The 115,343-nt window shown below is 51.8% G+C and carries 90 protein-coding genes, 4 pseudogenes and 1 CRISPR repeat array (2 of these 95 running past the window's edge); of the genes and pseudogenes, 26 read left to right on the top strand and 68 right to left on the bottom strand.

Annotation, left to right across the window (positions count from 1 at the left end):
- Positions 1-1,119, bottom strand: the 5' portion of a protein-coding gene (locus NYE24_RS30440) for a response regulator (protein WP_076155035.1). It extends 528 nt beyond the left edge of the window; 1,119 of the gene's 1,647 nt are visible here — the first part of the coding sequence; it begins with the start codon at positions 1,117-1,119; its stop codon lies off the left edge, out of view.
- The gene (locus tag NYE24_RS30435) at positions 1,112-2,974 is read right to left on the bottom strand and encodes a histidine kinase (RefSeq protein WP_342477379.1); all 1,863 of its coding nucleotides are present in this window, start codon (positions 2,972-2,974) and stop codon (positions 1,112-1,114) included. Before NYE24_RS30435 ends, NYE24_RS30440 begins: the two co-directional genes overlap by 8 nt.
- A 207-nt stretch (positions 2,975-3,181) precedes the next feature.
- Between NYE24_RS30435 and NYE24_RS30430 the strand changes: the two genes are divergently transcribed.
- Positions 3,182-4,072, top strand: a complete 891-nt coding sequence (locus NYE24_RS30430; protein ID WP_036692876.1) for a sugar ABC transporter permease — start codon at positions 3,182-3,184, stop codon at positions 4,070-4,072.
- Positions 4,072-4,908, top strand: a complete 837-nt coding sequence (locus tag NYE24_RS30425) for a carbohydrate ABC transporter permease (protein ID WP_036692874.1) — start codon at positions 4,072-4,074, stop codon at positions 4,906-4,908. Before NYE24_RS30430 ends, NYE24_RS30425 begins: the two co-directional genes overlap by 1 nt.
- Positions 4,909-4,987: 79 nt before the next feature.
- Here NYE24_RS30425 and NYE24_RS30420 read toward each other — a convergent pair whose 3' ends face one another.
- The 16 genes from NYE24_RS30420 to NYE24_RS30345 all read right to left on the bottom strand — a co-directional run bounded on the left by NYE24_RS30420 (position 4,988) and on the right by NYE24_RS30345 (position 25,664).
- Positions 4,988-6,097, bottom strand: coding sequence for a response regulator (locus NYE24_RS30420; RefSeq protein ID WP_342477378.1), 1,110 nt, complete (start codon positions 6,095-6,097; stop codon positions 4,988-4,990).
- A 36-nt stretch (positions 6,098-6,133) separates the two neighbouring features.
- Complete coding sequence (locus NYE24_RS30415; protein WP_342477377.1) at positions 6,134-9,241, bottom strand: ATP-binding protein; 3,108 nt, start codon at positions 9,239-9,241, stop codon at positions 6,134-6,136.
- 129 nt (positions 9,242-9,370) lie between these two features.
- A complete protein-coding gene (locus tag NYE24_RS30410) occupies positions 9,371-11,722 on the bottom strand; it encodes a beta-galactosidase (protein ID WP_342477376.1) in 2,352 nt (783 codons plus the stop codon).
- A gap of 109 nt (positions 11,723-11,831) precedes the next feature.
- Positions 11,832-13,409: an extracellular solute-binding protein gene (locus tag NYE24_RS30405; protein ID WP_179090399.1), complete on the bottom strand. Its 1,578-nt coding sequence runs from the start codon at positions 13,407-13,409 to the stop codon at positions 11,832-11,834.
- A gap of 67 nt (positions 13,410-13,476) precedes the next feature.
- A complete protein-coding gene (locus tag NYE24_RS30400) occupies positions 13,477-14,406 on the bottom strand; it encodes a carbohydrate ABC transporter permease (RefSeq protein WP_342477375.1) in 930 nt (309 codons plus the stop codon).
- A gap of 19 nt (positions 14,407-14,425) precedes the next feature.
- Positions 14,426-15,352, bottom strand: a complete 927-nt coding sequence (locus NYE24_RS30395; protein ID WP_036692867.1) for an ABC transporter permease subunit — start codon at positions 15,350-15,352, stop codon at positions 14,426-14,428.
- A gap of 193 nt (positions 15,353-15,545) precedes the next feature.
- A complete protein-coding gene (locus NYE24_RS30390) occupies positions 15,546-17,105 on the bottom strand; it encodes a response regulator (protein WP_076155048.1) in 1,560 nt (519 codons plus the stop codon).
- A gap of 71 nt (positions 17,106-17,176) precedes the next feature.
- A complete protein-coding gene (locus tag NYE24_RS30385) occupies positions 17,177-18,898 on the bottom strand; it encodes a sensor histidine kinase (RefSeq protein WP_036692865.1) in 1,722 nt (573 codons plus the stop codon).
- Between the two features lie 162 nt (positions 18,899-19,060).
- Complete coding sequence (locus tag NYE24_RS30380; protein ID WP_036692863.1) at positions 19,061-20,089, bottom strand: CapA family protein; 1,029 nt, start codon at positions 20,087-20,089, stop codon at positions 19,061-19,063.
- Between the two features lie 45 nt (positions 20,090-20,134).
- The gene (locus NYE24_RS30375; RefSeq protein ID WP_036692861.1) at positions 20,135-20,599 is read right to left on the bottom strand and encodes a DUF1877 family protein; all 465 of its coding nucleotides are present in this window, start codon (positions 20,597-20,599) and stop codon (positions 20,135-20,137) included.
- Positions 20,600-20,680: 81 nt separating this feature from the next.
- Positions 20,681-21,340: a class I SAM-dependent methyltransferase gene (locus NYE24_RS30370; RefSeq protein WP_342477374.1), complete on the bottom strand. Its 660-nt coding sequence runs from the start codon at positions 21,338-21,340 to the stop codon at positions 20,681-20,683.
- Positions 21,341-21,436: 96 nt separating this feature from the next.
- The gene (locus NYE24_RS30365; protein ID WP_036692857.1) at positions 21,437-22,045 is read right to left on the bottom strand and encodes a type II CAAX endopeptidase family protein; all 609 of its coding nucleotides are present in this window, start codon (positions 22,043-22,045) and stop codon (positions 21,437-21,439) included.
- 3 nt (positions 22,046-22,048) lie between these two features.
- Positions 22,049-22,789, bottom strand: a complete 741-nt coding sequence (locus NYE24_RS30360) for a MerR family transcriptional regulator (RefSeq protein ID WP_036692855.1) — start codon at positions 22,787-22,789, stop codon at positions 22,049-22,051.
- 188 nt (positions 22,790-22,977) lie between these two features.
- Complete coding sequence (locus tag NYE24_RS30355; RefSeq protein WP_342477373.1) at positions 22,978-24,000, bottom strand: SDR family oxidoreductase; 1,023 nt, start codon at positions 23,998-24,000, stop codon at positions 22,978-22,980.
- 18 nt (positions 24,001-24,018) lie between these two features.
- On the bottom strand, positions 24,019-24,957 hold the full coding sequence (locus NYE24_RS30350; protein WP_342477372.1) for an aldo/keto reductase family protein: 939 nt from the start codon (positions 24,955-24,957) through the stop codon (positions 24,019-24,021).
- 107 nt (positions 24,958-25,064) lie between these two features.
- Positions 25,065-25,664: a TetR family transcriptional regulator C-terminal domain-containing protein gene (locus NYE24_RS30345; protein WP_036692942.1), complete on the bottom strand. Its 600-nt coding sequence runs from the start codon at positions 25,662-25,664 to the stop codon at positions 25,065-25,067.
- Between the two features lie 123 nt (positions 25,665-25,787).
- Between NYE24_RS30345 and NYE24_RS30340 the strand changes: the two genes are divergently transcribed.
- Positions 25,788-26,333: a hypothetical protein gene (locus NYE24_RS30340; RefSeq protein ID WP_036692848.1), complete on the top strand. Its 546-nt coding sequence runs from the start codon at positions 25,788-25,790 to the stop codon at positions 26,331-26,333.
- A 5-nt stretch (positions 26,334-26,338) separates the two neighbouring features.
- Here NYE24_RS30340 and NYE24_RS30335 read toward each other — a convergent pair whose 3' ends face one another.
- Entirely contained in the window at positions 26,339-26,944 is a 606-nt protein-coding gene (locus NYE24_RS30335) for a DUF1349 domain-containing protein (protein ID WP_036692846.1), read from the bottom strand.
- Positions 26,945-27,154: 210 nt separating this feature from the next.
- On the opposite strand from NYE24_RS30335, the pseudogene NYE24_RS30330 reads away from it, so the two are divergent.
- A pseudogene (locus NYE24_RS30330) lies at positions 27,155-27,379 on the top strand (short-chain dehydrogenase); the annotation flags it as partial.
- 80 nt (positions 27,380-27,459) lie between these two features.
- Here the strand turns inward: NYE24_RS30330 and NYE24_RS30325 are convergent.
- The 9 genes and pseudogenes from NYE24_RS30325 to NYE24_RS30285 form a co-directional block, all read right to left on the bottom strand.
- The gene (locus tag NYE24_RS30325) at positions 27,460-28,365 is read right to left on the bottom strand and encodes an Rpn family recombination-promoting nuclease/putative transposase (RefSeq protein WP_342479326.1); all 906 of its coding nucleotides are present in this window, start codon (positions 28,363-28,365) and stop codon (positions 27,460-27,462) included.
- A gap of 170 nt (positions 28,366-28,535) precedes the next feature.
- Positions 28,536-32,864 (bottom strand): S-layer homology domain-containing protein, encoded by a 4,329-nt coding sequence (locus NYE24_RS30320; RefSeq protein ID WP_342477371.1) that lies wholly within the window; start codon positions 32,862-32,864, stop codon positions 28,536-28,538.
- A 98-nt stretch (positions 32,865-32,962) separates the two neighbouring features.
- On the bottom strand, positions 32,963-33,625 hold the full coding sequence (locus tag NYE24_RS30315) for a 3-oxoacid CoA-transferase subunit B (protein WP_036692836.1): 663 nt from the start codon (positions 33,623-33,625) through the stop codon (positions 32,963-32,965).
- Positions 33,618-34,286, bottom strand: a complete 669-nt coding sequence (locus NYE24_RS30310; RefSeq protein WP_342477370.1) for a CoA transferase subunit A — start codon at positions 34,284-34,286, stop codon at positions 33,618-33,620. The genes NYE24_RS30315 and NYE24_RS30310 overlap by 8 nt, the downstream gene beginning before the upstream one ends.
- 40 nt (positions 34,287-34,326) lie before the next feature.
- Complete coding sequence (locus NYE24_RS30305; RefSeq protein ID WP_036692830.1) at positions 34,327-35,067, bottom strand: acetoacetate decarboxylase; 741 nt, start codon at positions 35,065-35,067, stop codon at positions 34,327-34,329.
- A gap of 34 nt (positions 35,068-35,101) precedes the next feature.
- Positions 35,102-36,286: pseudogene (locus NYE24_RS30300) on the bottom strand (acetyl-CoA C-acetyltransferase).
- Positions 36,287-37,059: 773 nt separating this feature from the next.
- On the bottom strand, positions 37,060-37,641 hold the full coding sequence (locus tag NYE24_RS30295; protein WP_036692825.1) for a hypothetical protein: 582 nt from the start codon (positions 37,639-37,641) through the stop codon (positions 37,060-37,062).
- A gap of 258 nt (positions 37,642-37,899) precedes the next feature.
- A pseudogene (locus tag NYE24_RS30290) lies at positions 37,900-38,283 on the bottom strand (manganese catalase family protein); the annotation flags it as partial.
- A 26-nt stretch (positions 38,284-38,309) separates the two neighbouring features.
- A complete protein-coding gene (locus tag NYE24_RS30285) occupies positions 38,310-39,197 on the bottom strand; it encodes an AraC family transcriptional regulator (RefSeq protein ID WP_342477369.1) in 888 nt (295 codons plus the stop codon).
- A gap of 155 nt (positions 39,198-39,352) precedes the next feature.
- Between NYE24_RS30285 and NYE24_RS30280 the strand changes: the two genes are divergently transcribed.
- Positions 39,353-40,111, top strand: a complete 759-nt coding sequence (locus NYE24_RS30280; RefSeq protein WP_342477368.1) for an SDR family oxidoreductase — start codon at positions 39,353-39,355, stop codon at positions 40,109-40,111.
- A 105-nt stretch (positions 40,112-40,216) separates the two neighbouring features.
- Here the strand turns inward: NYE24_RS30280 and NYE24_RS30275 are convergent, their stop codons facing one another.
- From NYE24_RS30275 to NYE24_RS30255, 5 genes are read right to left on the bottom strand one after another with little or no spacing between them, the layout of a single operon-like run.
- Positions 40,217-41,083 carry an IS3 family transposase gene (locus NYE24_RS30275; RefSeq protein ID WP_235218580.1) on the bottom strand — a complete coding sequence of 289 codons (867 nt, stop codon included), beginning with the start codon at positions 41,081-41,083 and terminating at the stop codon, positions 40,217-40,219.
- A 35-nt stretch (positions 41,084-41,118) separates the two neighbouring features.
- Complete coding sequence (locus NYE24_RS30270) at positions 41,119-41,643, bottom strand: HTH domain-containing protein (RefSeq protein ID WP_342476360.1); 525 nt, start codon at positions 41,641-41,643, stop codon at positions 41,119-41,121.
- A 60-nt stretch (positions 41,644-41,703) separates the two neighbouring features.
- The gene (locus NYE24_RS30265) at positions 41,704-42,273 is read right to left on the bottom strand and encodes a manganese catalase family protein (protein WP_036692823.1); all 570 of its coding nucleotides are present in this window, start codon (positions 42,271-42,273) and stop codon (positions 41,704-41,706) included.
- Positions 42,274-42,321: 48 nt separating this feature from the next.
- Positions 42,322-42,588 (bottom strand): spore coat protein CotJB, encoded by a 267-nt coding sequence (locus NYE24_RS30260; protein ID WP_036692822.1) that lies wholly within the window; start codon positions 42,586-42,588, stop codon positions 42,322-42,324.
- Positions 42,589-42,591: 3 nt separating this feature from the next.
- A complete protein-coding gene (locus NYE24_RS30255) occupies positions 42,592-42,807 on the bottom strand; it encodes a spore coat associated protein CotJA (RefSeq protein WP_036692819.1) in 216 nt (71 codons plus the stop codon).
- Positions 42,808-43,248: 441 nt separating this feature from the next.
- Here NYE24_RS30255 and NYE24_RS30250 point away from each other — a divergent pair, with 441 nt between their 5' ends.
- Positions 43,249-43,668 carry a GNAT family N-acetyltransferase gene (locus tag NYE24_RS30250; protein ID WP_342477367.1) on the top strand — a complete coding sequence of 140 codons (420 nt, stop codon included), beginning with the start codon at positions 43,249-43,251 and terminating at the stop codon, positions 43,666-43,668.
- 25 nt (positions 43,669-43,693) lie between these two features.
- Here the strand turns inward: NYE24_RS30250 and NYE24_RS30245 are convergent, their stop codons facing one another.
- From NYE24_RS30245 to NYE24_RS30225, 5 genes are all read right to left on the bottom strand, one after another.
- A complete protein-coding gene (locus tag NYE24_RS30245; protein WP_143804242.1) occupies positions 43,694-45,058 on the bottom strand; it encodes a hemolysin family protein in 1,365 nt (454 codons plus the stop codon).
- Positions 45,059-45,070: 12 nt separating this feature from the next.
- On the bottom strand, positions 45,071-46,210 hold the full coding sequence (yfkAB, locus tag NYE24_RS30240; protein WP_342477366.1) for a radical SAM/CxCxxxxC motif protein YfkAB: 1,140 nt from the start codon (positions 46,208-46,210) through the stop codon (positions 45,071-45,073).
- Positions 46,211-46,379: 169 nt separating this feature from the next.
- A complete protein-coding gene (locus tag NYE24_RS30235; protein WP_342477365.1) occupies positions 46,380-47,486 on the bottom strand; it encodes an HD-GYP domain-containing protein in 1,107 nt (368 codons plus the stop codon).
- A 58-nt stretch (positions 47,487-47,544) separates the two neighbouring features.
- Positions 47,545-48,366: an undecaprenyl-diphosphate phosphatase gene (locus NYE24_RS30230; protein ID WP_036692810.1), complete on the bottom strand. Its 822-nt coding sequence runs from the start codon at positions 48,364-48,366 to the stop codon at positions 47,545-47,547.
- Between the two features lie 75 nt (positions 48,367-48,441).
- The gene (locus NYE24_RS30225) at positions 48,442-49,881 is read right to left on the bottom strand and encodes a bifunctional UDP-sugar hydrolase/5'-nucleotidase (RefSeq protein WP_342477364.1); all 1,440 of its coding nucleotides are present in this window, start codon (positions 49,879-49,881) and stop codon (positions 48,442-48,444) included.
- A 153-nt stretch (positions 49,882-50,034) separates the two neighbouring features.
- Between NYE24_RS30225 and NYE24_RS30220 the strand changes: the two genes are divergently transcribed.
- Together NYE24_RS30220 and NYE24_RS30215 are read left to right on the top strand one after the other, a co-directional pair.
- A complete protein-coding gene (locus NYE24_RS30220) occupies positions 50,035-50,283 on the top strand; it encodes a MoaD/ThiS family protein (protein ID WP_036692939.1) in 249 nt (82 codons plus the stop codon).
- Between the two features lie 159 nt (positions 50,284-50,442).
- Positions 50,443-51,483 carry an HD-GYP domain-containing protein gene (locus NYE24_RS30215; protein WP_076155064.1) on the top strand — a complete coding sequence of 347 codons (1,041 nt, stop codon included), beginning with the start codon at positions 50,443-50,445 and terminating at the stop codon, positions 51,481-51,483.
- 131 nt (positions 51,484-51,614) lie between these two features.
- Here the strand turns inward: NYE24_RS30215 and NYE24_RS30210 are convergent, their stop codons facing one another.
- Both NYE24_RS30210 and NYE24_RS30205 read right to left on the bottom strand, forming a co-directional pair.
- Positions 51,615-53,477 (bottom strand): beta-glucoside-specific PTS transporter subunit IIABC, encoded by a 1,863-nt coding sequence (locus tag NYE24_RS30210; protein ID WP_076155066.1) that lies wholly within the window; start codon positions 53,475-53,477, stop codon positions 51,615-51,617.
- A 236-nt stretch (positions 53,478-53,713) separates the two neighbouring features.
- Complete coding sequence (locus NYE24_RS30205) at positions 53,714-54,559, bottom strand: PRD domain-containing protein (protein ID WP_036692805.1); 846 nt, start codon at positions 54,557-54,559, stop codon at positions 53,714-53,716.
- A gap of 262 nt (positions 54,560-54,821) precedes the next feature.
- On the opposite strand from NYE24_RS30205, the gene NYE24_RS30200 reads away from it, so the two are divergent.
- Complete coding sequence (locus NYE24_RS30200) at positions 54,822-55,070, top strand: hypothetical protein (RefSeq protein ID WP_235218366.1); 249 nt, start codon at positions 54,822-54,824, stop codon at positions 55,068-55,070.
- Positions 55,071-55,174: 104 nt separating this feature from the next.
- Here NYE24_RS30200 and NYE24_RS30195 read toward each other — a convergent pair whose 3' ends face one another.
- The 8 genes from NYE24_RS30195 to NYE24_RS30160 form a co-directional block, all read right to left on the bottom strand.
- Positions 55,175-57,043: an ABC transporter ATP-binding protein gene (locus NYE24_RS30195; protein ID WP_342477363.1), complete on the bottom strand. Its 1,869-nt coding sequence runs from the start codon at positions 57,041-57,043 to the stop codon at positions 55,175-55,177.
- Complete coding sequence (locus tag NYE24_RS30190; protein ID WP_341023957.1) at positions 57,040-58,809, bottom strand: ABC transporter ATP-binding protein; 1,770 nt, start codon at positions 58,807-58,809, stop codon at positions 57,040-57,042. The genes NYE24_RS30195 and NYE24_RS30190 overlap by 4 nt, the downstream gene beginning before the upstream one ends.
- 737 nt (positions 58,810-59,546) lie before the next feature.
- Positions 59,547-60,944: a Fe-S cluster assembly protein SufB gene (gene sufB, locus NYE24_RS30185; RefSeq protein ID WP_036692799.1), complete on the bottom strand. Its 1,398-nt coding sequence runs from the start codon at positions 60,942-60,944 to the stop codon at positions 59,547-59,549.
- 38 nt (positions 60,945-60,982) lie between these two features.
- Positions 60,983-61,399 carry a Fe-S cluster assembly sulfur transfer protein SufU gene (sufU, locus tag NYE24_RS30180; RefSeq protein WP_036692798.1) on the bottom strand — a complete coding sequence of 139 codons (417 nt, stop codon included), beginning with the start codon at positions 61,397-61,399 and terminating at the stop codon, positions 60,983-60,985.
- Positions 61,386-62,612 (bottom strand): cysteine desulfurase, encoded by a 1,227-nt coding sequence (locus tag NYE24_RS30175; protein WP_076155073.1) that lies wholly within the window; start codon positions 62,610-62,612, stop codon positions 61,386-61,388. The genes sufU and NYE24_RS30175 overlap by 14 nt, the downstream gene beginning before the upstream one ends.
- Positions 62,609-63,910, bottom strand: a complete 1,302-nt coding sequence (gene sufD, locus NYE24_RS30170; RefSeq protein WP_036692793.1) for a Fe-S cluster assembly protein SufD — start codon at positions 63,908-63,910, stop codon at positions 62,609-62,611. Before sufD ends, NYE24_RS30175 begins: the two co-directional genes overlap by 4 nt.
- Before the next feature lie 25 nt (positions 63,911-63,935).
- Positions 63,936-64,718: a Fe-S cluster assembly ATPase SufC gene (sufC, locus tag NYE24_RS30165; protein ID WP_036692790.1), complete on the bottom strand. Its 783-nt coding sequence runs from the start codon at positions 64,716-64,718 to the stop codon at positions 63,936-63,938.
- A gap of 149 nt (positions 64,719-64,867) precedes the next feature.
- A complete protein-coding gene (locus tag NYE24_RS30160) occupies positions 64,868-65,914 on the bottom strand; it encodes a nitroreductase family protein (RefSeq protein ID WP_342477362.1) in 1,047 nt (348 codons plus the stop codon).
- Positions 65,915-66,102: 188 nt separating this feature from the next.
- Here NYE24_RS30160 and NYE24_RS30155 point away from each other — a divergent pair, with 188 nt between their 5' ends.
- A complete protein-coding gene (locus NYE24_RS30155) occupies positions 66,103-66,582 on the top strand; it encodes a MarR family transcriptional regulator (RefSeq protein WP_036692786.1) in 480 nt (159 codons plus the stop codon).
- Between the two features lie 75 nt (positions 66,583-66,657).
- Here the strand turns inward: NYE24_RS30155 and NYE24_RS30150 are convergent, their stop codons facing one another.
- Both NYE24_RS30150 and NYE24_RS30145 read right to left on the bottom strand, forming a co-directional pair.
- Positions 66,658-67,119 (bottom strand): Dps family protein, encoded by a 462-nt coding sequence (locus tag NYE24_RS30150; protein WP_036692784.1) that lies wholly within the window; start codon positions 67,117-67,119, stop codon positions 66,658-66,660.
- Between the two features lie 277 nt (positions 67,120-67,396).
- Positions 67,397-67,699, bottom strand: coding sequence for a DUF1805 domain-containing protein (locus NYE24_RS30145; protein WP_036692781.1), 303 nt, complete (start codon positions 67,697-67,699; stop codon positions 67,397-67,399).
- Positions 67,700-67,912: 213 nt separating this feature from the next.
- Here NYE24_RS30145 and NYE24_RS30140 point away from each other — a divergent pair, with 213 nt between their 5' ends.
- Positions 67,913-68,440 (top strand): hypothetical protein, encoded by a 528-nt coding sequence (locus NYE24_RS30140; RefSeq protein ID WP_036692779.1) that lies wholly within the window; start codon positions 67,913-67,915, stop codon positions 68,438-68,440.
- A 91-nt stretch (positions 68,441-68,531) separates the two neighbouring features.
- On the opposite strand, the gene NYE24_RS30135 is transcribed toward NYE24_RS30140, so the two are convergent.
- Positions 68,532-68,909 (bottom strand): DUF423 domain-containing protein, encoded by a 378-nt coding sequence (locus NYE24_RS30135; RefSeq protein ID WP_036692776.1) that lies wholly within the window; start codon positions 68,907-68,909, stop codon positions 68,532-68,534.
- Positions 68,910-69,076: 167 nt separating this feature from the next.
- On the opposite strand from NYE24_RS30135, the gene NYE24_RS30130 reads away from it, so the two are divergent.
- A complete protein-coding gene (locus NYE24_RS30130; RefSeq protein ID WP_036692773.1) occupies positions 69,077-69,487 on the top strand; it encodes a hypothetical protein in 411 nt (136 codons plus the stop codon).
- Between the two features lie 86 nt (positions 69,488-69,573).
- On the opposite strand, the gene NYE24_RS30125 is transcribed toward NYE24_RS30130, so the two are convergent.
- Both NYE24_RS30125 and NYE24_RS30120 read right to left on the bottom strand, forming a co-directional pair.
- Complete coding sequence (locus tag NYE24_RS30125; protein ID WP_162174444.1) at positions 69,574-71,850, bottom strand: copper amine oxidase N-terminal domain-containing protein; 2,277 nt, start codon at positions 71,848-71,850, stop codon at positions 69,574-69,576.
- Between the two features lie 199 nt (positions 71,851-72,049).
- The gene (locus tag NYE24_RS30120; protein ID WP_051493281.1) at positions 72,050-72,478 is read right to left on the bottom strand and encodes a hypothetical protein; all 429 of its coding nucleotides are present in this window, start codon (positions 72,476-72,478) and stop codon (positions 72,050-72,052) included.
- A 172-nt stretch (positions 72,479-72,650) separates the two neighbouring features.
- Here NYE24_RS30120 and NYE24_RS30115 point away from each other — a divergent pair, with 172 nt between their 5' ends.
- The 6 genes from NYE24_RS30115 to NYE24_RS30090 all read left to right on the top strand — a co-directional run bounded on the left by NYE24_RS30115 (position 72,651) and on the right by NYE24_RS30090 (position 84,416).
- Positions 72,651-73,295: a methyltransferase domain-containing protein gene (locus tag NYE24_RS30115; RefSeq protein WP_076155084.1), complete on the top strand. Its 645-nt coding sequence runs from the start codon at positions 72,651-72,653 to the stop codon at positions 73,293-73,295.
- Positions 73,296-73,528: 233 nt separating this feature from the next.
- The gene (locus tag NYE24_RS30110; protein WP_342477361.1) at positions 73,529-80,248 is read left to right on the top strand and encodes a hypothetical protein; all 6,720 of its coding nucleotides are present in this window, start codon (positions 73,529-73,531) and stop codon (positions 80,246-80,248) included.
- Complete coding sequence (locus NYE24_RS30105) at positions 80,245-81,930, top strand: DUF11 domain-containing protein (RefSeq protein WP_342477360.1); 1,686 nt, start codon at positions 80,245-80,247, stop codon at positions 81,928-81,930. Before NYE24_RS30110 ends, NYE24_RS30105 begins: the two co-directional genes overlap by 4 nt.
- Before the next feature lie 115 nt (positions 81,931-82,045).
- Entirely contained in the window at positions 82,046-83,206 is a 1,161-nt protein-coding gene (gene yhbH / locus NYE24_RS30100; protein WP_342477359.1) for a sporulation protein YhbH, read from the top strand.
- Between the two features lie 302 nt (positions 83,207-83,508).
- Positions 83,509-83,841, top strand: a complete 333-nt coding sequence (locus tag NYE24_RS30095; RefSeq protein ID WP_036692768.1) for a PadR family transcriptional regulator — start codon at positions 83,509-83,511, stop codon at positions 83,839-83,841.
- Positions 83,841-84,416 carry a DUF2812 domain-containing protein gene (locus NYE24_RS30090; protein ID WP_036692764.1) on the top strand — a complete coding sequence of 192 codons (576 nt, stop codon included), beginning with the start codon at positions 83,841-83,843 and terminating at the stop codon, positions 84,414-84,416. Before NYE24_RS30095 ends, NYE24_RS30090 begins: the two co-directional genes overlap by 1 nt.
- Before the next feature lie 340 nt (positions 84,417-84,756).
- Here the strand turns inward: NYE24_RS30090 and NYE24_RS30085 are convergent, their stop codons facing one another.
- The 8 genes from NYE24_RS30085 to NYE24_RS30050 form a co-directional block, all read right to left on the bottom strand.
- Complete coding sequence (locus tag NYE24_RS30085; RefSeq protein WP_339807631.1) at positions 84,757-85,989, bottom strand: IS110 family transposase; 1,233 nt, start codon at positions 85,987-85,989, stop codon at positions 84,757-84,759.
- A 472-nt stretch (positions 85,990-86,461) separates the two neighbouring features.
- Positions 86,462-87,967: an alpha-glucosidase/alpha-galactosidase gene (locus NYE24_RS30080; RefSeq protein WP_342477358.1), complete on the bottom strand. Its 1,506-nt coding sequence runs from the start codon at positions 87,965-87,967 to the stop codon at positions 86,462-86,464.
- Between the two features lie 152 nt (positions 87,968-88,119).
- Positions 88,120-89,016, bottom strand: a complete 897-nt coding sequence (locus NYE24_RS30075) for an AraC family transcriptional regulator (protein ID WP_036692930.1) — start codon at positions 89,014-89,016, stop codon at positions 88,120-88,122.
- Positions 89,017-89,184: 168 nt separating this feature from the next.
- The gene (locus NYE24_RS30070) at positions 89,185-89,865 is read right to left on the bottom strand and encodes a Type 1 glutamine amidotransferase-like domain-containing protein (protein ID WP_342477357.1); all 681 of its coding nucleotides are present in this window, start codon (positions 89,863-89,865) and stop codon (positions 89,185-89,187) included.
- Positions 89,866-89,957: 92 nt separating this feature from the next.
- Positions 89,958-92,072 (bottom strand): methyl-accepting chemotaxis protein, encoded by a 2,115-nt coding sequence (locus NYE24_RS30065; RefSeq protein ID WP_342477356.1) that lies wholly within the window; start codon positions 92,070-92,072, stop codon positions 89,958-89,960.
- 118 nt (positions 92,073-92,190) lie between these two features.
- The gene (locus tag NYE24_RS30060) at positions 92,191-93,039 is read right to left on the bottom strand and encodes a sugar ABC transporter permease (RefSeq protein ID WP_076155095.1); all 849 of its coding nucleotides are present in this window, start codon (positions 93,037-93,039) and stop codon (positions 92,191-92,193) included.
- On the bottom strand, positions 93,036-94,349 hold the full coding sequence (locus NYE24_RS30055) for a sugar ABC transporter permease (RefSeq protein WP_076155098.1): 1,314 nt from the start codon (positions 94,347-94,349) through the stop codon (positions 93,036-93,038). The genes NYE24_RS30060 and NYE24_RS30055 overlap by 4 nt, the downstream gene beginning before the upstream one ends.
- 109 nt (positions 94,350-94,458) lie before the next feature.
- Complete coding sequence (locus tag NYE24_RS30050) at positions 94,459-95,793, bottom strand: maltose ABC transporter substrate-binding protein (RefSeq protein WP_342477355.1); 1,335 nt, start codon at positions 95,791-95,793, stop codon at positions 94,459-94,461.
- Between the two features lie 646 nt (positions 95,794-96,439).
- Here NYE24_RS30050 and NYE24_RS30045 point away from each other — a divergent pair.
- The 4 genes from NYE24_RS30045 to NYE24_RS30030 all read left to right on the top strand — a co-directional run bounded on the left by NYE24_RS30045 (position 96,440) and on the right by NYE24_RS30030 (position 103,421).
- Entirely contained in the window at positions 96,440-98,188 is a 1,749-nt protein-coding gene (locus tag NYE24_RS30045) for an alpha-glycosidase (protein ID WP_342477354.1), read from the top strand.
- A 447-nt stretch (positions 98,189-98,635) separates the two neighbouring features.
- Complete coding sequence (locus NYE24_RS30040; RefSeq protein ID WP_036692751.1) at positions 98,636-99,670, top strand: LacI family DNA-binding transcriptional regulator; 1,035 nt, start codon at positions 98,636-98,638, stop codon at positions 99,668-99,670.
- 119 nt (positions 99,671-99,789) lie between these two features.
- The gene (pgmB, locus tag NYE24_RS30035) at positions 99,790-100,452 is read left to right on the top strand and encodes a beta-phosphoglucomutase (protein ID WP_342477353.1); all 663 of its coding nucleotides are present in this window, start codon (positions 99,790-99,792) and stop codon (positions 100,450-100,452) included.
- 650 nt (positions 100,453-101,102) lie between these two features.
- A complete protein-coding gene (locus NYE24_RS30030) occupies positions 101,103-103,421 on the top strand; it encodes a glycoside hydrolase family 65 protein (RefSeq protein ID WP_342477352.1) in 2,319 nt (772 codons plus the stop codon).
- Here the strand turns inward: NYE24_RS30030 and NYE24_RS30025 are convergent.
- Positions 103,411-104,118 carry an HAD family hydrolase gene (locus NYE24_RS30025; RefSeq protein WP_342479325.1) on the bottom strand — a complete coding sequence of 236 codons (708 nt, stop codon included), beginning with the start codon at positions 104,116-104,118 and terminating at the stop codon, positions 103,411-103,413. The genes NYE24_RS30030 and NYE24_RS30025 overlap by 11 nt on opposite strands.
- A gap of 63 nt (positions 104,119-104,181) precedes the next feature.
- On the opposite strand from NYE24_RS30025, the gene NYE24_RS30020 reads away from it, so the two are divergent.
- The 3 genes from NYE24_RS30020 to NYE24_RS30010 all read left to right on the top strand — a co-directional run bounded on the left by NYE24_RS30020 (position 104,182) and on the right by NYE24_RS30010 (position 107,873).
- A complete protein-coding gene (locus NYE24_RS30020) occupies positions 104,182-105,867 on the top strand; it encodes an alpha-glucosidase (RefSeq protein ID WP_342477351.1) in 1,686 nt (561 codons plus the stop codon).
- A 144-nt stretch (positions 105,868-106,011) separates the two neighbouring features.
- Positions 106,012-106,872, top strand: a complete 861-nt coding sequence (locus NYE24_RS30015; protein ID WP_342477350.1) for an AraC family transcriptional regulator — start codon at positions 106,012-106,014, stop codon at positions 106,870-106,872.
- Positions 106,873-107,027: 155 nt separating this feature from the next.
- Complete coding sequence (locus NYE24_RS30010; protein WP_036692743.1) at positions 107,028-107,873, top strand: DegV family protein; 846 nt, start codon at positions 107,028-107,030, stop codon at positions 107,871-107,873.
- A gap of 222 nt (positions 107,874-108,095) precedes the next feature.
- Here the strand turns inward: NYE24_RS30010 and NYE24_RS30005 are convergent.
- Positions 108,096-109,273 (bottom strand): annotated as a pseudogene (locus NYE24_RS30005) (IS3 family transposase).
- Between the two features lie 93 nt (positions 109,274-109,366).
- Positions 109,367-109,805: direct repeats of the CRISPR family, unit length 28 nt; unit sequence CAATGTGATCGGTTTTTCGATTACATTT.
- Positions 109,806-109,872: 67 nt separating this feature from the next.
- Positions 109,873-110,673 (bottom strand): class I SAM-dependent methyltransferase, encoded by an 801-nt coding sequence (locus tag NYE24_RS30000; protein ID WP_342477349.1) that lies wholly within the window; start codon positions 110,671-110,673, stop codon positions 109,873-109,875.
- 151 nt (positions 110,674-110,824) lie between these two features.
- Between NYE24_RS30000 and NYE24_RS29995 the strand changes: the two genes are divergently transcribed.
- Positions 110,825-110,983, top strand: coding sequence for a hypothetical protein (locus tag NYE24_RS29995; protein WP_342477348.1), 159 nt, complete (start codon positions 110,825-110,827; stop codon positions 110,981-110,983).
- A 182-nt stretch (positions 110,984-111,165) separates the two neighbouring features.
- On the opposite strand, the gene NYE24_RS29990 is transcribed toward NYE24_RS29995, so the two are convergent.
- The 4 genes from NYE24_RS29990 to NYE24_RS29975 form a co-directional block, all read right to left on the bottom strand.
- Entirely contained in the window at positions 111,166-112,929 is a 1,764-nt protein-coding gene (locus NYE24_RS29990; RefSeq protein ID WP_342477347.1) for an ATP-binding protein, read from the bottom strand.
- A gap of 241 nt (positions 112,930-113,170) precedes the next feature.
- The gene (locus NYE24_RS29985) at positions 113,171-113,863 is read right to left on the bottom strand and encodes an ABC transporter permease (protein ID WP_076155110.1); all 693 of its coding nucleotides are present in this window, start codon (positions 113,861-113,863) and stop codon (positions 113,171-113,173) included.
- Positions 113,856-114,773, bottom strand: a complete 918-nt coding sequence (locus tag NYE24_RS29980; RefSeq protein ID WP_342477346.1) for an ABC transporter ATP-binding protein — start codon at positions 114,771-114,773, stop codon at positions 113,856-113,858. The genes NYE24_RS29985 and NYE24_RS29980 overlap by 8 nt, the downstream gene beginning before the upstream one ends.
- 104 nt (positions 114,774-114,877) lie before the next feature.
- Positions 114,878-115,343: the end of a sensor histidine kinase gene (locus tag NYE24_RS29975; protein WP_036692728.1), read on the bottom strand. 470 nt of this gene lie beyond the right edge of the window; only the last 466 of its 936 coding nucleotides appear in the window; its start codon lies off the right edge, out of view — the gene reads right to left on this strand; it ends in the stop codon at positions 114,878-114,880.

Raw genomic sequence — 115,343 nt, 5'->3', positions numbered from 1 at the left:
ATGTAGCGTCCTGTCCGCCTCCCCGAGCGTGAAGCCTTCCGTCTCCTGGCATTTACGGATGAATTCGCTGAGGATGCTGCGGGCATGGTTCACATTCCCGCCCTCCAGCGCGCTGCGGATCTGCGGCATCCGCCCGGTCAGGGAGGGATTATCCCGTGATACCGGATTCACTGCTCTGCCCTGTGCGATCAGGCTGCCCTTTAGACTGAGCAGGTCAATCGTATCTAGTGAGGCTTTGGCCTGCTCATAGGAGGCGGCAATGCTGAGCGAATCACTGCAAGGCTCCCCGATTCCGCCTGCACAGATGATTCCGAACAGCTCCTTCAAGGTAGAAGCTGCTTTCTTCATATGGTGCAGCGACAGGAAGGCCGCATCTGCTTCATAACCGCCCTTCATGGTGAAGATGGCAATGAATTCGCGCTCCCCCTTAGGGCTGGCGAAGCTGAACGACTCGAACTGCCCGTCCGTGTTCTCGTTCATCACATTCGTTACGGCAAAATGCAGCAGATCCCGGTCTCCATGGAATCTTTCCTTACGTACCTGCTCCAGATTAAGCATCCGCAGCAGTCCGACAGCGAAGTGGCTGGCCGCCCCATCCGCCCCGATCAGCGGGAGAAAGGCCTCATTGGACTGGGTCTTGAAGCTCCGGTCAATGATGGACAGGTACATCTTCTCCTTCAGCTTCGGCAGCGACATATTGAGTGTAATATTGCGGTTGATGAACTCGCTCTCCCGCTTCCGCTTGGCCTCCAGCACCCCCACTGCCTTGCGCAGCGCATGGTTAAGATCTGTGCGGTTCACCGGCTTCAGCAGGTAATCCACCACCTTCGAGCGGATGGCTTGGCGTGTATACTCGAAATCATTATAGCCGCTGATCACAATCAGCAGCAGGTCAGGGAATTCCTGCTCGGCTATCTGCAGCAGCTCGGCTCCGCTCAGCTCCGGCATTTTCATATCAACCAGCACCAGATCGAACCGTTCGCGGCGCAGCAGCTCGAGTCCCGCTTTCCCGTCTGTCGCCTCCCGCACCTCACTGACACCAAGGCCTTCCCAATCCCCCAGGATATGGATCGCTTCGCGCAGCGGCTCCTCATCATCAATAATAAGCACTCTATACATGTTGTCCCACTCCTCCCCGCGGCAGCCGCATATCCATTCGTGTTCCTTGCTCCGTGCTATGAATGACCAGACCCGACTCTTCTCCATACAAAAGCTTCAGCCGGGTATTCAGATTCTTCAGCCCGATACTTTCCATGCCGTCCTCTTCGTCCGTGTCCGCTGTGCGGTCCTCCCACTGCATCTGAAGTGAATTCAGCACCTGCTCCAGCCGTTCTCCGCTGATGCCCGGACCATCGTCCAGCACGGAGATCACGCTGTGTGTGCCGGTGATATGAGCCTCAATGGTGAGGGTAACCGTACTCGATACCTTTTCCAGCGCATGCTTGATGCAGTTCTCCACCAGGGTCTGGAGCGACAGCTTGGGGATTCTCAGCTCCATCAGGCTCTCATCCCAGGCGTACACCACCTGCATCCGGTTCCCGAACCGCGCCTTTTGCAGCGCCAGATAACGTTCGATATGCCCCAGCTCCTCCCTTGCCTGCACCACATCCTTGCCGCTAATGCAGTATCGCAGGGTCAGGGCCAGGTTGTCCACCATCTCGACAATGTCATCGTTGTTGTTCTTGAGGGCCTTGGTTGAAATCGCCTGGAGCGCATTGTACAGGAAATGGGGATTAATCTCGGCCTCCAGCGCTTTTAGGACGGCGTTCTTTTCAACGATTTTCATTTTATAGCGTTCATTAATCAGCTCATTCGTCCTCTCGACCATCTTGTTGAAATGGCGCGACAGGTAGGCGATCTCATCCTTGCCTGCAACCGCAGCCTGCGCATCGAAGCTCCCGGTGCTGAACCGCTGCATCTGGAGCGACAGATTCTTCAGCGGGTGGGTAATCCGGTTCGAGGTGAAGCTGACCAGCACCACAGAGACGATCAGGAACAACAGGCCAATCGCTACACTTAACGTACGCGTCGTTGTCGCCGCCTCATAGATTTGGGTGTAGGGAATCGGCTTGACGAGCTTCCAGCCTTCCTTTTGACTGATGTCATAGATTACGAGGTATTTCTGGTCCTTGCCGGACCAGGTTACGCGCCCCTTCTGCTCCGGTGTCAGCAGCTTCGCCAGCCCCGCCTGCTTGCTCTCCCGGTAGAATTCCTTATCGTCCACCTTGAAGGGCTCCCCGTCCGGGCTAATATACATCAGATGCTCTCCGGTGCTGAACGGGATATCCCGCATAATCTCATCGGTCACGGAGGAGTTCAAATATAGCGATAATACCGCCTGCGGCTCGCGTGACACGATGGAGCGGATCAGCCGGTGGTAGCCCATGAACACCTTGGCCCGGTTAACGGGGTAATCGGCGCTGTTCACGCTGGCCGGCTGCTCCTCCACGAACGACTGATAGGAACGGTTATACGGACTCTTAAGCGCCCGCTTATACCACGGCAGGTCATCAATAGGCGGATGCTCGGCTACCCGGACGGTGATATTATAGTTCTCCTTGGTGACATAATAATACTTCTGCTCCTTGATTACATAGAGATAGACAGCCTCCAGATCATTGCGTGAAAAATACAAATTCCGCAGATAATCCTCCACGTACATCCGGGAGCTGTAGTCTTCCGATTCATGCAAGAGCGCATAATTGAACTCATCATAGGAGATCTGAGGCAGAGACAACTGCTCAATCCCGCTCAGATAGCTCTCCAGATTACGTCCGACCAGGAGCAGGTTATTGCCTGTACTGGCAATGCTGTTATCAACCGATTCCCGCTGCAGCATGCTATAGGATATGTAGGTGAGTGAACTGACCACCAGGATGATGATAATCGTAAACAACAGAATCAGCTTGTTAGCCAGGCGGCGGGACACCCGCGCCAGTAAAGGCTCGATCAGCTTAAACCACACTTTTCTCATGATGCTCTCCGCTCTCCCCGCTGCCGGTTTTGGGGACTTGTCCGGCCTCCGCAGTCCGTTCACCTTTTTACCCTTAACTGTACTCTAAAATCCATTTTTGACGATAAGGGTCTGCTCTATAATACACAATATAGACTAACCGGAATGGTTAAGTGTGGCAAGCCAGGCCTAATACTCCCACCCTATAACTCAAGAAGAGGTGCATCCATGTTAAAAACACCCGGCAAAAGATGGCGCGAGAAATTCGAATTCGGAATCTTTACTCTCCCGGTTCTGATCTGTATCGCTGTAGCCTTCTATATCCCCTTCGCCATGACCATCCGCTATTCAATGACCAAGTGGAACGGGATCTCCAAGCACCCCAAGTTCGTCGGGCTGGATAATTTCAAGCAGATCTTCTCCGGCGATACCAACTTCTCGGATGCCGCCTGGTTCACGATTAAATACGCGGTGCTCTACATTATCATAGTCAACGTGCTGGCGATTCTGCTGGCGGTGCTGCTGGACATGAAGCTGAGAAGCACCTCCTGGCTGAGAGCAGCCTTCTTCATCCCTTATATCCTCAGTCTGGTCATTGTCGGCTTCATCTGGAAGTTCATCTTCATGCAGGGCTTCAACTCACTGGGCGAGAGCACCGGCTGGGCAATCTTCGATCTCAGCTGGCTCGGGACACCGGGACTGGCCTTCATCTCCATCCTGGGCGTATCCATCTGGCAGTCGATCGGGTTCTATCTGGTCATCTACATTGCCGGTCTGCAGTCTGTGCCTGAGGATCTCAAGGAAGCCGCTACAGTAGACGGTGCCGGGCCGCTGAGACGATTCTTCAGCATTACGCTGCCGCTGCTTGCCCCATCGATCACGATCTCTGTGTTCATGGCACTCACCAATTCGATCAAGGTATTCGATGTCATCCTGTCGTTGACCGGCGGCGGTCCCGGCGGAACTACGTATAGTATCGCTTATGATATCTACCGGGATACGTTCCAGAACAATCTGTACGGCTACGGTACAGCCAAAGCGCTCATTCTGTTCCTCGCCGTGCTAGTCGTAACGATCATCCAGCTGACCGTCTTTAAACGGAGAGAGGTAGAGGCCTAATGACAACCAACCACAACAAGGCAGGCAAGATCATCCTGGAGGTTATTCTGGTCCTCTTGTCTCTGCTGTTCCTGTACCCGCTGTTTCTGACCATTATCAACTCGCTCAAAAGCTTCGGCGAGGTCATGACCGATGTCATCGCCCTGCCGCAGAAGCTGACCTTCAGCAACTACTCCTATGTCTGGGAGTTCATCAACTATCCGCGGCTGTTCCTGAACAACTTTATCATTACAGGTGTCGGCCTGCTCGGTATCGTATTCATCTCCTCCATCGCCGCCTATAAGCTGGCCCGGACCAAGACCAGATGGAGCGGTGTCCTGTATTTCCTGTGCATTATGCCAATGCTGATCCCGTTCCAATCGATTATGCTGACGGTCCTCCAGACCGCTAAGAACCTCAACCTGTCGGAGAGCACTTGGGGACTGGGTCTCCTGTACTGGGGCTTCGGCGCTCCGCTGGCGGTATTCATCTATCACGGCTTCGTGAAGGGTATCCCGACAGAGATTGACGAGAGCGCGACGATTGACGGGGCTTCCGGCTTCCGCCTGTTCTTCAGCGTGATCTTCCCGCTGCTGAAATCGGTCACCACCACCATTGTGATCATCGATGTCATGTGGATCTGGAATGACTTCCTGCTCCCGCTGCTAATGGTCAATGGTTCACCGGAGACGAAGACGTTAACGCTGGCGGCTTACACCTTCGTGGGCCAGTATACCTCGGACTGGCAGTATGCCATGACCGCTATGGTAATGGCAGTGCTTCCTTCGATCGTGGTCTTCATCTTCCTGCAGAAATACATTGTGAAGGGCGTTGTGGCGGGGGCGGTTAAGGGCTGATCCTGTGATCACCGCAAAAAGGCGTCCTATAAGCCGTAACGGCTACATGGGACGCCTTTTCTTTTTGCCGCGGGATACCCTAATGAGCCTGCAGCCATTCATTCTTGATTTCTGGCGATAGCTCAAGCCCCAGCTCATTTTTACAAGCCGCTTCAAACTGCTTATAGAGTCTGTTGATATTGTCCATTGCGCCGCGTCCCCGGTACATACCGATTAACAGGCAGCTTATTTCCTCCTCCAGCGGATACAGCGACAAGTATTGCTCAAGACGTAATTCTGCTGCTGCTCCATTTCCAGCTGTAAGCTCCGCAGCCGCCAATTCCCGGACCATTGCTGTATATTGCTTGAAGTAAGCTTCCTCTAACGGGATCTTCCATAAGTAATTCTTGCCTTCCAGCAGCGGCCCCTGATACAGCGAACAGAGCTCTTCGGCTTGTTCTGTGGTCAGTCTGCCCTCATTGTGGACCTGCTGCAGTTGATGATACAGAAGGAGATCATATTGTTTATTTGCCGTGTCCAGCCTGTAACCGTCATTAAGCTTCTGTATGCTCATCGGAATTTCGTTCTCTTTCAGGACCTTTTTTAACAGGTACAGGGTATTATGCAGATTGGATAATCCCCGCTCTCCCTTCGCATCCTGCCACAACAAATCAATGAGCTTCCACTTGCTGATATACCGTCCAGGGTGGCACAGAAGATAAGCGAACAATTCCTCGGTCCGGCGGGTTCGGAAATGAACCGGGAGTCCCTCCGGATTAAGGACTTCAAATTCACCGAAGCAGCGGACAGAGAAGTTAGACTTGATGGTATCTGCGGGAATGAGGGTTGACCGGTGCTTGAACAGCCGCCCGGTGACCCGCTGAATCGCTTGTGGCGTGACGGGCTTAAGAATATAATCAAGTGCACTTACTTCAAATGCTTCTAGCGCATAATCCTTATAAGCTGTTGTGAACACAATCTCCGCCTGACCCAGCTGCTCATGAATATGCACTGCAAGCTGCAGCCCGTTCATCCTCGGCATCTCCACATCAATGAACACGATATCCGGCTGCAGCTCCTGCAGATTCGCCAAGGCCTCTACCGGATTCGTAAAAGCTCCTACAATGCTGTAATTGCTATTTTGGCCAACCAGCACCTTCATTAAATCCAGGATTGGCCGTTCATCCTCAACAATCATCGTCCGAAACATGGAAGCCCCCTCCTTCACGCAGAATTTTTTTTACTCCTACTCCTCAGAAGCCCCTTGCCCGGGGCCGCCACCGCTGAGCGGCAGATAGATCGTAACCTTCGTACCGCTGCCTGCTTCCGAATGAATGCTTAAGCTGGCTCCCGGAATCGTATCCAGACGCTTGCGGATATTCTGAATACCAATGCTTCCTTGCAGCTCTCCTCGACTGTTCAATGTATATAACAGATCAGCGGGAATGCCGACACCGTTATCTTCAACTGAGATCTTCATATATCCGTCACCAGCCTGAATCCTTAAGACAACCTTACCTTGTCCCTCCTTCTCGAACAGTCCATGACGGATGGCATTCTCAATGAACGGCTGGATGCAGAGGGAAGGGATATTCACGGCCTTCAGGGAATCATCCACCTGGCTGCTATAGTCGAACCTCTCCCCGAAGCGGGCTTGTTCAATTTCCACATAGGCTTGAATCAGCTCCAGCTCCCGGTACAAAGGAATGACGAGTGTGGAGCGGTCCATATCCAGAATAAAGCGCATATATTGGCTGAGCATGGTTAACAGATAAGCAGCCTTGACGCCATCGGTATAACAGAATGAGATGATACTGCTCATCGCATTATACAGGAAATGCGGTTTGATCTGGGCTTGATGGAACGCCTGCTCATGCCGGATCGCTTCCTGGATCGACGATTTCATGGCCAGCAGATTATGAATCCGGGCCATCAGCGTCTCGCTCTCAAAGGGCTTGGTCACAAAATCATTCGCCCCGGCCCGGAAGCCCAGCGCAATATCAGAAGGCGCATCCTTAACCGTGGCGAACAGGATCGGCAGATCCAGTATAGAATGGCGGCTACGCAGTGTTTCGCATAATTCTATGCCCGATGTACCCGGCATCATGATATCCAGAATGACAAGATCCACTTGCTGATATTCCTGCAGTTTGGTCAACGCCTCCTTGGCGGAGAAGGCTATCAACACATTATAATCATGACGGCGGAGAATATTCAGCAGTGTATGGATGTTGGAGGCCTCATCGTCTACAATCAGAATGGTCTGCCCTTCCCGGTCCAGTACATCAAGCACCGTATAATCAACATCAGCATGCAGCGCATAAGGTCCGGATACGGCAGTCTGCTGATATTCGGGAATAGGGTCGACTACGGGCAGTGTAAATACCATGCAGGTTCCCTTGCCCTTCTCGGACCAATCCACCCGAATCACACCGCCCATACGCTCCACCAGCTTCCTGCTGATATACAGCCCTACCCCCATTCCGGTATATCCGTCCTCCGGCAGCAGCCTGTCCACCTGCTCGAAATATTCAAAGATCGCCGCATGGTTCTCTTCCGATATCCCCGTTCCGGTATCCTCCACTTCAATGGAGACCTCACTCCCGGCTGCTCTTGCTGTAATCTGAATCGATCCGTGACTGGTATGCTTGATCGCGTTATGAACCAGGTTATACATCACCTGCCGCAGCCTGCTCTCATCCGCGAGTACCCAGGTACCAGCTTCCACTTGGTTGAGCAGCTGCACCTCTTTGCCCGCCAGCTCGAACCGGAGAATATCATAGACGATTTGGACAGCCACTCTCAGATCAACAGCAGTCTGGTGCAGTCGCAGTTCTCCGTGCCTCAGCCGGCTGACATCGATCAGATCCTGGATCAGCATCGACAGCTTCGTGGATGTATCCTTGATCAGCCACAGGTTCTGCTTCTGGCCTGCATGCAGATTCTCTTCCTGATTCTCCAGTAGAAACGAGGTCATATTCATAATTCCATGGAGCGGAGTCTTGATCTCATGAGAGGTGTTCATCAGGAATTCGTCCTTAAGCTGGTTCGCTGTCCATAGCTTACGGGATAGAATCTCTGCTTTGGCATACGCATTCGAGAACCTTACGGCCAGCAGGATATTAATGAGCACAATAAATGCAATAACTCCGCATCTTCCTGTAAAATTACTCTGCACAATATTCTCGGAATAGAGGCCGTCATTCATCAGATAGATTATCAGCGAGATGGCACCGCCAATGAACAGCATCAGCTCCGCACGGTCTGCCACTTGACTCTGCCTGCGGATATATAAATAGACCATTCTCGCTACAATGCCGAGCATAACGATCCAGAGATAGAATATAAAGAAATATTTCACACGAATATGCACCCCGTACGGCAAAAGCACAACCATAACAAGATACACCATAAACGGGGTAAGAATCAGCTTCAGCCTGCGCAGCGACATCAGGTGCGACTCTACGGTACAAAAGAACACAATAATCAGTATCGCGCTAAGGAAGTGGCTGACATCCAGCAGCTTATACGAAAAATCAAAGGGAACAGACGGCAGGAGACGCTGAAACACCTTCTCCCCGTACAAGGAGTTCTGCAAGGCCAGAAACAATAAGAAAAATCCGCTAAGCAAATACTCCTTCTCTTGGCGCCCAATAAAATAGAAGCTGAGGTGATAGGCACCGAACATGGCCAAGATCAAAATGACTCCAATATCCGCACCGATCTGTATCATGTTGCGCCGGGTGATGTCCTCTTGTGCTCCAAGCGTGAGGGAGTTCACAATTCCACCGGTGACAAAATTATAATTAGAGACTTGGATCACAATCTCTAGCTTGCGGGCATCCGGGTGAAAAAATACCGAATAAGGTGTATTTCCGGGTTGAAACGCACCTTTGTCGGTAGAAGGAAGCCCGCTGGCCCCCTCCTCCTGTCCACCAATGAACAGACGGTGGGACATTCGGATGCTTCTTATTTTTAAGCCGAGTATTTCATTGGTATCCCTAAGCAATACCTGCAGACGGTAGGTGCCAGAACCCCTGCTGCTCATCCCGCCATCGGGATTCTTGCCGCGCCAGGTACCGGGAACCTTAAAATAGTCAGGCGGAGAATCATACTGTACTAGCCGGAAATCCTCAGGGCTCAGCAGCTCATCCGGATAGAACTCCCATTCACCATCCAACTTCACGGCTCCCTGCTGCTCAAGATTCCAATTGGACAGATCCAGTACTCCCTTGTTCACTCTTACCTCACTTTGAGGAGGGCGGGTCAGTGAGAAGATTATGAAGATTAAAGAAAAGATAATAAAGAAGAATATGCCGATTCCCGCAAGTCTGCGGATATTTACCTTTCTCACAAACAGCCTCCAGTTCAAATCATCGATGTTCTCATTCTAACTTAATGCACTTATAAAAATCTCACAAAATACTTAAACAGAAAAAAGCACCATCCAGCGGAACTTCCTGGACAGTGCTTCCTTCTTGCATTATCTTGTTAATCCGATCCGGTACACCGGGGTAGCGGTCACACTATGGAACGCGGCAACGGCTTCGCCCTCGAACACCTTCTCCACCGCCATGGCGGCATCGTCGGCCAGCTTGACGGCACCGGTGCGGCGCGGCGTGGTCTCCAGTACGATCTCGCCCCGGCGCAGCACCTCCCGGAACCGCGACAGGCCGATTTCCCAAGGCAAGCCGTTATAGAAATGGTCGTGGAACAGCTGTCCGGCAGCGAAGGCATAGCCTACATTTCCGGTATAGTCGATGCTCAGCAGTACTTCTTCCGTACTCTCGAGGACATCCTCAGGCAACTGGAGGACAACCTTGTGGTCCTGAATCCGGCGCATGGTAACCGCAACTTCCTTCTGCGGAACCAGCACATCATATGCCTGGAACCAGTCCTCCTGGCGGCCGCTGACCATGGCATCCGCCTGTGCCATATTCCACTGCGTTGCCGCTTCGGTTTCGCCCGTGTATTCACGGAAGGTGAATGCATGCTGCCCTTGGCTGATGAATTCCATCCCGCCTGGGGTCTGAACCGGAGGAGCCGGTGAGAAGATTAGGCGGCGGCCGTTCTCTTCAAGCTCCCACATCGTCGCTGCTTCACGAGCACTCATGGCGTAGATACGGACTTCTCTGGCTCCGTCCCGCCGGATCACAATCATAGAAGACTGGTCATGCGGAATCAGCACATTGTAGCCGTCAATCTCTGCTACGTCCCCGGTCTCCGCGCTCACCTCCAGAATACCGGCACTCGCGTCAATCTGGAACTCGCCGTCAACACCCTCTGGCACAGAGAAGAAGTAGGTCGCTGCTTCCTCCGTTTCAATAACTGTTACAGGCTGGGCTGTAGCAAATTTAAGATTCAGGCCATCCAGCGCGAAGTTGAACGGCAGCAGGAAGGAAGCCTTGGGCTGAACCGTCAGCTTGCTCCGCTGCGGGAAGCTCAGCGTCTCCTCTCCCAGTTCTACCGCAAATACAACCTCCTCATGTGTATCCATCTCCACATGGTCCTGATAATTATTGACGAACACAAAACCCGACTTGCCGTCCGTGCGGACGGCATAACGCAGCGTATGCGCATCCTCCGGCGTAACTGCTTCCGCCCCCTCGGGCAGCACAGTCGCCATCGGTGCCAGCCGGTCTGCGAACCGGCGCAGGAAATAATGAAGCGGACGAAGCAGATGATTCGACTCGCGGATCTGGCCGAATTCGCCAATCGGCGCCTGGAAGTCATAGGTCAGCTTCGGGGTGGTGCTCTCATTCAGGTATCCGGTTCTTCCCACCGGATTCGTTCCGCCATGGAACATATAATACCCGATGAAGTTGCAGCCTCCGGCAAGCTTCATTAAGGTCATGGCGATGACACTTTCCGGCTCCACCTGGAACCGTGACAGGTACCAGGTCTGCATGCCGCCGCCCATCTCACAGCAGGCGAACGGGTATTTCGTCCGCGGATACGGCGGATTGAATTCGCCGCCCGGCGCCTGCTCATCATGGAAGTTCACGAATACATATTCCGGCGTTGGCTTCTGGACCTGGTTCGGATCACTGATGCTCCATGGAGTATAGGCATACCCTCCATACAGCGGAAGTACCTCATCCTCCAGGAACGGCGCCTCGCCCCAGCCGGTGCTGGTATAGATCGGGGCGATCAGACCCGAATCCACCGCATACTGTTTAAGCAGACGCATATGCTCCGATCCCGCTTCACCGCTAACGCCGCCACTCAGGTATTCATCACCCTGCTTGGCGGTTTCTTCCCAGAGTGCGGCAGCAGCATTTAGCTCATTCTCCAATTGAATGCCGATCACCGGACCGCCATCCTTGAACATCTGCCCGGCAGCCTGTTTGCCGATCTCCTTGAACAGCCGGTTCACATACTTCAGGTAGCCCTCATCATTGGAGCGGACCGCGAATTCGCGCCCAAACAGCCAGTCCGGCAATCCGCCGTTACGGACCTCGCCATGACAGAACGGACCCACACGCAGGATAACGTATAGGCCATTATCCCGGCACAGCTCCACGAACCGCCGGAGATTGCGGTTGCCCGCCCATTCGAACACCCCTTCAAGCTCTTCGTGATGATTCCAGAAAATATAGGTCGCAACCACATTGATTCCCGACAGCTTCAGCTTGCGGATCTCACTCCCCCATTCCGCCGCAGGATAACGGGAATAATGGAACTCGCCGCAGATGGCGAAGTAGGGCTTGCCATTCAGTTCCATATAATAATTGGTGAAGCTGAGCTCATCCCCTTGAGGACTGGTTCCGCCCAGCCGCAGCGTAGACGGGTAGATATTCTTGGGAGACACATGAGCCTGAATCGTATACTTCATGAGAATTGCTCCTTTGCCGAAATGTATGATTCATGTACAATCTATACCTATAATTTCACAAAAACTGCCCCAAAGCTAATGCTTTGGAGCAGCCCGTAAGCTTATGCTGTTATTTCTGCGCTGCGAGGAACGCATCGATCTGTGTCTGCATTTCAGTCTGAACCTTATCGAGACCTGCTGATTTCAACTGCTTGATCAGATCTGCCTGGCCTTTAGCCAGATCTTCGATCAATCCGTACTCCAGTGGAATCGCATAACGCAGCATCACGTTGCCGATGTTAGCTACTTCGTTCTTCACTGGCGTAGTGTCGAAGACGAAGGTTTCGAGCGGGAAGTGATAGATGCTGGACTGCCAAGTGTTGAACATATCGTCCGCTTCCTTAGGATACGCTGCATCCTGACGGTTCAGCGGGGAATTCCAGCCCCAGTTCGAGAAGCCCGTGTAGTTAGCGGCAGCAGGACCGGCGGTGAACTTCTTGTCGCCTTCCGGATTGTAGTTGCTTCCAGCGATACCGTACATCGTCAAATCGTGAATCTCTTTGTCATTCTGCAGTAAATCGAGCAGCATCAGTGCGCGCTCAGGATTCTTGGAGGTAGCATGCACAGACATCCCGTTCTGCGTTGAGATCGCAGCAATTTTCTTTTTGTCCGGGGTAAGGTCAGCAATAGCCAGCTCAACATCCGGTTTGTCACGGCGCATTTCAGCCAGGTTAGCAGCTACAGTACCCAGGTTGTGTGCATAAGAGGACACCTTGCCTGCTTTAATATCCTGCCATACATCGTTTTTGTTGCTGACTACGTTCTTGGACCATGCGCCATTATCGGCCAGGTCTTTGTAATATTGAAGCAGGGAAGTGAATTCCGGTGTGTCATAGATATTGAAGACTTTACCGGAAGCATCATCCAGCTTATACGCCAGCGGCAGCAAGCTTCTGTCTACGACCTTGAAGTTGTTGTTCTGCTCCAGCAGCGTTTGATCCAGCTCATGGAATTTCCAGCCGTCTGCCGGCTTAGCTCCATAGGCAGTAATCCCTTTTTCATCCTTGGCAATCGCCTTCAGGTACGTTGCGTACGATTCAGGACTGTTGATTTCAGGCAGGTTATGCTTTTTGCGCAGATCCTCACGGTACAGCACTACTTTGTCGGTTACTTCAACATTGTTGTTCGGAACCATGAACAGCTTACCGTCCACTTTTGCCTGATCCCAGTTCACTTTCGGCATAGCTTCCCAGGTCTGCGGCATATACTTGGTCAGCATATCATCCGTCAGTTCCAGGAATCCGCCCTTCAACGCCTGATCGTTATAGAAGGCCCAGTTCGCTGTATACACGAGGTCGAAATCTTCGTTCGCCGCGAACTTCAGCGGGTATTTCTGGGTCCAGTCGGACCAGTCGAGGAACTCAGTTTCTACGGTAGCATTGATTTTCTCCTTGAGCTTGGTGTTCAGTTCTCCGAAGACCTTATCATAATCCCCAGGCTGTGGTCCGAGCAGAATCATTTTGAGCTTCACTTCTTTGGAGGTGTCCGGAGCGCCCGAATTTGTTGCTCCTTCCGATGTCGCCGGAGCCTTAGTGGCCTCCGCTCCTGTATTAGCGTTATTATTGCCGCCACCGCATGCACTGAGGACCGTCCCTAGTGCCATCATCGTTGCAAGCGTTACTGTAAGTTTCTTTTTCTTGTTCATCATGACCGATATTTCCCCCTTAAGTAATAGTTGCCTCAAGTCTTGTATTGATAACCAGGTTACCCTGTGATCATCCTTTAACTGCACCAATCGTAAGTCCTGTTACAAAATACTTCTGGATGAACGGATATGCCAGCAGGATCGGACCTGTAGCTACAATCGTCATGGCCATCTTCAGACTTTCGGTTGGCAGGTCCGTGTTGACTACCGCACCGGAAGCCATCATCGCCTTACGCATTCCATCCATGTTACCTAACATTTTGTAGAGATAATACTGGAGCGGCATCAGCTCCGACTTGGAGATGAAGAGCAATGCGTTATACCAGTCATTCCAGTAGGCCAAGGCAATGAACAGACCAATGGTCGCCAGAGCAGGCTTGGACAACGGTACAATTAACTGCATGAAGATCCGGAAATCGCCGGCTCCGTCAATTTTGGCGGATTCTGTAATCGCATCCGGGATGCTGCTCATGAAGGACTTCATGACAATAATATAGAAGACGTTCATCATCATCGGCAGAATCAGTACCAGAAGCGTATCCTTCAGATGCAGATAGTTGATGATCATCAGATACCATGGAACCAGACCGCCGCTGAACAATGTAGTGAAGAAGAAGAAGAAGGAGAAGCGGCTGCGCCATTTGAAATCTCTCCGGGACAGCACGTAGGCTGTCATTGATGTCAGGAACAATCCGACGATCGTACCGATGGCTGTAACGGAGATCGTCACGCCATACGCTCTGAGCATCTCAGCCGGATACTTGAACAGCAGGCTGTACGCTTCTGTCGAGAAGGCGGTCGGGAAGATCTGGAACCCTTTCTCGATAATCGCGCTCTCTTCACTCAGAGAGGAAGAGATCACCAGAATGAACGGGAAGATACAGAAGATGGCCAGTACCGTAAGGGTTACGTATCCGATGACGGATAGCACCATTTTGTCCCGGTTTGCAGGCTTTCTGCGTACTTCCGGTGATTTAATATTAGCAGTGGTTGAACTCATCGGGCATTACCTCCTTGTCCTAGAATAGAGCGCGATCCTTGTCGTATCGGCGTACTGCATAGTTGGCCAGCATGATAGTTGCGAAGCCGAGCAGAGATTGATAGAAGCCGGCTGCCGCAGACATCCCGATTTCATTGGATGTGGTCAGCGAGCGGAAGACGAAGGTGTCGATTACGTCTGTGGATGAGAACAACAGGCCGTTGTTGCCGACCATATTGTAGAACATCCCGAAGTCTCCGCGGAAGATATTACCGATCGCCAGCAGCACCAGAATAATGACGGTCGGCATCAGGTTCGGAATCGTAATTTTCATAATACGCTGGAAAATATTCGCGCCGTCAATTTCGGCGGCTTCATACATCTCGGTGTCAATGCTGGTAATCGCGGCCAGATACATGATCGTTCCGTAGCCGAGTGTCTTCCACGCGGATACGATAACCAGAATGAACGGCCAGTAGGCTGCCGTATTATAAATATCGATTGGCTGCATACCCAGTCCCTTCAGCAGCACATTGACCGTACCTACATCGAAGTTGAACAGGTTGTACGCAATCGCGCCCACAACAACCCAGGAGATGAAATAAGGCAGGAACAATACCGTTTGGGTCAGCTTGCGGAACCATTTGCCCGCTACCTCGAACAGCAGGATAGCTGCGAAGATCTGAAGCCCGTTGTTCACAACGATGAATGCAATGTTATATAGCGCTGTATTTCGGGTTACGCGCCAGGCGTCACCGGAATCAAAGAAGAATTTGAAGTTATCCAGCCCGTTCCACGGACTGCCGAATACCCCGCCCGTATAATCAAATTGCTTGAATGCCAGCACAATGCCCGACATAGGCAGATAAGCAAAGAGCAGAAAGAACAATACTGCCGGTGTCAGCATAAGAAGCAAGGATCTGTATTTCTTGACGTCATCCCAGAATCCGTGTTGTTTCTGTTTCATCTTGAATCCCCTTTCCCATTCCCATTTCTCTATAGACTTATTATAAATAAGCGTCCATCCGGTGTGGATTAGGGCTATCAACTAAAAGTAATACTTTTTCAACGATCCGTTTAAATATATATACTTTCCAAAAAACAAAAAACGTTGCCCTCTGATTTGAAAACCAGAGCTGGCAACGTTTGGTAAGCAAAGCCTATATCTTCTGCTTCTTGCGGTATTCCCCGGGCGTCATGCCGGTGATCTGCTTGAACTGACGGTTGAAATAGATGATATTCTTATAGCCCATCCGTTCAGCTATCTCATAGATCTTAAGCGTCGGATCACTGAGCAGCTCGAACACTCTGCCTGTCTTGCGTTCGTTGACGTATTCACTGAAAGGAACCCCGTATTCCTCCTTGAACAGGAAGCCCAGATAATTCGGGGTGAAATCGAAGTGGGCGGCTACCTCCTTCAGTGTGATCTTCTTCTCCAGATTCTCCTCGACATAATTCATAATCTCGTCGATCAGCTTGCGCTTCTGCCGTTGCCGCTTCACATACAGCAGCTCTGACAGCTCGAAGAATCTCCGTCTCATCCACGACAGGATATCGTGAATCGTCTCGAACTGGAACAAGATATCCGGCTGATGGGACTCCCACTGGAGCAGCTCATACAGATTCTCATTCTGCTGCTGAAGATCCGCATGCAGCTTGGAGGTGATACGGATAATCAGCTCATAGACATCCTTCTTGCCCGCATTCGTGAACAGCTCCAGGAGATGATCATCAATCGCCACCAGATCGTACTGGATGATCGCCTCCAGCAGCTGCACAACAGTCTGTTCAATCCTTGCCCCCGGCGTCCCGCGCGGGGAGGACTCCAGATTGTCGCGGATCAGCCGGTTCTTGCCCAGCAGCCACTTCGCACTGAGTGCAGCCGTTGCCTGCTGGTAGGATTCATGCAGCCCTGCCTCATTCTGGGCGTAACGCCCGACCCCGATGGTTAAGGTGCAGGGTGAACTCCCGGCCATCTGCTTAATCAGCTCATCCAACAGACTGAGGAAGCTGTCCGGCGGAAGGCTGCACAGAATGACGAACCGGTGATGATGGACAGGAATCAGCGTTCCCAGCTGGGCGCTCTCTACGAACGCTCTAATCTGTCCAGCCATCTGCCGCGTCTTGACACGCGCATCCTCCTCGGACAGGTCGCGCATTTTCCATTCCAGATCATCAATCTCAATAATCGCTGCAGCCGCCCCCTTCATGAGCAGCGGATTCAGGGCACTGCGCAGATGCTGCTCCGCCGGCTCAGGCGATGCATCCTCGAACCAGCGCAGAATCAGCTCCTTGTTCACCAGGGACAGCGCCTCGGTGAAGGAGCGGTTCTGCTCCCGTTCCTGCTCCAGAGCGGCAGACAGAGATTCCAGCATGTCATAGAGATCCTTGTCTTCTACAGGCTTCAACAAATAACCGGAGGCATTGATCTCAATTGCTTCCTTAGCATAGCTGAAATCCTCATGGCCGCTGATGAAGACAATTTTGACCTTCGGATGGATGACCTTGGCCCGCCGCGCGAATTCCGTCCCCGTCATAATGGGCATCCGTATATCGGACAGGATGATATCCACCCGCTCCTGTTCCATGATCTTAAGCGCATTGAAGCCGCTGTTCGCCGTTCCTACCACTGCAAGATCCAGCGGGCTGGCCAGCACTCTGCGCCGCAGCCACTCCAGATCGATCGCTTCATCGTCAACCAGCAATACATTGATACTCATCGCAATCTTGTCCTCCTGTATGTGTAACTGACCCTATGTCCCTCAGCTATTCGAATTATAGCGCCCTTGGTTTACAGCTCCTCATCACCCTGAAGCCCAGCGGGGAGCAGCAGCCGCACGGTTGTGCCGCCACCGTAGAAGCTGGCAATTGTCACTCCGTACGCATCGCCGTATCTGAGCTTAATCCGCTCGTCCACATTTTTCACACCATACCCGCCTGACTGGCTCGGCCCCTGCATCATACGCTTGACCACCTCAGGGCGCATGCCGATCCCGTTATCGATTACCTTAAGTTCAATATTGTCCCCTACCCGCTTGCCGGTCAGCCGGATGGCAATGGTCTCACCGAACCAGGCATGCTTGAATATATTCTCCACAAAAGGCTGAAGCAGCAGCTTAATCACCTGCATATGCAGAATCTCCTCGTCCACATCCACGTGCAGCGTGAAGGCATCCGCATATTTGACCCGCTGGATCTCCAGATACGTAGCCACCTGGTCCAGCTCCTTTTCCAGTTCAATATAGACATTGCCCTGATTGAGCGTCAGCCGGTAGAACCGGGACAGCCCCTGGACCATCTCTGTGACTTTACCAATCTCCCCGAGATTAGCCAGGCTGCTGATTGTAGAGAGCGTATTATAGAGAAAATGCGGATTGATCTGTGCCTGCAGGGCTTCCAGCTCCGCCTGCTTCTTCTGGATTCCCTGCACATACACGCTGTTGATCAGCCCCTGGATGTTGGAGGCCATATCATTGAAGGAATCCGCGATCTGCACGAATTCATCATTGCCGGAGAAGCGGATGCGCTTCTGGAAGTTCCCGTCCTGGAAGGAGCGCACCAGACCTACGATCCGGCTCATTTTGCGGCCCGATATCCGTGCCACCACATACCCGATCAGGGTCATGACCAGGAAGCTAAGACTGCAGACCGCGATAATCACACGGCGCAGGCGTCCGGCATCCTGGGTGAGATATTTATGCGGAACCATCGCTTCAATAATGAAGTTACTGCCCGGAATCGGTTCCTGCAGCCTGAGGAAGCTCCCCTCTGCACTGCTATTATTGGCCGGACCCCGCTGGAACAGAACGTCACCGGTGGTCTCCTCCACCAGCCGCAGCGTAATTCCTTCCTCCAGCGGAAAGGTATCGAAGCCGCCGAACAGGTCCTCCAGCGATACCGTAATCCGCACATACCCGATCAGCGACTTGTAGTCACTGAAGTTGACGAGTCTGCGCACATGCGAGAGATTGCCCAGCTTCTGGTCCGTATCAATCTGCAGCCACAAATTATCACGCTTGGAATCCTTCAGTGAGCGGTACCATGAACTGCCTGTAATATCGTCCAGCGGCAGAATGTAGTAATCGCTGGTAATAATCGGCTCATCCAGATTATCGCCCGACACAATGTTCAGATCAGCGTTCGGGGTGTAGAGCATAAAGCGGATCTTGTTCCCGAACAGCTGCAGCGGCGCGGTAATCTGGGGGACAATCTCGTCAAGCATCGTCAGATAGATCTCAAACGGCGTCCCTTTCTGCTCAAGCGCACGCTGGAATGGCTGGCTGCCGAACAGGTTGTCCGACATCCGCTGAATCTCGTCCATCTGATAGCGGATATTGTTCCTCGACTGCTCCATGCCTGTACGGATATTGGACTCGGCCATCTCTGTCCGGGAATCGGTCAGCATGGAATAGGAGATATAGCCGATGAACACATCCGTAAGCAGAACCAGCAGCAGATAAGGAATCATCATTTTATAGGTGAAAGGCATGTACTTCTTAAGCTTGGGCATCATTCACTGGACATCCTCTGCATGGAATTCGTTATAGCTATTCTACTCCGAAACGGTCTTTATGATAATACCAGGAACACGCCAAATAGCCCAGGGAGGATTAGGAAACAGCTCCCCGGGCTTATAGGTTATGGGCTCATACAAAACGATTCATTAAGGCTTACTTCACAGTTTCTCGCTGACTGCCCCGCCCGCTGTAATCTTCGCATTGAAGGAGAGCTGGTTCAGCTTCTTGATGGTCTCTTTATTGTAGGCATCCCCCATGAAATTCGGCTGGCCGCCAATGATTTTGACCGGCGTAATGCTGCTGGTTACCCCTGACGGGATAATGGTGAAATTAACCAACATGGAATGCAGGGTCTTGTCTCCGCCCCGTGTAGAACGGTTGAACACAAAATTGCCCAGTGAATAATAGATCGGCTTATGCTTGTAATATTCAATGCCCATCAGGCAATGACTATGCGCACCCAGGATGATATCTGCTCCGCTGTCGATCATCTGCTTGGCCAGCTTCCGGGCATACGCTTCCGGGTAATCCTTGAATTCCTGATTCCAGTGAATATATACAACCGTATAATCATTATCCTTGGCAGACTTCTTAATTGCACTCATCAGCGGCTCTGCCGTATAAGCGGAAGCTGCACCCGGACTGTTCTTGCCTGCATACCACGAAGGATCTGACAGCACACGGCTTGTACCCAGAACGGCGATCCGCTTGCCCTTGACGGTCTTGACATACGGTTTGAACGCTTCAGTGATATTGGCACCCGCACCGGTGTGCCCAATGTTGTTCTTATCCAGATGAATCAGCGTATCCAGCATCGCGGTCCGGCCGTAATCCAGAATATGATTATTGGCTACGGTCACGCCGTCGATCCCCGCTTTGCTTAATCCCTCAAGGGCCGCCGGCTTGGAGCGGAAGGCGAACGTCTTACTGGCCGCAGCCCCGCGCACAGAGACCGGAGTCTCCAGATTGGCAAAAGCCATATCTGCCTTCTGCAGCACCGGCGCTACCTTGGCGAACGGGAAATCAACGCCATACTTGGCAATCTGGTCGCCGACAAAGCCGTCCAGCAGAATATCCCCGGCAAACGTAAGGCGGATCTCCTCCTGCGGGGCAGCCCCCTTGGCGCTTATCCCCGCGGCAGGGACCAGTAGAAGAAGAATTATGAATATAACAGCATATCTGCGCAAAGTTCTCTAGCCCCTTTTTCTAATGTAATATAATAATGACTGTGGCTAGGAAATATAGAACACAACGCAGGATGCGCTCGCACTTGCCTGCTGATAGAACTCCCGGATGGCCTCGAAATAAGTATAGATATAATCAAAAAATTCATCCGCCTCATCATCATCCATCAACGGATAGATTCCTTCCTCCATCATCTGCCGGAACGGGTAGTGTTCCCGGAGCCAGGCTTCTTCTATTTCCTCCAGAGCCTCTGCGGTTAGCTTCACCTCATCCGGTTCCAGGGCGAACACCTCGGCATCGGACAAGTGCCCGATATAATGACTGGTCAGAGGAACAACAGCACCCAGAGGCGAAGAATTGCCTTCCTGTCCGCCATTCAGTATATAGTGCAGGGCTTGCCAGGACTTATCAATATCCAGCTTAGGCCCAATTTCGTGCAGGCTCACTTCTTCCGCACGGATCGACTGAAGTAATTCAGCAGGTACCGCCAGATAATTGCCGATCATCCCCATGAGATTGTCTCCTTCTTTCTTATGCCCTTGAAGCTATTCTACTACAATGGAAGGAAACAACCAAATGATGGATGAACTTTGCTAGATTTGAGCTTTTTTAAGCACTGCCCGGAAGCAGCTCAGGCCGCCCCACTGATCTGTCCGCACCGCATCTGCCGGAAGATTGAAGTCCGTCTCGCCCCAATACTGGAATCCGGCCTGCAGCAGAATCTCGTTCATCCGTGGCAGGTTGACAGTCGGATGGTCAAAGGTCAGCACCAGCAGACCTTCTCCGTTAAGCGTTCTATGGAATTCGCGGACTGCCAGCACCGCCTCCTGTACAGACAGATGCTCCAGCACCGAGATACAAAAAACTGTATCAAAGCTCTCATCCTCATAAGGCAGTGAGGTCAGATCAGCCTGGGCGAGATGCAGCCTGTTCACAGGTCCGGCCTCCACCTGGCGGGCTGCAACTGCTCCGGCATCCTCGGTGATATTCTCCATTATCGCTTTAAACGACAGAATCCGGGCATCCTTATCACAGGCATACACCTCAGCGCTATGCTCGGCAAGATAGAATTTGAGCGGGTGAGAGATTCCGCAGGCTGCGTCCAGTACCACATCATGCGGTGAGATGAAATGCGTACACCATTCGTATTCATACGGGCGGCTCCACCAGGCTTCCGGCAAATCATAAACCAGCTTGTCACGGCGTGCATCGGTATTCACAAAAAAACGGGAGACGTAAGGATGTGTCGGCATGGCCAGGACTCCTTTACTCGTGGGGATTTCGGTAGTGAGAGTATATTCACGAATCCCGGTTTCATGCTATAACCTCGCAGCAGCCTGACATGGGGATTATTTCGTAAGCTTCATAAAGTAGATTCCTATACCCAGATTATAAATGGCATGGGCAATAATCGATGAAATCAACGAATCCGTAAAATAGAACAATAAAGCAAATATCAGGCCATTAATGAATACTAATGCGTAAGCCAAATGTACCCCTTTATACTGTGGGATATGAATAACCCAAAATAAAAAAGTACTTATGACAATCACAACTCCATCAAGGAAAGAGCCATAACCTGTAAACAGTCCAATTAATACGCCCCTGAAGAAAAATTCTTCTACAATTCCTCCGCCCAGTGAGCTGACGGCAATGCCGCTTGGAGTTCTCATGATATTACGTATAATCTCCGTACCTTCCGACTGAGGAAGCACCGTTTTAGTTGTTATGATAAGACCGACTGAGATAAGCACTACAATCGTACCCACGAACAGACCCAGCAACGTAACTTCAAGAAAAGACATCCCACTGGGAACAAACAAGGACTGGATATAGGGAATGATTTCACCCCACCGGAAAATTGCAATGAGTGCTGCGCCTAAAACCAGAAATGGCACTAAACCTAACCCAATCTGGATCAGCCATTTATTATGTTGCCGAGTACTTAATTCACTCAATTTCTATTCCCCCCTTCCTTCAAACTGGTTGTTATAAAAGACATGAACCGCTTCAGCAAAAAATTCAGCCATATCATCAGGCAACAAAGCTCTTAAAATGTCCGATGGTTTGTTGGAGCCCCGATCTGAATGAAAAAGCTCGTTCATAGATACCGGAACAAGGGCTAATACTTCCTGTAACTCCCGCTGTACTTCTTGACTATCAGGACGCAGTCCGCTATCAATGGATGTCTGAAAAAGAGACAATAACCTCCGGTTTAACCGATCGAATGCTATCTGTTGCTGTTTATTTTTGGGCATGATTTTATCTACCGTGGTTGCAGGGAAGTATTGTTGTAAAATCGTTCTTTGATCTTCTTCTAACCGGATCGCATTCATGAGCAACATCAGATCTTCATTGCTCAAATCGCCCGTTTCATTCATTACCTTCTTAATTCGGGCTATCATGTCCAAGGATTCGTTTATTATTTTTCGCTTATCAAGAAGCACAGCCTCCTGCATTTCCACCATTTCTCCAAAAGAATACACGGTCTCTTCAAGCATTTGTTTGATTTCGGTTAGCGGCCAGCCCATACTCTTAAGCAACTGTATGTTATAGAATTTCTTGAGATCATCTCTAGCATAAATTTTCTGATTGGCATCGTTTTTCTTTCCGGGAACAAGAAGCCCGATTTTCTCATAATGTCTTAGTGTCCTTATCGTCGTATTAACAGCGCTGGCGAATTTGCCCACCGTGAGCTCCATATAATCCCCCCATGTATTACCGTTTTAGATTTATAAGTACCGTGTTTTTTTATTATAAACTGTGACGTAACGTCCTACTCAATCCCTAATATTCAGGGTGGAAGGCTTCGCAAGCAAAACAGGCGCTATCCGTTAACGGACAGCACCTGCTCGGCGTAATCTATAGGACTTGTATCTATAAAATCTACTTATACATAATAGCTAAGCAGCTTCGCATCGACGCCGTGCCTGGCGATCAATCCGTCCAGCATCTTGGACCAGTCATGGTCTGAGGTGCAGCGTTCCGGCTGGGCTTCGAACCAGGCAACCGACCGCTTCACGCCTTCCGCGAACGGCAAGGTGGCCTGGAAGTCAGGCACCAGACGTTTGATCTTGCTGTTGTCGAATACACTGCTGACTGCCTGATCCCCGATCAGTCCGTCCGCCGTTCCCGCTGGAGTATTCGCAGCAATGAAGTCCGTAGACATGTGTACAACCTTCGGCTCACGGCCGGCTGCCTCCCCGATGGCGGCATAGATCTGATTCCAGTTCAGCACCTCATCCGAGGTAATATGAACCGCTTCTCCAATCGCTTCCTGGAGTCCCAGCAAACCAACGAAGCCTTTGGCAAAATCCGTATTATGGGTCAATGTCCATAGAGAGGTGCCATCGCCATGAATAACGAGCGGCTGTCCCTTGCGGATGCGTTCCACCAAGGACCATGGATGGCTCCAGCTGGTCAGCGCCGCCGGAATGGCTGTATCTCCGTAAGTATGCGAGGGACGGACAATCGTCACCGGGAAGCAGCTGCTCTGGTACGCTTCCATAAGCAGTTCCTCGGAAGCAATCTTGTCCCGGGAATACTGCCAGTAGGGATTCACCAGCGGAGTCTCTTCGGTAATCAGATAATTACGCTGGGGCTTCTGGTAAGCGGAAGCCGAGCTAATATAGATATACTGCCGCGTCTTGCCAGTGAACAGGTCAATATCTGTCTGCACATGCTCTGGCGTGAAGGCAATCCAGTCGACTACAACATCGAAGTCATACCCCTTCAGCGCTTCGGATGCCTGCTCCTTGTCACGGATATCACCGTGTATCACCTGTGCACCCTGCGGCACGAAGCTGCTGCGTTCTCCACGGTTGAACAGATACAGTTCTATTCCCCGTTCTACTGCCAGCCGGGAAACCGCCTGACTAATAAGCCCCGTTCCTCCGATAAATAGAACCTTCATCTGTATCCTCCCTCTCTCTTAACCGATAATTTCATCAATTCGTGTCAGTATATCCTCATTCAGCTCAATGCCGGAAGCCTTTACATTCTCCTCCACCTGCTCAGGGCGGCTCGCGCCCACCAAGGCACTGGATACATTAGACTGGCGCAGAATCCAGGCCAGTGCCAGGTTGCCTACAGAGATATCCAGTTCAGCGGCAACCTTGCCCAGCTCCTGAACCTTCGTAATCTTCTCCTCCGTAATTCCTTTACGCATCCAGTCGAGCCGGGCAGCCCGGCTGTCTGCCGGAATATCGGAGACCGAGCTGTATTTGCCGGTCAGCAGACCTTGAGCGAGCGGGGAGAATACGACTTGTCCGATTCCCTTGCGCAGCCCAAGCGGGATAATCTCCTTCTCGATATAACGTTCAAACATATTATAGACCGGCTGATTGACCACGATATGATCCAGCAGATACCGGTCGGCAACCGCAAGAGCTTCGGTCATCTGCGCCGCTGTCCATTCACTGACTCCCACATACATCACCTTGCCCTGACGGACCAGATCATCCAGTGCCCGCAGCGTCTCTTCGATCGGGGTCTCCGGATCATACCGGTGACAGTAGAGCAGATCCACATATTCAGCGCCCAGCCGCTTCAGGCTGGCATGGCATTGCTCGGTAATATGCTTACGGGACAGGCCCCGGTCATTGGGCCCGTCACCCATTACCCCGAATACCTTGGTCGCCAGGACATAGGATTCGCGCGGATAGCTGCTTAGGGTGGCTCCCAGCACCTTTTCCGCCGCCCCCTTCTCATAGACATTCGCGGTATCAAAAAAATTAATGCCCAGGGAGTAAGCGGTTTCAATGGCCTTAACGGCATTGTCCTGCTCAACATAACCTCCGTAGGTCAACCAGCTTCCCAGGCTGATCTCACTGACCTTAAGTCCGGTCCCACCTAATCTGCGGTATTTCATTAATCCCTTGCTCCTCTCTGAATCCGGCGGGTCCCGCCAACCGGTTGCTATATGCACCTATTCATTCTAGAACAATTTGGTAGAAATAGAAAGCGGAGCGGACGGCTCTACCGTTCCGCTCCACTTCTGCAGATAGATTCCAGATGAACATTCAGCACGCGGATCACACGTTGTTTATTCATCCGGTCAGGCTCAAGCATGGCATGAAGAGCCAGGCCATCAATCAGGGCATATAGCCGCTCGGCTTCATCGCCCTTGTCCAGCCCCGGCTTGAAGAGCGCATGATGATCCAGATAGTCAATAATTTGGACAATCAGCGGATAGATCGCATCATTAAGCTCAGTAGCTCTCTCCCCGCCAGTCTTGAGATGGAAGGTAAATGCGAACCATACCTCCATCTCAGCCATGCTGCTGTCGTCCGTAGGAAGCAGCTCGAGCAGCACCTGCAAGATCTGCTCCCGTGGAGGAAGCTCCGACTGCATAATGTACACAATTCTCGCGGTTACGCGCTCCTTCACCAGATTCATAGCAAACTCCAGCAATTCCTGCTGGGTAGAGAAATAATGGCGCAGCGCACCCAAGGATACACCCGCCTCGGCAGCAATATTACGCACTGTAGCCCCTTTGATTCCCTGCCGGATAATGACCCGCCAGGTGGCTTCGGCAATATTCGATTTTCGTTCGGAATGATCTACAATTTTTGGCATGACCATATTGTAGCATACCGGAATTGATAAGCACAATTTAAATAATACGGTTGTATTATTTAAAATCCGCTGATATACTTCGACTAAGCTATACTTACTATCAACTATAACAAGGGGTGCGATATGAATCTGGTTGCATGGGCAATTGTTACCTGTGAGGTATTGTTCTGGGTGGTTATTCTTGCAGGCTTTACAGCGCGTTATATCTTCAAGCGGCCAACACTGGGGCTGATTTTGCTGGCGATGACTCCGGTCCTCGATATCCTTCTGTTGATGATCTCCGGCGTGGATTTGGCACAAGGTGCTACCGCTACGACAGCACATGCGCTTGCAGCTGTGTATATCTCCGTGTCCATTGTATTCGGTAAAAGCATGATCGCCTGGGCCGACGAACGCTTTCGCTACTATGTTACCAAGCAAGGAGCGAAGCCGGCCAAGCGTTACGGCATGGACCATGCCAAGCATTATTTTCAGGGATGGGTGAAGCATTTGCTCTCTTTTGTGCTCGCTGCCGGTATTCTCTATGGTCTCATAATGTGGATTGACGACGCCGCCCGTACGGAAGCCCTGTTAAGTATCCTGACCGTATGGTCCGTGGTGGTCGGTATTGACCTGATCATCACTGTTACTTATTTCATCTGGCCCCGACAGGCCAAGCGTTCAAACTAAGCCGGCTAGACGCCGGCTCTTATATTTTTCACCGTCCGCTGTTCCAGTGAGAAATCCTTGTATATTCTATCCCCTCCATCGCCGGTAGGGGCTTGCGCTAACAATCCGACCTTGACCGTATCTCCCACCGGAAGGGTAAAGAAACGCATCATATCAAACTGTACGCCATCCGTCGAATAATGAAAAGCAAAAGCATTCCCGGACCTTGCGGCCTGCAGCCATACCTCATTGCCCTCAATATTGCAGCCATTCGCGTCATCCGAGGTCTGGTTCGTAACTACGCTGACCACCGCATGGGTATCGAAATCTGTCAGCTCAAAGCAGGCCTTTGCCCAGACCGACAGATCCTGCATCATCATAATGGAAGAAGAATCGTACGTGTCCCGGAAGTCATGACTCACCTTCACCCGCAGCACGAAATCCCCGGATACTTCAGTATAGAAGAACGGCGCATTGGTCAGATTCTCAGGCGTCAGCCCTTCTTCCGCAACTGCCCCGTTATTGCAGAAAAAATCGCTTTTTGCAGGCGCACTCATAATCACTGTATCTTCCTCAAACCGGATCGTCCCTTCATTCATCCACTGGTATGCTGCGAAATTAGTCTTGGTCATTTGGTAGTCCTCCTATTTTTGGATCTTTCCAATTTATTGTAAACGCATTCTTATACTATAGCAAAATGGCAAACCTGCCGGAAACCATATTTTAACAGACTCCAGAAAATGAGGTTAACTTAAACCATGGTTTAAGTCGTATCCTATAACTGTCGACACCTAAATAATCACTTGGAGGTCTCCAGATGAACTATTATTCCATTGGCGAAGCTTGAGGTGGCACCGCCGGCCGTAAATACAGATCTCGGCGGAACAGGGCTGCATGTACACGGCGAGCCGTTAGCTGCGTTCACGGACGGGATTTTCCAGGGACTCGCTGAGGGACTCCAAGAGATCGGATACGGCACTTCTGTGGACCGTCTGCGCATGTCACGGGACCAGATTGACGAATATGCAGCCCAAATGTATGAGGCGACGAAGAGCTTTATCGAATAAAAAAAAGAATCGCACCAAAGAGACCGTCTTAGGGTAGACGGTCTCTCTGTGTGCGTATACGTTATTTAGGGAAAGCCTGCTTACATCAGCTTCTTAATCTTTTCCACCGGTAACTCCAACGCTTTGGATACCTCTTCCGGGGTAAATCCGTGAAGCAGTAATTTACGGATAATCTCCGCCTGGCCTTGTTCTATTCCTTGCTCTATTCCTTGTTCTATCCCTTTTTCTATTCCTTCAGCTATACCCTCTTCATATCCCCAACGCTTCCAGGCTGGCATGAGTTCCATAATCGCTTCACCCTCCTCCGGGTATTGTATCATTAATTCTTTTATGATCTCTTCATCCTGGGCCCGGTCCGGCTTGAAATATAAATCTGCCACTGACATCACAAGCGCCAGCCGCCCCTGATCGAGTCGTGTCTTCAGCTTCATGAACATGCGCAGAAACTCCCGGCGCACATCTCTCGCTTCTCTTGTAGTATACCCCATCTTGGCTAGTAACGCAGCAGCCACTGCATTGTCTGAATCAATAAATCTTCTCCAGTTCTGCTTACGCAATTCCACCTTGAGAAACTGAAAGCGCAGGATATGATGTTCAGGAATAACCATCTCCAAGGTATCCTGCTCTTCCCTGATCTCATCTGAAGTGAAGATGGCAATCGGAATAATCAGCTTATGCTCTTTACGGTAGCGCTCAAACAGACGGCTGAAATAGATAAACATCCGTTCATGAAACCGGTTATCCCGATACGACTGCGGCTCTAGATGAATTAGAATATAACCGTCCAGTCCTTTGTAGCGGATTTCCAGCAGCAGATCCAGCTCCCGCGCTTCCTCGCCAACAATATCAACCAGCAATTCCTGCATCAGAAACCGGGTTTCACTATAGTCCAGCATTGCATCAAGCTCAGGAAAAAACAACTCAATAAATTCCTGAAAGAACGTCTCCAGCAGCTTCTTAAAAGCCTCATCATGCGGTAAGGGTATTTTAGTCGCCTCCTGTTATGTACAGCTTGTTTGTTGTGAGTATATTCCAATTAAATGGAATTCGGTATAATAAAACGCACATGCGTTCTTATTTCGTCCGTTAAAAAAAGAGCAGCCCGATTAAATGGCTGCCCTTGTCTGATCAGAAGCATTAGCTTTATCTATCTAACCTACTCCTTATCCGCTTCAACGAGCTTATCCATGAGCCGGATGATCATCACTACAGCTTCAGCACGGGAAGCAGATTCCTTCGGTTTAAAGGCGCCGTTGCCTTTCCCAGAGACAATTCCCGCATTAGCGAAGGCATTAATTGGCTCTGCCGCCCAGCTTCCCGGGAGGTCAGAGAATAGTGCCGCCGTGCCGGGAACATAGCTCGTAAGACGCGCCAGCATAGTCACAGCTTCCGCACGGGTGATCTCCTGCTTAGGGTGGAAGGAACCATCGGCGTAGCCCTGAATGACTCCATGCTCTTGAAGCGCCGCAAGTGCCTTCGAAGCCCAATGCCCCTGCGTATCGGAGAATCCGTTCCCCTGTGAGCCGGTTAAGCCAAAAGCTTTTGTGAGCATTGCAGCAAACTCAGCGCGTGTTACTTTGGCTTCAGGATGGAACGAACCATCTGCATAACCCGTTATTATCCCCATGCGGGCTGCGCGTTCAATGAACGAGGCACTCCACAGCGTGGAAGGCACATCCTTGAATGAAACAATAGCCGCTGTCTGGCCTTTTGCAACTAAAGATCTAAGTTTATCTAAGTCCAATCCGTCTTTCAGCACAGGCCTCGTGACGGTTGGCTTCATAGGACCGGCAGTTATAGCTGGTGTCGGTGCCGGTGTCATCGTTGATGTTGGTGACGATGTTGATGCTGGCGTTGTTACCGCCGGCTTTGGTGTTGGCGTTGCTGCCGGTGTTACTCCCGTTTGTGGCGTTGGTGTTGGTGTTGCTGTCGGCGTTGGCGTTACCACCGGTGCCTTTCCTCCCTCAACCACGATGGGAATCGCAACGGTTAAGCCGCCGAAGGAAGCTGTAATCGTTACTCCATCCCCCGCTGCAACAGCCGTAATGATCCCCTTGTCCGATACCGAGGCGACCCCAGGATCTGAGGTCGTCCAATGGACCTGATCTGTAACCACTGTACTTACTCCATTGTCATATACCGCTGTAATCACGGAAGCCGCTTGTTTGTTCACCTGCAAGGTGTGTGTACCAGGATCGGCGGCCAGCTTCAGCAGCTTAGGCAGCGTACCTTCTGTCTGAACAGTTACCGATAACTTCACCGGCGGCAGGTTGCCGTAATTCGCCTGGATGGTCGCCTCGCCCACTTCAACGGCATGAATGATGCCCTGGGCGTCTACTGTAGCTGACTGTTCATTAGAAGATGTCCATATGGCTTGGTTCGTGACATCGGCCGTGGAGTTATCGCTATAGGTAGCTGTAAGCACCGTTGCGTGCTTATCACCAACATTCAGCTTCAATTCGGCCGGGGCTACGGCCACGGAGGTTAGCGTCCGCTCATCTTTTTTCACAATCGTATAGTTGTCAATTAATTCTGCGCTTTGCGTAGTGCGGGCTTGGATTACGATCTTGTCATGGCTCACCTGAATGGCAGAATAGACCGGAACATCCTCGTCAAACATGAAATCCAGATACTCGTATTTGCTTCCATCGTAGAACTTCCAGCCAGACGCTCCGCCGTCCAGATAGACCGTTCCTTGCTCTCCGCTTGGCAGTGGCTTGCCTTTGCTCATCGGATAGGTCCGAGCATATACATGGTCATGGCCTTCCAGCACCAGATCGACCTTCAATTCTTCGAGAATAGGGGCAAAATAAGTCTGCGTGTATTCAATCAGATCGCCGCGTCCATCTTCGGTATGATAGGCAGGTTTGTGGAACATGACAACTTTCCATTTTTTGTTGCTGGTTAGTAGATCCTCCCGCAGCCACTCCGCTTGCTTGCCCATCGTGACTTCGTCTGCTTCTGAGTTCAGTACAATGAAATGCACCTCTCCTGAATCGAACGAATAGGCATACTCCTTCTGGAGCTCAGGTCCGTTAACAGGAAGCCCCAAGGCTTTGGCGAAAATGTACTTCCCTCCCCCTTTTACATCATGATTCCCCATGGCATACGCGGAAGGAACAGAGGAGGAATAGATCGACGAGGCTTGCCAGAACTGGCTCCATTCATTCAAAACCGCCCCGTCATCGACCATATCACCGCCATGCATAATGAACTGGGTACCCGGATAATTGGTGAACGCATTCTTGATCAATTGCTGATAGGTCTCGAGCCCATTGTCCCCTTTGGTATGCGAATCGGTTACAAACACAAAGGAAACAGGCTTGTCCGGCGCAGCCTCCACCGTCTTATAATTGTTCCAATCGCTCCAATGGCCATCGTAGCCAACTCTGTAATGATAGCCCGTACCCGGCTCAAGACCCGTGACTAATGCGTTATGAAACTTGATTTCGCCCATAGGTCCGCCTGCAACCTCAGGAATGACCTCCACCTCGGAGAGCGCACGCTGCATGGCTGCTTTTGCCGGAGCATTCGCCAGGTCACTATCCACCCAATCACTATCTTTCATATACTGGATGTAAGCTTCTTGAACGGTTGGCGCGCTCTGCCACCCTACACTCAGCATCGTCTTCATATCTTCGGTAACAAAGGTCTGCACATATTGCGGATCTTCCCCGCCAAATGGAGCTACAACATTCATACTGATACTCTCGCTTGTCCCGCCATCCTTGACAGCCTGCACGCTCCAGGTGCCAATGGCAAGGTTCGTCAGGGACGTATGGATCTCTCCCAAGGCATTGGTCAAGCCTATTCCTGTGCTAAGATCACTCTGCTCCACATCTGTGGATGAGATGTAACCCGCCTTGCTGCCATCCGGCAAATACACCTTGATGAATCCGGAGGCACTGCCTGCTGTGGCGAACATCCGCGCGTTTTTCTCAACATTAAGGAGCACTGCGGACGCTGAATCGGCTTTGGCATATACTTTGGACCCATCGGCGGTTACATGCACATAAGTCTGAGGACCGCTGGTATCGGTAAAATCAATCCCGGCTCCTTCCACCGGCGCTCCTGCGCGAGAGGTAACCGTGATGATATTCTGCGTGTTCAGGGCTGATCCCTTGATGCTGATCTTGTAAGGAAACCCGATCTTATAAGGATGAGGGGAGGCTAAGGAAGGAACTGGCATTCCGCTTCCATACCCGAAACTGCCCTCCACCATGGTCATCTGCTTAGCTGTCTCTCCGCGCTCCATTTTCGCAGACCGGTTCACTTCAAAATCAATACTTGCCAGCGCATCCGCCTGATCCCCTTGCAGTCCCTCGGCACTGACTTCAACATAGCCGCCTGTATTATCGAGGGTCGTCTGCACATGGCTGAGGCCGGAGCGTGCAGTAATCACATTTGCCTGCAATGTCTCTGGATCGAACTTGATTCTGGCATGAAAGCTCTTGGCTTCGCCTACGTCCGTCGCCTTCAGCTTCAGCCGGTAGGTCTCATTACTAACAGCCTCCTCCGGGGCTTCCAAGATAAATCTGGCCCCATGCTCAATCTGAAAAGCATATTCGGCCGCTGCTGGATTGCCGGCCCTATCCTTCACTTCTGCGAGCACCTGATGATAACCTCCGGCCAGCGGAAGCTCCGGGTGATAGGTAATCTGCTGAAGATTCAGATCATAGGCATACGTTGACGATGCCACAGCCTGACCATCCACCGTTAACCGGATGGAATCCGGATCAATGCCCGACTTGGCATCCTTCGCTGATAGAATAAGGTCAGAGACAGGAGCGCTCAAGGTTTGATTAGGAGCCGGTGCCGCCGGAGTTAACACAGGCACATCCATATCTTCATTAATGGGCTCATCATAGATCAGCCTGACGTCATCAATCCAAATGGAGCCTTTATTCTTTTTGCTCATTTGTCGTTCTTTCATCTGGAAGTAGAAGGCCAGGGTACCCGGCATGGTCAGGTCTGAACCTATATCCGCCTCAACATACTTCCACCCGCTCCAGTCTATCCCGGTCTCTTCACTCCTGATTTCATACGTTTTGGATTTGCCGGTGGAAGAAACGTAGAACTTGGAGGTAAGACCATGACCTTCCTGATTGGCATATACCCACATCCCGATTCTTTTAGGGGTTCGGTTAGTCAGCGCTAGCTGAGTTGCTGGCCCAACGGCAACCTGAGAGGGGTTATCGGTTATGCCAATGAAATCATAATCAATCCGCAAGGACTTCGCTCCGCTATGTACGTATTTCGGGTTCGACTCCAGCGCCAGACTGCCGCTATGAATGCGGGCACTGTCAAAGGTTAAGTCCGCTAAGCTCACCTGTTCAAAATCCTCAACCTTCACGACCCCGCTGGTCTCCGCTGCCTCCCCAAAGGCAGTCGGTAACGGAGATAGAGCTGGGGTAAGGGTGGGAAGCAGAACCGTCATAGCCAAGATTCCGCTCCATACTTTCTTTACAAATGGATAATTACTCACGAACTTTCACGCTCCTTGTTGTCTGTTCTAGTAGTCAGCATAACGGCGTAATATGTTCGTAGAATCATCACAATGTAAGCATATTAAATTTTATTGTATTAGACAGCAACAGCAATCGCCTTCAGGGCCGGGGAGATCCATAGCTCGGCCCCCGTTGCCTGCTGAACCTCTTCTACAGTCAGACCCGGTGCGATTTCCATCAGCATCAGCCCTTGGTCCGGGATCACCTCAATGACCGCCATTTCAGTAACAATCGTATTTACGACATGCACCGCTGTCAGGGGCAGCTTGCAGGCTTTGACTATTTTCGGCTGCCCGTCCTTGCTTACATGATCCATAGCGATAATGACCCGCTTGGCCCCAACTACCAGATCCATAGCGCCGCCCATGCCCGGCACCTTTTTCCCCGGAATCATCCAGCTTGCCAGATTGCCCTGCTCATCGACTTCAAGCGCACCCAGCACGGTAATATCCACATGCCCTCCACGGATGATTGAGAAGGAGACCGCGCTGTCAAAATAGCAGGCGCCGGCCATCGTGGTCACGAAGCTGCCGCCAGAATCGATACAGTCGATGTTTTCCTCAGACTTCGCCGCCTTGGGGCCTACTCCGAGAATTCCGTTCTCCGCCTGTAGCATAATCTGGACATGATCAGGAATATAGTCTACTGCCAGGGTCGGCATCCCGATCCCCAGATTCACTACATCACCGTCTTTGAACTCCTGGGCGATTCTTCTCACAATAAATTCCCGGTTATTCATGCGTATTCCCCACCTTTACAATAGCATCAATCAAAATTCCAGGGACGTTGACATGATTGGGATCAATCTCCCCGAGCTTAACATAAGTATCTACCTCAGCTACTACATAATCCGCCGCCATCGCCATCACGAAATTGAAGTTCCGGGAAGAGCCGTCAATCACAAGATTCCCCGCCTCGTCCGCCTTATGGGCCCGGATCAGTGCCACATTTGCATGGAGAGGCAGCTCTAGCAGATACTCCCTCCCGTCGATATCAAGCTTTCTTTTGCCTTCCTCGACAATCGTTCCTACTCCTACAGGAGTTAACACACCGCCCAGCCCCGCTCCTCCGGCCCGGATTTTCTCAGCTAACGTGCCCTGCGGAAAAAGATTCACCTCGGCTTCCTTAGTCATTAGCAGTCTTCCGGTCTCTGGATTGGAGCCGATGTAGGAGGCATAGATGCGCTTGACCCGGCCGCTTTTAACCAGCTTATAGATCGATAATTCCGGGGTGCCGGTATCATTGGAAATTAGCGAGAGCTGACCGGCTGACTGCGTCTCGACAAGCGCACGCACCAGCTCTTCGGGGTGGCCTCCAGCCAGAAAACCGCCAACCATCACGGTATCTCCATCCTTCACCCTCTTCACGGCGTCTTCGGCGGAGATTAATTTGTTTATCATAGATTTCAGGCTCCTTGTTCATTATTTGGAGACAAGCTGGTTATTGGAGATAATCATGAATGACTTTCCCATAAGGCAGCGTTAGATCGGCAATAAAATGCTTTCCCCCGTGATACGTCTTCACCGGTAAATCGGCCACAGGGGCACTCACATGAGGAATCAGGCTTAAGCGGGCCGGCCCGGTCCAAGCGCCCTTTACGTGAACATCTTCAAGAGTGTAGGCAACCAGCTGCGCAATCTTAGGGGTCCCATCCACATCGGGAATCAGCTTCAGATTCACTTGGGTTTTGGCGATAGCTCTAGCAGTGTCCTCTGTATCCAGCAGGTTATGCTTATAAGGCATCGTTCCCACGGCCACCAGGACATCGTTATAGTGCAGCGTGCCGGTCAGCGTCTCTGTGCCTGCAACGGTCAGGCGGGGAGAGGCCCACTTTTTGGGGAACCCCCAGATTTCCCGTCCTCCCAGAATGGCAGGCGCATTATCCAGATACATCTGGGCTACAAAATTGCAGGGCTCCCCCTGAAAGGTACACGGAATCACGATCCCGCTCTCCTCATAGCTTCCCAGGCCCGACGAATCAGGCATCTTGATCCATTCATAAGACACGGTGTTACTGCCATCCGGCTGCAAGGGTTCCGGGACCGCCTGTCTGATCGCCGCAGGGTCGGATTCATAAGTGATGACCATAAATTCACGGTCAATGAAGCGGTAGGGCGGACGCCCGTAACCAGGACTAGCCGCAGGCATGGATTGCAGCGATAGCACCTCTTTTGCATTCATAATGATCTTAAACTCCCTTTCTGTCAGAATTGTGTTAATAACGTGCGTTCTCAACCAGCATGGCAATGCCCATCCCCGTTCCGATGCACAAGCTGGCTATACCGTAATGTTTAGAGCTTCGGACCATTTCATGGACCAGCGTAACGAGTACCCTGGCTCCGCTGGCCCCGACAGGATGTCCAATCGCTATCGCGCCGCCGTTAACATTCACCTTCTCCGGGTTAATCTCAAGCTCATGCAATACCGCGATGGCCTGTGCCGCAAAGGCTTCATTAATCTCGAACAAATCGATGGCCTCAAGAGGAATGTTCTGGTTCTTAAGCAGCGACTTAATGGCCCTTACCGGACCCATCCCCATATACGCAGGGTCTACGCCCACCAGTGAATACCCCCTAATATAAGCTAAAGGCTCTACCTCATGCTCCTTGCATTTGTCTTCCGACATGACCAGCACAGCAGCCGCTCCATCATTGATCCCCGAGGCATTCCCAGCAGTAACCGACCCGTTTTCCTTAAAAGCTGGCTTTAGATGAGCAAGCTTTTCTATGCTGACCTCTCCTCTTACATGCTCGTCCTCCGAGAACCATACGCTTTCCTTTCTAGTGGTGGTCATCACGGGCACAATCTGCTCGGCAAAAACCTGGTTCCGTTTAGCTTCGGCGGCCTTGATCTGGCTGTCATAAGCAAATTCATCTTGCTCCAATCGTGAAATATGATATTTCTCAGCAATGTTCTCGGCAGTAATACCCATATGATATTTATTGATCGGACAGGTCAGGCCGTCAGACACCACGGTATCTACCAGCTCGCTGTTCCCAAGTTTATAGCCGTTTCTTGCATTTCTCAGGACATAAGGGGCATTCGACATACTCTCCATCCCTCCGGCCATGAGGATACTCCCTTGTTCAGCCCGAATAGAGTTGTAAGCTAAAGCGACGGCATGAAGCCCAGAACCGCAAACGGTGTTAATAGTTGTTGCAGGGACTTCAATCGGGAAACCGGCTTGCAGCGCCGCCTGTCTGGCAGGATTCTGGCCCTCTCCCGCCTGAAGGACATTGCCCAGATATATCTGCTCCACTAACGCAGGTTCTACATGGCTTTGCTGAAGGCAGGCCGTCATCACATTTGCTCCTAATTCTGTAGCACTTAGTGTCTAAAGTCCGTTGTTAAATGAACCAACTGCAGTCCGTAAGGGACTAACCAATGCAACTCTGTTCACAAAATTTCACATTCCTTTCTGATGGTATGGGACTTACATGCGGATATTTGTCACGATGTATGAGAGAGTATGCATTACGGCTTAGATCGGCTTAATCAGTTTGATTAGCTTGATCGGCTCAGCCGCCTTGATCGCCTTCCTCCATCTGATTATTTGGTATTTATTTACATATTTAGTGTAAGTCTAAACGCAGGTTTCCTCAACGCTCAAAATTATACATAATTTTACATATGGATACCTCTAGGCCCTTGTACACTCCCCCAACGAAGTCATACTATCATTTCCTTTGATATTCTGGTTATTAATGGTTATTTCAGAAAAACGCATGAAAACATACCAAAAGAGTTCACATCCTTTGTAGCGGATCTCCAGCAGCAGATCCAGCTCAGGAAAAAACAACTCAATAAATTCCTGAAAGAACGTCTCCAGCAGCTTCTTAAAAGCCTCATCATGCGGTAAGGGTATTTTAGTCGCCTCCTGTTATATCCTGCTTGTCTCTTGTGAGTTCATTCCATTTTAGTGGAATTCGACATAACAAAAGGTACATACGTTCTTGTTTTATCTTCTCTGCAATGAGTTCAATCTAGACAGCAAAATCTCACATTCCCTTCTTATGGTATTGGATTTACGGCAAAACGCCTCCGCCAGTTTCACTGGTCATGGAGGCGTTATGTACAGTTCTATGTAACACTTCGGGTTATACCTACTATATAGCGAAACAATATTAACAATGCAGGAATGCTGTTCCAGAGCTATGGAAGAACACTCACAGATTATTGCGCAGTGTTAGCTACCTGCCCGTCCATCAGTATGATTATCCTGGCATTCCCTGCTTCATCATACAATGTCGAAAGCATCTGTATGTCCCTGAGCGCATCTCCGGTGAGCGAGTTCCATTCCTTAACTGCCCTTTCATACAACTGTCCTGATTCGGAGTTGTAGTAATAATCCATATATTTGTCATTCTCTATCGCAGCTTTCGTTCCATACAGCTCTTTAATCCTTGTCTTACTCATCCCTAATTCTGCTCCCCTAGCGGTCCGGTAGACCCCCTGCGGTTCTCCCGCCATCGCCATGGAGACGACCTTATTATCTCGATAGATTACACTCACTCCGAATTCATAAGAATACGAATTAGGCAGGCCTACCGTACCCTTCCCCAGCACCTTCTCTGCGGCCTTGCGGCTCATACCATAGCTAACCCTTTCCTTGCTATTATCTGCCTTGAAGATGGCCATGTCCTGTTTGGAGAATGTATCCGGCTCCATACTAACGGCTTCATTATTACCGCAGCCAGGCAGTGCAAACAGCAGAAGAATGACTGTCCAGACTGTATAAACTCTTTTGAAATTCAATATTTTTCCTCCTAAGGTTAATATCAAATAACACTACCACAAAATTCTTTATCAGGCTATACAACCATCCCTTAAACTCGAATATAGGCTGTCCAGACTTCAGAATGCATAAAGAAACCGTTCTTTATAAAATGGATGACGATGACTGGTATCCCCATTTTACCAATAGAACGATTTCTTCATGTGTTTCAAGAGTATCTATTCATAGTTAAGTGGACGAACTGACCTGTGGATAACCTACTTCAGTAGCATCAACGCTCAGAACACCCGCTTCTTATCCTTCTCCTCGATCAAAATCTGCACCGATTCCTTAAACCGGATCGCATGAATGATCTCCCGCTCGCGCAGGAACTTGAGGCTGTCCTGCAGATCCACATCGTCGGTCATGTCAATCAGCCACTGGTATGTAGCCCGGGCCTTCTCCTCTGCGGCGATGTCCTCATACAGGTCAGCGATCGGATCGCCTTTGGCCGCAATGTAGGCGGCTGTGAACGGAACACCGGCAGAGTTGTTGTAGAACAGCGCATGATCCCGCTGCGCATAGTTCGGGCCTAAGCCTGCGGCTTCCAGCTCCTGCACCGAGGCATCCTTGGTCAGCTTGTAGATCATTGTGGCAATCATTTCCAGATGGGCAAATTCTTCTGCGCATTGAGGTTATCAGTTATGTTTTACAGATTAGACTCACCGCGTAAATCATGAATATCTCTTATCGGGGGACGTCCAAATAAGCGGGCGTATTCTCGGTTAAATTGTGAAGGACTTTCATATCCAACACGAAATCCGGCGTTAGCTGCATCCAGCTTTTCTGTAAGCAGCATTCGTCGTGCAGTTTGCAAGCGAATCATCTTTTGATATTGAACCGGACTCATAGCCGTTACTTTCTTGAAATGTCTATGCAAGGTCCGCGGACTCATTTGGACTGTCTTAGCCAACTCATCAATGATTAAAGGCTCGGAATAATTATGGTTGATCCATTGTATCGCTTCTGAGATGCAAAGTGCATAGCTGCCTTTCACAGCAAACTGCTTCAGCAGTTCCCCCTTCTCACCTTGAAGGACCCTGTAAAATATTTCTTTTATGATCAAGGGAGCCAGAACCTCAATATCACCGGGGGTCTCCAGTAGTTCTACAAGGCGTAAAACCGCTTTAAGCAAGTCCGGGGTAGACGGATTTAATAGGATCCCTCGTTCAGTAGTGAACTTCTTCGAAGGACTGGATGTTTTCGTTACATCGAGAAGAATATCTGGATGGAAGGTCAGTTGTAAACTTAGGTACGGATGGCTTGGTGATGCCTGGTTAATTTGTCCGATTAAAGGCAGATGAACCGAAGAGACCAAATAATTCGCTGGAACAACATCATATCTTTCCTCTGCTAATTCAACTGTTTTCGAACCTTGGGCAATGATGTAAAGGGAAGGATGGCTGTTGCTGTACACTGGCCCTGACTGCTGAGATTGACGTCTGAAATAAAGCTCAGGAATTACCATGCTATGTACGCCATCCATCGGTGTATGACGCTCAATGTACCGGACTAACTCAGAAATGAGCTCTTTCAAGTTTATGCACCAACCTCTTTTATTCAAATCATTTAGACCCATTATACTTATCTGGCGGGATTAGGCAAGGAAAGGGCATGAATTGTCTATCGACTGAACCCCAACTTTTCTTAAAATAAATTGTGTAAAAAAATATATTACAGGAGAAAGAAGTGATGAGTGTGTCCGGTATAAAAGACAAAGTAATTGTAATTACAGGCGCGAGTGGCGGGATCGGTGAAGCAACTGCAATGCTGCTTGCCGAGAGAGGAGCCCGAGTCGTACTTGGCGCGCGGCGATTGGATCAGCTTGAAGCTATAGTTAACCGTATTGAGAAGTCTGGAGGTAAGGCAGCTTATCTAGTGACTGACGTGAAGCGGTCAGAAGACCTTTCAAACCTTGTCCAATTGGCATGTGAGAAATTTGGTAAGCTTGATGTTCTTATCAACAATGCGGGGATCATGCCAATGTCTCCTCTTGACGATCTGCGGGTCGAGGAATGGGAAGATATGATCGACATCAACATTAAAGGAGTTCTATATGGGATAGCAGCGGCACTACCCACCTTTCGGAATCAGGTCTCAGGACATTTTATTAACATTGCTTCTACGGCAGCCTATAACGTTCTGCCTAATATGACGGTTTATGCAGGCACAAAGCTTGCGGTTCGTGCGATTTCTGAGGGCCTGCGTCAAGAGGCCGGCGATAAGCTTCGCGTAACGATCGTCTCACCGGGATACACAACCACACCGGGATCCACACATTCTGATGCCCTGGAAGCCATACAGGACCCGGAGATGAAGGCCAAACTCGAGGCTTATCAGAAAATTGCGTTATCCCCCTACTCTATTGCTAAAGCTATTGCCTTCGCAATTGAGCAACCAAATGATGTGGACGTCAATGAAATAGTGGTCCGTCCCACAGCGCAAGGATAGCATCTAAAATAACAGTATGTAACTCACAGAGAATGTAAAAAGAGCCACAGATGCTGCTTGAACTGTGACCCGATTTGAGGACGGTTTAAAAGAAACACCCTAGAGCTAGCTCGCTAGGAGATGACTCCTGAATTCGTCAGGAGTCATCTTTTTTAATGTCCATTGGTATCGCTCGGAGTTATAGTAGGCAATATATTCCGAAACACGAGCCCTGACTTCCGTAAGATTCTGACAATCTCGAACGCTCATTTCATCTTTCATATGCCCAAAGAATGACTCCATCGATGCATTATCCCAACAGTTCCCTTTACGGGACATGGACTGTTGAAAACCTGCCTGCTCAATGAGAAGACGAGTTTTAGGATGCGTGTAGTGCATGCCCTGATCGGAGTGGAAAATGGCTTCTGGATGAAGGTTTCCATCCAGCCGTTCCAGCAGGCGCCGAATCGTCTTTTCAACGAGTGGTAACTCTAGTGTCCCTGCTACACAGTCGGCAAGAATTTGTCTCGTTGCTCCATCTTTTATGCACGAAAGATAAGCCCACTGTCCGTTTCCGTACCGCAGATACGTGATATCGGTTAGAAAGACTTTCTCCGGCTCGTTCTGGTCAAATTGGCGTTTCAGTAAGTTTGCACAGGTCTGATGCTCCTGCGTAGCCTTTGCCATCTTACGGTACGGGTTAGCTTGCCGTATGGCCGCGACAAGGTTAAACTTACGCATTAATCGGCGAATCTTCTTGTGGTTCATGGTGACCCCGCTGAGGTGCTCCAAACGCATCTTAATCACCAAAGCGCCAGCTCTTCCTTGTAATGCGTCGAAGTGTTGCTTAATAAGAACAAGGTCACGTTCGTCGTCGGCTGTACGAAGTTGGCGTCTTTGCTCGGAGCCCAGCCATCTGTAATAGCCACTGGTGCTCACGGCGGCGACTTCACAGAAATAACGCGTCATGCGGCTGAGTCCATGGGCTCTCAGGGTGTAATAAATGATCTCGTAGCGCTCCGAAGGTGTTAAGGTCTTCCTTTGTTCCGTTCGAGCGCTTCGAGCTTTTTTAGAAAGTCGACCTCAGCTTCTAGTAATTTGATCTTCGCCTTTGCGCGCTTCAGTTCTTCGTCAGCAGACAAGGGACTTGCAGGCTTTCGCCCAGCGCTGCCTTTGCCACGCCGTTCTTCCAGTAGTCCCAGTTCACCATATTTAGCAAAGCTATCTCTCCAGCGTTTCAAACTATGCTTTGGTTTTTTAGAACCGATGAGATCCAGGTCAAAGCCCGCCCTAAGAAATATTTCTGACGGGGGTGTCCCCTCGTTGTAGGCCTTCACTGCCGCCAACTTAAACTCAGCAGTATACGAAATATTCGTCTCGGATACTCGCTGAACATTTGGATTCTTCTCTAATCTTCTGATGATATCTTCCGTAAATAGGGTTCGATTTAAGTTTCCCACAGCCTTATCCCGCTCCTTTTCCAATATTCTGATTAAAACACAAAAGACCCACAAGATGGTCACTTTTTTCAAAGTGTCTTTCTTGTGGGTCACAGTTCAGCTCCTGTGGCTCTTTTTATCAAACGATCTATTTCATTTGTGCATCCCTCATTGCTAGAACACCCGCTTCTTATCCTTCTCCTCAATCAAAATCTGCACCGATTCCTTGAACCGGATCGCATGAATGATCTCCCGCTCGCGCAGGAACTTGAGGCTGTCCTGCAGATCCACATCGTCGGTCATGTCAATCAGCCACTGGTATGTAGCCCGGGCCTTCTCCTCTGCGGCGATGTCCTCATACAGGTCAGCGATCGGATCGCCTTTGGCCGCAATGTAGGCGGCTGTGAACGGAACACCGGCAGAGTTGTTGTAGAACAGCGCATGATCCCGCTGCGCATAGTTCGGGCCTAAGCCTGCGGCTTCCAGCTCCTGCACCGAGGCATCCTTGGTCAGCTTGTAGATCATTGTGGCAATCATTTCCAAATGGGCAAATTCCTCGGTGGAAATATCCGTTAGTACCCCAATTACCTTATCGGGTATAGCATACCGCTGGTTCATATAGCGCAGCGCCGCAGCCAGCTCGCCGTCCGCACCGCCGTATTGCTCCATCAGATACCGGGCCATCCGCACATCACATTTGCCGACACGCACCGGGTATTGCAGCTTTTTCTCATAGATCCACATTCGTGAACTTCCCCCTCCTTAAGGCTATTTCATTTCCGGCTTCATGTCTTAGACTTGCCAAGGCCAGGGACTCTCGATCCATTGCCATGGAGCCTTAGAATAGGCACGGCCGAAATTCTGCAGAGGTCCGTATAGCTCCTGGAACTGGTTCGCCAGCTTGGTGCGCTCATAGGTCAGCTGATTGAACTGCTCAATCGCCTTCACATCCTCCGGATGAGTATCCAGGAACAGATTCAGCTCGACGAGTGCAAAATCAAGGACCTGCAGCTGCTCCAGCATCTCGTAATAACGGGGCTCGCAAGGATTAGCTTCCATAGCCTACTTCCCTCCTTTGAACTTGGACTCATAAGGGCTGTATAGCGATGGCCATAACGTTCCATGCTTAAGCGCCTCCGGCAGGGAGAACTGCGGCAGATTCGGGGGCTGAAACGTGACGAATTGATTCGGCGGCACAACATACGTCTTGAACGGCACCGGCGGACAAGGATCAAACGGTCCCCTGTACGGTGTCCATACACGATCCTGGGAGTTCAATGATCATTCCTCCTCTTAATTGTTGAGAGCATACCTTCATGCTTCCAGATCTTTGACAGTTACCTTCGTAACTAACTTATGACCGCTCCTGAAGGGAAAAGAACCCCTGCGCAAAAAAACAAGGTACATCAGCAGCCCTGTCATGGCTGCTTGATGTACCCTGTTGTAAAGGTAGCCGCTATTCCGGCGGCTCTTCAGCATACTCTCTCTTCCTCCGCGTCCTCTGTATCCTCTTCGGCTGCAGGCGGAGCTTTCCACTGGGTATTAACTTACCTCATTTAAAGCGCATCACATCACGGGTAAGAACACATCTCTCCTGCCTGCTCCTTATCAAGTACCAGCCGACGATAAAATTGACCTGATTGTGGTTCTGGACACACTCTTTCTCAGGGGATATTGTTGATGTTGTTTCAATATCTCTTGCATGGAGGAGTGTACGCAATGATTAGACAAGCAACCGCCGATGATTGGAAGGAAATATCCTCTTTACTTGACCTGTTGGGATATCCTAATACCGGCTCTTTTATTAAAGGCAATATAGAAAAGTTAATCGCTCATCCTGACGAAGAGCTAATGGTATATGAATATGAGGGACGAGTTGTAGCTTGCATTTCGTTGCATTATATTCCCCAGCTAGCTCTTCCAGGGGACATTGCTTGCATTAGTTATCTTGTTGTTGATTCAACAACAAGAAGTACAGGCATTGGACGTGAAGTTGAAGAATACGCAAGCCAGGCAGCTAAAAAGAGAAACTGCGACAGAATCCAGGTACATTGCCATTCCCGGAGGGTTGACGCACATCGGTTCTATAATCGGCAAGGTTTCTCAGAGTCTCCAAAATACTTCACAAAGATGTTATAACAAAAGAGCGCGGACTATACTCCGCTTACTCTTTATCTTCTTCCCAACCTTCCGCATCCTCTTCAGGCTCTGGAGAAGGCTCGCGGTGGATGTTGATCCGGGTGATCCGCAGCCGGGTGGACTCCTCCACCTCGAAGGTGACATCGCCAACTACAACTTTCTTGCCCTTGGACGGATTGCCCTCCAGCTCCTTGAACAGCCAGCCGCCGATGGAATCCACCTCGTCATCCTCAATTACAACGCCCGTGAGATCGTTGACGTCTTCAATCAGCATCCGGCCCTCCACGGAGATGTAATCCCCGTTACGCTCCACGCTGGGACGTTCATCCTCGAACTCGTCATGCAGATCGCCGACGATCTCCTCCAGGATCTCTTCAGCGGTCAGCAGCCCCGCAGTTCCGCCGTACTCGTCGACCACCAGCGTCAACTGGGCCTTGTTCTTCTGCATCAGTCGCAGCGCATGGCTAATCTCCATCGATTCCGGTACATTCAGAATCGGCCGGACCAGGGAAGCCAGATCATTTTGCTGCTCAGGTGGGGCGAACAGCAGATCCGTGATATGGATGAAGCCGATAATCCGGTCCTTATCTTCTAAGGCCACCGGATAACGCGAATGCTTCGTTTCCGTAATGATCCGCATGTTCTCCTCCAGCGGAAGATTGCTGTATAGTACATCCATATCGGTACGCGGCAGCATCACCTCACGGGCCAGCAGGTCCGAGAATTCGAAGATGTTGTCCATCAGCTTCATTTCATCCTGATCGATCACCCCGCTCTTCGCGCTCTGATTCATCAGAATGCGGATTTCCTCCTCTGAATGGGCAGCCTCGGCTTCACTGGCCGGCTCTACGCCGAACAGTCTCAGCAGAGCGTTCGCTGACGCATTCAGCACCCAAATGAAGGGCAGAAACAGATTATAGAAGAACATCAGCGGAGCGGACAACAGCAGTGCCGAGCCTTCTGTTTTTTGGATAGCCAGCGATTTCGGTGCCAGTTCCCCCAGCACAATATGTAAGAAGGTAATAATGGAGAAGCCGACGATCACAGATACCGTAGAGATTAACGTTTGGTCAGTAACACCGATCTGGTACATCAGAGGCTCCACCAGGAGTTCCGAGATCGCCGGTTCCCCGACCCAGCCGAGTCCAAGAGAAGCAAGTGTAATCCCGAACTGGGTGGCTGAGAGATACGAATCCAGCCGCTTGTTGACCTTCAGCGCATATCCGGCCATTTTGTTGCCTTCGCTGACCAGCTGGGTCAGACGGGATTGTCTGACCTTGACCAGTGAGAATTCCGCCGCAACGAAGATACCATTTAATAATACGAGCACCAGAACGAGCAAAAGATTAAGCACTAATCTTCCTATGTCAAATTCCGTATGCACTATAATAACGCCCCATTTCTACAAGGTGATCGCTTTTCTGGTTTTGAAATCGACCCCGGGATAATACATATCGGCCACGAGCAGGTTAGGCCCGCAGCAGCCTGCGGCATCGCAGTAACAATTCACTTGCTGATTCAAGGGATGCTTAGTCTGCCACTCGGTGAAAATATCATCCAGCTTCGCGCTGCTGATATTGCCAAACGCGGATATATCGGCGAAGTCCGTTACAAAGACGTCGCCCGTGAACAGGTTCACATTAACCCGGTTTCTTCCGTCCGGATCATTACGCAGCGTTACATTCTTCTCGCTGCGCAGTCTGCTTAGCAGCTGCTGGTCTTCCTCCAGGAAGCTGCAGGCGAAGAACGGCAGCGTGCCGAACAGCATCCACATCTCCGGGTCACGATGATCCAGGAGGGAATGAATCGCAGTATTCATCTCCCGGAGCGACAGCACAGGCAGCTTCGAAGCGAAGCTGGAGGCGTACATCGGGTGTACCTCATGACGTCTTGCCCCCATGTCCCCAATCAGCCGGTGAATCTCGGGAAGCTTGGTGTGTGTACGGTAGTTGATCATCGACTCGGCAGAGATCAGCATTCCATCGCTGCTCAGCCGGCGGGAATTCTCCAGCATCGTGTCATACAGCCGATAGGCGGCCTCCTTCGAGACCGGGTGACCGCTGTTCGCGAAGCCCACCTCGTGGAAGTCATCGCCGTTCACATAGTTGAACGAGATATGCATAACGTCCAGGTAAGGGAGCAGCTGCTCATAACGGGAATATGGCATGGTCAGGTTCGAGTTGATCTGTGAACGGATACCCCGCTCCCGTGCATATTTCAGCAGCGGTACGATAGTATTCTCCACCGTTCCTGCACGGAACATCGGCTCCCCGCCCGTAATGCTGATGGTCTGCAGGTGCTCTACCTCCTCCAGACGCTTCAGCATCTGGGTCAAAGGCAGCAGCTCTCCCTCTTTCATCGTGAGACTATCGCCGACGGCGCAATGCTCGCAGCGCATGTTGCACAGATTCGTGACCGTCATCTCTACACTGGTCAGTACATGCTGCCCGTATTCGCGGAGTGAAGTAATCGGGTCCCACGGATCATACTCCGGCGACAGCTCTTTTACAGGGATTATAGATGATGGCTCTAATATACTCATTTCTTAAGGCTCCTTTAATGCTTATTCCTTATTATTAACCCAAAACAAAAGAAAAAGAACGATAACTTAAGCTATATCATACCACGACTACTCAAAAAAACAGCAAGGCGGAGAATACAGCTCCGCAATTCCTGCAGATACCCTATTCTCTCCTCGCTGCGCAGAACACCTATCCGGTACTTTTCACTACAGGTTCTCCCCCGTCCGTCACATCCACAATGACTACAGAGAGGGCTTTGCTGAGATCACGTTCATAGGGGGTAACCGTTTCGCCTTCGGGTCCGTTCAGCACCCGGACAACAGGCCGATGCGGCGTGCTGGGATCAATCTTGACCACCACACCGCTCTCGCCGGAGCTGAGCTTCACCGTAAGTCCCAGCGGATAGATGGCCACACGGTCTCTGAATAACTCCAGCTGCTTTTGTTCGTACAGGGTTCCAGAGCCGACATACAGCGCTTCTACCGCCTGATGGGGCAGCATGGCTTTTTTGTAGATCCGGTTGGAGGTCATCGCATCATAGGAATCTGCTACGCCCAGCCATTTCGCATATTCATGGATCTGCGGACCCGTCAGGCCGCGCGGATAGCCGGAACCATCAATCCGTTCATGATGCTGCAGAGCACAGTGAGCCGCCAGCAGAGGAATATTCGGCTCTTCCTTGAGAATGCGGTATCCAATCTCGGTATGCGCCTGCATATGGCGGAATTCCTCCTCGCTGAGCATACCGGGCTTTTGTACAATTTTGACAGGAATCTGCGTCTTGCCGATATCATGCAGCAGCGCCCCAAGCCCGATGACCCGCAGCTCTTCTTTGCTGTAGCCATGGGCAATGCCGAGCACCAGCGTATACAGGCATACGTTCAGGGAATGGACGTACAGGTAATTATCAGCCGTGTGCATGTCAAGCAGCATGATCATCGGGTCCTCTTGCAGGGACATGTCGTCGAGGATGGAATCCATCACCTTGGAGAATTTCTTGTCCAGATGATAAAAGCCTTTGGTAATCCCCGAGGCGCCAGACATCTGCTGGAACTGGTTACGGATCACCTTGAGCGCCTGATTACGCGTCTCATCCTGCAGCATTCCGGGAATCACAATATCCTCCGTGAGTGAATCCTCAATATAGATATAGCCGATATCGATTCTGGCGAGCCGCTTGATCAAGGGATCGGTAAGCTCCACTCCGTCCGCGAGCAGAACCAGCCCTTCATCATTATATATTTTTTTACCCAGCTTCATTCCCGGCTGAAGCCGATTGACGGATACTAGACGCACCTTGGCTCACTCCTGCCTTTAACGGTAAAATTGCTTTTCTGTGATGCCAGGCTGAGAATCAACGCATAATAAACAGCCAGAAGGCGGCTGCAAGTATGAAGCGGTAGATGGCAAAATGCGTCGGTCTGATCTTCTGGATCATTCTCATGAACAGAACCACCACCACATAGGCCACGATGAAGGAAATGATGAAGCCGATGACAAAATACCCGATGGTCTCGCTCGTGAAATTCTTATACGAATCCAATAGCTCATACCCCGAGGCCGCGCACATAATCGGAATCGCGATCAGGAAGGAGAAGTCGGCTGAAGCCTTGTAGCTCACCCCGCTCAGCATCCCCCCGGAAATCGTCGAGCCGGAACGGGAGAACCCGGGCCAGAGGACGGAAATAATCTGGAACAGTCCGATCGAAAGTGCCTGCCCGTAGGACAGATCATCCAGGTCATGCGCCGTCACGCGGATCTTGCGTTTGTTGACCCATTCGGCAATGATCATCAGAATACCGCCTGCTACCAGTGCCCAGAGGACGGTGGATGCCCCGAAGAGGCTTTTGATAAAGTCCCTTGCAAAAAAAGCTACAGCGAGCGCAGGCACAATGCCCAGCAGCACATGAATCAGGTTCAGGCGGGCTGCCGGCATTACGCCCCCTCTGTCTCTGCGGCCGAAGCCGAGCAGATTCACAATCCGCTGACGGTAAACCAGCGCAATGGCCAGTATGGCCCCCAGCTGAATCACAATCTCATAAGTCTTCATAATCGAATCCTGCTCATTGAAGCCCAGAAGCTTAGTCGTTAAAATCATGTGTCCCGTCGAAGAAACCGGAATGAACTCCGTAATTCCTTCCACAATTGCCAGAATAATGGCTGTAATTGTATCCATATTACTCCTCCTGATCTAGTCAATGAAACCTGGTAATGCGTTAACTATCAATTTGATTAAACATGGTGTGGATCATCAGGTGGATTGCCTCTCCAAGCGAACCGCTTCACACTCATCCAGACTCCCCGGCCGCTGCAGCTCCATCCGCAGCAGATCGCGCAGGAAATGAGGAAGCATAAATACCGCCTCCCGGCCGTTGGCTATACTCTCATAGCCTGTACGGAACGTAAACATATCCAGCGTGCCGACACTATATACCTTGGTATCCTCCAGCTGCTCCCCGCCGGCAAAAATCGCAATACCGTTATCATAAGGCATGACCCTTGGATCGTACAAGATTTTTAATCCGTCCACGGCCAAGGTGCCCAGTACTTCTCCCCGGAAGCCGTATCCATAGATGACCTTATTGCGGAACTCTGCCATCAGACTCTGTTCCAGTGCAGTGCGGATATCCTTGCCTGTCAGCTGTACAATACAGGGATTAATCGGAGAAGGACATAAGGCATGCAGCATGCCCGCGGTGATGTTGCCCTCCGGCAGCGGGCCAAGCAGCTGGCCTGTATTAACAAGCGAGATGGGGCTGCCTGTGAACTGGCGGACCGCCTGTGCCAGCAGGTTGCCAAAAGGAGATTCCCCCTGCAGGTCCAGCGGCAGCATGCGGTCGCTGATGGCAACCGTCTCCTCCAGGGCTTCACGCCCGCGCAGCAGATGGATCGCCGCCGCCGGAGCGATAAGCTCCTCCGTCAAGGCAGGATCGACTGCCGTGCAGCCTCCTTCGGCCAGGTGAAACGATCCGCCTGGCTGCTCCCGCTCGAAGACCACCCGTCCGGCGTACCGGCCGAATTTGCCGGCGCCGCATACGGCTGTCCCGTTAATCATCTGCGGCTGCTCCAGCATATGGTGGGTGTGCCCGCCCAGAATGGCATGCACGCCTTCCAGCTTCTCTGCCAGCCTCTGGTCTGCGGGCAGCCCCAGATGTGACAGAATGATCACGATATCCACCTGCGGGGCAAGCAGCTGAACCTGCTCGCGCAGTGCCTCTTCCGGGTCCAGCACATCCCAGCCGAGCAAGGAATAGAAGGAGGTGAACGCCGCCGTCGCACCAGTTAGTCCAATCTTGATCCCGTCTTTCTCCAGAACCGCGCGGCGCTGCATCCAGTGCGGCGGCTCACCGGTGGCGGACTCCAGGAAATTGCAGCATACTACAGGACACTGGATGCCTGTGAATATGGCTGAGAGCATCTCCTTCGAGAAGGTGAGGCCTTCGTTATTACCGATGGTGACTGCATCGTATCCGGTCAAATTCATAATATCGATGTTGGCCTGTCCCATCGTGCCTTCCGTCTCTACGGCAGCGCGGTCCATATGATCTCCGATATCAAGCAGCAGCACCGGCTCCTCGCCCGCCGCTGCCTTCATCGCGGATATCAATGCCGCGAGCGGACTCATCATTTCAAAGTGGCTATGTATATCATTGGTATGAATAATGGTTAATCTTTGCGGCCCAGGCTTCATAAGCTGGCTTCCCTCCCACTTGTACAGCCGTTTATAAAGTAAGCGGCAGGCTTGTTCTGTTCTAGAGTTAGCATAACATTTTCAGACTCAATATGGTATATTGTAATCATTATAAGCTGTCCTAAGCTTAAGTCCAGAAAGGGTGAAGAACACATGCATATCTCTATCCGGCTGTTCGCCGGTCTGGCCGAAATTATCGGCTCCTCCACTCTGGTCTTCCACGCCCATGAGTCCCCTGTAACAGCTGGCCGGCTGAAGGAACTCCTCTCCGCCTCCTATCCCGATGCTGCGCCGCAGATCGGTGTATCCCTGGTAGCCGTTGATCAGGAATATGCGCCTGATGATACAGATATTACCGAAGGCTCAGAGGTAGCCTTCATTCCGCCCGTGTCCGGCGGTTAACCGGACCGTTCCCCTTCCGCGAATATGCACAGAAACACAACAGGTTAGGACCAGCGGGTTGCACAATCTGCAAGCTACAATCAGTACTCTTACACCATTGAATATTGCGGACTTTGTTGCTATGCTGTAAAAAATTGCTATAGTAAGGTGGCCTATTCATTGAGAGTACACGTGATGGATCTTAAACCGGGTGATCATCTGCAGATGGATACCTTCAGCTCTCGCGGGCTGCATGTACTCCCTAAGGGATCACGGCTGCAAATGGAGGAAATCGCCAAGCTGATACAGCACGGCGTTGATTATGTAGATATTGACACGGTACAGGAAGAACCCGCCCCTTCCAGCCGGACCTCAATTATCCAGGCCGCAACCAACAGCTTCGATACCATGATTGACGGCTTTGAGTCTCTATATATGGAAGCGCTCAGCAAAGGCAGCTTCAATCAGTCTGTAGTGGATGATATTCTTCAGCCGACCTTATCCTCGCTAGACAAACACAAGGATGTAGTAACCCTCCTGCTGTTGCTGGACCGGGAGGATAATTATACCTATAACCATTCCCTTCAGGTTGGCATGCTCTCGTATTATCTGGCTACGTGGCTTGGCTATTCTAAGTCAGAGTGTTACGAGATCGGCCGTGCGGGATACCTGATTGATATCGGCAAATGCCGCATCTCCCCCGCCATTCTGAACAAACCCGGCAAATTAACGCCTGATGAATACGAAGAGATCAAATTACATACGGTTTACGGTTACGAAATCATACAGAATTCCATGAACGATCCTTTCACAGCTCTGGTTGCCTTGCAGCATCATGAACGCGAGGACGGCTCCGGTTATCCCAAGCAGCTGACTAAGACAGCCATTCACCCTTACGCCCAGATTGCAGCCGTTGCGGATATTTACAGCGCTATGACCACTCACCGGGTCTATCAGTCCAAGCAGGAGCTAATTTCCGTTTTGCGTGAGATCAACTCCCTTAGCTTCGGTAAGCTGAACGGCAAACCGGTTCAGGCCTTCATCAATCATCTGATGCCTAACTTCATCGGGAAGCGCGTCCTGCTGAACACCGGTGATATGGGTGTCATCGTGATGAACAACCCGCTGGATGTCTTCCGTCCGCTTGTGCAGAGCGAAGGCAGGTTCCTTGACCTGTCACGCGAACGCACAATTGCCGTCGTTGAGATTTACATGGAGTAGCGAGACTTCCTCTACGCAGGATAAATCCTTACATTTCACATAAATCAAGCAGCACCCCTGCGTTGGCGCAGAAGTGCTGCTTGAAGTTGAAGAACAACTGAAGCCTCCCCCGGCCGGGGGAGGCTATCATTTTATCGGATTAGTGTGAGCAGCAGCTCGCCGCTAGGCACTTCCGTCCCTGTGCTCTTAAGCACATCGAGGTATTGTGCCGAGTTGGTCACAATCACTGGTGTTGCAGTTACAAATCCGGCAGCACGGATGGCTTCAAGGTCAAATTCAAGCAATAGCTGACCCTTGACCACCTTGTCGCCTTCCTTCACTTTTTTGGTAAAATGCTGCCCCTTAAGCTTCACGGTATTAACACCGACATGAATCAGCAGCTCCGCACCGCTATCCGAAGTGATGCCGATGGCATGTCCTGTCGGGAATACAGTAGTTACGGTACCGTTCACAGGGCTGGTCAAGATGCCTGAAGAGGGCTCAATGACTATCCCCTTGCCCATGGCGCCGGAAGCAAAAGCTTCGTCAGGCAGGGTGTTGAGCGGCTGCAGCGTACCGGAGAGCGGGCTTACAACCAGTTCTTTATCAATCAGCGTCGGTGTAGTTATACCCGAGGTTCCGCCTGGATTAACCGATGCCGCAGCAACTGTCTCAGGCTCCTTATAGCCAAGTACTAACACCAGTACAGTGGACAGTACAAATGCTACCAGTATACCAATGACTACCCAGACAAATCCGGTGCCGAAATACGTCGGCAGGGCCAGCAGACCCGGCAGTGAGAAGGACAATGCTCTTGCGCCGCCTGTTGCAATAATTGCACCGCCGATAGCGCCGGAGATACAAGCGTAGATGAACGGTTTTTTGAGCTTCAGAGTGACTCCATAAATCGTGGGTTCAGTAATTCCGAAGACTGCTGATAGTGTAGAAGAACCGGCAAGTGCCTTAAGCTGCGGGTTCCGCGATTTCAGGAATACACCGAATACAGCCCCGGCCTGCGACAGAACGGCCGCACTGAGAATAGGCAGCATGGTATCCTGACCCAATGTAGCAATATTGCTGAGCATGATCGGGACGAAGCCCCAATGTACACCAAAGATTACGAATACTTGCCAGAACGCCCCGGCTATGGCTCCGGCCACAAGCGGACTTAGATTGTAGAGCCAAGTATAGCCGGAAGCGAGTCCGTCACTGATCAGCGAGCCTACCGGTCCGAAGGCCAGGAACGTAAGCGGAATAACAATGAGCAGCGCGAACATGGGAACAAGAATATTCCGCACCGACTCATGAATGAAGGAACGGAACCACCGTTCTACATACGACTGCACCCATACCGCCAGAATAATCGGGATCACGCTGGAGGAATAGTTGATGAGTACGATCTTGATCCCCAGGAAGTGCAGCGGGTCTGGTGAGCCTACGGCCGCAATGACTGCGGGATAGATCAAGGCTCCGGCTATGGCAATCGACACGAACTGATTCGCCTTGAATTTGCGCGCTGCTGTAACCGCCAGGAAGACAGGCAGGAAATAGAATACGCTGTCGGCAGCCGCATTAAGGATCATGTAAGTGCCGCTGGTGGCGCTAATCCACTCCAGGGACAGAATCAGAGCCAGCAAGCCTTTGAGGATCCCTGCCCCGGCCAGTGCACCCAGAATCGGCGAGAAAATGCTCGAAATGATGTCCACCGCTTTGCCCAGAACTCCGGTGCTTTCCGAGCTCTCGTCGCTGCCGCTTTTCTCCGCATCCTGAAGCGAGGTTTCCTTCATAATCTGCTCGAAGACCTGGCTGACATTGTTGCCGATGACCACCTGGAACTGTCCGCTGTTCTCCACTACTGTAATGACTCCCGGCGTTTTCTCCAGCGCTGCTTTATTGGCTTTGCTGTTATCCTTCAGCTTGAATCTTAAGCGTGTGGCACAATGAAAGACGGAATTCACATTCCCTTCTCCGCCAACGAGTGTGATGATTTTTTTGGATAAGTCTTTATCGCTCATTTGAGTTTGCTCCTTTGAAAGTTCTGTATTTAAGCATCGCTGCAGAGGCGAATGGTGCCAGCGTATTCTATTTGTTCCCCTCTGCAAACAAGAAAAACCTGAACTCAAGGCAAAAAAGACGTTAGTACACGCTTTTTTGCCATCAGTTCAGGTTTTGCCTGCATGACCAGTTACACCCTGAAAGATGATATGAAAATATGAAATGTTGTAGTCCTGCGTATGTTATCTGTTATGTGTTACTCCAGATTATTGCGTTCTGTTACACGCTGAATGTGAATCGTCAGATAGACATATTCATCCTTACTGAGGCTCTGACCATGCGATTTCTCCAGATATTCATTGATCTTGCCTACACATTCGAAAGCCTTGACATAGGTAATTCTCACCTGGTTGTACAGGAACTCTTCCCCGCTATTATTGGTCTCCTTCTTCAGCACACGCATGGAAAAATACTGCAGATGGGTCAGGAACCGCGAGTAGTTAAGTGAGGTCTCGTCCAGCACCACCTTATAATGATAAGTAACGATATTCAGAATATTCTGAACGATCTCTGTCATCTTGATCGTCGATCTAACCTCCGTGCCATCCATTCTGGCATTGACCAGATGCAAGGCAATGAAGCCGGCTTCGTCCTCACCCAGCGAGAGGCCGGTGGTCTGTTCGATCATCTTCAAGGCATCCAGCCCGATCCCGAATTCCTTCTGGTAAAAGCGCTTGATCTCAAACAGCATCGCATTCTTCAGCTGAATCCCCTTCTCAAAACGCTCCAGCGCGAAATGGATATGATCCGTCAGCGTCAGATAGAGATTATCGTTCAGCTCCGTGTGCAGCACTCCACTCGCGTAGGTGACAATGCCGCTGGCCAGCTCCAGGTGAGCTACCGGAATATCATTCAGCAGTTCAGTCAGCCGGGCAGTGAATTCATTCTCATTCAGCAGAAAAATCTTATCCACCTTGGCAGGATCAACATAATCCCCCGCTACCTTATTGAAGGAAATCCCTCTGCCCATCACAATAACCTCCTTGCCCTTCTGGTTCTTGGTCAGGAGCACATTATTGTTCAGCACCTTCTCGATAATCATCTCTATTTCACCTCCTGCCGCATAGTTTGTACAAAAAAAGCCTAAGTTGATCCCAATATCATTCATAAAATGATACTCGCATCAGCTTAGGCATTGCCCGCGTTACCGGTCACAATCCTGTATTACTGCTATTGTAGCATAAATAAAAGCGATTTCAAGAACTTTATTTATAAAGATCTAAATATTCATATTAGGCTTGATTCGGTTTGAAACTGGATCTTGAGGGCCACGCTAATAACAGACAGTAATACAAGGAGGAGATATGATGCTTGCGGTTCACCAGCGCCTTGCCGAGCTATATACCCTGAGTCTGAAGCGCCCGCTGGCTCCGGCGGAACAAGACGAGCTTCAGCACTGCCTGCATGTTAACACCGTCTACTGCTGGGAAATGGCGCGCCTCCATGTCGAAGCCCTGCTGGCAGCAGATACTTATGATACCCAGTGGCAACAAGAGATCAGCGCGCAGCTGCTGGAGGTCCGGGTAAGCGGGAAGCCGGGGAAACGGTCTTGACGGAAAGGGAGCTCAGCGCGCCACCTATACTTTCCAGCACATAAAAACAGCAGCCCATCCCCCATATCGGGGCCAGGCTGCTGCATGTGCTTCTACATGTGCTTCTACAAGAAGCGGAACTGCGCTTCAATTAATCCGTTATAAATACCGTCATGCTTGGTCAGCTCGGCATGATTGCCTTCTTCCTTAATCTCGCCGTGATCCAGGACCACAATCTTATCGGCATGCCGGATGGTCGAGAGGCGATGAGCGACGATGAAGGAGGTCCGTCCCTGAAGCAGCAGCTTCAGCGCTTCCTGAATCTTGATCTCCGTCTCCGTATCGATACTGGCTGTCGCCTCATCCAGAATCAGAATACGCGGATCGGCCAGCAGCGCCCGGGCGAAGGACAGCAGCTGGCGCTGTCCCATGGACAGTGCACTTCCCCGCTCCTCTACCTCGGTATCATAACCCCCGGGCAGCTTGGTGATGAAATCATGAGCATCTACGGCCTTGGCGACCTCTTCGATCTCTTCGTCCGTGGCATCCAGCCGCCCGAAGCGGATGTTGTCGCGGATCGTTCCCGAGAAGATGAAGGTATCCTGCAAGACAATCCCGATCTGTTCGCGCAGACTCTGGAGCTTCACCTCGCGGATATCCTGTCCATCAATGGTAATGCCGCCGCTCTTGATATCATAGAACCGGCCAATCAGGTTGATGATTGTGCTTTTGCCGGAGCCGGTATGCCCTACGAGAGCAATCGATTGGCCTGCTTTGACATCCAGATTAATGCCTTTGAGTGCCGCACGGCCCTTCTCATATTCAAACACAACATTATTAAAGTGAATATCCCCTTGGATCTTGGGCAGCGTTGTCGCTCCTGGCTTATCCTGAACGGCAGGCTGCTCATCGAGATACTCGAAGATCCGCTCTGAGGAAGCCATCGCAACAAGCAGCTGATTGTACATCTGTCCCAGCCGGTTGATCGGGTCCCAGAAGTTGCTGACATAACTGCTGAAGGCCACCAGGAGACCGACCGTAAGCTCACCGGACTGGATCAGATAAGCCCCGAGCCAGAAGAGGACCATCGTCCCGAAGCCGCCGGTGATTTCAATGATCGGACCGAACGCCTGGTTCATCGCTGAAGCCTTGTTCCACGATTTGCGGCTGTCCATATTCATGGCATCGAAATAATACATGTTCTCTTCTTCCTGGGTGTAGGCCTGAGTAACGCGAATCCCCTGAATCGACTCATTCAGATGCGAGTTGATCCGGGAGTTCTTCATACGCACATCCTGCCAGGCGATGCGGATTCTCTGCCGCAGCTTGGTGGAGATCAGGAACATGATCGGTACGGTAACCATCACCGCCAGCCCCAGCTTCCAGTTGATCAGCAGCAGAATAATCATAATGCCCAGCAGCTGCACACAGTCAATCATTAGATTGACGACCCCGTTGGTGAACAAATCCTGCAGCGAGTTGATATCATTGGTCACCCGGACCAGGACGGATCCGGCCGGACGTTTATCGAAGAAGTTGAAGGACAGCTTCTGGATATGCCGGAACAGGTCCGATCGCAGGTCATAAATCACCCGCTGGCCGATCACATTCGTATATTTGATCCGGTATACGCCGGCAATCCATTGAATCAGATACAGAATGATTACACTAGCCGTTAACGTGTATAGCAGCGTCAAGCTGGTGTTTCCGTCTTTTGGAGCAATTGCTTTATCAATCGCCATACTGGTCAGGAACGGAACCGTCAGCTTGGTAATCGTACCCAGAATCATCATGATCGAGACCAGCGGCAGCATTTGCTTCGCATATGGCTTCATATAGCTGAATAAGCGGGTGAACTGCTTCCAGTCAAAAGCCTTGTCGATCACATCATCGTCTTTATAGATAAAGCGTTCTTCCAGCGTCTGTTCTTCTATCTTACTGTTATCCGTATCTTTTACACCGTCAGTGGTCTGCTTGGAGGTCTCAAGGTTCATGCCGGATCACCTGCCTCTCGCTTCTTATCCCTGGCTAAGTAATCGGCGTACTGAATCCGGTACACATCCTGGTATGGCCCCGGGACCGCAATCAATTCCTGATGGGTGCCCTGCTGTACCATTCTCCCTTCATTCATGACAATGATCTGATCGGCATGGCGCAGGGAGGAGATGCGGTGGGCAATAATCAAGGTGGTCCGTCCGCGCATAACCTCCTGGAAGCCGGCCTGAATCTCGTGTTCCGTCTCCATATCCACTGCACTGGTCGCATCATCCAAAATGAGAATCCGCGGATTCTTGAGCAGTGCGCGGGCGATGGCAATCCGCTGCTTTTGGCCGCCCGAGAGACCCATTCCCCGCTCCCCGACTACCGTATCGTAGCCTTCCGGCATCTCCATAATGAAGTCATGCGCCTTCGCCAGCTCAGCGGCACGGATGATCTCATCCATGCTGACATTCTTCAGTCCATAAGAGATATTATTGCGGATCGATGAGGAGAACAGGAAGGTCTCCTGGAACACCGTCGATATTTGCGAACGCAGACTGCGGACCTGGAACTCGCGGATATCCACGCCATCTAGCTTGATACTGCCCTGATTCACATCATAGGCACGCATCATCAGTTGGGTAATCGTGGATTTACCGGACCCCGTTCCGCCAAGGAAGCCAATGACCGCACCAGGCTCGGCATGGAAATGAATATCCTTGACTGCTGGCATTTTGTTGCCGTAAGCGAAGGTGACATGATCGAACTCTACCTCACCCTTTACTTCTGCCGATACAAGCTCGCGGGCATTCTCTATATCCCGGACATCGATTGTCTGATTCAGCACTTCCAGCACACGTTCACCGGAGGCTTTCGACTGGGTATAGTTATTGATGTGGAACCCTAGTCCCCAGACAGGGCCAATGATGTACCAGATCAGGCTGAAGAACGCAACCAGCTCACCCAGCGACATCTGCTTATTGATAACCAGAGTACCGCCGACACCCAGCAGGATGGCGACACTGACCGAAGCCAGCAGCTCCATGAACGGGAAGAATTTACTCCACAGCTCGGCTGCAAAAATCTGATTATCTTTATAACGTTCATTACGGTGTGAGAACTTCTCAACTTCGTAAGCCTCTCTGGCAAACGATTTGACCGTTCTTACCCCGGTGACATTCTCCTGTACAGCCGTTGTCAGGGAACTTAACGCCAGGCGCATCTCCTGAAAGGCCGGATGAATCTTGGATTCAAACTTAAGCGCGACGACCGCCAGAAACGGCATAGTGATCAGAGTAACTAGCGTCAGCTGCCAATTGATGGTGAACATCATAATGGAGCCGAACAGAACCATGAAGAACACATTCAACAATTGGGCAAATCCGAAGCCGATGAACATGCGGATCGCTTCCAAATCCCCGGTCAGCCGGGACATCAGGTCACCTGTCTTCGCCGTATCATAATACCGGAAGGACAGAAATTGCAGCTTCTCATAGCAGGCATTACGCAGCCGGTAAGCCAGGAAATTCCCCAGCCGTCCGCCGAAAAATCCATGGGCAAACTGCAGGCACGCCTTGACAATAATGACAGCAAGCACACTGAGAGCGAGTACGGGCACCTCAGTAAACTTTAGGGGAACAATAACATCATCGATCAATCTCCTTAACAAATTGGGGGTAATAAGCCCCACTGCAGTTGCGGCCGCCAAACATACAATCGACAGAATCAGATAGTGTAGCTTCTCCCGATAAAAGCCCCGCAGTTGCCTGAGAACATCCATATCTCTCCTCCTTAAAGCTTTACGAAGTAAAGCTGGCTCCGTAAGCATAAACTTAGCTTTACGAAGTAACCTTCTTCGTAAGCATAAACTTAGCTTTACGAAGTAACCTTCCTCGTAAGCAAGAACTTGGTCTCTAAATATCGCACCGCAAGCTAGCTTTTTTAGCGCTTCCAATTTAGTGACTTTAAGCAGTTTATCATCCCTAATTTAATGCGGCAAAGGGGAGAAACCACCGTTTTCCCTCTTTTTTCGGAATAAACCGGGCTTAAGCAGGGGCTAAAGGACGCCCGTCGTTTTAAATGCTGCTATTTCCTCGCAAATACTGCTCAATTAAGAAATAGCAAGATTCAACGATGTGAAACAGCTTTTTAGAAGCCCAATAAAAGGTATTTTATGTATTTTTGTTGCGAAATGGCTTCTGAAGAGGACTGAGATTCCGCTAATCGGGAAAATCAGCAGTATTTACTCAGCAATCGGACTCAGGTTCCTTTATTTCACAGACCGGCCCTGTTTTAACATCTCGAAAGACAATATAAGGGAAACTCAGTCCGTTTCAGCACCAATATGAGCTTTTTTGAAGATATAAGAGCTTCTCAGTCCACCTCATCCCTACTACAGAAAAAAACTCAAGCAGTCCTAATAGAACACAAAAATGCCCACAGAGCTTTGACCAACCTGCATCAAAGTTCTGTGGACACTCAGTACATATATCTTTGAATATTGGAGGAAGCTCCTGGTTACCCGATACTGCCTTCCATTTCAAACTTGATCAATCTGTTCATCTCGACCGCATATTCCATCGGCAGTTCTTTGGTGAACGGCTCGATGAAGCCCATGATAATCATCTGCGTGGCATCGGCTTCGGAGAGGCCGCGGCTCATGAGGTAGAATAGCTGCTCCTCAGACACCTTGGAGACCGTCGCTTCATGCTCAAGCACAATGTTATCGTTCATGATCTCATTGTAAGGAATCGTGTCCGAGGTGGACTCGTTATCCAGAATGAGCGTATCGCATTTGATATTGGATTTCGCGCCTTCTGCCTTGCGGCCGAAGGAAGCGAGTCCACGGTAAGTGACCTTGCCGCCGTGCTTACTGATCGACTTGGATACGATGGTTGAGGTAGTATCCGGTGCTAAGTGGATCATTTTGGCGCCTGCATCCTGATGCTGATTCTTGCCCGCTACCGCGATGGACAATACAGAGCCCTTGGCTCCACGGCCTTTAAGAACAACCGCTGGATATTTCATTGTCAGCTTGGAGCCAATGTTGCCGTCTACCCATTCCATGGTAGCATTCTCTTCGGCAACCGCACGTTTGGTAACCAGGTTATAGATGTTCGGTGCCCAGTTCTGAATTGTTGTATAACGGACACGGGCATTCTTCATGCAGAGAATCTCAACCACTGCACTATGCAGAGAGTTCGTGCTGTAGATCGGTGCAGTACAGCCTTCAACGTAATGCACGAAGCTGTCTTCGTCTGCCAGGATCAGAGTACGCTCGAATTGTCCCATATTCTCGGAGTTGATGCGGAAGTAGGCCTGCAAAGGAACTTCACACTTCACACCCTTAGGAACATAGATGAAGCTGCCCCCGGACCATACGGCACTGTTAAGTGCGGCGAACTTGTTGTCAGCAGGAGGAATGATCGTACCGAAGAACTTCTTGAACAGCTCCGGATGATCACGAAGCGCAGAATCTGTATCCGTGAAGATTACACCCTGATCTTCAAGGTTCTGCTGCATGCTGTGATAGACGACCTCGGATTCATACTGTGCAGAGACACCGGCAAGGAACTTCTGCTCCGCTTCCGGAATCCCCAGCTTGTCGAAGGTCTCTTTGATCTCAGAAGGAACTTCCTCCCAAGTCTTGCCCTGCTTCTCTGAAGGTCTAACATAATATTGGATATCCTCGAAATCCAGATCATCCAGATTCCCGCCCCACTGCGGCATTGGCATCTTGCGGAACTGCTCCAGGGATTTCAGCCGGAATTCCAGCATCCATTCCGGTTCGTTTTTGATAGCGGAGATTTCCCGGACGATTTCTTCCGTGAGTCCTTTACCAGACTGAAATATCGACTTGTGCTCGTCACGGAATCCGTACTGGTATTCCTCCATATCAGGCGCTTTCTTAGCCATGGTGTCAGCCTCCTTGTGTAATGTTATTGATAAGCTTCTTACGTTTCTATGCCTTTGCGAAGCGCGTTCCAGGCCAGAGTGGCACATTTGATCCGCGCAGGAAATTTATTAACACCGGAGAGGGCCTCAATATCTTCGTAGTCTCCAAAATCGGCTGCCTCACCCTTCATTAGAGAGGAGAAGCTGTCGGCCATCTCAAGCGCATGCGCTACTGTCTGGCCTTTGACCGCTTCCGTCATCATCGAAGCCGACGACATGCTGATCGAACAGCCTTCGCCGCTGAAACGGGCGTCTTGGACAACGCCATCCTCCACCTTAAGCTGAAGTGTAATACGGTCGCCGCAGGTAGGGTTATTGAGTTCGATCTTAAGTGCGTCGTCTTCAAATGAGCCGCGATTCCGGGGATTTTTGTAATGATCCATAATTACGCGTCTATATAAGTCATCCAAGTTCATAGCTGAAGTACTCCTTTGCCTTGATTAAGGCTTGAACCAGCGAATCTACATCCTGCTCTGTATTATACAGGTAGAAGCTTGCCCTTGCGGTGGAGCTGACCTCCAGCCAGCGCATGAGCGGCTGACAGCAATGATGCCCCGCGCGGACAGCCACGCCTTCCGCATCCAGCACGGTGGCTACATCATGCGGATGGACATCACCCAGGTTGAAGGTGACTACCCCCACCTGACGGTTACGGGGACCGTAGATCGTCAGATCGCTGATCTCCGACAGGCGCTGCTCCGCATAAGCAGCCAGCTGCATTTCGTGGCGGTGGATCTCATCCATCCCGACCTCCTGGAGGAAATCAATCGCTGCCCCTAATCCGACGGCACCCGCAATAATCGGTGTTCCACCTTCGAACTTCCACGGCAGCTCCTTCCAGGTAGACTCATACAGCCCGACATCATCGATCATCTCGCCGCCGAATTCGACCGGATCCATAGCTTCCAGCAGCGCCTTCTTGCCATAGAGAGCACCGATACCCGTAGGCGCAAGCATCTTGTGCCCGGACAAGGCGTAGAAATCACAATCCAGGTCCTGCACATCCACCTTCATATGAGGTGTGCTCTGTGCCCCGTCCACAACGATTACTGCACCGTTCCGGTGGGCAATCGCTGCAAGCTCTTTGATAGGATGGGTAACCCCCATGACATTGGATACATACGCTATGGCTACGATCTTCGTCTGAGCAGTAATCGTCTGCTCAGCATCCTCCAGCGTAATCGTCCCGTCCTTCTGCAGCGGAAGGAATTTCAGGGTGGCCCCGGTGTTCTTGGCCAGTTGCTGCCAGGGAATGAAATTGCTGTGATGCTCCATCTGGGTAATCACAATCTCATCCCCTTCCTTCAGGACGGAAGGACCGTAAGAGGAAGCTACAATGTTAAGCGCGGTCGTTGTCCCGCGTGTGAAGATGATTTCCTTCACGCTGCGGGCATTAATGAAGTTCTTGAGCTTCTCACGGGCGCCTTCATACGCATCGGTTGCCCGGCTCCCCAGGGTATGCACCCCGCGGTGTACGTTGGCATTATCCCATTCGTAGTAAGACTTGAGCGCCTCAATGACCTGGCGCGGCTTCTGTGAAGTGGCTGCACTGTCCAGGTAGACCAGAGGATGGCCGTTAATCTCTTGGTTCAGGATGGGAAACTGCTCCCGGATCTGACTGCTAATCATTGGCCTAACTTCCTTTCCACAAGAGATTGGAGCTGATTGCGCAGTCCCTCCAGTGGAATTTGCGACACAACAGGTGCAAGGAAGCCGTATATGATCAGTGTTTCTGCATCATGACGCGATAATCCCCGGGACATCAGGTAATAGACTTGCTCGTAATTGACCTGTCCTACAGAAGCGGCATGGCCTGCGGTAACATCATCTTCATCTATAAGCAAAATTGGGTTGGCGTCTCCGCGCGCTTTAGGGCTTAGCATCAGAACCTTCTCTGTCTGCTGTCCGTCAGCTCTGGTTGCGCCCTTCTCAATCTTCGTAATTCCGTTAATGATCGAGGTTGCTGAATCCCGCATAACAGCACGGGTAATCATATCACTCGGTGTATTCCGTCCGAAATGCTGCGCCTGTGTAGTGTAGCTCAGCTTCTGCGAGCCGGAGCCTACAGCAATTACCTTTGCATCTGAGCTTGAACCGTTGCCTTTAAGCACCGATTTGGTATCACTGGCTGTATCGCCATAGTTCATCTCACCGATGATCCATTCGATCGAACCGTCATTCTCCACAACGGCACGGCGGTAAGTAATATCTGTAGTATCCTGGCCGAGCTGATGCACCGTAGCGTATCTCACTGTAGCGCCAGCACCGACGAAGACTTCAACCGCTCCGTTATGCAGACCCGCTTCGGACTTATCCGATACATAGTTATCTACGTAAGTCACGGAACTATTCGAATCGGCTACAATCAGAATATGCGGTACAAAGGCAGCTTCAGCGTCATCCGTGAGCAGCACCGCCTGCAGCGGAGTCTCGAGGATGACATTCTTCGGAACGTAGAGGAATACCCCGCCGTTCCATAGTGCTGCATGCAATGCGGCGATGGAGTGCTCTTCAGGCAATACTGCCTTATGCAGATAACGCTGAACAAGGTCTCCATGCTCTCTGACTGCAGTCTGCAAATCGGTGAAAATAACCCCTTGCGCAGCCAGCTCCGGGGCTAGGCGGGCATATACAGCCCCTGAATTCCGTTGAATAATCAGGCTGCCTTCTTCTTGTCCTTCAATTAGCCCGGCAATAGAGGCTGGTGCCTCTTGAAGTGCCGCCAGCGACTGGCTTGGCTTGTATGCCCCATAGTTGTTGATATTCCAGCGGTCAATCCGCGTCTTCTCCAGCTTCGGCAGCTCAAGCTCAGCGGCAAGCTCCAGAGCCTTCAAGCGGCCGTCCTTCAGCCAGCCCGGTTCACCGCTGCTCTGCGACTGTGCGCTGAGCTGCTGGGCGTCCACGGGAAGAATGGTTTGCGTCGTCATAAGTGGTTTCCTCCTTCCAGCGTTTCTAAGCTTCTTGTCCTACAGTTTCGTCTTCGATGCCGAGCTCTTCCTTGATCCATTCATAACCTTCTGCTTCCAGTCTCTGTGCCAGCTCAGGACCGCCGGATTTGACAATCCGTCCCTGCATCATGACATGCACATAGTCAGGCTTGATGTAATTAAGCAAACGCTGATAGTGGGTAATAACCAGGAATGCGCGTTCCGGACTGCGCATAGAGTTCACACCGTCAGCAACTATTTTGAGTGCATCTATATCCAGGCCGGAGTCAATTTCGTCAAGGATGACGATCTTGGGGTCCAGCATCATCATCTGCAGAATCTCGTTACGCTTCTTCTCCCCGCCGGAGAAGCCCTCGTTCAGGTAACGGTGCAGGAACTCAGGATTCATATCCAGCTCCTTCATCTTGGCTTCCATCAGCCGGATGAAACGGATTAGAGAGATCTCACTGCCCTCTTCACGGCGGGAGTTAATCGCACTGCGCAGGAAGTCGGAGTTGGTCACTCCGCTGATTTCACTCGGATATTGCATCCCGAGGAATAATCCGGCACGGGCACGTTCGTCCACTGCCATCTCCAGGAGGTCTTCCCCTTCAAGTACAGCGGTGCCTTCTGTGACTTCATACTTAGGGTGTCCCATCAGCGCCGAAGCCAGCGTACTTTTACCCGTACCGTTCGGTCCCATCACGGCGTGAATTTCTCCGCCCTTCATCTGAAGATTGATTCCCTTCAGAATTTCTTTTCCTTCAATCGTCGCTTTCAGTCCCTCAATGACAAATTCTGCTGCCATAATAATTATTCCCTCCATTGATCGATTTGCGAAATCAGAAAGTTGTATTGTCACAGGTTAACCCTGATTACAAGCATTTAGATTTTTTATCACATTGTAATTATTATAAAGTGAATCAGGATGATTATCAATGATTCTCACTAATTTTATTACAAAGGTCCGGTTTTTACAAATGAATTCAGCTCTATTCTTACTTCTGGAGGCAAAGTTCTGGATTCTGGGCCGCTTTTGTCCCCGCCCAGTTCCAGCACAGCAACGATCCGCTCCAGCGGGCGAAGTCCAAGTGCCTTACACCGTTCCCGTTCATACACCCATTCCGGAATGTGGCGGCGTACCCGCCACGCTTCAGATTTGGCCAGAAGCTGAAAATTCTGAACGAGACAGCAGACTGCGGCATAATCCTCCTGCTGCTTATGAGGATCGGCTTCTTCTGTGGCTACAACCAGCAGCAACGGCAGCAGGGCTTGCTCCTCTGCAGAGCTGAGTTGACGGGCAACCTCGCCGCCGGTTACGTAGACGAACCTCCACGGTTCCCTCAGGCCGTCATTCGGTGCCCAGACCGCTTCGTTCAGCAGCTTCTGTACGCTTTGTGGAGCAGGCAGAGTGGAATCTGCAAGCAAGCTGCCCTCCTCACCAATGATAGTCCAGCTTCGCTCAGCCGGCGTTCTTTTCCGCCCCTTCGGTGCCTTGTCAAAATAGCCGATTTCCAGAATTCCGGCAAACCGTTCTCCCTCACGCAAACCAATTTTTTTATATAAAGACTCGCTGAGAATTATGGGATCTGTGTACCACAGCATACCAAGTCCCTGCTCCCAGCCCAGCAGCTGAACGTTCTGCATGATGCTGCAGACCGCGGCATAATTCACATCCCGCTGCTGCTGCGTTTCAGCGGCTTCAGCAATGAAGAGGATGTGGGCCGGCGTATTCATTATTTGCTTCTTCAGAAGAACGGTCATTTTGGAAGGAAGGAGCTTGGCAAGAGTGCTTCCCTTAACCTTCGCGATCATACATTCTGCCAGTTCATCCCGGGACTCGGGGGTTCCGGCATAAAGACAGCGCCAGTGAGGTGTTCCCTCGGCCTCGTATAGACCGGCGGCTTCATTCAGCACAGATACAATAGTTCCCTGCTCAACTGGCATATCGCTGAATCTCCTAATCGTCCGCCGTTCTCTTATGGTTCCGGATACATTCTTCACTCTCATTCCTCCCCAAATATAGCTTTGGCATGAAATTAATTTACCAGTAAACTATATTTTTAAATATGGGGAATGTCAATCCATTATTTTAAACGATAAATCCGTTAAATAATTAGTTTACTAGTGAATAATAATGAATTAGAATAGATTTAGTAAATACAAGTTACAAGAAGGAGTGGCCTGGCCCCATGTATCCAGCCGAAGGACTTAAGCGCCTGTTGTATGACCGTTTTATCCATTTATCCCATTTATCAGAGGAATATATTGCCGCTGAAGAGAATACTTTGGCTGAACTCCTGCAGGAGCACGGGATTACGTTCTCATCAACCAGTCTAACCAGCATTCATGTCCTCGATTGTATCGGCAATAACGAACCGATTAACAGCACTGCAATCGCGGACAAAATGAAGCTGTCCAAGGCGAGCATCACCAAAATCAGCACCAAGCTCCTGCAGGATGGCTGCATCAAGCGAAGCCGGATGAACGACAACAAGAAAGAGGTATACTTCAGCCTTTCCCCTAAAGGCAGACAGCTCTTTGACATCCACGCCAAGATGCATGAGCACCTTGAACAGAAATTTCTCGAGAGCATGAACTCCTTCACCGAGCCGGAGCTGCAGGCTTCCCTGAAATTCGTCCAAACAATAATTGATCATAGTCCAAAATAACCACACTATCAAAAAAATAAGCCTCCCGCGGGAGGCTTGCCTTCGTCTTCTTCATTCTGGACGCCTGCCTGGCAATCAGCCCAGGAAAGCGCGCAGCATCCACTGGTTCTTCTCCAGATCCGTGCGGATCTTGATGAACAGGTCTGCTGTCGGCTGGTCGCTGATTTCTTCTGCCAGCTCAATGCCTTCTGTCAGTTCTTCAGCCACTGTAGCGAAATCTTCGATCAGCGCCTGAACCATACCGCGGGCATCTTCTTTGCCTGTGGCTTCCTGAATGGTAGCCAGTTCCAGATATTCTTTCATAGTTGCTGCAGGGCTGCCTTTGATGCTCAGCAGGCGCTCAGCCACCTCATCCATTTTGAGTGTAATATCATCGTACAGCTCTTCGAACTTCACATGCAAGGCGAAGAACTGCTCACCCTTCACATACCAGTGATAGTTATGAACTTTCACATACAATACGTTCAAGTTGGCAACCTGACGGTTCAGTACCTGTTCCAATGAAGCAGTGTTCACTTTATTTGATGCTTTAGCCATGAGATGATCCCTTCCTTATCCACTTTAATTTAGCCGGCTGCTTGTCCATTATCCGGCCTTGCAGTTGTCTATTCTTCATTTACCCTTCTGCCTGGAGGGCGAAACAAGCTTGAACCCGGACATGCCCTCATCCCCGCCGCCAGATGCAAGTTTCTGTCCTACCCCGTAGGATGAACCAAGCAGTCGCTGGTTATGCTAAATAATACGGTTCAAAGACAGAATAAAGTCAGCCAAAGGACTGGGAAGTCCCTTGGCTGACTGCACATCGCTATGCGCCTTACATCATTAGCAGCAAGGCCTCTGCACCGGACATGCCTGGAACAATTCCCAGCTTCTCTGCTTCTATGGTTACAGACTCCAGCGGCGCGGCCAACAGCTGAGGAAGCGTGCGCACCCCGACAGCCCTTGCCGCAATAATCTGCCGGTCGCTCAGCACCTCGTTCAGCAGTCCTATATCCAGCGCCCCGCACATGATATATCCTTTGTCTGTACTGATGCTGAGCAGCGTAGTTTTGGGCAGCTTCACCTCAACACCTACCAGGACATGGTTGCCCACCATCATAGGCTCTAACGTTACCATTTGCAGCACCTCCTTCTTTTCACATTCACGTTGTAGGTTATGCTTCCGGCTCAGAGCGCGTGTGGACGATGGTCCTAGTTCATAGAGAAATTGAAGGGCCGGAAGTCCTTATTTCTATGCAAGAGGGTATATAATTTCCGCTTATTTAGTGGTATAGTTTATATACTAATTTAAATTAAAGAAATCGTGACTAACGATTACGCTGGGGGATTAATGGATAAGAAACTACAACACACCGACGGCAATTATCTATTCAATGTCGACATCCTGATTAATGCCCGTACGAACCCGCTTGCGCTGCAGTTCCTGCTTGAAATGTTGAATGCCAGCGACAAAGTCACGGATTTCAACATCAACTCCGGGCTGGAGCTTGGAAGAGCCATTGATCATCTGTTGAAGTCTGCAAAAATGGCTCTGAAGAATGACGCCTTCACACCTGCTCCGGTGAAATTGCCGGAGAAGCCGGCAGACCCTCCGGCAGACAAGCCTGCGGAGAAGCCAGCAGCCAAGAAGCCGGCGGCAGCACCGGTAGAAACTCCTGCTGATGTATTCGGCAAAATCAGGCAGTACATTCAGAATAACCAGCTGGTCCGGCTGCGTGCGAACCGGCACGGCAAGCAGGTGTCCATGCCTTGCCGTATTCTGAACTTTGACGAAACGGCGAATTCGCTGAGTGTATACCATGTGGACGAGAAGCAGGTCTACACCTTCAAGCTTAATGAAATCGATGAATTCCTGTAAGACAAAGAAGCACCTGCTCCAGGTTCTCTGGGGCGGGTGCTTCTTTGTCTTACAGTTATTGTCGAATACAATGAAATGCTCCAGCTGTACTTCACTTCTTGCGCGAGAAGGCCTCCAAGGCCAAGCAGAGCCAGCCCGCAATGAAGCATACGCCTCCCAGCGGAGTAATCGCTCCGAGAACTTTGATACCGGAAATACTTAGGATGTACAGGCTGCCCGAGAACAGGATCACCCCGGCAACCATCAGCCGCCCTGCCCAGCGCAGACGGACACTTTCGCCCCATTGCCCTGCGGTAAGCCCGATAAGTATCAAGGCCAGCGCATGGAACATATGATACTGGACACCCGTCTCGTACACCTGCAGATAGTGCTCACTGATTTTTGGCTTCAGGATATGCGATCCAAACGCGCCGATGGCAACAGACAGCATACCCAGCAAGGCTCCCCAGCCAATCAATCTTCGTTGCATGGATACACAACTCCTTCCCTGAGTTGAACTCCTCCTATCTTAACGTATCTGCTCCGCCTTTTGCCAGCCGCATCATTCAGAGCATATATGCCCTGAAGACTTGCATTTAGAGCGGTGTTATGATGAAGTGGTAGTAATAACCTATTATATCCCAAGGAGTGCAGCCCATGGATTATCATTCACCTCCCGAACAAGACACGAATCCGGATTATGTATACCAGGAGAACAAACGCGACTTTAAGCACTCCGGTCCCGGTATCGCTTCGTTCGTAATTGCTCTGCTCACACTGGTCTGCTATGCCATTACCTTAGTGTATGTAGGAGCGCAAGCGTCTTCTCTGATGAATGAGCATAATAAACTGATTGCCGATTCGGCAGAAACGATCATGTATCTGGGTCTGACCATGCTGATCCTTGTCGCAGTGAATATCATCGGGGCGGTTACCGGAATTATCGGTCTGACTCTGCGCAGACGGCGCAAGGTATTTGCTGTCATCGGCACCATCATCAATGCGGGCTTCCTGCTCCTGTTCATGCTTCTGCTATCCGTCGTTCTGGTGAATGCAGGAGCGTCCTAATAACCGTTCTACAGCAAACACAGCATATCCCCTCGAACCGGGACATGCTGTGTTTTGTTGTGAAGCCATATAGCAGTGCTGGACACTTAGATCTCGAACTCTTCGCTTGAGTCGGACAGTCCGCCATTCTGCACTCCAGAGCTGTTGGCTACGGCAAGCACGTATACCTTATATTTGGTGCCTTTCACTATCGGATTACCGTTAATGTCTTTCGCTGCAGCCGCTATCGAGAGATTGCTTCCGTTAGGGACTGCTGATCTATAGTATGAGGATTGCACGCCAAGGGCTTCTGTACTGCCGAAGCTCTGCTTGGAAGGGACGGCGAATACCCGGTATTCGGAGATATTCGACTCACGGGAGGATTTGGTGAAGTTAACCACAACTTTGCCGTTATCCATGCCGTAGGTCACATTCGTCACGGAGGTGACAGGTAGCTTAGCCGATAAGCTAATAGCTGCCGTTCCCTCCGACAATACGTTAGCTCCCTGGTAGCTGCCGTTTCTGACAGTCAAGACATATACTCTGTAGCTAATTTCCGGCTTGATGGCCGTGCCGCGGACGTCTTTGGCTGAGGCATCAAGCACCTGATTGGTGCTGTCCCCGGATGTACCTGCGGTAGTATAATTCCCCGCATTGTTCGCATCCGACAAGCTGAAGCTGTTGTAATAGTTCGTTGGCACCACCAGAATCCGGTAATGGCTGATGTAGGATTCATCTCCGGCATGATTGAACGATACTCTCAGATCACGGCCGTCTCCATAATCGTTCACATCACTCACACTTAGATTCGATATGGCACTGAGGCCGGAGGTATTCACCAGCGTAATCGCCGGAGAAGCAGCAGATAGCACATTCGAGCCCGAATTGTTCCAGTTACCTGCCGCGAGCACATACACTTTGTAGCTGGTTCCATTCCTGATCAGGGATCCGCGCACATCTCTGCTGGAGGAGCTCAGAATCTGTTCGGTATACGTTCCTGATGTGTTTACCGCCGTATAATTGGCACTGGATACGTTATTTGCATCATTTAAGCTGAAGCTGCTGTAATAGTTCACAGGCACAACCAGAATGCGGTACTGACTGATATTGGTCTCGTCTGAAGCATGGTTAAAGGTAACCTTCAAATCCCGCCCGTCATTATAATCGTTCACATCGGTCACATTCAGGTTGGATACCCCTGCATTGGCGAGTGTAAGGGCCGTCGAAGCAGGTGACAGCACATTATTCGCTGCATTGCTGCTGTCAACCGCCAGTACATATATCCGGTAGCTGACACCCGTCTTGATCAACGCTCCATCTGTATCTCTGGAGCCTGAGGTTAGGTTCATACTGATATTGTTGCCCGTCTTGTTGAGCTGCGTGTAATTGCTGCTGGAGACCGCATTAGCTCTGCCCAGATCAAACACCTGGGTATTCGACGCTTTGACTACGAAGATCCGGTAAGAGCTTATCTTGCTCTCATCGGCCAGCTTATTGAAGCTGACGGAGAGATCGCGGCCGTCCCCGTAATCACTGGTATCTGTTGCCTGGACGGTGCCCAGTGCCGGAACTGCCTTGTTCTGCAATGTAATAACGGCAGATGCACTGGAGAGGGCACTGGTATTATTGCCTTTGCCGACTGTTACTACATATACGCTATATCCCTGATTATTCTTAATCAGGTCACCATCGATCGTTCTGGCGGCAGCGTTCAGCTTCACAACAGGATTGGCTCCTGTTACCAGAGCAACGGAGTAGTTATTGGAACCTACTGCCAGTGCAGACGACAGGTTCAGTGAAGTACCAGTCTTGGCGACAAGCACGCGGTATTGATCCACCAGCGATTCGTCGGCCGCACGGTTGAAGCTGACCTGCAGATCCCGGCCGTCTCCATAATCGCCGATATCCTGGGCGGTTACCCCCGATACCGGAGCCGCATTCCCGCCTACCGGAACCGGAGTGGTGATCGTTACAATCTGCGCAGCCGGATTCCAGCCGACCTCGCGGCCGAGCGCTTCACTGACGAACCGGGTAGGCACCATTGTGCGGCCCTTCAGATTCTGGCCCGGCACATCCAGGCTGACTGCCTTATTGTTGATAGTTGCGATCTTGGAGCCAATCTTCAGTACAATCGTTGTATCATTCTGGGAAGCAGTTACTGTCTGTGTCTTCTGATTCCACTTGATGTCGGCATTGAAGGCTTCAAAGATAGCCCGCAGCGGTACCATGGTCCGTCCGTTCACCATTACCGGCGGCTGATCGGTGGACAAGGTCACTCCATCAATAATAACTCTGATGGGTTTGGCTGCTGCCTGGGCAGGGGCCTGAAACAACATCGGGAACACCAATAATCCTGCTACAATCGAAATCCATAACTTTTTCACAAGCTCACCCTCCCGGATAGGAAACATCTCTCATTTTTCTATCTCTTTGACGCAAGCTGGGCAGAAAAAGTTTCTCTCAAATCCGGTTACAAAAAAATAACTTTTGGAGCCGGTTCCAAAGACAGCAAAAAGACTGCAACAGGAGGGTACCTATGAGGTATTCCACCATTGCAGTCCTGGTTCCGGGTACTCTGCCTAATCAGTCCGCTTTGGTCAGACTGGACAATACCCGCTGAATCACGACAGGATCTTTTCCGACTATTTTTTCCACATAAGTAAATACTACAGGTTCATCCATCTCAAGCCCTTCCGGCGCCTCCTCTGTACCTGCACCGAGTTCAAAGGCCGTCGGCCCTTCTTCTGTCACAATCTCCACGGAATGGGTATCTATCTGCCCGACATAAGTGCCTGAGCCTTGAATCTTCTCTGACTCTGCGGCTGCGGAAGGACTAGACTTAAGCACCGGACTGGCGAGAGGTACCGCCGCCGTCTGTACAGGGATGACCGAAGAGCCTGCTGAGGACGATTCTCCGGGGGCTTCCGCCGGGCTGTTCCCGCCACAAGCCGTCAAGGTGAGCATCAATGCAGCGATTGCTGTCATAGCGGGTAGCGTACGCTCTAGTCTCATGATGTATGCCTCCTCTGCTTAGTTGTGTGCTGCTTACCTTACCTAAAGATTACCCAGCAAGCCGGGTAGTGTAAACTTGCCGTTACGGGCTGGGCATCAGCCGTACGCACAGAAGCGCCGGACTAATACAATAGATGAAGAGCCTTATTCAGCATTTGAAGGAGTGGTATCCTTGAGAATCGATATCGGCTGCGGCCCCGGCAAAGAGTCCGGGTATCTGGGAATCGACCGCACACAGTACCCCGGGGTGGATATCGTCTGCGATATTTGCGAAGGAATCCCCCTGCCCGACAATACGGCCGAATTCGTAATGGCCAGCCGGGTCATGCCTTATGTGAACGATCTGTTTACAGCGATGTCAGAGATTTATAGAATAAGCACGCACCAAGCGGTTGTGTGTATTCTCTCACCCTATGCCCATAGCTTCCCGCATGCCTCCAATCCTATGTTTAAGCAAAAGTTCGATGAGTATACCCCCCGTTATTTCACCGGAAGTTTCTTCCAGCCCCATCAGAGCCCGCTGTGCCCGGAGATCCCGGATTATCCTGTGCCGCTGCCGCCGTTTGACTTCAGACTGCTGCGGATGGAGCTGTTCTATCAATATCCTTATGACGACAATCTGTATGATACGGAGGAGCTGGAGGTGCTGAAGACGCTGCAGTCCAATGTCATTCACGAAATTATGTACCACTTCGCCGTCATTAAGCGGGAGATTACCGATGAGGAACTGGAGGCGATGAGCCGGAAGGTACTGCCTGAACCACAGTCGCTGCTAGAACGCCGGCTTCGGCTGCAGAACAGGAAATATATGTTGTAAACTTTTGGGATGGACATACAAGATTGCTCAAAACTGGACATAGGCTAATACAACACAAGCAAGATCGCATATCGGCTTCCCGCAGGAGCCGGTCTGCTTTTTTTTTGAAAATAGAAGAATTTATTTGTTTCACATGATAACTTATCCTTCTATTTCTCGCTGAAACGGTACCGTCCTTTACAAGGACGGCAAAGCCGTTTCCACTTGCTGTCTGAGCTTCTATTCAAAAGGAGGTGAAAATTATTCCTCTAGTCGTTCGGTCTACGGTTAACGCAACTGGCGCCATCACTTTTACAGGCAACACACTTGGACTTAGCCGCTCTGATGTTGTCGGTGTACCGGGTACACAGGACAGTATCGGAGGCTTCTCTACGATCAATACTGCTTCTGTATTCGGCACTTACCCTGCCGGCACTACCAGTTTATATCAGAGCAACAGTTCAGCAGCAGTTCTAGTACTCCCTGCCGGAAGCACGGTTCTGTATGCCGAGCTGATCTGGGGCGGTTCCTATGTTAACGGCAACGTCAATCTCACTACGGCAATCAACAACCCTGTATCCTTTACTACACCGCTCGGGAACACGGTCAGCGTCACCCCCGATTCAGCCACAGCCAATTCGGTGGATCTGGGTGGCGGGGCACTCGCGTATGTCCGTTCCGCCAATGTCACCAGCACCATTCAAGCCTCCGGTGCCGGAACCTATGTCACTGGCGGTGTAGTCGGGACTATTGTTATTCCTGGTGATTCCACTGCCAACCATGCGGGCTGGACACTTGCCGTCATCTACCAGAATCCGTCGCTGCCCTTCCGCAACATGTCTCTGCGTGCAGGTGCGGTCCTTGTCCAAGCCTCCTCGGCGCCGGTGGTCACCACCATTACCGGCTTCGCCACACCAGTCACCGGTGCGCTGGGCGGACGTATCCAGTTCAGCGCCCAGGAAGGAGATGCCAACCGATCAGGCGACCAGGCGCTTTTCGGCCCTACCTCCGCCACCCAGGTCGCCCTGTCCGGGCCTAATAACTTTGCCAATAACTTCTTCGCCTCGCAGATTAACAATGATACCGGCAATCTGAATACGACCGGCACGTTCGGCACCCGCAACCAGACTAACGGCAGTCCGGGCTCCAACATTGTCGGGGGGCGGCAGGGCTGGGATATCACAAATGTGGATGTATCCGCGCGTCTGGTCAATAACCAGTCCTCCGCACTCCTGACCTTGACTACTTCAGGCGATGCTTATGTCGTTAACGCCAACGGGCTGCAAATTGACATCAATGCTCCCAAGATCTCCTTGGCCAAAAGCGCAAATGTCGCCGGTACCATCGTTGGCGATCTGGTCACCTACACCGTAACGGTCAACAATACCGGTACGGCAAGTGCAGCCAGTGTTGTATTGTCAGATACTTTACCGGCAGGTCTTACTTTTGTCGCAGGAAGCGTGGTGGTTGCCGGTGTTTCCAGGCCGACTTATGATATAACCTCCGGCATCCCGCTGGGATCACTGGCCCTTGGCACTTCTATAACGGTTACCTATCAAGCCAGGGTGACTTCCTTGCCGAATCCGCAGTTCGTCCCCAACACAGCCACCGCCGCCTTCACCTTCCAGAGTGTGGCCGGAGGCCCGATTGTGAGCGGAGTTATTCCATCCAATACACAATCGCTGCCGGTATATTCTCCGGTTCTCGGCATTGTCAAAAGCGCCAATACTTCCAACGCAACCGTCGGAGACCAGATTCTCTACACCCTGCAAATCTCCAATACCGGCAATATCGGCGCCACGACTACGCTCACAGATAACATTCCTGCCGGCAGCTCCTATATTCCGGGAAGCTTCACGGTAAACGGTACGCCCGTGGCGGGTAATCCTGCCGCCGGGATCGCCATCGGCACCATCGCAGCAGGAGGAAGCTCGACCGTCCAGTTCCGCGTGCTGGTGAACAGCCTGCCCTCTCCTCCGCAGCTCGTTGACCAGGCTACAGCCGCCTATACCTTCCTGGTTCCGGACGGGCGGACCGTGAACGGTACGGCAGCCTCCAATACGCTCACCATACCGGTTCGACTGCCGAATGTCGCACTTGTCAAAAGCGCCAGCTTCCCGGATGTCGCCATAGGCGATACCCTGCAATATACGTCTGTGGTTACTAATAACGGAATTGTCGCCATCACGAATGTTGTGCTCTCTGATCCGATACCTGCAGGCAGCACTCTAGTGCCTGGAAGTGTGGTGGTGGCGGGAACCGCGCGGCCAGCCGCTGATCCGGCTTCGGGGATATCTGTCGGCACCATTGCGCCAGGGACCAGCGTAACAGTAACCTTCCAGGTGAGTGTCAACTCTGTGCCGGGAAGCGGCCAGCTCGCTAACCAGTCATCGGCCTCTTACAGCTCGGGGTCCTTCAACGCCATCACACAGTCCAACACAACCTTGACTCCCGTATACCAGCCCGTGATCGGTATTACCAAAAGCGCAAGCCCCGGCAGCGCCACGGTTGGGGGAAATGTGCTGTATACCCTGCAAGTCCAAAATACCGGCAATCTCGCAGCAACGGTAACCTTAACTGACACGATTCCTGCCGGGTCTGCCTTCGTCGCCGGAAGCGTCACAGTGAACGGCGTGGTCCGTCCATCAGATTCTCCCGTAAGCGGAATTCCGCTCGGGTCCGTAGCACCGGGAGCCGGCTTGACCGTAACCTTCCTCACCACTGTTCAATCCCTGCCGTCTCCGGCAACCTTGACGGACCAGGGCAGCAGCAGTTACACCTATCAGTTGCCCAGCGGACGCTCTCTGTCCGGCGGAAGTGTATCTAATACAGTGACTATTCCAGTCTCTGCCCCGAACATCACGATTCTCAAAAATGCCAATCTCACCTCTGTGGCTGTAGGCGAATATCTTACTTACACCGTCTCCGTATCCAACCCCAGCGGTGTAGCTGTTAACAATGTAGTGCTATCTGATCCGGCTCCGGCAGGCAGTGCCTTTGTAGCGGGGACTGTCACGGTGAACGGGACGGCCGTACCCTCTGCCAATCCAAATGCCGGGATTGCTCTCGGTACACTTGCTGCGGGCGCAACAAGCATCGTTGTCTTCCAGGTTAATGCGACCTCTATTCCAAGCCCGCCACAACTGAGCAACCGGGCCAGCGCCTCATTTACGGCCGGCTCATTCAGCGGAACGGCCCTATCCAATACAGTGTCTACCCCGGTCTTCATTCCAGTCATTGGACTTGTCAAAAGCGTAGGCCCTGCGCAGGCCTCTGTAGGCAGTCTGCTCTCCTTCTCCATCCTGGCCAGCAACACCGGCAATATCGCGGCCATGCTGAATCTGACTGATGCCCTGCCGCCGCAGACGGTATTCGAGACCAACAGCGTAAGTATAGGCGGGACGCCGCTGCCTGGGTATAGCCCATTAACGGGCATTCCGGTGGGGCCGCTTGCTCCCGGAGACAGCGTCGTAGTCAGCTTCCTTGTTACGGTTACTGCGCTCCCCCCGAACCAGCAGCTGCCCAATACCGCAGCGGCCTCCTACACGTTCACCCTGCCGGATGGGCGTCAGCTTGGCAGTAACACCGTGTCGAACACCCTTACCGTACCCGTCTCGGCACCAAATGTCAGTGTGGTCAAAAGCGTCAATGCCATTGATGCCGTCACCGGTGATATCCTCACCTTCACCTCCGTGCTGACGAATACCAGTATTGCCTCTGTCAGCAACATCATTCTCAGCGATCCCTTGCCAGAGAATGCAGCGTTCCTTCCCGGAACCGTAATTGTCGGCGGCGTCTCCCAGCCGTTGGCAGTTCCGTCCGCCGGCATCCCAATCGGCAGCCTGGGGCCTGGAGCCTCCGTTGCCGTCACATTCGAGGTGAGAATAACCATGCCGATTCCTTCACAGGTCAATAACCAGTCGACCGTCAGCTTCACCTCCGGGGTCTTCTCCGGCTCTTCATCGTCCAATGTTACCACCACACCGGTCACACAGCCGCAGATCTCGCTTGTCAAAAGCGCCAGTGACCTGAACGCCACAGTTGGCGATACGGTCATTTATACCGTTGTGGTCAGCAATACCGGTAACCTGGCCGCCAATGTTACCTTAACCGACAATATCCCGGCTGGTACTACCTTTGACCCTAACAGCGTCATTGTCGGCGGTTTTCCTCAGCCGGGGGCTGCACCGGATACCGGAATTACTGTCGGAACTGTCGCTCCCGGGGCAAGTGTACCGGTCAGCTTCACGGTCTTCATCGTGTCCCTGCCGTCCCCGCAGCAGCTGGTCAATCAGGCAGCTTCTACCTATACCTTCACACCGCCTGACGGCCGGCTGCTCAGCGGCAGCGCCGTCTCCAATACTGTAACCATCGCCGTCTCTGCCCCCAACCTGTCGGTGGTCAAGAGCACCGCTTCCACTTCAGTAGCAATCGGTGACACCATTGCCTATTCCGTCGATATCACGAATAACGGGGCAGACCCGGTAAACAATGTGATCCTCAGCGATCCAACACCGGATGGAGCCACTTTTGTGCCCGGCAGCGTGTCCGTGAACGGGGTTCCTTTCCCTAATGCCCATCCGGCATCAGGGATTCCAGTCAGTACGCTTGCCTCTGGTGCCTCAGCCGTTGTCTCTTACAGTGTCACCGTCGCCTCCGTACCCGCAGATGCCTCCATTGATAATCAGGCGAGTGTCACTTATACCTCAGGTGTCTTCGCCGGCTCAACCTTCTCCAACCCTGTGGCGGTCCCCGTCTTCCAGCCGGAGATCGCAGCAGCCAAAGCTGCAAATACCACCAATGCCACAGTCGGGGATACCGTGACCTACACCATCAACATCAGCAATACGGGCAACTATGGAGCCAGCCTGACGGTCACGGACAATATTCCGGCCGGTACTACCTTTGTGACCAACAGCGTTCTGATTAACGGCCAGCCTCTGCCGCAGGCCGATCCTTCCACCGGAATCGCCGCAGGTACCATCGCTCCGGGAGCGACTGTAGCTGTCACATTCTCGGTGGTCATCACTTCATTGCCATCGCCGCAGGTTCTGGTCAACCAGGGAACCGTGGCTTCCAGCTTCACCTTGCCGGACGGAAGAACCCTGGGAGGCTCTTCCCTCACGAATACCGTGACCCTGCCGGTCTCGAACCCGAACCTGGCTGTCGTCAAAACTACGGCAACCACCGCAACCAATATCGGAGACACCATCACGTATTCCGTAACCTTAACCAACAACGGTATTGCGACAGTCAATAATGTGGTATTCACGGATGCTCTGCCTGCCGGGACCGCCTTCGTTCCGGGCAGCGTGCTCGTGGATGGCGTGGCACGCCCTGCGGCTTCACCGGCTACGGGGGTGACCATAGGCAGTATCGCTCCCGGGGCTTCCGTCACAGTGGCCTTCAACGTGACGGTTACAGCACTGCCTCCTTCCGGGTTACTGAACAATCAGTCCTCAGCCAGCTTCACTTCCGGCGCCCTGTCCAGTGCGGCCTTCTCCAATATTGTGACCACTCCGGTATTCCAGCCGATCATCGCTGCAGCCAAGAGCTCCAGCGCTCAAAATGCAACGGTAGGCGACACCATTGTGTATACCGTCAATGTAAGCAATTCAGGCAACTATGCGGCCTCAGCCACGCTGACCGATACGATTCCGGCAGGTACAACTCTGGTTCCGAACAGTGTGCTGATTAACGGCTTTCCTTCTCCGGGTGCTGATCCTGCTACCGGAATCACCCTGGGCAGTATTGCAGCCGGCGCAGCGCTGACCGTAGTGTTCTCCGTAGTGATCGACACGCTGCCGGCCAGCCAGCAGCTTAGCAATCAGGCCATCCTCGCCTTCAACTATACGCTGCCGGATGGACGCGTCTTCAACCAGTCCGCCAGCTCGAACATCAATCTGATTCCGGTATCATCGCCGGATGTTCTTGTAGCCAAGAGCACTACTGTAATTGATGCAGTCCCGGGGGATACCGTTGCGTACAGTATTGCAGTCACCAATAACGGCATTGCACCGGTTAATAATGCCGTGCTGAGTGATCCCATTCCGGCCGGCTCTTCCTTTGTGGCCGGCAGCGTAGTCGTGGACGGCACTCCGCTGCCGGGGGGCAATCCGGCAAACGGGATTTCGCTCGGAACCATAGCTCCGGGAGCTACCGTTCTGGTTACCTTCAACATCCTGGTCAATACACTGCCCAATCCGGCCACACTAAGCAATCTGGCTTCCGTCAGTTTCACCTCCGGCGCATTCTCGGGTGCCTCTTATTCCAATACGCTGGTCACTCCGGTATTCCAGCCGGTTATCGGCATTCTGAAGGCTGCCGATACCACGAATGCGACGGTGGGAGATACCGTCACCTATTCACTCAGCGTCACCAATACAGGCAATCTTGCGGCTGTCGTCACCTTAACAGACTCCATCCCTGCAGGAGCTGTATTCATTCCGAACAGCGTACTGGTTAACGGCCAGCCCGTTCCCGGCGCTGATCCGACTACCGGAATCAACCTGGGTACAGTTCCAGCGGGCGCTACTGTTACCATGCTCGTCACCCTGCAGGTTACGCTGGCTTCCCTGCCTTCACCGCAGCAGCTGGTGAACCAGGCCGCCGCAACCTTTACCTTCACGCCGCCGGATGGCCGCTCGCTCTCCGGATCTGCCGTATCGAATACGCTGGTCATACCCGTCTCTTCACCGGACGTAACCGCAGTTAAGAGCACTCCGGCTGTTGACGCCGTTGTCGGTGACATCATCACCTACACGATTACCGTAACCAATAACGGCATTGTTCCCGTCAACAACGTGGTCCTCGTTGACCCGATCCCGGCTGGCAGCCAGTTCGTTGCAGGCAGCGTAACTGTAGACGGCACTCCGCGTCCCGGAGCAAATCCGGGCACCGGTATCCTGATCGGAACGATCGCACCGGGAGCAACCTCAACGGTAACCTTCCAGGTTCAGGTCATCGTCATATGACAGACGGCTCACGGCTTCAGCCTGTCGTAAGTAATCAGTCCATGGTTCTATACAGCTCGGCAGAGGGCACGGACTCGGTTACCTATTCCAATACCGTCAATACGCTTGTCGTGGGTCCGGTATTATCGCTGCAAAAGCAAGCAGACCGTCAGAGCGCCTCCCTGGGGGAGACACTCGTCTATACAGTGACCGCCAGGAACAGCGGCAATACCGGGGCGGTTGTCACCATCACGGATGTGCTTCCCCCGGGTGTCTCGTTCGTTGCCAATAGTGTGCTTAGAGACGGTGTCCCCCTTCCGGGGATCACTCCGTCTTCCGGCATTCCCCTTGGCATTCTCGCCCCCCATTCGGGGGTCAGCATCGCCTTCCAGGTCATTGTCATCTCGCTTCCGCCTTCACTCGCGCTGCATAACAGAGCGGTTGGCACGTATTCCTTCAATACACCTGAAGGCAGAGCGGTGAACGGGGAGATCCGCTCCAACCCTGTTAGTGTCTCCCTGCTGTCCTACCAGTTGTCTTCCCTGCTCTCAGCCAGCACCCCCACGACCTTCATTGGGGATGTCGTCACCTACACCCTTCAGCTCAGGAATGAAGGCACCCTGCCGCTGACCACAGTCATTGCTACGCTTCCCGTTCCGGAAGGCACCTCCTTCCTTCCCGGAAGTGTTATCGCTGGCGGGATTTATCAGCCTGAGGCCGACCCGGCTTCAGGCATCGGACTGGGTTCGCTCCCTGCAGGAGCAGCCTCCGAGGTCTCCTACCGTGTCCGGGTGACCTTGAATCCTCCAGGATCAGCGATTCTTGCGAACGCGCAGATCTCTTATCAGGCTAATGACAACCGAACCTCCACCACAAGCAATACGGTTCAGATTACGGTCATCCAGCCCGGATTATCGGTAAGGCTGAAGGTTGATCTCTACAGCGCAGCGCCCGGTGACAACTTACGGTACGAGTTCATTGTGAATAACAGCGGCAATCTGGCTGTGAACGCGCTGCTCACGGACGCCGTTCCGCCAGACGTACTGTTTGTCTGGGACAGCGTCCGTGTGGACGGGATTCCCCAGAAGGGCCTCCGCCCCGGGGACAGAATCCCGCTGGGCACTTTACGGGCAGGCGCTGTTGCTGTGGTTGATTTTCTCGTATCCATTCCGGGTGCCACCGATATCCGCCAGACTCCGGCTATTCAGAATCAGGGAGTGGTCCAGTATACATTCTCCCTGCCGGACGGGCGCAATGTCGGGCAGGTCTCCCGCTCAAATGCGGTGACCACGTTGCTGTTCACGCCCATCATTTCTATTCAGATTCAGGGTGAGCCGCCCGTTATTGAGCCTGGAGGCATCGCTGAATTCAACATTCAAGTGTCCAACAGCGGGAATTATCCGGCTGAAGTCTCAGTGATCCGGATTGTACCGCAGGGTACCGTCATTGATCCTGATATCGTTACGATAAGCGCCACTGTAATACCCGGTACACCTTACAGCGGAACGGTTGCTCTGGGAACGCTGCAAGCCGGGCAGACGGTCACACTCACTTATTTTGTCAAAATAAATACGGATTATATGGGCAAGGATCTTCAAGGCTCTGCGGCTGCCCTGTATGTGTTCACCATCGATGGACGACGGTACTCTGGCGAAGCCCGTTCCAACACCTACAAGTTGCTGATGGAAGAAATCAGTGAATAATACAGCTCACATATCCACCATCTCCCTGAATATACTTTAGTTACAACCTGCTGCATTTGTCTCAGTCTCATTAGTGACAATACCGAATAATACAGTCCATGGGAGGTGGTCATCCTTGTCCCAGCCGTCCGGTCCATACGCTTTTGTCGTCTCCAAAGAAGACTGGTCCCTTCACCGCAAAGGCCATCAGGATCAGGAGCGTCACCAGCAAAAGGTCAGAGAAGCCATCAAGGGCAATCTGCCCGATCTGGTTACTGAAGAGAACATTATTTTGTCGGGCGGCAAGCAGATTGTGAAGGTGCCGATCCGCAGTCTGGATGAATACCGGATTATCTATAATTTTCGCAAGCAGAAGCATGTCGGACAGGGAGACGGCGAGAGCCAGGTAGGCGATGTCCTCGGGCGTGATTCCCAGTCGGCCCAGCCGGGCAAAGGGGATAAAGCGGGCGATCAGCCGGGAGCGGATACCGTTGAGGCCGAGGTCGATCTCGAGGATCTGGAGGATATTCTGTTCCAGGACATGGAGCTGCCCCATCTGAAGCCGAAGGATAAGGAAGAGATTGAAGTCAAATCGATTGTCTTCAATGATATCCGCAAAAAGGGCATGATGTCGAACATCGACAAGAAACGAACGTTACTTGAGAATCTGCGGCGCAATGCCAGCAGCGGCAACCCTGGAATACACAGCATCAGCCCCGATGATCTGCGTTACAAGACCTGGGATGACATCACGGTCCCTCACTCGAATGCCGTGATTATTGCCATGATGGACACCTCGGGCTCGATGGGTACTTTTGAAAAATACTGCGCCCGCAGCTTCTTCTTCTGGATGACCCGCTTCCTGCGCCGCCAGTATGAGAAGGTGGATATCGTATTCTTGGCCCATCATACGGAAGCTAAGGAGGTCAGCGAGCATGACTTCTTCACCCGGGGCGAGAGCGGGGGGACGATCTGCTCCTCGGCGTACCAGAAAGCACTGGAGATTATCGACAGCCGCTATCCGCCTGCCCAATACAACATCTACCCCTTCCATTTCTCGGATGGCGACAACCTGACCTCCGACAATGAACGCTGTGTCAAGCTGATCGGCGAGCTGCTGAAGCGCAGCAATATGTTCGGCTACGGTGAGGTGAACCAGTACAACCGCAGCAGCACTCTGATGTCCGCCTACCGCCACCTGAAGCAGGAGCAGTTCATGCATTATGTGATTAAGGATAAGAAGGAAGTCTATCAGGCGCTGAAGGCTTTTTTCGGCAAAAAGGTTACTGAAGCTTAAGCAGCCTGACATTAGACTTGTCAGCCCGGGCCACCCCGGGCTATGCGCATTTTTGTTGTGAGTTCCCGCCCCGCCCTGCCGCTTCTTGCGGTGTGCGGGGTTTTTGTGCGGTTTTTTTGTGCTGGCTTGGAACTTGCGCCGCATAAGTCTGTTGACTATTATATCGTCAGCCGATATACTAACTATATCGGTTGACGATATAACGACAGATGGTATACCGTCAGATGCTATAACGCCGAAGGATACAAAGGAAATGACCTGGTCTGTGGAATGAGACCCAAAGATGCAAGATAAGGAAGGTGATGGCATTGTCCGGCAACAATGAATACGGGGCGCTGACCGAAGGCGTCTATTATATCCTCTTGTCCCTGCTCACCCCGATGCACGGCTACGGCATTATGCAGAATGTGAAGCTGCTGAGCAATCAGCGCGTAGAGCTGGGGGCAGGCACGTTATACGGAGCGTTAAGCACGCTGGTGGAACGGGGCTGGATCAAGCTGCTGGCCGGTGGAGAAGATTCACGCAAGAAGGAATATCAGATTACGGAGCTTGGCAAATCGATAGTCCAGAGTGAAATGACAAGGCTTGACGAGTTGCTCACAAATGGAAGAAAGCTACTGGGAGGCGAAGTGTAATGAGTCAGGTGGTACGCAAATTTTTCATGGATTTCGAGAAGGAAGAAGCGTGGCTGAATGAGATGTCTGCCAAGGGATGGGCACTGGTGGAGCATTCTTGGGCCCGTTATGTGTTCGAGGAGAGCGCCAAGGGGGAGTATATTTACCGGATTGAGCTGCTGGAGAAGGACCCTAAGGAGGCGGCAGGCTACTTGCTATTCATGGAGGAGACCGGGGCCGAGCGTGTGCCGTCCGGGCCTCCTACCAAGGCCAATCGTGCATTTATGAACCAGCGCTGGGTGTTCTTCAGAAGGAAGGCCTCGGAAGGCCCCTTCCAGATCTATACCGATGCGGATTCCAAAATCAAACACTATCAGCGAATCTATAAAGTCTATCTGTCCCTTGCGTTCCTTGAGCTGATCATCGGCTCCTTCAATATCATGCTGATTATGCTGAATACTTCCTCTAACATCTACAAAATCAACCTCATCGTGGGAGTGTCCGTTATCATTCTGGGCCTGTTCTTCGTGTGGCTCAGTTTGCCGGTCCGCCGCAAGATCGCGCGGCTGCAGCAGGAGAAGCTGATCCGAGAGTGAGGGGTTACTTGATGGCAGCTAACAAGTGGAATAGTGCTGCTTATTTCTTCAACTTCTTACGATTATAGGTAAACAAGTGGAAAAACAGCATCTGCTAGGGCCGGTTTTGCTCCGAGTGGGCGCTATGCAAACATTTAAGTGTTGTTTTTCCAACTCTTGCCGGAATATCGTAGATCCGTTCGATAACAAATGCCCAAGATCCACCTATACCCCCATTGCGGCAAGCAGAGCAGTTTAATACGAAAATAAAAATATCGGAAAATGCGCCGCAGACTGGGTTTTTGACAAAAAAAGACCCACCGCCCCAAAAAAACGTTTCGTTTTTTTGAAAAAGGGAAGACTATGGGATAGGATTCAATTGAACACTATATCCTAACTGCTGGATATATTTCACGTACCTATCTAACGTGTTTTTCTTGGACGTCTCATCGCCTAGTGAGACGTCTATTTCTTGGTATGACCTCTTCTCCCGCATCAGGGCATGGAGGATTCGAATCAGCAAATGCGCGGTGGCGACGTTTGCTTTTTTATCGCCTCGTCTCTTTCGAATTCGTCGAAAGAATTGTCCGATCCGGTTCGAGGAGCGAGAGTTTGCCCAAGCCGCCTGACACAAGGCCCCTTTCAGATGCTTGTTCCCTTGCATCGTTTTTGACTTTCTTCGCTTTCCAGCGCTTTCGTTGTTCCCTGGACACACCCCCGCCCATGAAGCAAACTGCGCATCACTCGGGAACATTTCCGCGACATGCGGCCCCACTTCGGCAAAGATGGTCACGGCAGACGTCCGCTCAATTCCTGGAATGGAGTCAATTTGTTCAATCTTCTCCAGGTACGGTTCTGCCTTCGCCTCGATTCGAGCTTCCAGTTCCGTGATCCTTTTCTCCAAATAGACCAAGTGGTCCCAGTGGTCTCGAATCATCTCGCGGTGATGACGGCGCAACTTGCCATTAAGCGCGTCTAGCAACTGCGGGACTTTCTTTTTTAAACGGGTTTTGACCAGGCTTTTAACTGTCATTTCGTCGATGACCTCGCCGTCCATGATCTTCTGGAGCAGGCCCCGTCCCGAAACCCCATATAAATCGGACATAAAGGTGGTTAGCTTGATGTTAGCATCCTGCAGGATTTTGTGGATGCGGTTTTTCTCCGCCGTCACCGCCTGCACCATCTTACTCCGGTAACGGGTCAAGTCTCGCAAATCCCGGATGTCCTGTTCGGGCACCATACTGCCTTCAATGAGCCCGCAACGGTGCAATTGCGCTAACCAGCGCGCATCTTGCATGTCACTTTTTCGACCCGGCGTATTCTTTACCCGCTGGGCGTTGGCCAAGACCAGATCACAACTGCCCTCTAAGATGTTCCATACCGGTTTCCATAACACGCCCGTGCTCTCCATCACCACCTCCCGGCAGCCGTGTTCACTCAGCCAATCTTGCAGGCCTAGCAATTCTTTGGTTGTCGTCCCAAAGGTTTTCAGGTGACATTGTGGTTTCTGTTCGATCGGTCCTTTCAACACGCAGGCCACAACGGTTTCCTGGTGCACGTCCAGACCGGCGCAACACATACGTACAGCATCCATTCCAACCATCCTCCATCGTCAGTTTACAAATCATGCGCTCGAGTGAGTGTAATTTAATACACGTACTTTTGGGGCTACAATAGGCGATGCTCGAAAAGCGCAATAGAACGGTTTTTCGCACGGGGTGTATCCCAGTAACCGTTTCCGCCCTTTGATTTGTATATGTAGTGTTGACGACTACAGCCTCATTTAGAATGGTTGCGACGGATGCCACCCGCTTATTTTCATTCCTGGGGGTGACAAGGCATCTGTCTTGTCATGCCTGTTTTTCGCATACATTCGGCGAAGCGCCTACCCTGAGTAAATTGTGTTCGGTTTTTCGCATACACATACATCCGTACCTTACGCGCTCATGCACATCCTCCTCCACCTATGCCAAAATTAAAGGGCTATCCCAAGCAGTCATTTCAAGACTTTGGGACAGCCCTCATTCCAATATTGCTTCGCTTCGTTAGACTGATGCCTGCTCCGCTTACTGCACCTTCTCGCGGTCCTTGCCCTTATCGGATTCCCCGGCGTTCTTGTTCGCGGCCTCGCGGTCCTGCATCATCTCGTCTACTGACTTCACCTTGAGGCGGGCGGCGCCTTCGTTGCCGGCATTTGTGGGGATCAGATCACCAGAAGCTAGGCGTTCCTTCGCTTCTGCAATGGCTGCGCTGTACTGTGGCAGCCACTGTTCTCCGGCCACCAGCATCTCGTCAACCATCTGCCAGATCTCCTTCGGATTGCAGACGGCACCGACCAGCGGGTCCATCATGAACGCCTGGCGCAGCAGCTTGTCGTCACCATGCACTGCCGCCTCCACCGCCAGGCGCTGCACGGAGATACTCACGTTGCAGACTGCCGCCAAGCCGAGCGGCAGGTCGCCGACCAGCGGCATCGAAATGCCGTTGCGGTCCACATAGCCCGGCGCCTCAATAATAGCATCATCCGGCAGATTGGAGATCACGCCGTTATTCACCACGTTGAAGTGGCCTCGGTACACGCGCCCTGTCTCCAGCCCTTCGATAATAAACGAGCCGTGCTCCTCGCCCCTCTTCTCCGGGATGTACTCCAGCGCCGGGTCCTTCATCCAGTTCGGAAAGTCTGTCTCGAACCAGTTGCGGCCTTCCGTGCAGACTCGCAGGTAGCCGCCTGTCTCCCCGTTGATCCACACGCCCAGATCAATCCAGTCCATGATCTCACTCGGGCGCTTGCGGTACCAGGGCACATATTCGCTCAGATGTCCGTTCGATTCCGTGCTGTAATAGCCGAAGCGGCGGAGCATATCGATGCGCACCTTCTCGGTGCGGCTGTATTCGGGATGCTGCTCGAAGGCCTCCAGCAGACCTGCCGTCAGATCCTTGCCTTCATGCTTCGCGGAGATATACCAGGTCTGGTGATTGATCCCGGCACAGATAATGTCCACCTGCGACTTCTCCAGGCCATACACCTGGGCGATCTGCTGATGTCCATGCTGTACGCCATGGCAGAGCCCGATGGTCCGCACACCGCCGTATTTATTACAGGCCCAGGTCAGCATAGCCATCGGATTCGAGTAGTTCAGCAGCAATACATCCGGCGCAGCTGTCTCACGGATATCACGGCAGATCTCCAGCATCTCCGCAATCCCGCGCTGCCCGTACATAATCCCGCCTGCGCACAGCGTATCTCCAACACACTGATCCACGCCATACTTCAGCGGAATATCCACATCGGTAGCGAAGGCCTCAAGCCCCCCCATACGAATAGTACAAAATACGTACTTGGCTCCCCTGAGCGCTTCCCTGCGGTCCGTGGTGGAAGAGATAGTGATATCCAGACCATTCTCCTTAATATCCCGCTGGCACAGCTCGGTGACCATGTCCAGGTTATGGCTGTTTATATCCATGAAGGAAACTTCGATATTACGGAATTCCGGCACAGTCAGCAGGTCGCGCAGCAGTCCGCGGGTGAAACCGATACTGCCTGCCCCGATAAAGGTTACTTTAAAAGACATAATAATCATCCTCCGGCAATGAATTATTGACTCCTGTCCATTGTAGCAAGGAGGCTGCCGGAAGCGTAACCAATATCATGACCATTTTGCAGATAACCTGTCAACAATCCTAACCTTATGTGCAGAAGGACAATCACGGCATGGACACCTAGCTATTCTTCACTCCAGTAATGGCGTTCGATAGAGTTGCGGTATTCGATAGGAGTACAGCCTGAATATTTCTTGAATAGCAGATGAAAATATTGCCTGCTGCTGATCCCCACATAGTCGGCAATCTCCGCTACCGGAATCTCGCCCTGTCCCAGCAGCATCCGGGCTTTCTCCATACGCAGCTGGTTCAGGTAGTCAGTCAGGGTCTGCCCTGTGTGCGTCCGGAAGATGCGGTGCAGATAGCCCGGGTGAACATTCACAGAGAGCGCGACTTCCTTAACCTGGAGGCTCCGGTCATAATTCTGATGCAGGAACTCGATGGCCCGCCGCACATAGAGCTGTGAGGGCTGCTGGCTGGCCGGAAGCGATTCCCCCCGCAGTCTGGCGAGCCGCAGCAGCAGCTCCACGAAGAGCAGATGCACCATACTACTCCCCTTCCGCCCGCGTTGATCCAGCTCCAGCACCAGCGCTTTTAGCACATGGAAAACCTCCTCCTGATCGGACAACACCAGACTGTCGAACGGATGCCGCAGCAGCTCTGCAAGCATTTCCTCCTCCCGGGCCAAGCTGCCAATGGAAGGAACTACGCCCTCATATTCGGTAAAAGCAAATTCCACATTCAGCATCCGGCAAGAGGAGCCCTCGTCCACGATCAACCGGTGCGGCACCTCCGCATCCAGCAGAATCATCTCTCCCCGCTTCAGCCGGAAAGGTGTGTAGCCACCAGCTTCACTCCGCACCTCCACTACACAGCTGCCTGAGATAAGATACATGATCTCCGTGGAGTTGTGATGATGGTAAGCCATCGTATAATTGCTCCATTGCTTGTAGTAGTAAGCCAGAAAGTGCGGGCTGTAATCCCTCTCCAGCAACGCCTGTTCAAATAGACTGCCATTCATCTCCGCTACGCCGCCCGCCTCCCCTCTGCCATTATCGATAGCACAAGTGTATCGCTTGATCGCAGGCAGGACAAGCAGCGGGTTGCCACTCCCCTGACCTATCCATTTTATCCCGGCGCAAAAAAACAAGAGCAGAAGGCCCGCGCCCTCTGCTCCCATTCATCATTCTCAGTGAATCTTTGTTAATATTCCATTCACCAGACTATACACCCCGCCGCCCTCTATCTCCTCGGGCTGTCCATTCAGCAGGTAGATGCCGGTCTCTTCATCAATTCCGTAATTCGGCAGCTCGCCGAGGGTACGGACCGCTGTCCGTAGATGCTCCTCCTCATCCCACTGCGTGAAATGGACGGATAGCAGCAGATCAGGAATCAGATTGAGGCCCTTGCGGTGTTTGAATTGTCTGCTCTCATTATCCTTGGCAGAAATTACGCAGCGCTCCGGGCTAATCAAGGCTCCTGCCGAGAATCCCGCAACCGGTATTCCAGACTCATAACGCTGCCGGATCACTTCAGCGATAGGGGTATCCACAATGAGGTCGGCATACAGATCCGTATCCCCGCCCCCGATGACGATCCCGCCGCAGGCCCGGAGGCACTCTATAGCAGTATTCACCTCAGTAGACTTCAGCGGCAGATAACAGAATTCGGCTATCCCTGCGTCAGCCAGCGGCTGCATACAAGCAGCCATATAGTCTGGCCAGTCTTCCCCTTCTTCAAACAACACAGCGACAGGTTCTGTGGCTGCTGTCATCGTGCTTACGAACCTCCGTGCCAGTCCACGGGTAAACGGCGGACCGCCGCCGTTCAGAAATAAATGCTTGTCCATGACATCACCTTCAGTATTCAAGATATCCTGCATCTAACCTCATCCATCTTATAGAAAAGCGCAGGTTCCCGCAATACGCTTCCTCACCCGCTCCCCCTCATCCTTGTATCCCTTCATCCCTGAAAAGAAATCATCGACTGCTTCAGCTGCTCCGCCAGCCCCTCCAGTCTGTGCGAAAGGGCGACCAGCTCCCTGCTGACCGTGAATTGCTGTGAGGACATGGACGCCACCTCTTCCGTAGAGGCACTGGTCTGCTGCACCACCGAGATCACACTCGCCATGGATTGTCCCAGCTGCTGCTGGTATTCGGTCAGCTCGGAGACCGCCGCCGAGGACTGGTTCAGAACTCCGCTGAACACCTCCATCTCGGCCCTTACACTCCCGAAGATGAGTGAGGATTCCCGGACCGAAGCCAGCTGGCTGTCAAACATCGGCGCAGCCTCATTCACAACCTTGACCGTATTCTCGATATGGCCGCTGATCTCCCCGGTAATCCGGGAGACGGAGGCAATCGACTCGCTGGATTGATTGGCCAGCTCTCTAATCTCGTTGGCAATGACAATGAAGCCTCTCCCGGCGGCACCGGCGCGCACGGCTTCAATTGATGCGTTCAACGCCAGAATATTCGTCTGCTTATTCATCGCAATCATCGGAGAGAGGATGCTGCGGATCAGCACCGTGCTATCCCGCAGCATGGCTGAATTCTCCTGAATCAGATCCATCAGCTTCAGCACACCTTCGCTCTGCGAGACCAGCTTCTTCATCCGCTCCGCTCCCTGGTCGCTGACCTCCATGACCTTCCTTGCGGAAGCAGCCATAACTGCATTATTCTCTGCCACTTCGCTGGTCTTGCCGCCCATCAGCTCTACCTTGGCATTGCTGCTCTCTGCCTCGGCCGCCAGACTGGCGGCTCCCCCGGCGATTTCGCCAGTGGCGGTTGCGACCTCACTGGCCTGGCCGCTAATCGCACCGGAAGCGGCAACGAGCTGCGCGGAGGTCGCTAATACCTCCGCAGCCGAGCTGCTGCTCTGCCCGGCCATCCGGGAGATCTGCTCCATCATCCGGTTGAAGCTGTGGCCCAGCCGCCCGATCTCATCCTGGCCCTTGAAGCTGGTCCGCACCTGCAGATTGCCCCGCTCGCCCTCTTCCATCAGCCGGGCCAGCTTGCCAAGCGGACGGCCGATCAGCCGCACCAGGACATAGCCGATGACCAGACCAATTAGAGCGGCAGCCAAGACTACCAGCAAGGTAATATAGAGCAGCCGGTCGGCCGATCGGGTGAAATCACTTACCGGAGCGTACCCCAGCAGCGTCCAATCCGCCGTACTCAGCGGCTGGTAGACTACAAGCTGCGGGCTCCCCTGCTCATCCCCGGCCGTGAAGGACCGCTTCCCGCTGTCACCCTGGCGTGCTCTGGCCGGCTCTTGTCCCTCACTCTTTTGCACTCCGGTCTGCTCCCCGGCCTTCAAATCTCCGGTATGTATGTAAGATACCTGCCCGAGCAGCGCATCGTCCGCGCTGTACGCAACCCGGCCCGAAGAATCGAGAATGCGGATCTCTCCGGCCAGCCCGATATGCAGGTTGGACAGCACATCTGTCAGCGCCTGGCCCTTCACCTCAATCAGCATGTAATACTCTGCCGCCGGATTCTGAATATTCCGCAGCAGACGGCCCATCGTCATAGCGGACTGGCTGTACGCGTCGAAGAAGCCTTTAGCCCGGACGGGGAACCAGACGGGATTGCCTTTAGCATTATCAATCTCCTTCATCCGGGCCAGGATGCCTTCATCACTGCGAACTCCGCTAATTCCCGTCGATTTGTAGGATTCGGCGTCGACCATACTTCTTGCGACCAGCCTGACACCAAGCAGCCGCTCATCCGATCCTCTGACGGAGTCCAGCTTGCGGCGTATCCGGTCCTCTGCGGCTGCCCGCGCAACCGTACCGGCGGTTGGAAGATTAACCGTCTCCATGTCAGCCTTTAGCGCCGGATCTACAGCGAATTGCCTGGAGAGCGCTTCATATTCAGCGAACAGGAAATCCAGCTTGACCGCCGCCTGGACAATGGACTGTGAGGAGGCAGCTGCCACCTCATCGGTAATGATCCCTTTTGCCGCATAATAGGAGGTTAAGCCCAGAACTGAGGACAACAGGACAATCGTACAGAACAGAATTACGAATAACTTGACGCCAACCGAGCTGAAATTAATGAATCGCCGCCGCTGCATTACATTCTCCCCTTATCATCCAGATCACGATTTCTCCACGTAAGAAAGGTGCAGCCCCTAAGAACTGCTTCAAGGCCGCACCCGTTATTCGTACATACATTGACTAATTGTTATTTCCCTATCCCTTGCTGGCCCCAGCCGTCAGGCCGTCAACCAGCAGACGCTGCAGGAAGCCGAAGAGAATCATAATGGGTACAGAGATCAGCACGGCGCCCGCCGCGAACAGCGTGAAGTTGGAATTCTGCATCGTATTGACCATATCCCACATCCCCACGGCAACCGTCCAGTTCTCCTTGGTCCGCAGAATCAGCTTGGCGAAGATGAAATCGACCCACGGGCCGACAAACAGGGTCAGCGCTATATAGGTGATCATCGGACGGGATAACGGCAGAATAATCCGGGTAAAAATCCCAAAGTTGCTCGCCCCGTCGATCCGTGCCGCCTCATCCAGCGAACGTGGAATCGTATCGAGGAACCCCTTGGCGATCAGCGTTCCTCCGAGCGGCGCTCCGGCTGCATAGACGATAATCAGCGCCAGATGGGTATCCAGCAGATTGAACTCCTTCAGCAGCAGGTAGATGGCTATCATGCTCATGAAGCCCGGAAACATCCCGAGGATCAGCAGCGTGGACATGGTGGTCTTGCGGCTTTTGAACCGGAACCGGGATAAGGCATAGCTGGTTAACAGCGTCAGCACCACCCCAATCAGCATCGAGAACACCGCAATCTTGAGCGTATTCGCATACCAGGTTCCAAACATGTAGACCGGTGAGGTGAACAGCTCCTTATAATGGCTGAGCGTGAACGTCTCAGGAATCAGCGTCTTGCTGTACAGGGATTTACCCGGCCGGAACGATGCAAGCAGAATCCAGAGTGCCGGATAGATTGCAGCAACCGCCAGTGCAACAAGAACGATATAGCTTAAGCAGAGACGAATGAAATTTGCTGCTTTGCGTCCGATGATCATTGAATCATGTCCTCCTCTTGGAACGATTTGGTCCGGCGGTAATTGTACAGGGAGAACCCGGCAACAATAATGAACAGAATAATGCCGATCGCAGACGCCATATTATTCTTGTTCTGATCCAGCGTCAGCTTATACAGCCAGGTAACGAGCAGATCCGTCGAGCCGGCGTACTGGTAGTTCCCGTTCACCGGGTTCCCTCCTGTCAGCAGGAAGATCGCATTGAAGTTGTTGATGTTCCCGGCGAACTGCATAATCAGCGTAGGTGCGGTAGAGAACAGAATCATCGGCAGGGTGACGATCCGGAATTTCTGATAATTGGTCGCACCGTCCACCTCAGCCGCCTCATACATATCACGGGGAATCGTAGTCAGCACCCCCATAATTAGCAGCATGGATACAGGAATTCCCACCCACATGTTCACGACAATAACTGTCACTTTAGCCCAGAACGGATCAGTCAGCCATGGCAATCCATTCAGTCCGAAAAAGCCGAGATACTGGTTGATCGGGCCGAACTGCCCGTTGAACAGGTTGCGCATCAAGAGGAGCGAGATCATCTGCGGAATGGCATAAGGGATGATCAGGAGCATTCTCCACATGCCTTTGAAGCGGATGCCTTTTTGGTTAATCAGCAGGGCAACCAGCATCCCGCCGAAATAAGTAGTTACAGTCGAAAGAACCGCCCAGATAATCGTCCAGGTAAGTACACCGTAAAAGGTATGGCTCCATGATTTCAACACCAGCAGATTGCGGAAGGTCTCGAATCCAACCCAGTCTACAAGCTTGGCCGGAGGAATGTGGTTCGGTGCAGCATAGTTGGTAAAGGCCAGCATGATCATAAAGATGATCGGCATAATGGTGAAGAACAGAATCCCAAACCCCGGGAGCAGCAGGAAGCTCTGGGCGAATTTATAATCCAGAATATAACGTACAGATTGAGTAAATGTATGCGATGGACGGCCGTTTTCGCGTTCTGCTCCGATTTTATAGGCATCCCTAATATTCATGTACCAGAGGATCAGGAATAACACAAAGAACAGCAGGGTAATCAGACTTTCTATCAGAATAACGATGGAATGGTCTCCGGGAACCATTTTGGCAATCCCCTTAACCTTCTCCAGCCGGCTTGGCGATTCCCCGAGTGTGGTGATCCCCCAGAAGGCTCTTCCCAGATTGCTAATGAAATAAATAAGTGCCACAGCTTCTACAGCTATGAACATAAGCCCTTTGATGAATTGGCGGTTATATATTTGCCCGAGTCCCATAAAAATGGCCGACAGTATTCCAGCTCTCGCTTTGTGTCGCTGCATTTCCCTTCCGTTCTCCTCTCCGTGCGGAATTCAAGGAAACTGCCCGCCGCAGACTATGCGGCGGGCAACTCTAATTCCACGGTAAGCTGATGATTGTGTAGTTTAGTAGTTACTGGGCAGAAGCCCCGTTGTTCAAGTCCTTAATTTGCTCTACAGCTTTGTCCATGGCTGCCTTCGGATCGGTATTGTTATCCCAGATGGCCGGAAGTGCTGCATTCACCGGGCTCCATACGTTCCCCATTTCAGGAATCGAAGGCATCGGCTGGGAGTTCTTCGCTTGTTCGGCAAAAGCGGATACGAACGGATCACCCGTAATCTGCGGGTCCTTCAAAGCTTCATTGTTCGTTGGTACGGAACCGATCAGCTTGTTGAGTGTCAGCTGCGAATCTTTACCGGAAGCAAAGTGTGCATAGAGTTTAGCCGCATTCGGATACTGAGTGTAGGCGTTGACTGCGAAAATTTTGATCCCGGAGAATGTAATGGCTGTTTTGCCATCAATGGTTGGAACCGGAGCGATTCCGAGGTTGTCACCCAGCGCTTCTTTATATCCGGCAAGCTCCCAAGGTCCCGTAATATCCATAGCTACATCTCCACTGTTGAACAGGCTGCGCTTGATGTCCGGGTTAATGTCACCGCTCTTGATCGGCAAGACTTCCTTCAGCTTCGCAAATTCAGTCAGACCTTTAATCGCACCTTCATTGTTGAGGCCGATGTCGTCCTTGTCGGTACCGTCTTTGCCGAACAGGTAACCGCCGGTTGTAGCGATGAACGGATAGTTGAAGTACATATTGCCGACTTCCCACATAATGCCGTACCGGTTTTTGGCCTTATCCGTGAACGTTTTGCTGAAGGCAATAACGTCATCGAAGGATTTCGGAGCTTCTTTGACCAGAGACTTGTTGTAGAACAGCGCATAAGTCTCTGCCGCTCTCGGATAACCGTACAGTTCACCCTCATAGGATGAACCTACGATGGATGCTTCTGTATTCTCAGCTTTGGTCTGCTCAGCGAAAATATCGTTTGGAAGCAGCAGGCTCGCGCTTGCCGCCTTACCCAGATTATCGTGAGGGATGAGGGTGACGTCCGCAGCCAGGCCGGAAGGGCCATCCTGGGTGAGCTTGCCGACTTGATCCGGCGGGGCTACCTCTTCAATTTTGACCGGAACATTATACTTGGCAGTGAACTGCTTGGAGATTTCTTCGGCGAACTGTCGTTCTTCCTTACTCTCCCAGATCACAAGGGAAGCGCCCTCTTCAGGGACGATCTCACCCGCTGCCGGAGCGTTGTCACTGCCAGCCCCCGCATTATCCGTAGCTGCCGCAGTATCCGCAGGAGCATTAGTCGCCGCTGCATTTCCCCCGGTATTGTTGTTGGAGCCGCACGCCGTAATTGAGATTGCCATCGAGCACGCTGCGGTGAGAACCATAAGTTTTTTGAGATCCATTCCTTTTAACCCCTCCTGTGTGTGTATATTACTTGATTTGACGATGATGCTTCTTTTGACTTGACGATGATGCTCCCCAATTTGCGCAAACGATTTCAGAGGATTCAAAAAAAATTCTGCTTTCTCCAGTTGCCTCATCCGAATACGTTATACCCGGTTTAGAAAGCGCTTCATTCCTGAATTCATAATACATCAGCAGGCTTGTAGTTGTAAAAACGTTTGCACATAGCTAAATCAATGAAATTAAGCCATTTAAAATACATATCTTTGACTTTACTCTCTTTATCGCATGATTACTTTAAATAACTTCGATATACTTTAATTTCAAAATTTATTCCTGCATTTTTTGTCGTACTTAGACGAATTTTGTTGTATAATTGCTAAATATTATCAATTTACAGACTTTGGAAATCGGTTTCCCGTTGATTATCCTTTGTGCAACTGTTTGTACAAACCTCTTGAACCTCATTTTGTTCCGTGCTATAATCCAAACCATCATGAAACACCCCATTCTTCACCAATCTAAAGGCACTGTCCCTTATCGGGTACAACCTCGGCGTAATCTAACCGGCGGTTGTGCCTCTTTGCCATGTGCAGAATCGGGTGCGTAATCTATATAGCCAAACTAAATCTAGGAGGAATTATTATGTTATTAGAAGCCGTGTATCATCGTCCCCGTCTGAACTGGTCGTACGCCTACGATCACAACACCATCCACCTGCGGCTGCGGGCCAAGAAGGGGGACCTGACCGAGGTCTTCGCCTGGGCGGGTGATAAATATGCCTGGGACACCACCAAGGAACTGATCCCGATGACCCTGTTCACTTCCGATGCGATGTTCGATTACTGGGAATGCGAATCGGTTCCGCTCTACCGCAGGCTGAAATACGGCTTCCTGCTGCAGCAGGGCCAGGACCGGATCTGGATGACAGAGAGTGATTTCCAGAAGGAGCGTCCCGCGAATCCCAACCGGCTGTTTGAATTTCCCTACATAAGCCGCGGTGATGTCTTCACGCCTCCGGCCTGGGTCAAGGATGCGGTGTTTTATCAGATTTTCCCGGAACGGTTCGCGAACGGCAATCCTGACATAAGTCCTGATCATGTGGAGCCTTGGGGCGGAACCCCCCGGCCGGATAATTTCTTCGGCGGAGATCTGCAGGGTGTCATAGATCATCTCGACCATCTGACAGAGCTGGGCATTACGGGCATTTATTTCACACCGGTCTTCACTGCCACCACCAATCACAAATATGACACGGAGGACTACATGCAGGTCGATCCGCATTTCGGTGATGTGCCCACACTGAAAAGATTGGTCGATGCTTGTCATGAGCGCGGCATCCGCGTGCTGCTGGACGCGGTCTTCAACCATGCGGGCCGTACCTTTGCCCCGTTCGTGGACGTACTGGAAAAAGGCGAGGATTCGGAGTATAAGAACTGGTTCCACATCCGGGAGTATCCGCTCCAGGTCGTGAACAACATTCCGACCTACGATGCCTTCGCCTTCGAGCCGCTGATGCCGAAGCTGAACACAGAGCATCCTGAGGTGAAGGAATATTTGCTGAAGGTCGCAGAGTATTGGATTAAGGAGGTCGGCATCGACGGCTGGCGTCTGGATGTGGCCAACGAGGTGGATCACGAATTCTGGCGTGATTTCCGCAAAGTGGTGAAGCGTGCCAACCCCGAGGCTTACATTCTGGGCGAGATCTGGCATGAATCAGCCCCTTGGCTGGAAGGCGACAAATTCGATGCCGTCATGAACTACCCGTTCACGGATGCGGTGCTTGACTTCTTCGTCTACGGAACCCTGGATGCAGAAGGCTTCGCCCATTCGATCGGCAGACAGCTGTCCCGGTATCCGCTCCAGGCCAGCGAGGTTGCCTTCAATCTGCTCGACAGCCATGATACTGCGCGGCTGCTGACTGTGGCAGAGGGTGATAAAAACGTCATGAAGCTGGCTGCGCTGTTCCAGTTCACCTTCATGGGCACGCCCTGCATTTACTACGGGGACGAGATCGGAATGGATGGCGGGGGAGACCCGGATTGCCGAAAATGCATGGAGTGGGACCCGGAGCGGCAGGACCGCGATTTGTTCAACTTTTACCGTAAGCTGATTGAGATCCGCGGCAGCCACCGGGCGCTACGTACCGGACGCTTCACCTTCCTTGAAGCCGGAGCCGGAGGCAGTAAGCTGGCCTACGAGCGCAGTCTGGGCGATGATCTGATCATCGTGCTGATCAATACGGAGGAGACGGTGCAGACCTTCCGGCTGGATGTTCAGGAACGCAATTGGGAGAATCTCTGGACCGGCGAAGCGCTCCGCGCCGAACGCGGCAAGCTGTCACTGCGGCTGCCGGCATACGGCTTCGCCGTGCTTCAGGCAAACATGTCCTAAACTCTGCCCGCTTTCTTATAAGCTGATTCAGAACATTTTAGCGCAACCGTTTGTATATTGAAACAGAGCTACTACTTAGTACTGGACACAATAGAATCAATTCTGTTGTGTCCTTTGTATATTCAGTATTTATAGGGTCTGTTGAATTTTTTTAACTTGCTAATCTTCCGAAAAAGTAATGTTCAACTGCTTACTTTTTAAAGATTTATCAGCAACACCCTGCTCTCTTTGCACTAATTTTGCACAAAAACCCTTTTCCAATTGCACTGATTTGCACATACCTCTGCTCCACTTCCAAATTCATAATAGCTTAAGCCGTATCGCCGTGTGGTGCTCAGAACGTATAAGTCACGGGGATTGCGCCCTATGCGAGGTTCACTATTTACAATCAACCCCACTTCGATTAATATTACTGTGTAAAGCAAACGGTTCCATTAGGAGGTTTCTATGACAGTTACCATTAAGGACGTTGCCAAGAAAGCGGGAGTCTCTCCCTCCACGGTGTCCCGGGTGTTGTCAGGCCATCCCAGAATCAGCTTAGAAACTTCCCGTAAGGTCAAAGTGATTATGGAAGAAATGGGCTACACCCCGAATATGATGGCCAAAAGTCTGGTATCCAAGACCACTAACAGTATCTGCATCATTCTTCCGAAACCGGCTGAAGAGCTGTTCTCCAATTTGTTTTTTATGGAATTAATCCGCGGGATCGTCACTCAGTCCAGCCGTTCCGGCTATGATGTGCTGATCAGTTCCGGGGCGAACGAGAAGGAGGAGCTTGAAGCTGTCTCCCGTCTGCTTAAGGGACGCCGCGTGGACGGCGTTATTCTGCTGTATTCCCGTAAAGACGATGCGGTGATCGATTTTCTGCAGTCGGGCGGTTATCCCTTTGTCCTGGTTGGACGGAGCGACCGCTACGAGGATATTCTGTCAGTGGACAATGATAATATTATGGCCGCCTATGATGCGACGAATCATCTCATCTCCATGGGACATGAACGCATCGGCTTCGTCAGCGGCCCGCCGAACCTCATCGTTTCACGCGACCGGCTGGAGGGTTACCGCAAGGCCATGCAGGGTAAGGGTCTTACGATGAAGGATGAATGGATCGTTGAAGGCGAGTTCTTGCAGGACAGCGGCTATAGGGCGATGTCCTTCTTCATGAATCTTCCGAACCGTCCGACAGCGCTTGTCGCGGTGGATGATATGGTCTCCTTCGGGGTACTCCGCGGATTGAACGAGCTGAAGTACAAGGTCCCTGAGGATCTGGCGATTGTCAGCTTCAACAATATCCCGCTCTCCGAGCTGTCCAGTCCTCCGATCAGCAGTATTGATATCGGAATCTATCATCTTGGCTATACGGCCTCGCAGGTACTGATCCAGAACATCCAGAAGCCGGATAATCAGGATGGTTATACGAACCGTTTTGTCATTCCACACCGTTTAATCGTACGGGAGTCCTCTATGCATGCTCCGGGAAACTAAGGCATGTACAAGAAAATGAATGAAGCAGACTTACGCTTCATTTATTTTTTGGAGCTTTGTACAAACGTTTGCGCTAATTACATGGAGTGCTATTCACTAATCATTTTAGGAGGTTTAATATGTCAGATATCAAAGCCTGCCTGTTCGATCTGGACGGCGTTCTCGTAGACACTGCCCGGTATCACTATATTGCTTGGAGGGAGCTGGCCGAGGAGCTTGGATTTGTCTTCACAGAGCAGGATAACGAGCGGCTCAAGGGAGTCAGCCGGGCGGCCTCGCTGGAAATCCTGCTGGAAATCGGCGGCATCTCGCTTGGCGAAGATGACAAAGCCAGACTGGCGGAACAGAAGAATAACCGCTATGTCGAGTATATCGCCAAGATGAACAGCTCGGAGATTCTCCCCGGCGCCCTGGACTTCCTGAAGGAATGCCGGACCGACGGCATCAAGGTTGCCCTCGGCTCAGCCAGTAAGAACGCGATGACCATCTTGAACAATACCGGCCTGACCCCATACTTCGATGCCATCATCGACGGCACACATACCAGCGCGGCCAAGCCGGACCCGGAGGTCTTCCTGCTGGGCGCGAAGGCTCTTGGCACCGCTCCCGTACAATGCGTCGTCTTCGAGGATGCCGCAGCCGGTATCCTGGCCGCTTCCCGTGCCGGTATGCGCAGCGTGGGCATCGGCTCCCCCGAGACACTCAGCGGAGCAACACTAGTTGTCCCTTCCCTACAGCAGCTTACTGTTGCCACGCTGAAGGAATCTTTTTCCACTGTGTGACGAATAGTAACAGAAGTAGGAACGTGAACTGTTCCGAGCCGTGAGCCCTCCCGCTCACGCTGCATCTAGCCCGCCGGACAGCCTTACTGCACTTTGTACAACTATATTGCCAATTTAGCTCCCATTCCTCCGCTCAGTTGTACTTTGTACAATTATGCAATCACTTTTAGGCTGATATGACCTTTTAGAGCAGATTTAGTTGTACAGACTACAGTTATACGGCTTCAGTCCCTCTAATCGCGCCTATTAAATGCACAGAATACAACTACCTCAAAGTCTAAGCCTCTGAGCTTTGCAATGGGTGCGGAAAGCGGCATTTACTGTATGCACTTATCAATTTAATTCATCATCTCAGATCTACAGTCAGATCGGATGCTGCACTTGCATCTTCTACCCTACCCTCAGGAAAAGAACTGAGGGTAGTTATTAAACTTATGGGGATGAAGCTGCGGAGTGCAAGTTTGGAGCTGTAGGAGCGTTAGCGACCGCCTTTATAATCAGATTTCATCCGCTGAGAACCACTTCAATAAAGAAATCTGATTATAACAGCGGCCGGAAGTCCAAACCTTTCGCGCAGCGGCGATGCAGTCCCCATGATTTTAGTACGAAGTTCAGTTCTTTTCACATCCCCCCTTAAAGGAGCCATAACCATGAAACAATACTTAACAATCAACGAATGGTCCATTATCGAAGAGTCCTTTGATCCGCAGACCCAGGAAATATCCGAAAGCGTATTTAGTATCGGGAACGGATACATGGGCGGCAGAGCAAACTTCGAGGAGCAGTACAGCGGACCCAGCCTGCAAGGCAGTTACATGGCTGGCGTCTATTACCCTGACAAGACACGGGTCGGCTGGTGGAAGAACGGGTACCCGGAGTATTTTGCCAAAGTGCTGAACAGCACTAACTGGATCGGCATCAACATCGAGCTGGACGGGACGCCGCTGGATCTGGCCCACTGCACAGTCAGCGAATTCCGCCGGGTACTCAATATGAAGGAAGGCACACTCTCCCGCAGCTTCACCGCAACCACCCAGGACGGCAAAGAAGTTAAAGTGGAGAGCATTCGGATCGTCAGCATGGTCCGTCATGAGATCGGGGCGATCCGCTATTCGCTCACTCCGCTCAATTTCGCAGGGAATATTACCGTAACCCCCTACCTGGACGGCGATATCAAGAACAAGGACTCCAACTATGACGAGAAGTTCTGGAACGAGGTGGAGAAGAAGGCTGGACCAGAAGGCGGACATCTGACCCTGAAGACCAAAAAGCTCGATTTCCATGTCACCTCCGCCTTCGTCTTCGATATTCTGCTGAATGGGGAGCCAGTTGCAGCCGAAGCAGAGGTGCTGGAGCAGGACAAATATGTGGGCAGTACAGTGAATGTTCCGGTACAATCCGGCGATCAGCTGGTTATTTATAAGTATGCTGCGAATGTCACCTCCCGTAATTACGGTCTGGGACAGCTCGTGGATGCCGCATCGGCTGCACTTCAGCGTGCGCGGGAGGCGGGGTTTGTGGCGCTTTTGACAGAACAGGCTGCGGCATGGGGCGACAAGTGGAAGGAAAGCGACATTATTATTGAGGGCGATGTGTCGGCGCAGCAGGCGATCCGGTTCAATATTTTTCAGCTGAATCAGACCTATACGGGCGAGGATGACCGGCTCAACATCGGACCGAAGGGCTTCACCGGGGAAAAATACGGCGGCAGCACCTACTGGGATACGGAAGCGTATTGTGTGCCGTTCTATCTCAGTACCGCCGACTCCGCGATTGCCCGCAATCTGCTGATCTACCGCTACAAGCATCTGGAGAAGGCCAAGGAGAATGCCCGCAAGCTCGGCTACCGTAAAGGCGCGCTCTACCCGATGGTCACGATGAACGGTGAGGAGTGCCACAACGAGTGGGAGATTACGTTCGAGGAGATTCACCGTAACGGCGCGATTGCCTATGCCATCTATAACTATGTGAATTATACCGGCGACAAGGCTTATCTGGGCCAATACGGCCTGGAGGTGCTGGTAGAGATTGCGCGCTTCTGGGAGGAGCGTGTGAACTATGTGGCGCATAAGAACAAATACGTCATGCTGGGCGTCACCGGCCCGAATGAATACGAGAATAACGTCAATAACAACTGGTACACGAACCGGATGGCCGCCTGGACGATGGAATACACGCTGGAGGCTCTGGCCTATTTGCAGGAGAATGAGGGTACGCGTTACGCCGAGCTGGCTGATAAGCTGGAGCTGCTGGAGAGCGAAACGGCCAAGTGGAATGAGATTATCGCCAAAATGTACTATCCGGCTGACGAGGAACGCGGCATCTTCCTCCAGCAGGACGGCTTCCTCGACAAGGAGATCATCCAGGTCAAGGATGTGCTGCCGGAGAACCTGCCGCTGAACCAGAAATGGTCATGGGACCGGATTCTGCGCTCTTGCTTCATCAAGCAGGCGGATGTGCTTCAGGGACTCTACTTCCTCGGCGACCGATATGATCTGGAGACTAAGAAGCGTAACTTCGACTTCTACGAGCCGATTACCGTGCATGAGTCCTCCCTCTCCCCTTGCATCCATGCCATTCTGGCCTGTGAGCTGGGCTACAAGGAGAAGGCGTACGAGATGTACCTGCGGACCTCGCGGCTGGATCTCGACAATTACAATACCGATACGGAGGATGGCTGCCATACCACCAGCATGGCGGGCACATGGATGTCGGTTGTTCACGGCTTCGGCGGACTTCGCGTGCTGAATGACCGGCTGGTTCTGAACCCGTCTAACCCGGGACACTGGACCTCTTATTCGTTCAAAATCATGTTCCGCGGCTCACGGCTGAAGGTCACCGTGACCGATGCACAGGTTACCGTCAGCAACGAAACCGAGGTTCCAGCCTCCCTCACCATTCACGGCAAGGAGTATACAGTGAACGGACTGGGCACTGTCAGTGCCGGGGGTGCTTCCGTCACGGTGTAATTTGATCAGCCCCGAAGATATTTGGCTTCTTCGGGGCTTTTTTCAATAAGAGCTCCACTAATTCTGCCAAATCATCAATGACAGCATCCGCTTCAGCCACTGTGACAAACGGATTATTCCGTTTCCAGACAGCCTTCATTCCTGCTTCGCGGCTCGCACGTATATCGTTATCCGGATGATCGCCAACAAAAATAGCATGCTCTGCGGCTACACCCAGCCGGGTCAATGTACGATGGAAAATAGCCGGATCTGGCTTGCGCAGTCCCTCCCATTCGGAGATAAGCACCTCATCGAATAAATGCCCGATGTTCAACGCCTTGAAATTATCGTATTGAAATTGGCCATAACCATTCGAGATTAACGCAATCTTCAGACCATGATTCTTGAGCTCAGTAAGCATAGCTAACAAATTCGGGTAACCTGTACAATGTTGCTGGAAGTTGTATAAGTAATCATCGAGCAGTGAGCTCCAGTCCAGCTTTGGAATAGAAAACTCTTGTATGAGCTGTTGATACACTTTGTCCTTCCACAGGTAACCGTGATTATCAAGCTCGATGAAGCGCTGGACAAACAGCTCATGATCAACGGTTTGAAGTTCCGGGTAGCGCCGGTATTGATCTTGGACAAACTTTAACAGAGAGGTGTCACGGTCCAGCAGTGTTCCATCCAAATCAAAAAGAACCGCTTGGATTATCAGTTCAATCACTTCCTTTTCTTGTTACCTATTAAAATGAATATACCATAGAAGGAGCATCCCCCAATGAAAAGAACCTTTTGGAAAGAAGCCGTAGTCTACCAGATCTACCCGCGCAGCTTCCAGGACAGCAACGGAGACGGCATCGGTGATCTGCAAGGTATCGTCTCCCGGCTGGATTATCTGCAGAAGCTGGGCGTTACTGTCGTCTGGCTGTCGCCGGTCTACAAATCGCCGAACGATGACAATGGTTACGATATTAGCGATTACGAGGATATTATGGATGAGTTCGGCACGCTGCGGGACTGGGAGGAGCTGCTGGCCGGACTGCATGAACGCGGCATGAAGCTGATGATGGACCTCGTCATCAACCATTCCTCGGACGAGCACGCCTGGTTCGCGGAATCCCGCTCTTCGAAGGATAATCCCTACCGGGATTATTACATCTGGCGTCCTGGCGGACCGGACGGCGCGTTGCCGAACAACTGGAGCTCCATCTTCAGCGGACCCGCCTGGGAGCGGGATGAGGCGACCGGCGAATATTATCTCCACCTGTTCTCGCGCAAGCAGCCGGATCTGAACTGGGAGAATCCGCGCCTGCGGGAGGCGCTCTACAAGATGATTGCCTTCTGGCTCGACAAGGGCGTGGACGGACTGCGGATGGATGTGATCAATCTGATCTCCAAGGTGGAGGGTCTGCCTTCGGTCGAGCATGAGGATCTCGCACCCGGGGAGCTGGCAGGCGGCGGCGAATACTACATGAATGGTCCACGGGTCCATGAGTATCTGCAGGAGATGAACCGTGAGGTTCTCTCCAAATATGACGTAATGACCGTCGGGGAAACGCCGGGAGCAACGGTCGAGGATGCCATTCTCTACACAGACGAAGACCGCCATGAGCTGCAGATGGTGTTCCAGTTCGAGCATATGGACGTGGACTCCGGCCCGGGCGGGAAGTGGAATGTGGTGCCGTGGACGCTGAAGGGGCTACGGGATATTTTGCATAAATGGCAGGTGGGGCTTGCAGACAAGGGCTGGAACAGCCTCTATCTCAACAACCACGATCAGCCGCGGATGGTCTCCAGGTTCGGAGACGACGGCAAATACCGCGTGCAATCGGCCAAAATGCTGGCTACCCTGCTGCACACGCTCAAAGGCACACCTTACATCTATCAGGGCGAGGAAATCGGTATGACTAACGTAAAGTTTCCCACGCTTGAAGACTATAAGGACATTGAGATTCTCAATATGTACCGGGAAAAGGTGACCGAAGGCGGCGCAGACCACGACACCATTCTTCAGGCGATTCATACCAAAGGCCGCGACAATGCCCGCACGCCGATACAGTGGGACGCCTCCAGCAATGCCGGATTCACCACCGGAACCCCGTGGCTGAAGCTCAATCCGCGCTATACGGAGATCAATGTGGAGCAGGCGCTGGCTGATCCGGACTCCGTCTTTTACTATTATCAGCAGTTGATTCAGCTGCGTAAGCAGCATCTGATTATGGTCTATGGCGATTATGAGCTGCTGCTGCCGGAGCATGAATATATCTATGCCTATACCCGCACCCTGGAAGGTGAAAAGTGGCTGATCCTGCTTAACTTCAGTGATGCACCACAGACTATAGAGCTTACGGAGGAGCTGAATGCCGTCACCGCAACGATCATCGGAAATTATTCAGAGGAGCCCGCTGCCATGGACCGCAGCACCCTCCGCCCTTACGAGGCCAGAGTCTGCCGGATCGGATAGCGTAACGAAGGCTGACAAATCCCTTCATCCATGGCATCATAGATGGACAGACTGCCGGACGAAACCTGTCACTAATGAGCAGAGAATAACAGGAACATACGTGCGGTAACATGCTAGAATGATTTCAGAAGGAGATGGGGAGCTTTGGAATGGCTGATCCGAATGAAGAACGCACTGGACTATATGGAGCTGAAAATGACTGAAACGCTGCGCATCGAGGATGTGGCTGAGGTAGCTTATGTCTCACCGTTCCACTTCCAGCGCATGTTCAGTATGCTGACCGGCTTCACCGTGGCCGACTATATCCGCAAACGCAGATTGACACTGGCCGCCCAGGAGCTGGCCGTATCCAAGGTTCGTGTGCTGGATGTGGCGCTGAAATACGGATATGAATCGCCGGAGTCCTTCGCCAAGGCGTTCCGCAAGGCGCATGGGATTACCCCTTCGGAAGCGCGTAAATCGGGCGTCCAGCTCAAAGCCTTCCCCCGCATCTCATTCCATCTATCATTGAAGGGAGATCAGGACATGGACTACAAAATCGTGGATAAACCAGCTTTTACTGTTATCGGCAAATCAATGGAGGTCACTACCCGTGACGGGGAGAATTTCCGCAGAATCCCGAAGTTCTGGGACGAATGCAATGAAGACGGCACTTCCGACAAGCTGATTGAGCTTAGCGCCTCCCGCGAATGGCTTGGCATCTGCATGTGTATGGATATGGAGAAGGAAATGCTTACCTACTGGATCGGGGTGGAAGGAACACCGGATACGGATGCACAGGGGTATGAGACGGCAGTCGTTCCGGCCGCCAGCTGGGCGGTCTTCCGGTCAGAGGGCGCTTTACCGCATGCGATTCAAGGGGTTTGGCAGCGGATCTATCAGGAATGGTTCCCGGGAACCGGCTACGAGCATACCGGCGGACCTGAGATCGAGCTATACCCGCCCGGCGATACATCTGCTGAGGATTATGTGTGTGAAGTATGGATTCCGGTGATGAAGAAATAAGAGCTGGGATAAAATTCAGGAACGGCTTCGCTGTCTGCATGGACGGTGGAGCTGTTTTTTTTGTTTTGAGATTCTTCCCAAGCTTGGTATAATAAACAGATTATAGTTTTCTTAATCTAGTGTATTCTCATCCGAGATCGGTGAAGGAGATATTCATGTCTATCGTAAAAATCTTTTCAGACAGCACTTCCGATTTGCCGCAAGGCTGGAAGGACACCTATGATATCGGCATTGTGCCGTTATATGTAGTCTTTGAGAACGGTACCTTCAAGGACGGGGTCGAAATCACCCCTGAGGAGGTCTACCGCCGGGTCGCTGCGAGTGGTGCTCTGCCTAAGACCGCTGCGCCTTCCCCTGCTGATTTCATCGCCGCGTTCCAGCCAGTGATCAGCAGCGGCCATGATATTGTCTATATCAGTCTATCCTCTGCTCTATCTTCTACATATCAGAATGCACTGCTGGCAGCGGGTGAATTCCCGGAGGGCCGGGTGCATGTCGTAGATTCTGAGACCTTATGCGGCGGAATTGCGCTGCTGGTCATGAAGGCTGCCCGTGCCGCAGCCACAGGCGAGAGCGCTGCCAACATCGCAGCGATGATTACCGAAGCCCGTAACCGGGTGGAATCGGAATTCGTGGTCGATACGCTGGACTACTTATACATGGGCGGACGCTGTTCGGGAATGCAGAACTTCATCGGCAGCCTGCTGAAGATCCGTCCGGTTCTCCGGCTGGTGGACGGAGCCATTGTCCCTGTTGCCCGCATCCGCGGCAAAAAGGAGAAAGCGGTGGAGCAAATGCTTCAGCATGCGCTCGCGAATGCCGCCGATATGGACAAGGAGCTGCTCATTATTGCCCATACGCTGGCAGAAGAGGATGCCAAGATGCTGGAGACCGCGCTGCGCGCGCAGACCGGTGTCGAGGAAATAGCCGTCATTCATGCCGGCTGTGTCATCGGGAGTCACTGCGGACCTGCTACGGTAGGTCTGATGTATATGCGCTAGAGCGGGTGGGGCCAGTAGCAGGCATCAGGTCCGGTAGTGGCTGCCCCGATTGCATAGCTTGCTTCACCAAGACAGCACCACCATGCGGGTGAATGCTGTAAGAACTTAAGCTGACTGGACTGCTCACCATCGCGCCAGCACAATGTGATCGGTTTTTCGATTACATTTGGCTCACTTGCCTCACGATTGGTCATACCCCTGTCAAGTAGACAGAAGAAAAAACTAAGCAGCCAGCGCGTGTCGATACTCAATCGGCGCGCGTTGTTTCAGTTTCGCCTGATAACGTTGGTAATTGTAAAAGTAGATATACTCCTCAACTGCTTGATGAATCTCTGCTTCTGACTTACACTGGTGAAGGTACAACTTTTCTGTCTTCAGATGCGAAAAGAAGGATTCGATGCAGGCGTTATCCAGGCAGGTTGCTTTGCGAGAGTGGCTGCCCTTGACGCCGAATGCCTCTAATCGTGTGTTGTACGCCTGAGACGTGTACTGAAAGCCTTGGTCCGAATGGAGCACGGCCTCAGACACGTCTCTTTTCCGCGTCCACTGTTCAACCGTATCCATGACGAGGTTTACGTCGTTTCGCTCCGAGATCTGCCAAGCTACAATCTCATTGTTAAAGAGGTCCTGAATCGCAGACAGATCATAAAAGCGGGTGCCGTCTGAGATATACGTGATGTCCGTTACTAGCTTCTGCTGAGGTGCTGTCGCATGAAACTTACGCTTTAATCGGTTCGGGTAGACCACGGAAGGAGCAGAGCGCGCACGACTCCTTTTCTTGCGAATGACGGACTGGATCGATAGCTCTTTCATGAGCCTCCATACCTTCTTGTGGTTGACGAGGTAGCCTGCCTCCCGCAGGGCTGCCTGCATTCGAGGGTACCCGAAATAGGGATGAGCCAGGTGAATAGCTACCATATGCTCTTTCATGGCGTGCTCTTGCTCATAGGCATCCATTCGTCGAACCTGTGCACCTCGCCACTTGTAGTAATTTGCCCGCGATACCTCTGCAATGGCTAATAGGCGGGTGATGCGATGTTGGTCACGTAGTTCTTCAATGACGGCGTATTTGTCGTGTAGTCCAAACTTCCCTCCCTTTACAGATTTGGATACCGCTTTTTTAAGTAGTCCACCTGTGCCTTTAAGTAATCTCGTTCTTCTTCTATACTGGCAAATGTAGAACGTGGACGTCCTTTTAAAGGGCTTGTTGCCCCTTTTTGTGTATCGAGTGGCTCCCCATTCCGATATTTCTTTACCCATACTTTAAGCTGGGTACAGTTCACAATTCCCAACCTGTCGGAGACGACCTTATAGCTCTCACCTCCTGTACAATAGGCTTGAATGGCCTCTTTCTTGAATTCCTCTGTGTACGATTGAAATACTTGTCCCTTTTTGGCCATACCAAAATCCCCTCCAAGTTCACTCATTTCCTCATGTTAACACATGAGGTTTTTTTCGAGTGTCTACTTCAAGGGGATAATACCACGATTGCACAATGTGATCGGTTTTTCGATTATATTTGGCCCACTTGCCTCACGATTGCGCAATGTGATCGGTTTTTCGATTACATTTGGTCCTCTCGCCTCACGGTAGCGCAATGTGATCGGTTTTTCGATTACATTTGGCTCACTTGGCTCGTGATTGCACAATGTGATCGGTTTTTCGATTACATTTTGGCTCACTTGGCTCGTGATTGCGCAATGTGATCGGTTTTTCGATTACATTTGGCTCACTTGCCTCACGATAGTGCAATGTGATCGGTTTTTCGATTACATTTGGCTCACTTGGCTCGTGATTGCGCAATGTGATCGGTTTTTCGATTACATTTGGCTCATTTGCCTCACGATAGTGCAATGTGATCGGTTTTTCGATTACATTTTGGCCGATATACTATCCGCTGCTCCAATTGTGTTCGGTTTTTCGCGTACATTCCGCCTACTTGCTTCAAGCTAACAGCAGGTCCCCAAATGGAGACCTGCTGTTTTTTTGCTGGATACTATTATGTTGTCCTATCAGGATATAACAGTCTTAACAGCCCCTCAGCAGCATCGGCAACCAGCGTGTAGAATTCGGGGAATCCCTGGTGCTCGGCACTCTTGATTTCTTCAAAGGCACGGATAGATAGCCCTTGCGAAGCGACAGAGGTCAGGATATTCCCCAGCGTCCAACTCCGCACCACCACTTGTCCTACGCCGGAACGCTCCTCTTCAGGAAGCAGCTTGGCGAATGCAATTTCACTTTCTCTAAGCGTATCGTCAAAATAATTTCCGGTGGGATGCTGAAGCGTCTTGGTGGTCAGCCATGCCCTGGCGAACGGATGGAAATCGGTCAGCAGGAGCCGTCCATTTGCCTTCAGCCGTCTGCGGACCAAGGCAAACACCTCATTCAAGTCTGCGAAATAATGCAAAATCCCAAACTCCATCAGCACCACATCGAACGTTCCCAAAGCTTCTTCTTCGGGGATATTCATGACGTCTGCACAGAGGTAATTCAGCTTCACCCCCGCTGCCTCCGCCACTTCACAGGCGTATAAGCGGTTCTCTTCCGAGATATCCACGACGGTGACTTCTGCCCCCAGCAAGGCGAAGCAAATCGCCTTCCTGCCATGAGAGCCGAGCAGATTCAGCACCTTCAAGCCTGTCGGATCGCCTGTGTACTTAAGCCAATACCGCAGCGTATGTGCGGGATCTTGCTGCAGCTGCAATGCAAGCTCCTCAGGTGAACCATGATAGTGTGTCCAAGCCTGATACGCTTTTGTCTCCCACGCCGCCTTATTCGTACGTGACATCTGCTCTTGCATGTTACTCCCCCTTATAAGAAGAATTTGGAAATTATACTCTCTGATTTTACTATAATCTGCTTATAATGCAACAAGCAAAACGCCTGCGCCAAATAAATTCTTACATATGAACCAAGAAGTCTGAGAGAAGATGGCCGTTGCCAGCAAGCAAATGGAAAAACGTAGCTTATTTCGCCGGATTCAGCGGATCATGGACCAACAAGTGGAAAAACAGCAACTAAAATTGATGATTTTACCTTTTAGGCTGAATTGGGCTAAATTAAGTGCTGATTTTCCAACTGCTATCCCAGTAAGAGCCTATCGAAGATAAGCAAGTGGAGAAAATCCAATTGTTTACGCTGCCCATGCGTCAGAGTGGAAATAACAGACAGAAATAACCCGCTCCCACTGTATCTTGGGGAACGGGTTGTCTGGCTCGATAGTTGAGTATACAGTTGAGTGACTCGATTGACAAGAACACAAGTGAACTTCCGCCCCTCCCCCCGGCCCCGGCTAAGCCTCAGGAGAGTATTCAGGCTCCAGTTCTTCCTTCATAAAAGGCAGCATGAACCGGAAGATCGATCCCCGGTCCTCCTCGCTCTCCACAAAGATCGTTCCGCCCATCAGCTCCACGAGCTGCTTACAGATGGCAAGTCCCAATCCTGTCCCGCCGTATTTGCGGTTAATAGACGGATGTAGCTGGGAGAAGGACTGGAAGAGCAGATTCAGCTTGCTGTCGGCAATGCCTACGCCGGTATCGCGGACCGAGAACTCCAGGAGATATTCCGGTGAGGCGGGCAACGGGATGTTCTTGACTGACAAAGTGACACTGCCCCGCTCGGTGAATTTCAGCGCGTTGCCGACCAGATTGACGATAATCTGGCGCAGCCGGCTTGGATCGGTCGTGACGATGTCCGGCACACTCGTATCTGCCCACCAGCGCAACGAGAGCTTCTTCTCCTCCGCCTTCGGAGTGAACAAATCGATGACGCCCTCCAGCATCTCCCGCAGATCGAAGCGTTCGGATTGCAGCGGCATCTTGCCGGCCTCCATCTTGCTGAAATCGAGGATGTCATTGAGAATCTGCAGCAGACTGTAGCTGCTGCTGCGCAGAATCTCGGCGTAGCTGCGCTGTTCCTCCCCAAGCTCGGTCTCCAGCAGCAGGTCGGCCATGCCGATCATTCCGTTCATCGGCGTGCGGATCTCATGACTCATCATTGCCAGGAAATCCGACTTGGCCTGTGCAGCCCGCTCTGCTGATTCCTTGGCGCGGAGAATTTCCCGCTCGTTCGTAATATCGCTGAAGGAAATAACCACACCGCAGATCATCCCCCGGTCCAGTAGCGGAGCGATCCGGTAATTCACGAAGAAGCTGGTTCCATCCTTGCGCCAGAAGACTTCATCCGCCATGCTGCGGGTAACTCCGTCTTGCAGGGTAAGCATAATGGGGCACTCCAGCAGGGAATGGCGGGGCGCACCTCCATGCAGGGAATGGATCATCTCCATCATCGGCAGCCCGGTCAGCTCTGACGGCTTGTAGCCCAGCATCTCTGCCCCTTCACGGTTAATGAAGATGGTCCGGCCGAGGTTGTCCAGGCCGAAGATTCCGGCAGAGACGGAGTTCAGAATTAGGCTAAGCCGTTTGTCCTCGGCCATCTCGAACACGAATTCGGCTTGCGGCAGCTCATCGTCATCCTTCGTGGCGGCCACTTCATCCGCATACACAGAATATTCTTCTCCTGCCTGCACATTCCGCTCATCGTCTGCAGCATTGCTGCTGCTCATGCTCACCCAGCTATGCAGCAGACTGGAAAATGGCCGGTTCCCGGGATCATGGAGGATAGCGAACACACCAGCAATGCCTTCGTCAGTGTGAAGCGGCACATAGCGTACCGTAACATCTGCATGCTCGTCCTTTCCGGCACCAGTAGTTTCAGCACTAGCGCTTATTATACTTCCAGCACCTGCACTCACCGCATCCTCAACCACGCCAGTCCCTCTCGCCGTCTCTTCGTTTCCTTCCGCAGCATCCAAGGCCAGCCCGAAGCTTGATGTAATCCCGGCCAGGGCAGATGCGAAATGAACCTCGCCGGGCGGATGCATCCGGCATTCGTTCAGTCTGCCTGCCTCCTCGGCACTTAACATCCGGTTGCTGTCCCTGTATCGCCCCTGCCTGTCCAGCACAATGATGAAGTCTGGATGATGATCAAACAACGCTCTATACGTACTTTCGCCTGATAGCGCGTTGTCCAGAATAGAAGCCCAGTCCTTAAGCATAGCCCACCTCCTCCGCTCTTGCTTCAACTATGCTATAGTTAGCGTCCGAAGACTGCAGAAACGCTCTGATTATGTAGAACTCTCTGAATTAGTTCCTATTATAGCAAAAAAAACGTATGCGGTCGCCAGAAAAACATTGCACTAGCCAGTCTGTACAACGGCAAAAACAGTGCAAGTCCTTCAGAAGGACCGCACTGTCTGCTGCATTTCTAAGAGTGGACCTGCTACGATTCCGGCAGCCTCAGCTTACATCCTGATGCTCGATATTTCGGATCGAGAGGTAGGCAATCGCCGCACCAGCCAAGGCAAGCGTGATCGAAATCCCGAACAGATCACCCATGCGGAAGCCGCCGAAGCTGTTGCCGGAAGATATCAGCGAGACGATCAGCACGGCGGAAACAATCGTGGCCGATACGGATTTGCGGCGCATTCCGAAGTATAACGGAATCAGCCCGATGCCTGCCGCATATAGCGCATCCGTCCCGGCGCTGAGCAGATGAGCAGTAATCAGCTCACGGGTCAATGTCTCCTGGATAACATTTGGGAACACATACAAGCTCCCTGCAAGAAGGCCGCTAATGGCAACATCCGATAACAAAATACCAAAGAAGGTAAACAAAAAGACAATGATCAGCTTGGCGGACATGAGCATTTTGCGCGGCACCGGGTACGTGAACAGCACAGTAATCGTATTGTTTTTGTACTCGTCAATGACCAGCTTACTGATCAGAACGGAGGCGAAGATAATATAAGTCGCTTTTACAAATATGAATACTCCTTGAAAAATTTCGGCATAGCTATCAAATTCCCCATCATCCATCCCTGTAAAAATCAGCAAGATCATAGCAGTAAGAATAGCCAGGTCCGCAATCAGCACACCTTTAAGAAAAGTGAATTTACTCTTGCGCAGCTCCAGACGGATTAACTTAAGCATGGTTGTCGCCCCCCATCAGTTCCACAAAATGATCCTCCAGCGAATGATGCTTCTTGCTCATACTCTCCAGCTCCACCTCTGCTGCGGACAGGGCCCGGCTCAGCTCCAGCTGCGGGATATCTTCGTATACACGAATAGTCCGCGGGTCAAGCACCTTGTAATTGCGGAGGCCCAGCTTCCCCTCCAGGACGAAGACGGCCTTCGTACACTCGCTAGTCACCAGCTCGATATACTGGGTTTGCTGGCTCCGGATCGTATCCATTGCCACCTGCTCCACCAGTACCCCTTCACGGATTACGCCGATTGTGTCGGCAATCTGTTCGATTTCGCCCAGAATGTGGCTGGAGATCAGCAGCGTCATGCCATAATCACGGCTTAGCATACGGAACACCTCGCGAAGTTCCTTGATTCCAAGCGGGTCCAGCCCGTTAATCGGTTCATCGAGGATCAGCAGCTCCGGCTTGGTCATGACCGCTCTGGCAATGCCCAGCCGCTGCTTCATCCCGAGGGAGAAATTCTTCACCGGTTTGCTGTCCACCGCTCTCAGCTTCACTAATTCGAGCGCTTCCTCTATCGCGTTGGCATCATAAAAGCCCATATACTCTCCATGCAGCGCCAGATTCTCGCGGGCACTCAGCTTGTCGTAGAACACCGGGTATTCAATAATGCTGCCCATGCGCTTCAGCATGTCGTAAGAGCGGTGGGTCATCTTCTCCCCGGCAAATTCAATCTCGCCCGCCGTCGGCTTCACCAGATTTGTGATCATTTTCATCACCGTTGTTTTGCCCGCGCCGTTCGGTCCCAGGAATCCGTAAATTTCACCCCGCTTAATCTCCATATTCACACTACTCACAATTTCCTTATCCTCATAGACCTTGGTCAGATCCCATGTCTGGAGTATCGTTGTCATTTTCCGTTATCCCCTTTAGCCTCGTCTTGTTCTTCCTGGTATTTATTCTACAGGGCGGAATTTGCTTTTTTCTTACTGAAATCTTACTTAATTCTTAAGAAGCTTCAGAAGGACTGTCTGGGAAAAGAGAGCGTAAATGCCGTACGCACATTCGGCTGGCTGCTCAGGGAAATAGTGCCGTTCATCTGCTCGGTCAGCCGCTTGGTAATCGTCAGCCCCAGGCCGCTGCCCTGATAGTCGCGGTTGCGCGAATCCTCAAGGGTATACAGCCGCTCGAACACCTTATCCTCGTGGCCTTCGGCGATGCCCTTGCCCCGGTCCCACACTTCTATGCAGACCCGTCCGGCGTCCGGGTACAACTTCAGCCCCAGCACTCCCCCTGCATTACCGTAGGTAATCGCATTGGAGAGCAGGTTCGTCAGTATCCGGTCCAGCGCCTCATCATTGCCCATGATATGAAGCGGCTCTTCCGGAATCTCAATCTGCACATCCGTGCCGCTCTCACTAAGCAGATCATAGAAGGCCAGAATATTCCGGCGGCAGACCTCGCCCAGCTCTACCCGCGAGAGC

It is taken from the genome of Paenibacillus sp. FSL H7-0350, assembly GCF_038593195.1.
GTDB lineage: Bacteria > Bacillota > Bacilli > Paenibacillales > Paenibacillaceae > Paenibacillus_AQ.
This window is presented reverse-complemented; position numbering and strand designations above follow the sequence as displayed.

Excerpts from the sequence above, each read along its gene's own strand:
- NYE24_RS30340 (WP_036692848.1), top strand. The coding sequence starts at position 25,788 with ATGAATCTGGTTGCATGGGCAATTGTTACCTGTGAGGTATTGTTCTGG.
- NYE24_RS30220 (WP_036692939.1), top strand. The coding sequence starts at position 50,035 with ATGCATATCTCTATCCGGCTGTTCGCCGGTCTGGCCGAAATTATCGGC.
- NYE24_RS30260 (WP_036692822.1), bottom strand. The coding sequence starts at position 42,588 with ATGGAAGCTAATCCTTGCGAGCCCCGTTATTACGAGATGCTGGAGCAG.
- NYE24_RS30065 (WP_342477356.1), bottom strand. The coding sequence starts at position 92,072 with ATGCAGCGGCGGCGATTCATTAATTTCAGCTCGGTTGGCGTCAAGTTA.
- NYE24_RS30095 (WP_036692768.1), top strand. The coding sequence starts at position 83,509 with ATGGCATTGTCCGGCAACAATGAATACGGGGCGCTGACCGAAGGCGTC.
- sufB (WP_036692799.1), bottom strand. The coding sequence starts at position 60,944 with ATGGCTAAGAAAGCGCCTGATATGGAGGAATACCAGTACGGATTCCGT.
- NYE24_RS30020 (WP_342477351.1), top strand. The coding sequence starts at position 104,182 with ATGAAAAGAACCTTTTGGAAAGAAGCCGTAGTCTACCAGATCTACCCG.
- NYE24_RS29995 (WP_342477348.1), top strand. The coding sequence starts at position 110,825 with ATGGAAAAACGTAGCTTATTTCGCCGGATTCAGCGGATCATGGACCAA.
- NYE24_RS30315 (WP_036692836.1), bottom strand. The coding sequence starts at position 33,625 with ATGAATAACCGGGAATTTATTGTGAGAAGAATCGCCCAGGAGTTCAAA.
- NYE24_RS30375 (WP_036692861.1), bottom strand. The coding sequence starts at position 20,599 with ATGGGGATGATCGGCAATTATCTGGCGGTACCTGCTGAATTACTTCAG.
- NYE24_RS30395 (WP_036692867.1), bottom strand. The coding sequence starts at position 15,352 with ATGAAACAGAAACAACACGGATTCTGGGATGACGTCAAGAAATACAGA.
- NYE24_RS30050 (WP_342477355.1), bottom strand. The coding sequence starts at position 95,793 with ATGGATCTCAAAAAACTTATGGTTCTCACCGCAGCGTGCTCGATGGCA.
- NYE24_RS30230 (WP_036692810.1), bottom strand. The coding sequence starts at position 48,366 with ATGGATACAATTACAGCCATTATTCTGGCAATTGTGGAAGGAATTACG.
- NYE24_RS30350 (WP_342477372.1), bottom strand. The coding sequence starts at position 24,957 with ATGAAATACCGCAGATTAGGTGGGACCGGACTTAAGGTCAGTGAGATC.
- NYE24_RS30280 (WP_342477368.1), top strand. The coding sequence starts at position 39,353 with ATGAGTGTGTCCGGTATAAAAGACAAAGTAATTGTAATTACAGGCGCG.
- NYE24_RS30175 (WP_076155073.1), bottom strand. The coding sequence starts at position 62,612 with ATGATTAGCAGTCAGATCCGGGAGCAGTTTCCCATCCTGAACCAAGAG.
- NYE24_RS30075 (WP_036692930.1), bottom strand. The coding sequence starts at position 89,016 with ATGAATGGCAGTCTATTTGAACAGGCGTTGCTGGAGAGGGATTACAGC.
- NYE24_RS30390 (WP_076155048.1), bottom strand. The coding sequence starts at position 17,105 with ATGAGTATCAATGTATTGCTGGTTGACGATGAAGCGATCGATCTGGAG.
- pgmB (WP_342477353.1), top strand. The coding sequence starts at position 99,790 with ATGTCAGATATCAAAGCCTGCCTGTTCGATCTGGACGGCGTTCTCGTA.
- NYE24_RS30130 (WP_036692773.1), top strand. The coding sequence starts at position 69,077 with ATGGATTATCATTCACCTCCCGAACAAGACACGAATCCGGATTATGTA.
- NYE24_RS30405 (WP_179090399.1), bottom strand. The coding sequence starts at position 13,409 with ATGATGAACAAGAAAAAGAAACTTACAGTAACGCTTGCAACGATGATG.
- NYE24_RS29985 (WP_076155110.1), bottom strand. The coding sequence starts at position 113,863 with ATGCTTAAGTTAATCCGTCTGGAGCTGCGCAAGAGTAAATTCACTTTT.
- NYE24_RS30000 (WP_342477349.1), bottom strand. The coding sequence starts at position 110,673 with ATGCAAGAGCAGATGTCACGTACGAATAAGGCGGCGTGGGAGACAAAA.
- NYE24_RS30265 (WP_036692823.1), bottom strand. The coding sequence starts at position 42,273 with ATGTGGATCTATGAGAAAAAGCTGCAATACCCGGTGCGTGTCGGCAAA.
- NYE24_RS30310 (WP_342477370.1), bottom strand. The coding sequence starts at position 34,286 with ATGATAAACAAATTAATCTCCGCCGAAGACGCCGTGAAGAGGGTGAAG.
- NYE24_RS30150 (WP_036692784.1), bottom strand. The coding sequence starts at position 67,119 with ATGGCTAAAGCATCAAATAAAGTGAACACTGCTTCATTGGAACAGGTA.
- NYE24_RS30305 (WP_036692830.1), bottom strand. The coding sequence starts at position 35,067 with ATGAATGCAAAAGAGGTGCTATCGCTGCAATCCATGCCTGCGGCTAGT.
- yfkAB (WP_342477366.1), bottom strand. The coding sequence starts at position 46,210 with ATGAGTATATTAGAGCCATCATCTATAATCCCTGTAAAAGAGCTGTCG.
- NYE24_RS29990 (WP_342477347.1), bottom strand. The coding sequence starts at position 112,929 with ATGCTTAAGGACTGGGCTTCTATTCTGGACAACGCGCTATCAGGCGAA.
- NYE24_RS30195 (WP_342477363.1), bottom strand. The coding sequence starts at position 57,043 with ATGAACCTTGAGACCTCCAAGCAGACCACTGACGGTGTAAAAGATACG.
- NYE24_RS30420 (WP_342477378.1), bottom strand. The coding sequence starts at position 6,097 with ATGTTTCGGACGATGATTGTTGAGGATGAACGGCCAATCCTGGATTTA.
- NYE24_RS30045 (WP_342477354.1), top strand. The coding sequence starts at position 96,440 with ATGTTATTAGAAGCCGTGTATCATCGTCCCCGTCTGAACTGGTCGTAC.
- NYE24_RS30140 (WP_036692779.1), top strand. The coding sequence starts at position 67,913 with ATGGATAAGAAACTACAACACACCGACGGCAATTATCTATTCAATGTC.
- NYE24_RS30430 (WP_036692876.1), top strand. The coding sequence starts at position 3,182 with ATGTTAAAAACACCCGGCAAAAGATGGCGCGAGAAATTCGAATTCGGA.
- NYE24_RS30370 (WP_342477374.1), bottom strand. The coding sequence starts at position 21,340 with ATGCCGACACATCCTTACGTCTCCCGTTTTTTTGTGAATACCGATGCA.
- NYE24_RS30055 (WP_076155098.1), bottom strand. The coding sequence starts at position 94,349 with ATGCAGCGACACAAAGCGAGAGCTGGAATACTGTCGGCCATTTTTATG.
- NYE24_RS30335 (WP_036692846.1), bottom strand. The coding sequence starts at position 26,944 with ATGACCAAGACTAATTTCGCAGCATACCAGTGGATGAATGAAGGGACG.
- NYE24_RS30120 (WP_051493281.1), bottom strand. The coding sequence starts at position 72,478 with ATGAGACTAGAGCGTACGCTACCCGCTATGACAGCAATCGCTGCATTG.
- NYE24_RS30145 (WP_036692781.1), bottom strand. The coding sequence starts at position 67,699 with ATGGTAACGTTAGAGCCTATGATGGTGGGCAACCATGTCCTGGTAGGT.
- NYE24_RS30360 (WP_036692855.1), bottom strand. The coding sequence starts at position 22,789 with ATGGAGCTCACGGTGGGCAAATTCGCCAGCGCTGTTAATACGACGATA.
- NYE24_RS30200 (WP_235218366.1), top strand. The coding sequence starts at position 54,822 with ATGATGCTTGCGGTTCACCAGCGCCTTGCCGAGCTATATACCCTGAGT.
- NYE24_RS30385 (WP_036692865.1), bottom strand. The coding sequence starts at position 18,898 with ATGATGCCCAAGCTTAAGAAGTACATGCCTTTCACCTATAAAATGATG.
- NYE24_RS30155 (WP_036692786.1), top strand. The coding sequence starts at position 66,103 with ATGTATCCAGCCGAAGGACTTAAGCGCCTGTTGTATGACCGTTTTATC.
- NYE24_RS30190 (WP_341023957.1), bottom strand. The coding sequence starts at position 58,809 with ATGGATGTTCTCAGGCAACTGCGGGGCTTTTATCGGGAGAAGCTACAC.
- NYE24_RS30135 (WP_036692776.1), bottom strand. The coding sequence starts at position 68,909 with ATGCAACGAAGATTGATTGGCTGGGGAGCCTTGCTGGGTATGCTGTCT.
- NYE24_RS30210 (WP_076155066.1), bottom strand. The coding sequence starts at position 53,477 with ATGAGCGATAAAGACTTATCCAAAAAAATCATCACACTCGTTGGCGGA.
- NYE24_RS30425 (WP_036692874.1), top strand. The coding sequence starts at position 4,072 with ATGACAACCAACCACAACAAGGCAGGCAAGATCATCCTGGAGGTTATT.
- NYE24_RS30250 (WP_342477367.1), top strand. The coding sequence starts at position 43,249 with ATGATTAGACAAGCAACCGCCGATGATTGGAAGGAAATATCCTCTTTA.
- sufD (WP_036692793.1), bottom strand. The coding sequence starts at position 63,910 with ATGACGACGCAAACCATTCTTCCCGTGGACGCCCAGCAGCTCAGCGCA.
- NYE24_RS29980 (WP_342477346.1), bottom strand. The coding sequence starts at position 114,773 with ATGACAACGATACTCCAGACATGGGATCTGACCAAGGTCTATGAGGAT.
- NYE24_RS30080 (WP_342477358.1), bottom strand. The coding sequence starts at position 87,967 with ATGTCTTTTAAAGTAACCTTTATCGGGGCAGGCAGTATCGGTTTCACC.
- NYE24_RS30040 (WP_036692751.1), top strand. The coding sequence starts at position 98,636 with ATGACAGTTACCATTAAGGACGTTGCCAAGAAAGCGGGAGTCTCTCCC.
- NYE24_RS30010 (WP_036692743.1), top strand. The coding sequence starts at position 107,028 with ATGTCTATCGTAAAAATCTTTTCAGACAGCACTTCCGATTTGCCGCAA.
- sufU (WP_036692798.1), bottom strand. The coding sequence starts at position 61,399 with ATGAACTTGGATGACTTATATAGACGCGTAATTATGGATCATTACAAA.
- NYE24_RS30400 (WP_342477375.1), bottom strand. The coding sequence starts at position 14,406 with ATGAGTTCAACCACTGCTAATATTAAATCACCGGAAGTACGCAGAAAG.
- NYE24_RS30085 (WP_339807631.1), bottom strand. The coding sequence starts at position 85,989 with ATGGATGCTGTACGTATGTGTTGCGCCGGTCTGGACGTGCACCAGGAA.
- sufC (WP_036692790.1), bottom strand. The coding sequence starts at position 64,718 with ATGGCAGCAGAATTTGTCATTGAGGGACTGAAAGCGACGATTGAAGGA.
- NYE24_RS30205 (WP_036692805.1), bottom strand. The coding sequence starts at position 54,559 with ATGATTATCGAGAAGGTGCTGAACAATAATGTGCTCCTGACCAAGAAC.
- NYE24_RS30090 (WP_036692764.1), top strand. The coding sequence starts at position 83,841 with ATGAGTCAGGTGGTACGCAAATTTTTCATGGATTTCGAGAAGGAAGAA.
- NYE24_RS30105 (WP_342477360.1), top strand. The coding sequence starts at position 80,245 with ATGACAGACGGCTCACGGCTTCAGCCTGTCGTAAGTAATCAGTCCATG.
- NYE24_RS30225 (WP_342477364.1), bottom strand. The coding sequence starts at position 49,881 with ATGAAGCCTGGGCCGCAAAGATTAACCATTATTCATACCAATGATATA.
- NYE24_RS30030 (WP_342477352.1), top strand. The coding sequence starts at position 101,103 with ATGAAACAATACTTAACAATCAACGAATGGTCCATTATCGAAGAGTCC.
- NYE24_RS30435 (WP_342477379.1), bottom strand. The coding sequence starts at position 2,974 with ATGAGAAAAGTGTGGTTTAAGCTGATCGAGCCTTTACTGGCGCGGGTG.
- NYE24_RS30410 (WP_342477376.1), bottom strand. The coding sequence starts at position 11,722 with ATGAAGTATACGATTCAGGCTCATGTGTCTCCCAAGAATATCTACCCG.
- NYE24_RS30060 (WP_076155095.1), bottom strand. The coding sequence starts at position 93,039 with ATGATCATCGGACGCAAAGCAGCAAATTTCATTCGTCTCTGCTTAAGC.
- NYE24_RS30355 (WP_342477373.1), bottom strand. The coding sequence starts at position 24,000 with ATGAAGGTTCTATTTATCGGAGGAACGGGGCTTATTAGTCAGGCGGTT.
- NYE24_RS30345 (WP_036692942.1), bottom strand. The coding sequence starts at position 25,664 with ATGCCAAAAATTGTAGATCATTCCGAACGAAAATCGAATATTGCCGAA.